84 protein-coding genes, 3 tRNA genes, 1 other RNA gene and 1 pseudogene are annotated in these 99,849 nt (G+C 46.9%); 12 read left to right on the forward strand and 77 right to left on the reverse strand.

Annotated elements, in window-relative coordinates; all coding sequences use genetic code 11:
- Positions 1-264 precede the first annotated feature (264 nt).
- From cooS to ACESZH_RS15005, 3 genes are read left to right on the forward strand one after another with little or no spacing between them, the layout of a single operon-like run.
- The gene (gene cooS, locus ACESZH_RS14995) at positions 265-2,148 is read left to right on the forward strand and encodes an anaerobic carbon-monoxide dehydrogenase catalytic subunit (protein ID WP_373217478.1); all 1,884 of its coding nucleotides are present in this window, start codon (positions 265-267) and stop codon (positions 2,146-2,148) included.
- 12 nt (positions 2,149-2,160) lie between these two features.
- Positions 2,161-2,613, forward strand: coding sequence for a 4Fe-4S dicluster domain-containing protein (locus tag ACESZH_RS15000; RefSeq protein WP_373217479.1), 453 nt, complete (start codon positions 2,161-2,163; stop codon positions 2,611-2,613).
- Positions 2,610-3,830, forward strand: coding sequence for an NAD(P)/FAD-dependent oxidoreductase (locus ACESZH_RS15005; protein WP_373217481.1), 1,221 nt, complete (start codon positions 2,610-2,612; stop codon positions 3,828-3,830). The genes ACESZH_RS15000 and ACESZH_RS15005 overlap by 4 nt, the downstream gene beginning before the upstream one ends.
- A gap of 99 nt (positions 3,831-3,929) precedes the next feature.
- Here ACESZH_RS15005 and ACESZH_RS15010 read toward each other — a convergent pair whose 3' ends face one another.
- From ACESZH_RS15010 to ACESZH_RS15020, 3 genes are read right to left on the reverse strand one after another with little or no spacing between them, the layout of a single operon-like run.
- On the reverse strand, positions 3,930-4,508 hold the full coding sequence (locus ACESZH_RS15010; protein WP_373217482.1) for an HD domain-containing protein: 579 nt from the start codon (positions 4,506-4,508) through the stop codon (positions 3,930-3,932).
- 44 nt (positions 4,509-4,552) lie between these two features.
- On the reverse strand, positions 4,553-6,799 hold the full coding sequence (locus ACESZH_RS15015; RefSeq protein WP_373217483.1) for a DNA topoisomerase (ATP-hydrolyzing) subunit A: 2,247 nt from the start codon (positions 6,797-6,799) through the stop codon (positions 4,553-4,555).
- A gap of 20 nt (positions 6,800-6,819) precedes the next feature.
- The gene (locus tag ACESZH_RS15020; RefSeq protein WP_373217484.1) at positions 6,820-8,745 is read right to left on the reverse strand and encodes a type IIA DNA topoisomerase subunit B; all 1,926 of its coding nucleotides are present in this window, start codon (positions 8,743-8,745) and stop codon (positions 6,820-6,822) included.
- Between the two features lie 199 nt (positions 8,746-8,944).
- Between ACESZH_RS15020 and ACESZH_RS15025 the strand changes: the two genes are divergently transcribed.
- Both ACESZH_RS15025 and ACESZH_RS15030 read left to right on the forward strand, forming a co-directional pair.
- Positions 8,945-9,016 (forward strand) — tRNA-Glu (locus ACESZH_RS15025).
- Positions 9,017-9,068: 52 nt separating this feature from the next.
- A tRNA-Glu gene (locus tag ACESZH_RS15030) sits at positions 9,069-9,140 on the forward strand.
- A 153-nt stretch (positions 9,141-9,293) separates the two neighbouring features.
- Here ACESZH_RS15030 and ACESZH_RS15035 read toward each other — a convergent pair.
- From ACESZH_RS15035 to ACESZH_RS15055, 5 genes are read right to left on the reverse strand one after another with little or no spacing between them, the layout of a single operon-like run.
- Positions 9,294-11,441, reverse strand: a complete 2,148-nt coding sequence (locus tag ACESZH_RS15035) for an RNA degradosome polyphosphate kinase (RefSeq protein ID WP_373217485.1) — start codon at positions 11,439-11,441, stop codon at positions 9,294-9,296.
- Between the two features lie 11 nt (positions 11,442-11,452).
- Positions 11,453-12,988 (reverse strand): exopolyphosphatase, encoded by a 1,536-nt coding sequence (locus ACESZH_RS15040; protein WP_373217486.1) that lies wholly within the window; start codon positions 12,986-12,988, stop codon positions 11,453-11,455.
- Positions 12,989-13,024: 36 nt separating this feature from the next.
- Positions 13,025-14,335: an ATP-binding protein gene (locus ACESZH_RS15045; RefSeq protein WP_373217487.1), complete on the reverse strand. Its 1,311-nt coding sequence runs from the start codon at positions 14,333-14,335 to the stop codon at positions 13,025-13,027.
- 29 nt (positions 14,336-14,364) lie between these two features.
- Entirely contained in the window at positions 14,365-15,495 is a 1,131-nt protein-coding gene (pheA, locus tag ACESZH_RS15050) for a prephenate dehydratase (protein WP_373217489.1), read from the reverse strand.
- The gene (locus ACESZH_RS15055) at positions 15,492-16,790 is read right to left on the reverse strand and encodes a folylpolyglutamate synthase/dihydrofolate synthase family protein (RefSeq protein ID WP_373217490.1); all 1,299 of its coding nucleotides are present in this window, start codon (positions 16,788-16,790) and stop codon (positions 15,492-15,494) included. Before ACESZH_RS15055 ends, pheA begins: the two co-directional genes overlap by 4 nt.
- Before the next feature lie 162 nt (positions 16,791-16,952).
- On the opposite strand from ACESZH_RS15055, the gene ACESZH_RS15060 reads away from it, so the two are divergent.
- The 3 genes from ACESZH_RS15060 (at position 16,953) to ACESZH_RS15070 (ending at position 18,775) form a co-directional block, all read left to right on the forward strand.
- Complete coding sequence (locus ACESZH_RS15060; RefSeq protein ID WP_373217492.1) at positions 16,953-17,339, forward strand: hypothetical protein; 387 nt, start codon at positions 16,953-16,955, stop codon at positions 17,337-17,339.
- A gap of 81 nt (positions 17,340-17,420) precedes the next feature.
- On the forward strand, positions 17,421-18,344 hold the full coding sequence (gene pyrB, locus ACESZH_RS15065; protein WP_373217493.1) for an aspartate carbamoyltransferase: 924 nt from the start codon (positions 17,421-17,423) through the stop codon (positions 18,342-18,344).
- The gene (locus ACESZH_RS15070) at positions 18,338-18,775 is read left to right on the forward strand and encodes an aspartate carbamoyltransferase regulatory subunit (protein ID WP_373217494.1); all 438 of its coding nucleotides are present in this window, start codon (positions 18,338-18,340) and stop codon (positions 18,773-18,775) included. Before pyrB ends, ACESZH_RS15070 begins: the two co-directional genes overlap by 7 nt.
- A 66-nt stretch (positions 18,776-18,841) precedes the next feature.
- On the opposite strand, the gene rnpB is transcribed toward ACESZH_RS15070, so the two are convergent.
- The 8 genes from rnpB to ACESZH_RS15110 all read right to left on the reverse strand — a co-directional run bounded on the left by rnpB (position 18,842) and on the right by ACESZH_RS15110 (position 27,744).
- Positions 18,842-19,197: RNase P RNA component class A (gene rnpB, locus ACESZH_RS15075), an RNA gene on the reverse strand.
- Between the two features lie 57 nt (positions 19,198-19,254).
- Positions 19,255-20,490, reverse strand: a complete 1,236-nt coding sequence (locus ACESZH_RS15080; protein WP_373217496.1) for a dicarboxylate/amino acid:cation symporter — start codon at positions 20,488-20,490, stop codon at positions 19,255-19,257.
- 46 nt (positions 20,491-20,536) lie between these two features.
- Complete coding sequence (locus tag ACESZH_RS15085; protein WP_373217498.1) at positions 20,537-22,204, reverse strand: nucleoside kinase; 1,668 nt, start codon at positions 22,202-22,204, stop codon at positions 20,537-20,539.
- Positions 22,205-22,273: 69 nt separating this feature from the next.
- Entirely contained in the window at positions 22,274-23,056 is a 783-nt protein-coding gene (locus tag ACESZH_RS15090) for a Nif3-like dinuclear metal center hexameric protein (RefSeq protein WP_373217499.1), read from the reverse strand.
- Positions 23,043-23,747, reverse strand: coding sequence for a tRNA (adenine(22)-N(1))-methyltransferase TrmK (locus tag ACESZH_RS15095; RefSeq protein ID WP_373217500.1), 705 nt, complete (start codon positions 23,745-23,747; stop codon positions 23,043-23,045). The genes ACESZH_RS15090 and ACESZH_RS15095 overlap by 14 nt, the downstream gene beginning before the upstream one ends.
- Before the next feature lie 11 nt (positions 23,748-23,758).
- The gene (rpoD, locus tag ACESZH_RS15100; protein WP_373217501.1) at positions 23,759-24,889 is read right to left on the reverse strand and encodes an RNA polymerase sigma factor RpoD; all 1,131 of its coding nucleotides are present in this window, start codon (positions 24,887-24,889) and stop codon (positions 23,759-23,761) included.
- A gap of 38 nt (positions 24,890-24,927) precedes the next feature.
- Complete coding sequence (gene dnaG / locus ACESZH_RS15105; protein WP_373217502.1) at positions 24,928-26,721, reverse strand: DNA primase; 1,794 nt, start codon at positions 26,719-26,721, stop codon at positions 24,928-24,930.
- A 12-nt stretch (positions 26,722-26,733) separates the two neighbouring features.
- A complete protein-coding gene (locus ACESZH_RS15110; protein ID WP_373217503.1) occupies positions 26,734-27,744 on the reverse strand; it encodes a deoxyguanosinetriphosphate triphosphohydrolase in 1,011 nt (336 codons plus the stop codon).
- 205 nt (positions 27,745-27,949) lie between these two features.
- On the opposite strand from ACESZH_RS15110, the gene ACESZH_RS15115 reads away from it, so the two are divergent.
- Positions 27,950-28,034: transfer RNA gene (locus tag ACESZH_RS15115), tRNA-Leu, on the forward strand.
- Between the two features lie 95 nt (positions 28,035-28,129).
- Here ACESZH_RS15115 and ACESZH_RS15120 read toward each other — a convergent pair.
- From ACESZH_RS15120 to ACESZH_RS15365, 50 genes are all read right to left on the reverse strand, one after another.
- On the reverse strand, positions 28,130-28,507 hold the full coding sequence (locus tag ACESZH_RS15120; protein WP_373217504.1) for a hypothetical protein: 378 nt from the start codon (positions 28,505-28,507) through the stop codon (positions 28,130-28,132).
- A gap of 107 nt (positions 28,508-28,614) precedes the next feature.
- Positions 28,615-29,640 (reverse strand): ABC transporter permease, encoded by a 1,026-nt coding sequence (locus ACESZH_RS15125; RefSeq protein WP_373217505.1) that lies wholly within the window; start codon positions 29,638-29,640, stop codon positions 28,615-28,617.
- 18 nt (positions 29,641-29,658) lie between these two features.
- Complete coding sequence (locus tag ACESZH_RS15130) at positions 29,659-30,660, reverse strand: ABC transporter permease (protein WP_373217506.1); 1,002 nt, start codon at positions 30,658-30,660, stop codon at positions 29,659-29,661.
- A gap of 13 nt (positions 30,661-30,673) precedes the next feature.
- Positions 30,674-32,161, reverse strand: coding sequence for a sugar ABC transporter ATP-binding protein (locus ACESZH_RS15135; RefSeq protein WP_373217507.1), 1,488 nt, complete (start codon positions 32,159-32,161; stop codon positions 30,674-30,676).
- Between the two features lie 165 nt (positions 32,162-32,326).
- A complete protein-coding gene (locus tag ACESZH_RS15140; RefSeq protein WP_373217508.1) occupies positions 32,327-33,328 on the reverse strand; it encodes a substrate-binding domain-containing protein in 1,002 nt (333 codons plus the stop codon).
- Positions 33,329-33,445: 117 nt separating this feature from the next.
- Positions 33,446-33,769, reverse strand: a complete 324-nt coding sequence (locus tag ACESZH_RS15145) for an L-rhamnose mutarotase (RefSeq protein WP_373217590.1) — start codon at positions 33,767-33,769, stop codon at positions 33,446-33,448.
- A gap of 52 nt (positions 33,770-33,821) precedes the next feature.
- The gene (locus tag ACESZH_RS15150; protein WP_373217510.1) at positions 33,822-34,880 is read right to left on the reverse strand and encodes a uroporphyrinogen decarboxylase family protein; all 1,059 of its coding nucleotides are present in this window, start codon (positions 34,878-34,880) and stop codon (positions 33,822-33,824) included.
- Positions 34,881-34,995: 115 nt separating this feature from the next.
- A complete protein-coding gene (locus ACESZH_RS15155) occupies positions 34,996-36,036 on the reverse strand; it encodes a sugar ABC transporter substrate-binding protein (protein WP_373217511.1) in 1,041 nt (346 codons plus the stop codon).
- Position 36,037: 1 nt separating this feature from the next.
- Positions 36,038-37,852 carry a sensor histidine kinase gene (locus ACESZH_RS15160; protein WP_373217512.1) on the reverse strand — a complete coding sequence of 605 codons (1,815 nt, stop codon included), beginning with the start codon at positions 37,850-37,852 and terminating at the stop codon, positions 36,038-36,040.
- 2 nt (positions 37,853-37,854) lie between these two features.
- Positions 37,855-39,447 (reverse strand): response regulator, encoded by a 1,593-nt coding sequence (locus ACESZH_RS15165; protein WP_373217513.1) that lies wholly within the window; start codon positions 39,445-39,447, stop codon positions 37,855-37,857.
- A 114-nt stretch (positions 39,448-39,561) separates the two neighbouring features.
- Complete coding sequence (locus ACESZH_RS15170; protein WP_373217515.1) at positions 39,562-40,701, reverse strand: ComEC/Rec2 family competence protein; 1,140 nt, start codon at positions 40,699-40,701, stop codon at positions 39,562-39,564.
- A gap of 151 nt (positions 40,702-40,852) precedes the next feature.
- Positions 40,853-42,130 carry a peptidoglycan-binding protein gene (locus ACESZH_RS15175; protein ID WP_373217516.1) on the reverse strand — a complete coding sequence of 426 codons (1,278 nt, stop codon included), beginning with the start codon at positions 42,128-42,130 and terminating at the stop codon, positions 40,853-40,855.
- A gap of 51 nt (positions 42,131-42,181) precedes the next feature.
- Positions 42,182-43,807, reverse strand: a complete 1,626-nt coding sequence (locus tag ACESZH_RS15180; RefSeq protein ID WP_373217517.1) for an AAA family ATPase — start codon at positions 43,805-43,807, stop codon at positions 42,182-42,184.
- A 135-nt stretch (positions 43,808-43,942) separates the two neighbouring features.
- Positions 43,943-45,229: an RIP metalloprotease RseP gene (gene rseP, locus ACESZH_RS15185; protein WP_373217518.1), complete on the reverse strand. Its 1,287-nt coding sequence runs from the start codon at positions 45,227-45,229 to the stop codon at positions 43,943-43,945.
- Position 45,230: 1 nt separating this feature from the next.
- Positions 45,231-46,373: a 1-deoxy-D-xylulose-5-phosphate reductoisomerase gene (gene dxr / locus ACESZH_RS15190; RefSeq protein ID WP_373217519.1), complete on the reverse strand. Its 1,143-nt coding sequence runs from the start codon at positions 46,371-46,373 to the stop codon at positions 45,231-45,233.
- A 12-nt stretch (positions 46,374-46,385) separates the two neighbouring features.
- On the reverse strand, positions 46,386-47,180 hold the full coding sequence (locus ACESZH_RS15195) for a phosphatidate cytidylyltransferase (RefSeq protein WP_373217521.1): 795 nt from the start codon (positions 47,178-47,180) through the stop codon (positions 46,386-46,388).
- Positions 47,181-47,184: 4 nt separating this feature from the next.
- Positions 47,185-47,913, reverse strand: a complete 729-nt coding sequence (locus tag ACESZH_RS15200) for an isoprenyl transferase (protein WP_373217592.1) — start codon at positions 47,911-47,913, stop codon at positions 47,185-47,187.
- A gap of 79 nt (positions 47,914-47,992) precedes the next feature.
- Entirely contained in the window at positions 47,993-48,544 is a 552-nt protein-coding gene (gene frr, locus ACESZH_RS15205; RefSeq protein WP_373217522.1) for a ribosome recycling factor, read from the reverse strand.
- A gap of 36 nt (positions 48,545-48,580) precedes the next feature.
- A complete protein-coding gene (gene pyrH, locus ACESZH_RS15210; protein WP_373217524.1) occupies positions 48,581-49,276 on the reverse strand; it encodes a UMP kinase in 696 nt (231 codons plus the stop codon).
- 58 nt (positions 49,277-49,334) lie between these two features.
- On the reverse strand, positions 49,335-50,288 hold the full coding sequence (locus ACESZH_RS15215) for a hypothetical protein (protein ID WP_373217525.1): 954 nt from the start codon (positions 50,286-50,288) through the stop codon (positions 49,335-49,337).
- A gap of 138 nt (positions 50,289-50,426) precedes the next feature.
- Entirely contained in the window at positions 50,427-51,167 is a 741-nt protein-coding gene (locus tag ACESZH_RS15220; RefSeq protein ID WP_373217526.1) for a response regulator, read from the reverse strand.
- Positions 51,168-51,338: 171 nt separating this feature from the next.
- A complete protein-coding gene (locus ACESZH_RS15225) occupies positions 51,339-52,199 on the reverse strand; it encodes a carbohydrate ABC transporter permease (RefSeq protein WP_373217528.1) in 861 nt (286 codons plus the stop codon).
- Between the two features lie 11 nt (positions 52,200-52,210).
- Positions 52,211-53,074 (reverse strand): carbohydrate ABC transporter permease, encoded by an 864-nt coding sequence (locus ACESZH_RS15230; protein WP_373217530.1) that lies wholly within the window; start codon positions 53,072-53,074, stop codon positions 52,211-52,213.
- Positions 53,075-53,150: 76 nt separating this feature from the next.
- On the reverse strand, positions 53,151-54,434 hold the full coding sequence (locus tag ACESZH_RS15235; protein WP_373217531.1) for an ABC transporter substrate-binding protein: 1,284 nt from the start codon (positions 54,432-54,434) through the stop codon (positions 53,151-53,153).
- 146 nt (positions 54,435-54,580) lie between these two features.
- Positions 54,581-56,326: a sensor histidine kinase gene (locus ACESZH_RS15240; protein WP_373217533.1), complete on the reverse strand. Its 1,746-nt coding sequence runs from the start codon at positions 56,324-56,326 to the stop codon at positions 54,581-54,583.
- A gap of 6 nt (positions 56,327-56,332) precedes the next feature.
- Complete coding sequence (locus tag ACESZH_RS15245) at positions 56,333-57,760, reverse strand: phosphoglucomutase/phosphomannomutase family protein (protein WP_373217535.1); 1,428 nt, start codon at positions 57,758-57,760, stop codon at positions 56,333-56,335.
- A 13-nt stretch (positions 57,761-57,773) separates the two neighbouring features.
- Positions 57,774-60,167, reverse strand: coding sequence for a GH36-type glycosyl hydrolase domain-containing protein (locus ACESZH_RS15250; RefSeq protein WP_373217536.1), 2,394 nt, complete (start codon positions 60,165-60,167; stop codon positions 57,774-57,776).
- 107 nt (positions 60,168-60,274) lie between these two features.
- Entirely contained in the window at positions 60,275-60,769 is a 495-nt protein-coding gene (locus ACESZH_RS15255) for an acyl-CoA thioesterase (protein WP_373217538.1), read from the reverse strand.
- Between the two features lie 26 nt (positions 60,770-60,795).
- Positions 60,796-63,258 carry an AAA family ATPase gene (locus ACESZH_RS15260; protein WP_373217540.1) on the reverse strand — a complete coding sequence of 821 codons (2,463 nt, stop codon included), beginning with the start codon at positions 63,256-63,258 and terminating at the stop codon, positions 60,796-60,798.
- Positions 63,255-64,394, reverse strand: a complete 1,140-nt coding sequence (locus tag ACESZH_RS15265) for an exonuclease SbcCD subunit D (protein ID WP_373217542.1) — start codon at positions 64,392-64,394, stop codon at positions 63,255-63,257. Before ACESZH_RS15265 ends, ACESZH_RS15260 begins: the two co-directional genes overlap by 4 nt.
- Positions 64,395-64,439: 45 nt before the next feature.
- Positions 64,440-64,910, reverse strand: coding sequence for an SsrA-binding protein SmpB (gene smpB, locus ACESZH_RS15270; RefSeq protein WP_373217543.1), 471 nt, complete (start codon positions 64,908-64,910; stop codon positions 64,440-64,442).
- Positions 64,911-64,950: 40 nt separating this feature from the next.
- A complete protein-coding gene (rnr, locus tag ACESZH_RS15275) occupies positions 64,951-67,155 on the reverse strand; it encodes a ribonuclease R (RefSeq protein WP_373217593.1) in 2,205 nt (734 codons plus the stop codon).
- A 175-nt stretch (positions 67,156-67,330) separates the two neighbouring features.
- Entirely contained in the window at positions 67,331-67,567 is a 237-nt protein-coding gene (gene secG, locus ACESZH_RS15280) for a preprotein translocase subunit SecG (protein WP_373217544.1), read from the reverse strand.
- Between the two features lie 92 nt (positions 67,568-67,659).
- Positions 67,660-67,914 carry a heavy-metal-associated domain-containing protein gene (locus ACESZH_RS15285; RefSeq protein ID WP_373217546.1) on the reverse strand — a complete coding sequence of 85 codons (255 nt, stop codon included), beginning with the start codon at positions 67,912-67,914 and terminating at the stop codon, positions 67,660-67,662.
- Between the two features lie 82 nt (positions 67,915-67,996).
- Positions 67,997-70,432 (reverse strand): transglutaminase family protein, encoded by a 2,436-nt coding sequence (locus ACESZH_RS15290; RefSeq protein WP_373217547.1) that lies wholly within the window; start codon positions 70,430-70,432, stop codon positions 67,997-67,999.
- 34 nt (positions 70,433-70,466) lie between these two features.
- A complete protein-coding gene (locus tag ACESZH_RS15295) occupies positions 70,467-71,213 on the reverse strand; it encodes a copper homeostasis protein CutC (RefSeq protein WP_373217549.1) in 747 nt (248 codons plus the stop codon).
- Between the two features lie 16 nt (positions 71,214-71,229).
- Entirely contained in the window at positions 71,230-72,522 is a 1,293-nt protein-coding gene (locus tag ACESZH_RS15300) for a M17 family metallopeptidase (protein ID WP_373217551.1), read from the reverse strand.
- Positions 72,523-72,588: 66 nt separating this feature from the next.
- Complete coding sequence (locus ACESZH_RS15305; RefSeq protein ID WP_373217553.1) at positions 72,589-73,350, reverse strand: DeoR/GlpR family DNA-binding transcription regulator; 762 nt, start codon at positions 73,348-73,350, stop codon at positions 72,589-72,591.
- Between the two features lie 18 nt (positions 73,351-73,368).
- Entirely contained in the window at positions 73,369-74,673 is a 1,305-nt protein-coding gene (locus ACESZH_RS15310; RefSeq protein WP_373217555.1) for an alpha-L-fucosidase, read from the reverse strand.
- 187 nt (positions 74,674-74,860) lie between these two features.
- Positions 74,861-76,027 (reverse strand): MFS transporter, encoded by a 1,167-nt coding sequence (locus tag ACESZH_RS15315; protein WP_373217557.1) that lies wholly within the window; start codon positions 76,025-76,027, stop codon positions 74,861-74,863.
- A gap of 492 nt (positions 76,028-76,519) precedes the next feature.
- Positions 76,520-77,485 (reverse strand): ABC transporter ATP-binding protein, encoded by a 966-nt coding sequence (locus ACESZH_RS15320; RefSeq protein ID WP_373217558.1) that lies wholly within the window; start codon positions 77,483-77,485, stop codon positions 76,520-76,522.
- A complete protein-coding gene (locus ACESZH_RS15325) occupies positions 77,482-78,483 on the reverse strand; it encodes an ABC transporter ATP-binding protein (RefSeq protein WP_373217560.1) in 1,002 nt (333 codons plus the stop codon). The genes ACESZH_RS15320 and ACESZH_RS15325 overlap by 4 nt, the downstream gene beginning before the upstream one ends.
- Before the next feature lie 8 nt (positions 78,484-78,491).
- On the reverse strand, positions 78,492-79,415 hold the full coding sequence (locus tag ACESZH_RS15330) for an ABC transporter permease (RefSeq protein WP_373217561.1): 924 nt from the start codon (positions 79,413-79,415) through the stop codon (positions 78,492-78,494).
- A 2-nt stretch (positions 79,416-79,417) separates the two neighbouring features.
- Positions 79,418-80,356, reverse strand: a complete 939-nt coding sequence (locus ACESZH_RS15335) for an ABC transporter permease (protein WP_373217562.1) — start codon at positions 80,354-80,356, stop codon at positions 79,418-79,420.
- 154 nt (positions 80,357-80,510) lie between these two features.
- Positions 80,511-82,115, reverse strand: a complete 1,605-nt coding sequence (locus tag ACESZH_RS15340) for a peptide ABC transporter substrate-binding protein (RefSeq protein ID WP_373217564.1) — start codon at positions 82,113-82,115, stop codon at positions 80,511-80,513.
- Positions 82,116-82,338: 223 nt separating this feature from the next.
- A complete protein-coding gene (locus ACESZH_RS15345; RefSeq protein ID WP_373217565.1) occupies positions 82,339-83,754 on the reverse strand; it encodes a sensor histidine kinase in 1,416 nt (471 codons plus the stop codon).
- Positions 83,745-84,404: a response regulator transcription factor gene (locus tag ACESZH_RS15350; RefSeq protein WP_373217566.1), complete on the reverse strand. Its 660-nt coding sequence runs from the start codon at positions 84,402-84,404 to the stop codon at positions 83,745-83,747. The genes ACESZH_RS15345 and ACESZH_RS15350 overlap by 10 nt, the downstream gene beginning before the upstream one ends.
- Positions 84,397-85,155, reverse strand: coding sequence for a lantibiotic immunity ABC transporter MutG family permease subunit (locus ACESZH_RS15355; RefSeq protein ID WP_373217568.1), 759 nt, complete (start codon positions 85,153-85,155; stop codon positions 84,397-84,399). The genes ACESZH_RS15350 and ACESZH_RS15355 overlap by 8 nt, the downstream gene beginning before the upstream one ends.
- Entirely contained in the window at positions 85,156-85,920 is a 765-nt protein-coding gene (locus ACESZH_RS15360) for a lantibiotic immunity ABC transporter MutE/EpiE family permease subunit (protein ID WP_373217569.1), read from the reverse strand. It abuts the gene before it with no gap.
- Positions 85,917-86,621, reverse strand: coding sequence for a lantibiotic protection ABC transporter ATP-binding protein (locus tag ACESZH_RS15365; protein WP_373217570.1), 705 nt, complete (start codon positions 86,619-86,621; stop codon positions 85,917-85,919). The genes ACESZH_RS15360 and ACESZH_RS15365 overlap by 4 nt, the downstream gene beginning before the upstream one ends.
- 242 nt (positions 86,622-86,863) lie before the next feature.
- Here ACESZH_RS15365 and ACESZH_RS15370 point away from each other — a divergent pair, with 242 nt between their 5' ends.
- Complete coding sequence (locus ACESZH_RS15370; protein WP_373217571.1) at positions 86,864-87,565, forward strand: LytR/AlgR family response regulator transcription factor; 702 nt, start codon at positions 86,864-86,866, stop codon at positions 87,563-87,565.
- Positions 87,566-87,577: 12 nt separating this feature from the next.
- Positions 87,578-88,876 carry a sensor histidine kinase gene (locus ACESZH_RS15375; protein ID WP_373217572.1) on the forward strand — a complete coding sequence of 433 codons (1,299 nt, stop codon included), beginning with the start codon at positions 87,578-87,580 and terminating at the stop codon, positions 88,874-88,876.
- A gap of 27 nt (positions 88,877-88,903) precedes the next feature.
- Here the strand turns inward: ACESZH_RS15375 and ACESZH_RS15380 are convergent.
- The 4 genes and pseudogenes from ACESZH_RS15380 to ACESZH_RS15395 form a co-directional block, all read right to left on the reverse strand.
- A pseudogene (locus ACESZH_RS15380) lies at positions 88,904-89,080 on the reverse strand (nitroreductase); the annotation flags it as partial.
- Positions 89,081-89,367: 287 nt separating this feature from the next.
- Positions 89,368-90,708 (reverse strand): phosphopyruvate hydratase, encoded by a 1,341-nt coding sequence (gene eno / locus ACESZH_RS15385; protein ID WP_373217573.1) that lies wholly within the window; start codon positions 90,706-90,708, stop codon positions 89,368-89,370.
- A 110-nt stretch (positions 90,709-90,818) separates the two neighbouring features.
- A complete protein-coding gene (locus ACESZH_RS15390) occupies positions 90,819-91,223 on the reverse strand; it encodes an ACT domain-containing protein (RefSeq protein WP_373217574.1) in 405 nt (134 codons plus the stop codon).
- A gap of 78 nt (positions 91,224-91,301) precedes the next feature.
- A complete protein-coding gene (locus ACESZH_RS15395; protein ID WP_373217575.1) occupies positions 91,302-92,369 on the reverse strand; it encodes a M24 family metallopeptidase in 1,068 nt (355 codons plus the stop codon).
- Between the two features lie 759 nt (positions 92,370-93,128).
- Here ACESZH_RS15395 and ACESZH_RS15400 point away from each other — a divergent pair.
- Positions 93,129-93,974 carry a polysaccharide deacetylase family protein gene (locus tag ACESZH_RS15400; protein ID WP_373217577.1) on the forward strand — a complete coding sequence of 282 codons (846 nt, stop codon included), beginning with the start codon at positions 93,129-93,131 and terminating at the stop codon, positions 93,972-93,974.
- Between the two features lie 26 nt (positions 93,975-94,000).
- On the opposite strand, the gene ACESZH_RS15405 is transcribed toward ACESZH_RS15400, so the two are convergent.
- The 7 genes from ACESZH_RS15405 to ACESZH_RS15435 all read right to left on the reverse strand — a co-directional run.
- Entirely contained in the window at positions 94,001-94,870 is an 870-nt protein-coding gene (locus ACESZH_RS15405) for a DegV family protein (RefSeq protein WP_373217579.1), read from the reverse strand.
- A gap of 139 nt (positions 94,871-95,009) precedes the next feature.
- The gene (locus ACESZH_RS15410; RefSeq protein ID WP_373217581.1) at positions 95,010-95,612 is read right to left on the reverse strand and encodes a TlpA family protein disulfide reductase; all 603 of its coding nucleotides are present in this window, start codon (positions 95,610-95,612) and stop codon (positions 95,010-95,012) included.
- Between the two features lie 104 nt (positions 95,613-95,716).
- Positions 95,717-96,940, reverse strand: a complete 1,224-nt coding sequence (locus ACESZH_RS15415) for a DUF4179 domain-containing protein (RefSeq protein ID WP_373217583.1) — start codon at positions 96,938-96,940, stop codon at positions 95,717-95,719.
- Entirely contained in the window at positions 96,937-97,452 is a 516-nt protein-coding gene (locus tag ACESZH_RS15420) for an RNA polymerase sigma factor (protein ID WP_373217585.1), read from the reverse strand. Before ACESZH_RS15420 ends, ACESZH_RS15415 begins: the two co-directional genes overlap by 4 nt.
- Before the next feature lie 206 nt (positions 97,453-97,658).
- On the reverse strand, positions 97,659-98,417 hold the full coding sequence (locus ACESZH_RS15425) for a DUF3226 domain-containing protein (protein WP_373217587.1): 759 nt from the start codon (positions 98,415-98,417) through the stop codon (positions 97,659-97,661).
- A gap of 1 nt (position 98,418) precedes the next feature.
- A complete protein-coding gene (locus ACESZH_RS15430; protein ID WP_373217588.1) occupies positions 98,419-99,537 on the reverse strand; it encodes an ATP/GTP-binding protein in 1,119 nt (372 codons plus the stop codon).
- A 90-nt stretch (positions 99,538-99,627) separates the two neighbouring features.
- The coding region (locus ACESZH_RS15435) for a hypothetical protein (protein ID WP_373219932.1) at positions 99,628-99,849 on the reverse strand (222 nt) is incomplete at its 5' end.

Here is a 99,849-nt window from a genome sequence, read left to right on the forward strand (position 1 = left end):
ACAGCGCTAAAAATCGCTACACTGCCCGTATTTTCAGGCATTGTAGCGATTCTATTTTTTCTCAACTGTCAAAGACCGGATTTTAACTCATTCTTTTTAAAACGTCCAGTAAGACATTATGAAATTTAGGGTTTTTTCGACACCATTTTCAGGCTTGTAAAATCTCGTTAATTTCTTGACTATTTCACTCCACTATAGTAAGATTAACTAATAAGAAATAAAAGAAACTCAAAAAATAACATATACCAAGGAGGAAACAGAATTATGAGTCAATGCTATGGATGCAAAACCTGCCAGAGCGCAGACAAACCTTTAGAGAACTACATCCGTTCTCTTCCCATGGAAACCTCTCACCACCGCGTAGACACTCAGAAAACAAAATGCGGTTTCGGTCTTCAGGGCGTCTGTTGCCGTCTCTGTTCCAATGGTCCCTGCCGGATCACTCCCAATTCCTCCCGCGGAATCTGCGGAGCCAATGCAGATACTATCGTAGCCCGTAATTTTCTTCGGGCCGTTGCTTCCGGAAGCGGCTGCTATATCCACATTGTAGAAAACACCGCTCTGAATTTAAAGAAAACAGCCCAGAAAAAAGGAGAATTAAAAGGTCTGAAATCCCTGAACCATCTGGCTGATATCTTCGGGATCGAAGAATCTGACGACTACATAAAAGCAGAAAAGGTAGCTGATGCAGTTCTTGCAGATCTGTACAAGCCGGAATATGTAAAGGCAGAGCTTGTGGAAAAAATCGCCTATGCGCCCCGTGTAAAACGCTGGAAAGAGCTTGGCATCATGCCTGGCGGTGCAAAATCCGAAGTTTTCAAGGGTGTTGTAAAGTGCTCCACCAACTTAAACTCCGATCCCGTGGATATGCTTACCGACTGCTTAAAGCTTGGTATCTCCACAGGTGTTTACGGTCTGACTCTTACCAACCTTTTAAATGACGTTCTTCTGGGCCAGCCGGAGCTTCGCCCTGCTCCCGTAGGTCTGCGTGTCATTGACCCGGACTATATCAACATCATGATCACCGGGCATCAGCACACCATTTTCGTAGATCTCCAGGATAAACTGGTTTCCCCGGAGGCTGTTGCAAAGGCACAGGCTGCAGGTGCAAAAGGCTTTAAGCTGGTTGGCTGTACCTGTGTGGGACAGGATTTACAGCTTCGCGGCGCTCATTACACAGAGGTATTCGACGGTCACGCAGGAAACAACTATACAAGCGAAGCAATCCTTGCAACCGGCGCCATTGATGCCGTTCTTTCTGAATTCAACTGTACTCTTCCAGGTATCGAACCGATCTGTGACGAGCTGAAGATCAAACAGATCTGTCTGGACGATGTTGCAAAGAAAGCAAATGCGGAGCTTCTTCCGTTTAATTTTGATGAGCGCGAGGCGCAGAGCGAGATCATTATCGACAAGATCGTAGACGCATATAAAGAACGCCGCGGCAGTGTTCCCATGAATCTTCTTCCGGAGCACGGCAATGATAACACCCTTACCGGTGTCAGCGAAGGCTCCTTAAAGGACTTCCTGGGCGGAAGCTGGAAGCCGCTGATCGACCTGATCGTATCCGGTGATATCAAGGGTATTGCCGGCGTGGTAGGCTGCTCCAACCTGACAGCAGGCGGACACGACGTGCTTTCCGTTGAGCTGACAAAAGAGCTGATTGCCCGCGATATCATTGTCCTTACTGCAGGCTGCTCCTCAGGAGGAATTGAAAACTGCGGTCTGATGACTCCCGAAGCAGCAAAATTTGCCGGGCCTAAGCTCCGTGCTGTCTGTGAGAAGCTTGGAATCCCGCCTGTACTGAATTTCGGTCCCTGCCTTGCCATCGGACGTCTGGAGATCGTTGCCACAGAGATTGCCGCAGAGCTTGGAGTTGACCTGCCGCAGCTTCCGCTGGTTCTCTCCGCAGCACAGTGGCTGGAGGAGCAGGCGCTTGCAGACGGATGCTTCGGTCTTGCCCTTGGCCTTCCTCTCCACCTTGGCCTGCCGCCATTTGTTACCGGAAGCCCGGTAGCTGTAAAGGTACTGACAGAGGATATGAAGGAGATCACCGGAGGCCAGGTTATCATTAACCCGGATGCAAAGGCTTCTGCTGACATTCTGGAGAAGATCATCGAAGAGAAACGAAGCGCATTAAATATCTAGGAGGTGGTGTATATGAAACGAATTTTCATTGACGCCGCCAAATGTGACGGCTGTAAAAACTGTGTGGTTGCCTGTATGCAGGCACATCGCCAGGACGAAGGTACCGTATATACCCTGGACCTTACCGATATCCGTAACGAATCCCGCAACCACATTGTGCTGAGCGAGGACGGAAGCTATAAGCCCATCTTCTGCCGCCACTGCGACCAGCTGGAATGCGCAATGTCCTGCATGAGCGGAGCCCTTGTAAAGGATCCGGAAAGCGGTCATGTGCTTTATGATGAAACCAAATGCGGTTCCTGCTTTATGTGCGTTATGAACTGCCCTTACGGAGTTTTAAAGGCAGATACCGCCACCAGGACAAAGGTCATCAAATGTGATTTCTGTCACCACGACCCGGAAGGCCCGAGCTGCGTAAGAGCCTGTCCCAAGCAGGCCATTTATGTGAAGGAGGTGGAAGAATGAGACATATTATTATCGGTGTGGGCGCTGCCGGAATCCAGGCTGCCAAAACCATCCGTGCCCAGCAGCCCGATGCAGTGATCATCATGGTTTCCACAGATGAACATGTACATTCCCGCTGTATGCTCCATAAATATTTAAGCCATGAGCGGGATGAGGCTGCCCTTTCCTTTGTACCGGAGGATTTCTTTGAAAAGCAGAATATTTATTGGATGAAAAACAGCACCGTGACCTCCATAAACGATGCGGAAAACACTCTGACTCTCGGTGACGGCAATGTTCTTTCTTATGATAAGCTTCTGATCGCCACAGGCGCGCACAGCTTCATTCCTCCTGTGGGACAGTTCCGGGAAGCAAATAATGTGTTTGGACTTCGTGACTTAAGTGATGCTCAGGCGATCCGTCCTCTGGCAGATAAAGCGGAAAAAATCCTTGTGGTCGGCTCCGGCCTTGTGGGTATGGATGCTGCTTACGCCTTTCTGGAGCAGGGGAAAGCTGTTACGGTCGTGGAGATGGCTGACCGCATTCTTCCCCTGCAGCTTGACGAGATTGCAGGAAATACCTACCGGGAGCAGTTTGAGGCCCACGGCTGCCGTTTCCTTCTTGGGAAAAAGGCTTCCGAAACCATCATGAACCAGTCCGGCGCTATTGAGGCTGTGGTTCTGGATGACGGAACAAAGATTGATTGTGATCTGGTCATTGTTGCAGCAGGCGTGCGTCCTGCTATCGAATGTGTACAGGGAAGCAATATCAAAGCAGAACGCTTTATCGAAGTAGATGAAAACCTTAAGACAAGCTGTGACAATATTTATGCAGCCGGAGATGTTGCCGGCATTTCCGGTATCTGGCCCAATGCTATGAAGCAGGGCGAGACAGCCGCTTACAATATGTGCGGACTGAACATGAAATATATTGACCGCTATGCCATGAAGAATACCATGAATTTCTATGGGATCACAACCCTGTCCCTTGGACGCGGCATGATCCAGGACGGCGACCAGGTGGTGGTACAGCATGACTCCAAGGGATACAAGAGAGCCATCATCCGCGATGGCAAGCTGGACAGTATTTTAATCCAGGGTGCTATTGACTACAGCGGCGTTTACCAATATGTGATTAAAAATCAGATCGATCTCAGTAATCTGAATACTGATATTTTTGATCTGTCCTTCGCTGATTTTTACGGAACGGACAGCCTTGGTCAGTATATGTATCCCTGATACCAGGGCGAAACAAAAAGCATGTCTGCGGCAATTTCTGCTGCGGACATGCTTTTTCATTTCTTTTTGTCTGCCAATGCTAAGTTTGTATTAAGCTTTTCAGAGGCTTGCGCAGGCAGCCTGTATTTCTGCTTCGCAGGATCTCATAGCAAGGATGGTCTTCTCAAACAGATCGTTCAGCTCCCAGCCCAGCATCTGCGCGCCCTTTTCGATCACATCGCGGGAACAGCCTGCTGCAAAGCGTTTATCTTTGAATTTCTTTTTCAGGCTTTTTGTTTCCATATCCATCACACTTTTGGACGGACGCATCAGGGCAGCCGCACCGATCAGTCCAGTCAGCTCATCGGTTGCAAAAAGAATTTTTTCCATAATATGCTCCGGCTTCACTTCTGTACAGATTCCATAACCGTGGCTGCAGACTGCGTGAACCAGCTCCTCAGACGCATGGATCTCCGCCAGAAGCTCCGGTGCTTTTTTACAATGCTCCTCCGGCCATTTTTCGAAATCCACGTCATGAAGAAGTCCTGCAAGACTCCAGAATTCTTCATCCTCTCCGTTTTCCCTGGCAAACCATTTCATAACACCTTCTACAGTCAGCGCGTGCTGGATATGAAACGGCTCCTGATTATATTTTTTCAAAAGTGCCAGTGCCTCTTCTCTTGTAAAATTCGCGTTCATAATTCTATCCTCCTCTGCTTCGTCCTTCCGGACCATCTGCTTTTTTAGATCCTTGGCTTCGTTCCTTTCGTATCCCGTTTCGCAAGCTTGACCTTGTTCAGGGAATACGTTTTTTCATGGTGGGTAATGGTATATTCCTGATGAGCCTCCAAAAGGTATGCATGTTCCAGGGAATCTCCATCGGAAAGCTTCATTCCCTTCACGCCCATAGAGGTCTTCTTCATGACAGAAATCTCCTGCTTCAGGAATCGCAGGAAGTATCCGCCCCGGCTCTGGAGCACTACTTGTTCCATCTCGTCTGCTCTTCCCACAAAGATCAGCCTGTCACCTTCTCCAAGCTTGGTGGAAGCAATCGTACGCTTTGCCACATCAAATTCCTGTCCCGCTACAAGCTTGCACATAGAAGCCTGGGTGACAAACAGCAGGGAAGCATTCTTTACCTGCCCCATGGGAGCCACATAAAGCATCTGCTCCTGGGAGCTGTCATAGTTACTCAGATTGTCCACAGGCGTTCCCTTATCACGGAAACGAACAAGAGGAATGTCCGCCACCTTCACGGAGTGCATCCGTCCCATATCGGTAAAAATACAGATTTTATCCGTATTCATACAGGTAAACACGTATTTGTTTTCCCCATGGGCAGCCTCTTTATTTCTCTCATAAGCGTTTTTATCGATGATCTTCATATATCCAAAGCGGTCCATCAGGAAGCAGACTTCCATCTCTTCCATCTTCTTTTCCTCATAGACAGCTTCCTGGGCATTTTCGATAGAGGTACGGCGCTTGGTGCCGTATTCCTTTTTAATGCTGTCCAGCTCCTTTATGATCACATTTGACATGGAATCATAATGATTCAGGATGTCCTCATAGAGAGCAATATTCTTCATTGTCTCATCATACTCAGCCTGCAAAGCCTCGATTTCCAGTCCGATCAATTTGTAAAGGCGCATTTCCAGGATAGCGTTAGCCTGCCTTTCGGAAAAATGCAGTGCCTTTGCCGCCTTTTCGCTGGCTTTGGATTTGAACTTAATGCCCTCAGTCACGCCATCCACCAGGCATTTTTTTACCTGCTCCCGGTTTTTGCTGCCCCGGAGGATCTCAATGATCAGGTCGATCACATCACAGGCTTTGATCAGACCTTCCTGGATCTCCTTTTTCTCCTGCTCTCTGGCAAGGAGGGTATTATATTTCCTTGTGGTGATTTCAAAAAGAAAGTCCACATGGTATTCAATGATCTGTTTCAGGCTTAAGGTTTCCGGTCTGCCGCCTGCCACTGCCAGCATATTGACGCCAAAGGTGTCCTCCAGACGTGTCTTTTTATACAGCATATTGGTCAGGTTTTCCACATCCGTGTCTTTTTTCAGCTCCAGAACGATACGGATTCCTTCTTTTGAGGACTGGTTGGAAATATCCACAATGTCCGTAGTCTTTTTTGTCTCCACAAGGGCTGCCACATCGTTCAAAAACTTGCCGATATTGGCTCCCAGCATGGTATAGGGAATCTCCGTGATCACAAGCTGTTTCCGACCGCCTTTCAGCTTTTCTGTCTCTACCCGTCCACGGAGGCGGAGCTTTCCGGTTCCTGTTTCATAAATCTTTAAAAGCTCATCCTGATTCACCACAATTCCCCCGGTCGGAAAATCCGGTCCTTTCAGGTAACGCATCAGTCCTTTGACGCTGATATCATTATTTTTCATGTATGCCTTTACCGCATCCACAACTTCCCCCAGATTGTGAGGCGGGATGCTTGTGGCCATACCGACGGCAATACCGTCTGCCCCGTTTATAAGGAGGTTGGGGATCTTTACCGGGAGCACGGCAGGCTCTTTCTCCGTCTCATCGAAATTCGGCATAAAATCCACAACATTTTTGTCAAGGTCAGCCAGAAAAACCTCCTGTGTCAGCTTTTCCAGACGCGCCTCCGTATATCGCATGGCAGCGGCGCCGTCGCCCTCAATAGAGCCGAAGTTTCCGTGACCGTCTACCAGTGTTTTTCCTTTTTTGAAATCCTGCGCCATGACCACAAGCGCCTCATAAATAGAGCTGTCGCCATGGGGATGGTATTTACCCATGGTATCTCCCACAATACGGGCACATTTACGGTATGGGCGGTCATAGCGGATCCCCAGCTCATACATATCATAGAGTGTTCTTCTCTGAACCGGTTTCAGTCCGTCCCGCACATCCGGCAGCGCTCTGGACACAATGACACTCATAGCATAGTCAATATATGATTTCTGCATAACCTCCGCATAGTCAGTCGCAATTACATTTTCCTGTTTTGTTTCCATCTGCGTATCATTCCTTTTTCTTATACATCAAGCTCTGCATCTGCCGCATGTTCATAGATAAATGCTTTTCGCGGCGGCACATCGCTGCCCATGAGAATTTCTGTCACGCTGGATGCCATACGGGCATCCTCGATTTCCACCCGCTTCATTCTCCGGGTTTCGGGATTTAAAGTGGTTTCCCAAAGCTGCTCCGCATCCATCTCGCCCAGACCTTTATACCGCTGAAGGGTAAAGCTGCCCGGCTTGTGGGTGCGGCGGTATTTCTCCAACGCTTTATCGTCGTACAGATACTCCTCCGCGCCTTTTTTCGGCATAACCTTATAAAGAGGCGGCATGGCAATATACACATGCCCCTCATAGATCAGCTCGGGCATAAACCGGTAAAACAGCGTCAGCAAAAGCGTAGAAATATGTGCGCCATCCACATCCGCATCCGCCATGATCACAATTTTGTCATAGCGGAGCTTCGTGATATCAAAATCATTGCCGTAGCCCTCGGAAAAGCCGCAGCCAAAAGCATTGATCATGGTCTTGATCTCTGCATTTGCCAGCACCTTGTCAATGGTGGCCTTCTCTACATTCAGTATCTTTCCCCGGATGGGAAGGATTGCCTGGTAATTTCTGTCCCTGGCCGTTTTTGCTGAGCCTCCCGCGGAATCTCCCTCCACGATAAAGATCTCGCACTGGGAAGGGTCTTTTTTCTCGCAGTTGGCAAGCTTGCCGTTGGAGTCAAAGGAATACTTCTGTTTTGTCAAAAGGTTCGTCTTTGCGCGCTCCTCAGTCTTGCGGATCTTCGCCGCCTTTTCCGCACAGGACAGGATGGTTTTCAGCATTTCCAGATTTCTGTCAAAGAAAAATACGAGCTGCTCGCCCAATACCTTACCTGTGGCTCTGGAAGCATCCTGATTGTCAAGCTTTGTCTTTGTCTGTCCTTCAAATCGCGGCTCCGGATGCTTGATCGAAATAACAGCCGTCATGCCGTTTCGTATATCCGCTCCCGTAAAATTGGCGTCCTTATCCTTCAGTACCCCAATCTCCCGGGCATAGGTGTTCATCACTGTTGTAAAAATAGTCTTAAAGCCAGTGAGATGCGTACCGCCCTCAGCGTTATATATATTATTACAAAAACCCAGCACATTTTCCCTGAATTCATTGGTAAACTGAAAAGCAGCCTCCACCTGGATTCCCTCGGATTCTCCTTTCAGATACACAGGCTCGTGCAGAGCCTCAGCATTCTGGTTCAGATCCTTAATATAGCCCACGATCCCGTCCGGCTCATGGTAAGTAATGCTCTCCGGCTCCTCTTCCCGCAGATCCTCAAAGCATATAGTAAGCTCAGGATTCAGATATGCAGTCTCATGGAGACGGCTTTTCACATCTGCTGCGGAAAACCGTGTTTTTTCAAAAATCTCCGGATCCGGAAGGAAATTGATACAGGTTCCTGTCTCCTTCGTCCTGCCAAGCCTGGGCAGAAGCCCTCCCTCAAGCTCCAGTGTCGGGATTCCTCTCTCATAATGGTCATGATGGATGTAACCGTCACGGCTGACCTTAATATCCAGATAAGTGGAAAGAGCGTTTACCACCGAAGATCCGACTCCATGCAATCCGCCGCTTGTCTTATACGCAGAATTATCAAATTTTCCGCCTGCGTGAAGCGTAGTAAAAACAAGTCTCTCTGCGGAAACTCCCTTTTCGTGCATATCCACAGGAATTCCTCTTCCATTATCCGTCACCGTACAGGACCCGTCACGCTCCAGTACCACATGAATCATACTGCAATATCCTGCCAGATGCTCGTCCACCGCATTGTCCACAATTTCATATATCAAATGGTTCAGACCCTTGCGGGATACACTCCCGATGTACATCCCCGGCCGCTTCCGAACCGCTTCCAGTCCCTCCAGGACAGAGATACTCCCCGCATCATACGTGTCTTTCTTTGCCATGGCTGTTACATTTCCTTTCTTAAAAAGCTAATAAAACATTCGTTCTATATCATAACCCAATTATGGGTATTTTTGCAAGGAAAAAATTGCAACTCCCCCACCGCCGCAAAAAACACGACTCCAAAAAAATTCAATTTTTTTGAAAAAAACACTTGCATTCCAAGCCAAAGTATTATATACTAAGCAAGTCGGTTGACACGGCCAGTTGGTCAAGGGGTTAAGACGCCGCCCTCTCACGGCGGAAACACGAGTTCGATTCTCGTACTGGCTGCTTCCATTTACCGACCTTCATTTACATAGTTTCCATAACAAAACCATCATACGGCCAGTTGGTCAAGGGGTCAAGACGTCGCCCTCTCACGGCGAAAACACGAGTTCGATTCTCGTACTGGCTGCTAAAAAAGCAATCGGAAAATACCGATTGCTTTTTTTGTTTCATATAAAAGTCCACCACAGCCAATCTCTAGCCGTCAGACAAGCGGGCCAAAAGGGGGAGCGCGAGGGGGAATGCGGCCTTCGCTCTCCGAGCTTTCCCCCTCGCATTTCCTTTATTCCTCCCCCGCCTCCGCCGGAACAAACACACGTGACTTCTCTTTCTTCTCCTTATTATGAAGCTCCTCCGCCTTCTGCGTAGCCTCCTTACAGAATTCCATCTGAGAATTCACCAACGCCTTTCCTCTCTTATCCTGCTTCTCATAATTCCCTTCAGGCTGAAGAATATGCGCTTTCACATTATCCCTGAATTCCAGATCCAGAATATGCTTGATCTCCTTCTTGATGTGCTCATCCTCCACCGGGAATACAATTTCTACACGCCGGTCCAGATTACGGGGCATCCAGTCCGCACTGCCCATATAAATCTCCTCACTTCCGCCGTTATGGAAGTAGAAAATACGGCTGTGCTCCAGAAAATCTCCCACGATAGACCGCACATGGATATTCTCACTCACTCCCGGCACGCCCACCTTCAGACAGCAGATTCCCCTTACAAGCAGGTAAATCTTAACACCGCAGGAGGACGCATAATACAAAGCCGCCATAACCTTAGGGTCACACAGAGAATTCATCTTTGCCACAATACAGCTTGGAATTCCTTTTTTCGCATGATCCGCCTCTCTCTTGATCAGCTTTAAGAAACGATCCTTCATCCAGATAGGTGCCACGATCAGCTTATTCCATTTCTTCGGCTCCGAATATCCGGACAGCATATTAAATACTGCCGTAGCATCCTCTCCAAATCTCTCATCACATGTAAAAATACCGCAGTCCGTATACAGCTTTGCCGTAGAATCATTATAGTTACCGGTTGCCAGATGCACATATCTGCGGATTCCCGTCTCCTCACGGCGAACCACAAGAGTGATCTTACTATGCGTCTTTAATCCTACCAGACCATAGATAACATGACACCCTGCCTTCTCCAGCATCTTCGCCCAAACAATATTGTGCTCCTCGTCAAAACGCGCTTTCAGCTCCACCAGAACGGAAACCTGCTTTCCATTCTCTGCCGCCTGTGCCAGAGCCGCGATGATGGGGGAATTTCCGCTGACACGGTAAAGCGTCTGCTTAATGGCAAGCACCTCCGGATCCCTGGCCGCCTGACGTACAAAATTCACCACCGGATCAAAGCTCATATATGGATGATGCAGGAAGACATCTCCCTCCCTGATAACCTGAAAAATATCCTTATCATTCTGGAATGCGGTCACCGGAGCCGGAGTATATTTTGGCGTTTTATACTCATCAAAACCTTCCACTCCATATATCTTCATCAGCATAGTCAGATCCACCGGGCCGCTGATATAGAAAATGTCCTCATCTTTAATCTCAAACTCTGTTTTCAGAACCTCAAGAAGCCTTGGATCGATCTTGTCCTCAACCTCCAGTCTGATCACCTCGCCCCACTGACGCTTTTTAAGCTGCTTCTGGATCTCCACCAGAAGATCCTCCGCCTCATCCTCATCAATAGCCAGATCCGCATTACGCATGATCCTGTACGGATGGGCACATACCATATCATACCCCAAAAACAGCTTTCCAATATTTCGCTCAATGATCTCTTCCAGGAGAATAACCGTAGTATCTCCCGCTTTTTCCGATGGGATGATGATTACCCTCGGCAGAACAGAGGGTACCTGAACCGTTGCAAATACCGGAACCTCTTTTCCCTTTTTCTTGTCCTTTTTATAGATCAAAGCGCCGATATTCAGCGTTTTATTTCTGATAAGCGGAAACGGCCTGGATGAATCCATTGCCATAGGCGTCAGCACCGGATAAACATTATCCTCAAAATAGCGATCCACATACGCCTTCTGCTTGTCATTAAGGCTCTCATGCTCCGAAACAAGATGAAGTCCCACCTTCTCCAAAGCCGGAAGCACAGAACGGTTCAGCGTATTATACTGGGCATGTACCAGCTCATGGGTCTGTTTGCTGATCTCCTTTAGCTGCTCCTTTGGTCCAAGTCCGGCAATATCCGGCTTGTCATATCCCGCATGAACCTGATCCTTCAGGGAAGCCACCCGCACCATATAAAACTCATCCAGATTGGAGGAGGTGATGCTCAGAAATTTCAGACGTTCAAAGAGAGGCAGACTTTTATCCCTCGCCTCGCTTAACACCCTGTCATCGAATTTCAGCCAGCTTAACTCACGATTTACAAAATATTCCGGTTTTTCAAAATTCTTCAAATCCATAGCGACCACCTCTACATTTTTCTCTTGCGTCTGAGTACCAGACGGATGCCAAATACCTCTTCAAAAAATTCCACCTTATCCTTCAAAAGCCCAAGCTCCAGGGAGATATCCTGGTCAGAATCAACCACGAGGGAAAGCTCCCGGTCCTTTAAGACTGCCTTTAATCCTTTTACCTTCTGATAATGGCTGCGGTCCATGGCGTTTGCAAGGCGAAGAATAGCTGCAAGCTTTGCGATAAGCAGATAGCGTGACTTGTCAACGCCAGTCTCACCCTCGAACTTATCATAGTACACAAATTCCGCAGTATTGTACCGCACCGCGCTGGCAATGATCTGCCGCTCCTCTGTGGAAAGGCCGATGATCTCTGTAGCCATGATAATGCGGTAAGAGCATTCTGCCACATCTCCCATGCTGATATATTTTCCGCAGTCATGAAGCTGTACTGCGATCTGCAGAAGCAGCCTCTCCCTTGCTTTCATGCCATGTACCTTTTTCATACTGTCAAAGATGGCAAGCGCCAGGTCAGTTGTTCCCTGAATATGGCTTTTTCCAGTGGAATAGCGCTTTGCAATGTTTTTGGACGCCACAAGGATATCATTTTCAAAATTATGGACGCTTTTAATAAATTTTTTCTTTTCCCCAAAATCATAGGCAATACCGTCAAGCAGGGAAACTCCCGGCATCCACAGGGATTCTGCATGAAACAGATCGATGAAATTCTTGCAGATGACCATAGTGGGCACGATCAGGGTTGCGTATTCAGGATCAATATCCATCTCCTCCGCAAGCGCCTGCGTTGACTTATAAACTGTATTTTCATATCGTTTTTCAAACTCTTTATTTGTGACAATATTATCCTGACGCTCCTCCCTGAAAATAGTGTCCGTCAGGAAATCTCCCATGAGGATCACGTTCTTTATATCACGATCCTTCAGGTAAAGCCTCTGAAAGCTCATCAGGTCATTTCTGATAAACTCCTCAACAAGCTGTTCATAATGGGTATTTGTTTTTTCCAGCTCCCTGAGTCTTTCACGTATTCTCACGCTTCCCATTTTAAGGCTTTGGGTCGTCACAAGCGCATCCTTATCAAAAAGGGAAACCTGCAGGCTTCCGCCTCCCACGTCCAGAATGGCGGTTCCCTTCTGTATCATTTTCTTAAAGCCGTTCTCAATAGCCGCAATGGATTTATAGCCCAGGAAATGCTGCTCCGCATTGCTGAGTATTTCCACACGGATTCCTGTTCTCTGGAAAATCTGTTCAATTACAATGATCGGATTTTTCAGTTCACGAAATGCACTGGTAGCGCAGGCACGGTATTCTGCCACCCCAAACTCTGCCATCATCCGTTTGAAATCTCCCAGGATCTCGCAGATCGCATCCACCGTATCCATATCCAATGTTCCGCTGGAATAAGCTCCTTTTCCAAGCTCCAGGCGGTAACGGACATCGTTTATCTCCCGAAACCCGATTTTTTTAGACAGCTCAAAAATCTTCATGCTGACTTCATAGGAGCCGATGTCGATTGCCGCAAATGTAGTCACTGCCATGTTGTTTCCTCCTCCTTTATAAAAAGCCCCTTTTCTTTACTTCTGTGTCATAGTTCCCAGAACGTGATCAATAAACTGCTGGGCCGTCCGCCCTGTCAGTCCGCCGTGTGAAAGCTCCCACTTGTTTGCCTCCAGAAGCAGTTCGTCCTCCGGCATATCCACACCGTGTCTCTCTGCCAGCACCTTCACAATGTTCTGAAATTCCTTTTTATCTGGTGCGCCAAAATATATGCGTACTCCGAAACGATATACAAGAGAAAGCTTCTCCTGCACCGTGTCAGAGGAATGAAGATCATTGTCATCCGCCAGCTCCAGCTTGTCTGTCGCCTTCTCTCTTACAAGATGCCGTCTGTTGCTGGTGGCATAGATCAGGATATTGTCCGGTTTTTTCTCCAGTCCGCCCTCGATCACTGCTTTCAGATATTTATATTCAATCTCAAATTCCTCAAAGGAAAGATCATCCATATACAGGATAAACTTGTAATTGCGGTTTTTGATCTGCGCGATCACATCGTTCAGATCCTGAAACTGGTGCTTGTAAACCTCAATGATGCGGAGTCCCTCGTCATAGTAGCGGTTCAGGATTCCCTTGATACTGGAAGATTTTCCGGTTCCTGCATCACCGAAAAGCAGACAGTTGTTTGCTTTTCTGCCGCGGACAAAAGCTTCTGTGTTCTCGATAAGCTTTTTCTTTGGAATCTCATATCCCACAAGGTCCTCCAGCTTTACGTGGGCAATCCTTGTGATCGGTGCGATTACCACATGCCCCTCCTCATCGTGTTCGATACGGAAGGCTTTATGTAAGCCCAGCTTTCCGACTCCGAAATCCTTATAGAACTGCACCATATCAGCCATAAACTCTTCTGTGCTTTTGGCTGCCGCCAGTGTTTTGCTCATGCTGCAGATCCGGTCACGAATACGCTGGTTATACATTTTGCTGTTTCCATTGATGTTTTCATAGGATACAAGCTCTTTGCAGCAGGCAGTGTGAAATATGGTATCAAAAACTGTCAGATCATAGTCATAAAGTTCCTTGAAAATTTCAAAATCATTCATCGCCAGCATGTTGATGCTGCCATCCACCGCTCCCCGGATCTCGCAGGCTGTGCTGAAGGCGTTTTCATGGTTTACGAGAAGCTGGGTCAGATAATTATGCCACAGATTGCCCGAAAAGCCATACATTCCTGCCAGCTCCACCAGACCGTTGAGACACTGAAAGAATTCCCCTTTTCTGTCTTCCAGGCCTTTTTCTCCATTTTCCCAGGCATTTATCAAAGCTGTCATGGTATCCAGTATTTCCCCGTGCAAAAAATCACGGTAAAGAATACACTCATCTGTTCTAGCCATTTTTGTTCCTCTTTCTGTCTGTAATTCCTTTAATAATTTCCCAGGATCCGCAGGGAGCTTGCCTCTGCCTGGATTCCCCGAAGGGCATTTTTTACCGCGCTGTCCCGCAGGTTTCCGTCAAAATCCACGAAAAAACGGTACTCCCATGTTTTTTCCGGAATAGGCCGTGATTCAATTCTTGTCATGTTCAATCCATTATAAATGATATGAGACAGCATATTGTAAAGGCTTCCGCTTGTGTGGTGTGCCTCAAAACAGGTGCTCACTCTCCCTGCGTTCTCCTCATAAACAGGATTTTTGCTTAAGATAATGAAACGGGTGGAATTCAGTCCGTTCCGGCAGATATTTTCTGCCAGCACCTTCAGTCCGAAAACCTCCCCTGCGTCACGGCTCGCGATAGCTGCCTGGCTCTTGTCCTGCTCCTCGCTGACTTTTTTTGCCGCTGCCGCGGTATTGCTGACCTCTGTGCTCTTCCAGTCCCTGTGCTCCTCCAGAAACTGCTTGCACTGTGCCAGCCCCTGCGGATGGGAAAATACCTTTTTCACATCTGAGATCTCCGCGTCAGGCAGCCCCAGAAGCACATGCTCCACCCGGATGATCTGCTCTCCCACTATATAAAGCTGGTATTCTGTGAGAAGATCGTAAATATCTGCCACAATTCCGGCAGTGGAATTCTCTATGGGCAAAACGGCGTAATCCGCATTTTCTTTTGCCACCTCTTCCATGGCATCGCGGAAGGTTTTTACATGGTAGCTTTTGATATCATCTTCAAAATAAGCTCTCATCGCACCGTAGCTGTACGCCCCTTCCACGCCCTGAAAGACCACCGTCACGCCGGAGCGCGGAAGCTCCTTTACCATCTTAAAATCCTCGGATTCCTTTACATCGTGCTGGGTCAGAAGCTGATACTGGCGTTTCCGGCTGATCGCCATGATCTGCTGAAACAGCTCCTGGGCGCCAAGAGCATTGAACTCTCCGTGTGCTTTTTCCTTTAATGAAGCGATTTTCGCCCGCTCCCTCTCAGGGTCAAGGACCTGCATCCCGGTGCGTATCTTATACTCCGCCACATCCTCACATACCTTCATTCTTTCTTCAAAAAGGCGGATGATCTCATTATCTATCCTGTCGATTTCCTGTCTGCACTGCTGTAAATCCGTCATGATTCTACTTTATCCTCTCGTTGTTCTACAATTCCCGTAAGCTCCCCGATAAAAGACAGAGACCCGAAAGCAAGGATCACATCCTGCGGCTCTGCCAGGGCAAAGGCTTTCTCCACAGCCTCCTCAAGGCTCTCTTCCGCTTCCACATCGGAATGAAACTCTGCTGCTGCCTTTGCCAGCTCCCGGGCAGGCAAAGCCCTGGGATTATTCGGAGTCTCTATGGTAAAAATCTTTTCCGCATAGGGTGCTGTTTTTTTCAGAACACTTCTGTAATCCTTATCACGGAACATTCCCATGATAAAATACAGCCTTTTGCCGGAAAAATAATGTTCAATAGACGCTGCCATCATATCGGCTGCCGCAGGATTATGCGCTCCGTCCACCACAAACAGCGGATCTTTGCACAAAACCGTAAATCGTCCTCTCCAGCTTGTAGCGGCAAGCCCTTTTTTTCTCTGCTCATCTGTAGTCCTGTAGCCAAGCTTGTCCAGAATCTCAAGGGCATCCAGGGCAAGGACTGCATTTTCCTTCTGGTAAACACCAGCCAGCGGGACCCGGTAGGTTTCCCCCTGCCATACAAAGGTCTGGCCGTCCACATCCTCAGAAATGATCTCTGCCCCTGAAGCATCCGATATTTTACAGGCCACCCCAAATTCTGCACACTTTTTACTGATGACCTGTGCTGCCTCCGGCCTCTGGTATGCTGTCACTGCCCGACAACCCGGTTTTATGATGCCGGCTTTTTTCTCTGCAATCTCTCCCAGGGTATTTCCCAGAAATTCCATGTGATCCATGCTGATGGAGACAAGAACTGCAAGCTTAGTATTTTTTATAATATTGGTGGCATCCAGATCGCCGCCCATTCCCACTTCCATAATTACAAGGTCGCATTTTTCTTCTTTGAAGAACAAAAATGCCACTGCTGTTTCAATCTCAAACGGGGTTGGATGAGGAAGCCCCTGTGCTGTCATATCCTGGATAACTTCAGAAATCTGCTCTACATATCGGACAAATTTTTCCCGGCTGATCCTTTCGCCGGAAATCTCCATTCGTTCGCGATAGGAATACAAGGTGGGAGAAATGTACCGGCCTACCCGGTAGCCCGCCTTTGTAAGTGTTGTATATAAATAAGCAATCACCGAGCCTTTTCCATTGGTTCCCGCCACATGGACATACTGCAGTTCCTCCTGAGGATTTCCAAGACGCTCCAGCATTTCGCGCATGTTGCCAAGACCCAGAACAGCGCCATACTGTGACGCCTCATCGATGTAAGCCCGGCTTTCCTGATAATTCATCTTCTGCTGCTCCAATCTATATTAAATTTGCTTCGCAAATTGCGGCGCAGCGAATAATCGCCCGCCACGCGGCACTCGCAATTATTATAATCCACCAGTATGATTTTTTCAAGGCGGGCAATACTAGAAACAGGTTAAAAATATGTTAAGGAGGCTGATTTTTTGAAGAATAATTTTCTGCTCTGCGGTTCCGTGGGCTGGTGTCTGGAGGTCATGTGGACCGGGCTTCACGCTTTGCTTGCAGGGGAGCCCACCATGATGGGCAAAACCTCCCTGCTTATGTTTCCAATCTACGGCTGTGCTTCCCTGATCGGCCCGGTGTATAAAAAAATCTGCCGTTTTCCCACCGCAGTGAGGGGCTGCTTTTACACTGCCGCCATTTATCTTACGGAATTTTTAAGCGGCAGCCTTTTAAAGCATTTCCATATGTGCCCCTGGGATTACAGCAGCACACCCCATCATTACAAAGGAGTCATCCGGCTGGATTACGCCCCTGTATGGTTTGCAACCGGATTACTTTTCGAAAAAATACTCACAAAATCTTCTTGAAAAAAACATAGAGGTATTATATGATAGAACGAAAGGAATTTTACAGGTTCCTTACACAAAAAAGATTAATGGAGGTATGACATGAGACACTTAATGAGTCCGTTGGACTTGTCCATACCGGAGCTTGAGAAGCTTCTGGATCTGGCCAGCGATATTGAGAAGAATCCAAAGAAATACGCCCATACCTGTGATGACAAAAGGCTTGCAACCCTGTTCTATGAACCAAGCACACGTACCAGGCTAAGCTTTGAGGCTGCTATGATGAACCTTGGCGGAAAGGTCCTGGGATTTTCAACCGCTGATTCCAGCTCCGCAACAAAAGGCGAAAGTGTTGCCGATACCATTCGTGTTGTTTCCTGCTATGCAGATATCTGTGCTATGCGTCACCCAAAAGAAGGTGCTCCGCTTGTCGCTTCTATGGCATCTAATATTCCAGTAATTAACGCCGGTGACGGCGGCCATCAGCATCCCACCCAGACTCTTACAGACTTACTTACCATTCGTTCTTTAAAAGGCCGTTTAGGCAACCTTACCATTGGTCTGTGCGGAGACTTAAAATTCGGCCGTACCGTTCACTCCCTGATTGAAGCGCTGGTACGTTATGAAAATGTAAAATTTGTCCTGATCTCCCCGGAGGAGCTGCGCATCCCAAGCTATATCCGTGAGGATGTTCTGAAACGCAACAATGTAGAGTTCGAAGAGGTAGAACGTCTGGAGGACGCGATTCCGGATCTGGACATTCTGTACATGACCCGTGTGCAGAAGGAGCGTTTCTTCAACGAAGAGGATTATGTCCGTATGAAGGATTTCTACATACTGGACAAACAGAAAATGGAGCTTGCAAAAGAGGATATGTACATTCTCCATCCGCTGCCCCGTGTCAATGAAATTTCTGTAGAGGTTGACAGCGATCCAAGAGCTGCATATTTCAAACAGGCACAGTACGGCGTATATGTACGTATGGCCCTGATTCTCACATTACTGGAGGTGGAATTGCCATGTTAAATGTTGGAGCACTTCGTGAAGGCTATGTTTTGGATCATATCAAAGCAGGAAAGGCCATGACCATTTATCATGACCTGAAGCTGGATAAGCTTGACTGTACGGTTGCCATTATCAAAAATGCCCGCAGCAACAAAATGAGCAAAAAGGATATCATCAAGGTAGAATGCCCCCTTGAGGACCTTGACCTTGACATTCTGGGCTTTATTGACCACAATATTACAGTAAATATCATCAAGGATGAAAAGATCGTAGAGAAAAAGGATCTCCGCCTTCCCAAACAGGTAGTCAATGTGATCAAGTGCAAAAACCCCCGCTGCATCACTTCCATTGAGCAGGGTCTTGACCATGTTTTCGTTCTGGCTGATGAGGAAAAAGAGATTTACAGATGCAAATACTGCGAAGAGAAATATCGCGGAAAACGAAATAAATAATTGTAAGATCAGAAAAACTCCCGCAGAGCAGATTGAACTGCTCCACGGGAGTTACTTTTTTCTGAATGCGCAATCAGACCGATAAGCCGGGTTATGTCATTGGGTAATCATCTATCTAGGCCAGCCGTTGCCGACTGGCTCAAGCGACCCACCTGAAAGCACGACGGGCAGCCGTATCGCTTTCTTTTCGGTCTTGCTTCGAATGGAGTTTACATGTGCCCGGCCTGTTACCAGGACGGCGGTAGTCTCTTACACTGCCTTTCCACCCTTACCCGGAGAACAAGCTCCGGGCGGTTTATTTCTGTTGCACTGGTCTGGGAGTCACCTCCACCGGACGTTATCCGGCATCCTGCCCTGCGAAGCCCGGACTTTCCTCGTCTGAACCCTTTCGTCTGTCCAGCCGCGATTACCTGGCCTGGTTGCGCAAATGTTATTCTAGCATGGATTTTTTCTTCTGTAAAGAGTGAAATATCCTGTCTCTACGCTCTTCTTGCCTCTTTTTTCTTCTCCATGGAATCCACACAGATGGTACATGCCGCATCGCCTGTAATGTTGACACAGGTACGTCCCATATCCAGGATCCGGTCGATTCCTGCAACAAGAGCGATTCCCTCCAGTGGAAGCCCTACGCTCTCCAGAACCATGGCAAGCATGATCATTCCGGAGCCGGGAACACCTGCTGTTCCGATAGATGCCAGTGTCGCGGTAAGAATAATGGTGATCTGCTGGCTGATGGTCAGATCAAAGCCGAAGATCTGTGCAATAAAGATGGCGCACACGCCCTGATAAATGGCAGTTCCATCCATATTAATAGTAGCCCCAAGGGGAAGTACAAAGCTTGCAACCTCTTTTCTTGCCCCAAGCTTCTGGGTACATTCCAGGTTGAACGGAAGGGCACCCACACTGCTGGCGCTGGAGAATGCAAAGATCATTGCCTGGCTCATTCCCTTAAAGAATGTAACAGGGCTCATTCCCGCGATCACCTTCACAGTAGAGGAGTATACCACCACCATGTGGACTACATAGGTCAGATATGCCACACCGATCACTTTCAGAAGCGGAAGCAAAACGGCTGGTCCGTTGCTAGCCACAACCGGACAGATCAGAGCAAAAACACCGATTGGTGACAGCTTAATGATCATCTCCATTACCTTAAAGCTTACCTCTGAAAAGCTGTCTATCACATCCTTGGCAACCTTTCCCTTTTCTCCTGCCACAATGATACCAAAGCCGAAAAACAGGGCGATCACAATTACCTGCAGCATGGTAGCGCTTGCAAGCGGCTGAATGGCATTGGACGGAAAAATATTCACAAGGGTGTCCATAAAGCTGGGCGCCTCCGCTGCCTCATACACCAGCTCCTCTGTTCCCAGATTATAACCTGCACCTACGTTTAACAGATTTGCCAAAAGCAGACCAAGAGTAACGGCAAAGGCTGTTGTGCACATATAGTAAACCACAGTCTTAATACCAATGGAGCCTACCTTTTTCACGTCCTGCAGCGAGATAATACCCTGCATGATGGAAAGCAGAACCACCGGAACCACAACCATCTTGATCAGATTCAGGAAAATCGTACCAAAGGGCTTAATATAACTCTCCGCCACGTCAGACACTCCCTGCATGGCGATTCCCACAACTACTCCAAGCACCAACGCAATGAAAATCCGCATGGTCAAGGATACTTTTCTCTTCTTTCCTGCTGTTTCACTCATAAAAAATCCCCCTCTTAAATGTAATTTGCATAACTTTCAACGTCTGTTATACGTGAAAGCAGCTTCCTCCTATAAATTCCCGAAGAAGTGAATTATTGGGTACCTCTTCGCTGGGAACCGCAACAAAGTAATCAAAAAACTTCAAAAGCCTGTTTGCCTCCAGGTATTCCGGCTCGCTTTTGTCGATTCCGAACAACAAAGGCTCCGCATATACCTTCAGGCATGCCAACTCGTAGATCAGTGCAGAATTGAACATCACATCCGCTTCCTCCTGGTAGGGGAAAATATTCTGTTCCTCTCCCCTGCGAACCGACGGCCACCTGGCAATGGTGGACTTTGCGGATGTACCTCTTGTCCTGGCATCCCGGACGATCCGGCGGACCAGACGTCCGTCCGTGGTGGGAATCCTGTTGTGCTCGTCAATGTTAAGCTGGGTAAGGGCGCTGATATAGATCTTAAACTTACTCTCCCTTGGAAGGGCATAACTCAGCTTATCGTTTAAGCCGTGAATCCCCTCGATCACCAGAATGTCGTCTTTGCCCAGCTGCATATAGTTGCCATTATACTCCCGCTGCCCTGTCTTAAAATTAAACACAGGCAGCTCCACCCTTTTGCCGCTCAAAAGCCCCAGCATATCCTTATTAAACTGCTCCACATCAATGGCTTCCAGACATTCGTAATTCTTTTCCCCATACTCATCCAAAGGCGTCATCTCTCTGTTTACAAAATAATTATCCACTGCAATGGGATGGGGCTTCAGCCCATGGGCCGCAAGCTGTATGGAAAGCCTGTGGGAAAAGGTTGTTTTCCCTGATGAGGACGGACCGGCGATCATCACAAATTTTTTATTTCCTGATTCCGCGATCTTCCGGGCAATTTCGGAAATCTTTGCCTCCTGCACAGCCTCCTGCATCAACATGATCTGGCGGATCCCCTGTCTGGTGATCTGATCATTCAGCTCCCCAACCGTGGAAATCTCCAGCTTCTCTCCCCACTCCTCCGATTCCTTCTGTACACGGAAGATTTTTTCACTCGGGCAAAGCTCCGGAATTTTGTCCGGCTCATTTGCCTCCGGAAGAAGCAGTACAAATCCGTCATCGTAAAGTTTCAGGTCAAAATACCGGATATACCCGGTGTTGTATGCCATGGCTCCGTAATAATAATCCTCAAAATTCTCAATGCTGTAAATATTTACCTTGGAAACCCTGCGGTAGCGGAAAAGCTTCTCCTTGTCGTACATCCCATGCCTGTGAAACAGAGCGATCGCCTCATCGGTGCTTACGCTCCTTTTGAGAATGGGAATCTCAGCTTCCACAAGCTCAGTCATCCGCGCCTTTACCTGTCCGAGAAACGCTTCATTTAAGATGGTATTCCCCTTCATGGTAAAATAATAGCCGGAACCTACAGAGTAATGAAGCACTACCTTTGAAATATTTTCCTTTCCTGCTACATCATAAATTGCTTTCAGAAGAATAAGGCAGGCGCTCCTCTTATACGTCTTGTTTCCGATTCCATCTCTGGTGGTGATAAACTTTACCGTGCAGTCGGTGTTAATCTTTTTGTGCAGCTCCCGGATCTTTCCATTGGAAATCACCAGGATAATGGAAGCATCTGTGGTTCCTTCATACTCCTTCACGACCTCCGCAAAACGGATTCCTTTTGGGTATTCTTTTGTGCTGTCTCCAATTGTTACCTTTACCATTTTGTTATCCATAATGCCCTCCTTGCTGCCTTTAGCATTCCGTATGATACGGATTGCCGCACACTTTTAATCCTGATATCATTATACGATCATATACGGGCTTTTTACCTCTGCACAGGTTACTTTCAGATCAGGAAATGCCTGATTCAGCTTTTCCTTCATGGCATCCATGAAAATATATTCCGTGCCATAGTGCCCTGCATCAATGAGGTACAGGCCCTGGGCTACCGCATCGATTCCGGTGTGATGGTCAATATCTCCAGTCACATACACATCTGCTCCGGAGGCAAGTGCCTCTCCCAACATGCTTTTGCCAGAGCCGGTACAGATGGCTGCGCACTCCACTTCTCCCTCCGGGTCTCCGTAAACCTTCACATCGTTTAATTTCAGCGATTCCTTCACAAGTCCGGCGTATTCTCTCAGAGTCATTTTGCGCGGAAGCTTTCCGACTCTCCCGAAGCCCTGGACATGGTTCTCATCCTGCTCTGTAACAGAAAGTACCTTTGTATCCGAAAGCCTGATATAATCCGCACTTAAATCTGCCATCCCCAGAATATCGTAATTGGTGTGCATCGCATAATAGGGAATCCCGCGCTCAATAAGCTTCAGAACCTTTCTGCCTGTAAAGCTGTGGTTATTTATTTTCTTCATCCCGGAAAAAATCATAGGATGATGGGTAATGATCATATCTGCGCCGCAGGAAACTGCTTCCTCCAGTGTCTCCTCTGTCAGATCCAGAGCAAGGAAAATATGGGAAATCTCCCTTTCATCGTCTCCCACCAGAAGCCCTACATTATCCCAGTCTTCTGCAGCAGAGGCCGGATACATTTTGTCCAGCCAGGCTGTCATTTCATAAGCTTTCATATTTCTTTAAAGCAGCCAGGATAAGCTGCTGTTCCTCCTTTACTTCCTGTAAGCGCTCTGCCACCGCAGACGGCTTCGGCGCCTGCGCAAGCTTTCCGGCTATGTCATTTCGGATCCGCAGCTCCCGAAGCAGATATTCCTTCAAAACAGGATGCCGCCTATCCAGCAAAAGCTTTCCGAAAGCCTCTTCCTCGCGGCTGTAGGGCGGTATGCTTTCTGCCTTTGTCACGCGCATCATGGGGTAAAATTTGCCGTCCTCCAGCACCATATCCTCCTGCCGGATCTCCCATCCCTGCGCTCTTATAAAACGCCGAAAATGTGGAATATCAGACTGAGGCTGCAGGATCATTTCCCCAAAGCTTTCCCGGACAGAGGCTCCATCTGTCAGGATCCGTTCCATAAGCGGTCCTCCCATCCCGGCGATCACCAGAGTGTCACCCTCTCCGGAAGACAGTGCTGCCAGACCGTCCGAAAGCCGTGTCTCTATGTACCTCTCCATGCCGAACTGTGCAATATGTTCTTCCGCCCTGGAAAGGGGCCCTTTCCGCACATCCATGGCAATGGCAGAGGGGATTTTTTTATTTAATACAAGGTATACCGGCAAATATCCATGGTCGCAGCCCACATCCACAAGCCGGTTTCCTTCTGTCACCATCTCTGCAATTGCAGACAAGCGTAAGGATAACTGCATCGCTTTACTCCTTAATCCAGATAGTCCTTGAGTTTGCGGCTGCGGCTCGGGTGACGCAGCTTTCTCAGGGCTTTTGCCTCAATCTGACGGATACGCTCTCTGGTTACGTTAAATTCTTTTCCAACCTCCTCCAGAGTTCTGGCACGTCCATCGTCCAGACCAAAGCGCAGACGGAGAACCTTCTGCTCTCTCTCAGTCAGAGTTCCCAATACTTCCACAAGCTGTTCCTTTAACAAAGTAAAGGCAGCGGCATCCGCCGGAACCGGAACATTGTCATCCTGAATAAAATCACCGAGATGGCTGTCCTCTTCCTCACCGATAGGCGTTTCCAGAGAAACCGGCTCCTGGGAAATTTTCAGGATCTCACGGACACGCTCCACAGACATGTCCATCTCCTCTGCAATCTCCTCCGGGCTTGGTTCACGTCCCAGTTCCTGAAGAAGCTGACGGGAAACACGGATCAGCTTATTGATCGTCTCTACCATATGCACCGGAATACGGATCGTACGCGCCTGATCTGCAATGGCTCTTGTGATAGCCTGGCGGATCCACCAGGTGGCATAGGTACTGAATTTATACCCCTTGCGGTAATCGAATTTTTCCACAGCCTTGATAAGACCTAAGTTTCCTTCCTGGATCAGATCCAGGAAAAGCATTCCCCTGCCCACATAACGCTTTGCAATGCTGACCACCAGACGGAGGTTTGCTTCAGCCAGACGCTTCTTGGCATTCTCATCACCCTGCTCCATTCTCTTTGCAAGCTCGATCTCCTCCTCTGCGGTCAAAAGAGGTACCTTTCCGATTTCTTTTAAGTACATACGCACCGGATCTTCGATGCTGACACCTTCGGGAACAGAAAGGTCGATCTTGTCCAGCTCTACCTCTTCCTCCTCATCCAGTCCGTCAATATCCACGTCATCATCCAGCATCAGCGTGTCATCCACATCATTTCCGGTGATGCGCAGAACATCTACACCGCTTGCCTCAAGAAAATCAAAAATTTTGTCTGTCTGCTCTGCATCCAGGGGCTGGTCCTTGAAAAAGTCGTTGATTTCCTGATATTCCAGTACATTTTTCTTCTTTTTTGCAAGTTCCAGAAGCTCTACCAGTTTTTCACTGAATTTGCCCATATTCATTTCCATAGGTGTCTTAACCTCCATATAGTGTTTATATTTTATCCTTATTCAAAAGAAATATGCAGTTGCTGCCGTTTTCTTCCAAGGTTCTCCAACTCTTTTTTGGCTTTCACCAGTTCCTGCAGTCCTTCCATATCAGCGGGGTTCCAGTTTCGGTTCTTTTCGTCCAGACTTTCCTGCTTGATCCGGATCAAAGCGTCCGAAAAAGCCCTCTCCTGCTCCCCCTTTGTCTCCAGATGGATAGTTGCATTAAAAAGTGATGCCACCTCTCTCTGCTCCGCGCTGTCTGTAAAAGCATTGAGAAGTCTTGCGGGGTTTACCTCGCCCTGCCGGTGCTGCTCATAAAGCATTTCTGCCACCTCCCGGTACAATGGGACCACAAAATCCGAAGGGGAGAGATATTTCTCCACCGTGTCAAAAATTCCCGGATAGCTCACAAGCCAGGTAAGCATCAGCTTCTGCGCCTTTTCAGAAGCAGACTCCTTTTTCTTTTGCTCCGGATTTCCTGTTTTCGGCTGTACCCGGCGCTCTGCCGGCGTTCCCTTCATAGCCAGGGCATTTACCCTTTTGCGAAGGTTTTCCGCACTGATGCCGTACCGGGCATACTGCTTTACAATCGCTTCTATGTACAGATTTCTCTCCAATTCATCGGAAAGCTCCAAAAGCATCTGCGCGCACCCTTCAAAAAACCGGTTCAATCCCTGCGGCTCGTCCATGGGAAAATCCCTCTCGCTCACCGTCACCCGGAACATAAAGCTGTCCATTGCCTGTTCCAGCCGTTTTTCGAAGGCTTCTGCGCCCTCTGCTTTGATAAACTCATCGGGATCCTTATGTGGTTTCAGGTTGACCACACGGGAAGTTACCCCTGCCTCCTTTAAAATAGGGATTGCACGAAGCGCTGCCCTGACGCCTGCATCATCGCTGTCATATAAGAGGAGCACCTCCTGGGTGTAGCGCTTTACAAGGCTTGCATGTCCCGAGGTAAGGGCTGTTCCCAGCGAAGCTACCGCATTGGTAAAGCCCGCCTGGTGCATGGAGATCACATCCATATATCCCTCACACAAAATCAGATATTTTTTTCTGGTTGTTCTTGCCACATTCAGACCGTATAGATTGCGGCTTTTATCGAAAATCTGCGTTTCGGGGGAATTCAGGTATTTTGGCTTTCCATCCCCCATGACACGGCCGCCGAAGCCGATGACCCGGTTATTCACATCCATGATGGGAAAAATAACCCGGTTCCAGAATTTGTCGTACATGCCCCGGCGCTCGTCCACATTAAACAGACCTGAATCCCGCAAAAGATCATCGCTGTAATTTTTTGATTTCAGATATTTATACAGGTCATCGCTGTATTTGTCCGAATAACCCAACCCGAATTTTTTAATGGTTTCTTCGCTTAAGCCCCTGCCCGTAAGATAATCATGGGCAATGCGGCCATTTTCCCTCCGAAGCTGGTAGTAAAAATACTGGGCTGCCAGCTTGTTGATCTCCAGAAGCGCAGAACGCCTTTCGGCTTTTGCCCTGGCTTCCTTTGAATATTCTATTTTTGGAAGCTGGACCCCCGCTCTGTCCGCCAGATGGGACAACGCCTCCCCAAAGGAATAATTTTCATATTCCATCACAAAGTTAAAGACATTTCCCCCTGCACCGCATCCGAAGCAGTAGTACATCTGCTTCGAGGGCGTTACGGAAAAGGATGGGGTCTTCTCATTGTGAAAGGGACACAGACCGAAATAAGAGCTTCCCTTCCTTGTCAGCTTCACATACTGGGATATCACATCTACAATATCATTTTTCATTCGCACTTCTTCAATGATATCGTCAGAATATCGCATTTCTTTCCTCCTTTAATACACCTCCCAGGCTTTTGGGATATAGATTTCACGGAACTTTTCCATGGAATACTGGTCTGTCATGCCGGACAGGTAATCGCAGACTGCCTGGGCCTTGGGGACACCCCTGTACATGGTCAGCTCCCGGTATTCCCGGGACATGGCATCAGGGTGTTCTATGTAATACTCATATAATTCTGTCAGCATCTTGATTGCTTTTTGCTCTTCTTTTTTTGCTACAGGATTCAAGTAGACGTTGCGGAACATAATAGAGCGCAGATCTGTCAAAGCCTCCTGTACCTGAGGCGACATTTGGATCACATCTTTGTCCATGCTGTTCTCAATGATGTCATGGACAAAAGTGTTCAGCCGTTCCCTGGTGGTATAGCCAAGGAACATCCGCAGCGTAATGGGGATGTCGTCCTCCGTAATGATCCCGGCACGCTGGGCATCATCCATATCGTGATGAATGTAGGCAATCTTGTCGGAAAAGCGTACAACCTGACCTTCCAGTGTGGCCGGATGCCCGCTGGTACGGTGATTCAGAATGCCATCCCTTGTTTCCCAGGTAAGATTCAAACCTTCGCCGTTTTTCTCCAGAACCTCCACCACTCGCACACTCTGCCTGTAGTGGGCAAAACCGTCGGGATGAACGTCATTTAATGCCCGTTCCCCGGCATGACCGAAGGGCGTATGACCCAGATCATGTCCAAGTGCAATAGCTTCTACCAGGTCTTCATTTAACCGCAGCGCCTTTGCAATGGTTCTGGCTATCTGGGAAACCTCCAGGGTGTGAGTCAGCCGGTTCCGGTAATGATCCCCCTGGGGAGCCAGGAATACCTGTGTCTTGTCCTTTAGCCTGCGGAAAGCCTTACAGTGCAGGATCCTGTCCCTGTCGCGCTGATATACGGTCCGCACATCGCATTCCTCCTCAGGGCGGTCACGCCCTCTGGAGCGCCCACTTAAGGCCGCATAAGGACTTAAAAGCTCAGCTTCCCTTAATTCCATGCTTTCCCTGATATTCATATCTCATCCTCCACAGGCTGACAATACACCGAAAATTCCTCTTATTAATTATATTCTACACAAAATTTCAAATTCCTCTTTTTTTCAAAAAAAACTTGAAAATTTTTTATTTTTTTTTAAAAAAGGTGTTGACTTTCCATTTACGCTTTGCTATACTATCACTTGTCGCGAGGGAGAAACAAAGAATCCCAAGGAAATGCGATATGCGGAAGTGTCGGAACTGGCAGACGAGCAAGACTAAGGATCTTGTAAGCATTGCGCTTGTGTGGGTTCAAGTCCCATCTTCCGCATTTGATTGACGATAATCTTTGAGGTATCAGAGGTTATCGTTATTTTTTGTTTTGGCATCAGAAAAAGCTCTGCCAAAGCAGAGCCCTATTCATCTCTATATGTAATCGAAATCTTTTGTATCCGGCAGGATTCCCTTTTGCTCCAGCACCTCGATCAGGGTTTCCTGTCCGTCCTGAAGCAGTTTGATATCTCTGCGGATATCCCGCTCTGCCACTTTTACATCCAGTTCCAGATTTTCAATCCTCTTTTGTACAAGTCCCACCCTGATGTCCAACATTCCGATGCTTTCCTGCATCTTCTCCTGATTGGCCTCCATGCTGGCCATTCTGTTTTCCAAGGAACTCACTTTTTCCAGCACCAGCTCAAGGATCTCCCTGTCTGTCATCCGTTTCACCTCCTTTACCTTTTTCCAGGCAGATAAACTGCCTGTACCGATATGATACCATACCGCAGTTTCAAACGCCATAGTCATTTTCTTTTTATCCGACAGAATCCGACACGGCAAAAAGGACCATGCCTTTTTGCACAGCCCTTTTTGCTTACCATCTATTCATTCATTAAAAGTTATTTCAAATTATTTCACGCACTCTTCTTTTTCGGCTTAAGCAGCTTCAAAAATGCGTTCTCGCCTGTCATCTTGGTGCTGAAGATCAGAACCAGGATCAGAAGTCCGCCCCAGATAAAGCTTGCATGGTACGGATTCAGGTTCGGGAACATGTTTACACCGGATGCAATGATCTGGATGATCACGATGGAAAGGAATACGTTGATGATCTTACCCATACCGCCATCCGGCAGTACGCCTGCCAGAACCAGGATCAGGATGATCCTCATAACGTAGGATTCACCGTAGTCAGCCTTTGCGGAGCCAAGTGTGGAAACCATCAGCATGCTTCCCACGCAGCAGAACATATCACAGATCACAAAGGTTCCGATGATCATACGGTCTGTATTGATTGCGGAGAATTTTGCAGCCTTTGTGTTGGTACCCAGCATGTACAGCTTCTCTCCGTATACAGTGTATTTCAGAAGGAATGCTGCAATTGCAAAGCAGATCAGGAAGATCAGCATAGGAACAGGAAGGAAGCCGAACAGCATCTTATGTCCGAAATCAATGTAAAGAGACGGAACACCGGATACGGTATAACCCTGTGTAAGACCAGTGGAGATTCCCAGCCATACCATCTGCATGGCGATGGTTGCCATTACAGGCGGGATACCCAGCTTACTTACCAGAAGACCGTTGATCACGCCGCCAACAGCGCCTACCAGCATAATAATCACAAAAGCTTCCAGAATGATCAAAACAACACGTCCGTTTGACATATCCTCAGTCACACGGGATGCCATGAACTGAACACCCAGGATACATGCAAAGTTTCCAAGCATAACAAAGGACATATCCATCAACCCGGCGATAAAACAGAACATAACGCCGATCGTCATAACACCGTACTCAGGGAACTGCATTACAATACCCTTCCAGGTACCGATATTCCAAAGGGTTCCTCCCTTTGTGATCGTGAAGAACACCAGCACTACTGCCATCATCACCAACAGAATGGAGGTATATTGATTTTTCTTTAAATACTCTTTAATTTTCATTGAATACTCCTCCTTTCATCAACCGTTACGGCGTTTTGCCTGTACAGCAGAAATGGTGATACCAATCAGGATTACAAGTCCGTTGAAGAAATCCTGCCAGTAAGTACCAATGCCCAAAAGCAACATACTATTGGATACGACAGTGATGATACCAACCGCACAAACAGTACCAAATACAGAACCTTCGCCACCGAAGATGCTGGCACCGCCAAGGATAACAGCCGGGATGATCGTCATTTCTTTTCCATCGAGAGCCTTGGGGATAGCCTGACGCGCCATACTTACACGGATGATCCCGATAAAGCCTGCCATAGCGCCTACGATAGAATACAGCAGGAATTTGATCTTCTTTACATTGTAGCCTGCACGCTCTGCGGAAACCTCGTTGCCGCCGATTGCATACAGAGCACGTCCGAACATGGTGTGTTTCAGCACAAAGGAAACGACGATGCACAGAACCACCAGGAAAATAAACATGGAGGTCATGGTAGACCGAAGTCCTGCAGAGTTATATACCTCAAAGAGATATGCTTCACCCATTGCACGGAAGCCCTTTGGCAGCTTGGAGGTGATCTCCTTAAGCTGGAGAAGACCCATGGTAATACCGGTAAAGAATGTCTGGGTAGCCAGAGTTACGATCATGGTATTCAGCTTAAAGTTGGAAATGATCCAGCCATTGAGCATACCAAGGATAAATCCGATCACGATTGCCAGCAGAATACCGATCAGCGGGTTTGTGTCGCACCATCCGTTATTAACACAGATTGTAGCGGAAAGACAGGAAGCCAGGGAAGCGATAGCAGGGAATGACAGGTCGAACCCGCCGGAAACCATAACTACCAGACAGCACATGGCAAACATACCGTCCACAACCATAGAACGCAGAATTGTTACAATTTTGTCTGCTTCAAATAGCTGACCATGAGAAATTACTTGAATTGCAATGCACATAACGATGAGAACAATAAAAATGTAAAGCTCTGTTCTCTTTGTCATGCGCTTTAACGCAGCTTTATTCATTACGCAGCCCTCCTTAGCGAATAATTTCAAGGATGTTTTCTTCTGTAATATCATCACCGGTCATTTCACCGACAATGCCGCCATCCTTCATTACGATTACACGGCTGCAGTTCACAACAACTTCTGACAAATCATCAGAAATAATGATAACAGCCAGACCTTCGTTTGCCAGTTCATGAACCAGATGATGGATATCCTGTTTTGCGCCTACGTCAACACCAACGGTCGGGCCATTGAGGATCAGAACATCCAGGTCATTGCTCAGCCACTTGGACAGTACGATTTTCTGCTGGTTACCGCCAGACAGTGTGGATGCAAACTTGCGCACATCATCCGTTGCAATAGAGAATTTCTCTTTCCAGATATTTGCATCATCAATAATATCCTGCTTTTTGATGATACCAAAGGAATTGGAAAGACGCTTCAGGGAAGACAACGTAATATTATCTGCGATCGGCTGCTGCAGACAGAGTCCCTCAGTCAGTCGGTCCTCAGGCACATAGCCAATCTTCATTTTCTGAGCTGCGATCGGGGAACTGATCTTTACAGACTGTCCGTTCAGCATGATATTTCCTGATTCGATCTTTTCCAGACCGAACAGGCTAAGTGCCAGCTCCGTACGTCCGGAACCAAGAAGTCCTGTAACGCCCAGGATCTCACCTTTTTTCAGATCAAAGGAAATGTTCTTACATTTTTTATCCTTCAGTGTAAGATTTTCCACCTTCAGAACCGGCTCCTTGCTGATGTTGGTAGGAATGAAACGATCCTCCACCAGCTCTCTTCCGGTCAGGTAGTATGTATATTTTTCACGGGTAAGGTCAGACGTCAGACCGGAATATACATTTTTGCCATTTCTCATAATGCAGACATCATCAGAAATTTCAAAAATCTCCTCGGTCTTATGGCTGATAAACATGATGGCGATGCCGGAATCCCTAAGCTGACGAACGGTTTTAAATAATGCGTCAACCTCCTTTTTCGTCAGGGCGGTGGTCGGCTCGTCCATGATGATCAATTTCGCATTAAATAACAGTGCACGGCAAATAGCAACAAGCTGCTTGTCTGCAACACTGAGCTCGCCCATTTTTGCGTGCAGGTCAATATGATATCCAATTTTTGATAAAGCTTCTTTTGCCGTAGCTTCCCAGCGTTTTCTGTTGACAAGCTTTTTGCCGGCTGTGATCTCTGAGTTGATTGCAAGGTTTTCCATAACCGTCAGGTTGGGGAAAATCGATAAATCCTGATAGATAACCTGAATGCCTAACTGGGTAGCTTCCGCTGGTGTGATCTTTGAGATTTTCTTTCCCTCAAAGGTTACCTCACCTTCATCCCTGGTATATACACCAGAGATAATTTTTACAAGTGTAGACTTTCCACATCCGTTTTCTCCAGCTAAACACATAACCTTACCGGGTCTGACTGCAAAGTTTACATGATCCAGCGCATGTACACCGGAAAAGGACTTGCATATCCCAGACATTTCAAGTAAGTACTCTGACATAAGCGTGCACACTCCCTCTTTATTCTTCATAACCTGTAACAGGTCTGCGCAAATGATCCGCAGATTCAATCGCGTACAATTTCTTCCTGTTAATTACCGGGGCAGAGAAGCCAGCTTCTCTGCCCCAATACTGTTCATGTATTCCGAAACTTTCGTTTCAACAAATTAGAATCCGAAGTCGTAGCAGTTCTCTTTTGTGATCGCGATCTGGCCCTGTCCAACAAGAACCTTATCCTGAAGTGCAACTGCATCGTAGCCTTCTACGCCAAGGTCTGCGCCGTCAGCGATCTCCTCGCCGTTGAACAGCTTCACTGCACAGTTCAGCATAGCTTTTGCGGTAACGCCTGCATCCCAAAGAGCTACAGAACCAAGAGTTCCGTCCTCAAGGTAGTCAGCAACTTCCAGAGGCATTGCTACGGAGATAGCAAATACTTTGCCGGTCAGACCAAGCTCCTGAATAGCACGTGCTGCGCCAGGCGCATCGAAGGAACCTGTTCCAAGGATACCTTTCAGATCCGGATATTTGGTGATCAGCTCTTTTGTCAGCTCATATGCTTTCTCAGCGTCAGAATCATCTGCAACACGTGCGTCCGGAACAAGCTCCATATCCGGATATGCTTCCTCTGCACGGGCAACTGCTGCGTCTGCCCAGTTGTTCTGGGATTCCATTGTCATGGAACCAACCATTGTGATGTACTGACCTTCGCCGTCCATCTGCTCTGCAAGCTGATCCATCAGGAATCCGCCAAGACCTGTCTCATCAAATGCCTCGATGTCATAGGTTACGTTTTCCATACCGGAAGCCTCAGTAGCGATTACGATGATACCTTTATCCATAGCTTCTTTACAGACAGCTTCACATGCGTCCGGGTCGTTCGGTGAGAAGCAAAGTACGTCAACACCCTGGTTTACAAGGTCTGTCATGATCTGTACCTGCGCTGCTGCATCAACATCTGTCGGTCCTTTGTAGATTACGTCAATGCCGTTTTCCTCTGACCACTCTTCTACGTTTTCCTGTACATGATCCCACCATGCCTGGCCCATAACCTTAGGTACGAAAGCGATCGTTGGTGTATCTGCTTCCTCTGCAAATACTGCCGTTGTACCTGCTAAGGTGGTGATTCCCATTGCGAAGCAAAGTAAGCCTGCTGTCAGTTTTCTTTTCATTTTAAGTTCCTCCTTTTTCTGCAGTTTTCTGCTCTTGTGTTTGATAATGTTATTTTAAGAAAAGCCGTTTAAAAAATAAATTCAATTTTTTCATTGGCTTAGTCTTATTTTTCATATTTAATCCAAATGGTAAATCTCTTCCATATCAGACCAGAATTCGCCTTCCAGTCTGTCCTCCAGCGGCTGCATAAGAGGTTTTACCAGATCCCACCATTCCTGGGTTGTCGGATCTGCCGCCATCTTCGCCATATCCTTCTCATAGTCGTCGCCTACATACTCAAAATAGGTAAAGAGGTAATCTCCTCTGCTGTAAATGGAATAATTCTGGAGGTTGCATTCCTTGATCATTTCGTTTACGCCCGGAAGAGGATTTGCATGGTATTTTTTATAAGCCTCAAGTCCCTCCGGTTTTACTTTGATCATCTGTCCGAACCGCATCATATTCTTCACTCATCCCTTCTTATTAAAATCTTATGATCCGCTGCCTGGCATCTTAATAAATCTTGGTTGCCTCATCAAACAGTGCCTTAATGTTTGCCGGAGGAATGTCCGGAAGAATTGCCTCATGGCTTGGTGAAAGTATCAGTCCAGTGGGGAAAATAGTACGAAGCTCTTTTACCTTGGCCTGTACCTGCTCCGGTGTTCCGTTTACAAGAAGATCCTGGGTATCTACACCGCCGCAGAACGCAACCTTATCGCCAAATTTGTCTTTCAGGCCCTGTGGCTCCATTCCGGCTGCAAGAGCCTGGATCGGATGGATAATATCAACACCGGCTTCAATGAGATCCGGAATAACGTCTGCTATGGAACCGCAGGAGTGGTAGATAACCTTTAAACCATAGGAATGAGCCTGCTCAACCAGCTTTTTGCAGCCCGGGATGATAAATTTACGAACCATCTCCGGTGAAAGCATCAGACCTCTCTGGCTTCCCATATCGTTACCAATCAGGACTGCATTTAATCTTCCCTTTGTTGCCTCATAGAAAATCTCGTTTGCTTTCAGATAGAATTCCATGATCTTTGCATCCACGGCTTCATAAACCTCAGGAGCTGCTACCATGTTCATCAGCGCATTTTCCATACCGAAAGCAGCGCAGGTATCCTGGAAATGTGCGGACCACATCATACCAAGTGCAACCTTTCCTTCCGGAGCCATTTCTACACGTCTTCTGCACTCTTCCGGATCAATATATTTTGCAGGGTCAGGCCATTCAAAGTTTACAGCCTCCAGATCCTCTTCGTCCTCGCAGTCAGCAAAGCAGCCCGGTGTTGTCAGGGTTCTGTCCTCTGCATCTACATTACCGTCTCTGTACCAGTCAAATGCTGCATAGATTGCAGAAGCAGTCGGCGCCTGATAAGGTACCTCAACTGCATAGAAGTCATCTCCAACAGCCAGTTTCAGTTTATGGAAGCCCTCTTCACCCTCTTCCTCAATACCATAGTGCTTATACAGTGCCGGTCTTGCGAAAACATCCGGCATTCCAAGCCATGCTGCCGGTCTGTCAACCGGTTCTCTGTTTACTGTTGCATAAAAACGTTCCAGACTGTTCATAATTATCCCCTTTCTTTACTTTTCACGCAAAATAACTACCTGCGCAATTTTCATCTGGGTTTATATTAAAAAAAACCGATAAAAAAATAAATTCAATTTTTTTATCGGTTTAGTCTTATTTTTCATATTGTGAATTCAGTATATCTTCCATTGGAGAACGGTAATTCTCCACATTTTGTTTTGTCAGGATTTCCACCTTATTCTTATACCATGCCCGCAGGCTTTCCCCTACCGCACTTTTCTTTGCGCACTCCAGTGCATAATAGGCTTCAAACTCCGGCGGCTGTGTCACAAGCCCGTACAGCCGTCCTTCCTTTATATCCTCCATATGCGCGCTTGCATTTCCGATTCCGATCAGCGCGACTTCTTCCTCTATTCCCTGCTCTTTGAGCACCTCGTACACGCCCTGGGACATATAATTATCCTGGCAGTATATCATGTCAATATCCGGATTTTTCTTCAGGAGGTTCACTGCCGCCTCCTTTGCCTTCTCGCTTTTCCATTCTCCGTTTGCGATTCCCACCACTTCAAGATTTGAATGGGATGCCAGCTTTTCCAGAAATGTCTGGGTTCTGTAAATCTGCGGGTCGCTTCCCGGAATCCCTTCTATAATGCCGATCCTTCCGTACCTTCCTCCGAAATATCCAATTGCAAGGGTAGCCGCCATTTCCGCCTCCTCAGACATGCTGGCACCTACATATGCAGCCACATACTCCGAGGATACCGTGTCTACCTTCATGTTCAGGTTTATGACAGGAATTCCTGCCTGATTTGCCTCTTTTAAAACATTGAGAAAGGATTTTGCATTTACAGGGCAGAGGATAATGGCATCTACCTTTTCCTCGATGAAATTTCTCATCTGCTCTTCCTGGGTGGCTACATTCCACTGGGCATAGCAGATCTCCAGGGTATACGTATCATCCTTAGCGGCAAAATCGTTCATCAGGTTTCCCAGTTCCTCCTGATAATCACTTTGTTCTGATGCCAGGGTACAGCCTATAATAAGCTTGTCACGCTTCTCTTTTTCTACTGTCTCCGGAACGCTGTCGCTTTTCACTTTTATACGTCCGCCATCGGCTGCCACAAACCCCATCACGAGAAATATAACAATTAAGGCTCCGCCTGCCGCAGTCAGGATTTTTTTTATTTTACTCATCTTACAGTCCCTCCAGTTCAAACGGCAGCGTATAGACCACGGTTGTCCCTTTTCCCAGCTCTCCGTAATATTTCAGACCGTATCCTTCGCCGAATCGCAGCATGATCCTCTCATTAACATTTCTTACCCCGATACCGGAACCGCTGATATTTTCAGGCTCGATCTCATCCGACAGGATCTTATCGCACATCTCCTGGGTCATACCGCAGCCGTCATCGCTGATTTTGATCTTCAGAAAATCCTCTTCCCGGAAGGCATCGATCCGGATATGCCCGCTTCCCTTTTTCAGCTTGATTCCATGGTAAATGGAGTTTTCTACAATAGGCTGCAAGATCAGCTTGATGATCCTGCATTTTTCCACCTCCGGCTCCATGTTGATCTCATAAGTAAACTTATCCGCATAACGCATGTTCTGAATGATCAGATAATTCTTTACATGCTCCAGTTCCTTTTTCAGTGTAATCTCCTCATTGCCCTTGTTCAGCGAAATGCGGAACAGCTTTGCCAATGCCTCTGTCATGGGAACGATATTTTTGTCGTTGGTCTCAGCCATCCAGATGATGGAGTCCAACGTATTGTAGAGAAAATGTGGATTGATCTGTGCCTGGAGAGCCTGCAGTTCATACCGGCGCTTATTTTCCTGCTCCTCCACCACCTGCTCTTTCAAATTTTCAATACGTTCCAGCATCTCGTTGAAATTTTGGGAAAGCTTGCCGATTTCATCATTGCTCTGAATTGGAACCGGGTGATTCAGGTTTTCAATATTTACCCGCTCCATATGCACCTGCAGCTTCTTAAGAGGCCCGATCACTCCAGCCAAGATCCCGTTGAGTACCAACAGCGTCAGTAAAAGAGTTGCTGCTACCGCAAAGATCATTACCATAATGGTACTGTTCAGGCTGGACATTACATCTCTGTAGGGCTTCAGAGTCAGTACCGTCCAGTTTGCTTTTTCCATCTCTCCCTTTGTGGCAAAATAGTCCACATTATTCAGCGTGATCCGGAAGGAATCATCATCCGCACTTTCTATGGAAGAATTCAGTATTTCCTTGTTTTCCTCCCCGTCAAGTCCCAGTACATTCTTTCCGTCCTGCTGTTCATAAACAATTTCCCCTTTTTCATTGAGAATACACATCAGGCTTCCCTGATCATCACCGGACTGGATGGATTCACAGATTTTTGCGATCTCATTCATATTCACATCGATCAGGATCACGCCCAAAAAAGAACCATCCTGGCAATTCTGTACCACCCGGCTGATAGAAAGAGTGGGCTCATTGCTCATACTGAAAAAGAAATGCTGGTTCGGTCCGGTCACCGCAGCCTTCTGTGGATCTTCCATTGCCTTTCGATACCATTCCTGCAGGGAGTAATCCACAATTACATTCCGGTATGTATACAGGGTCTTATAAAACAGAAGTGTTTTCCTGCCAAAAACCATGATATTGGAAACATCCGGTCTGGTAAGAAGGATGTCGCTGAATGCCCTTGAGCTCATTTCGTACTCCACCATGTTTTCGATACCCGTTGTATCACCAGAATTTCTCTCCGTTTTTAACGCCTCCACCAGATAATCCTGGAGATAGTAATTGTAATTTGTAGATTTTGCGACGGCATCCACCTCATCAATATAATCACTGAGGTAAGACATGACATTGCTCACATGTTCCTTTTCATACAGCTTCTGTTCATTTATGGTCCTTTCTCTGGACAAAAAATAAAACATTCCGATCGCAGCCATCATTGCAATAGCGATGAGCAGGGCAATCTGCTGCATCGCCCTGCTTTTCAGGCTTTTTTCTTTTCTGTCTTTCACGATTAACTCCTTTGCCGGAATTCTGAAGGGGACATTCCCGTATATTTCTTGAAGGATATGCTGAAATAGTGGGGATTGGAAAATCCTGTTTCAAATGCGATCTCGTAAGTCTTCATGTCCGTTGTCCTGAGAAGCTCCATAGACTTTTTCATTCTCACATCCGTCAGATATTTTACAAAGTTTGTGCCCGCCTCTTTCTTGAAAAGTCCGCTTAAGTATCCTGTGCTGACGCTGGCAAATTCTGCCGCGCTGTTCAGGGACAGCTCCGGGTCCTTATAATTCTGGTTGACGTAATTTTTTACCTTTTCAATGATCTGGATACTGCTGTTCGTCTGCACCGACTGCATCTCTTTGTGTATCTCCCCGGCAAAAAGCATAAGCCGTTCCTTCATCTTTTCCGGTGTTGCCAGACGGTCGATCGCCTGATAAAAATCAAAGCCATCGCTCCATATTTTTTCCGAAACCTCTTTCAGATTAGACAGCTCCCTCAAAAAAGAGGTGACCATTTCAATATACACCATTTTAATATTAGGCGTGGAAAGGCTTCTTCCTACACTGATACAATTCATTACCTCCGTGACAGCCTCTCTCACCTCATCGATACCCTTAAATTTAATGCAGTTGATCAGATTTTTAATCTGCTTCTGCGGATAGAAGAAGGATTTTTCCAGATATCCAAGGTCCTCAATATCATATACATTGTCCCCTCCAAGGGAATATTTACATTCCAGGGCCTTTTTTGCATCCAGATAGGAATCATGCAGCCGCTCCGGCGCATCCACCATAGAACCGCTTCCGCAGGTTGCCCCAATCTTGATATAGCTGTAAATTGCTTTTTGTATGACACAGAGTGTCTGATACACAATATCATGGGCATCATCTCCAAAAAGACTGCATCGGAAAAGAATGACCACCCGTTCCCTTCCATCTTCAAAGACAAAGTGCTCATCTCCCACACTTTCTTTTGCAATATTCTGGGATGCAAACAGATAAAGGTCATAATCCTCAGCGGAGATTTCCGAAAGTTCCAGCTCCACCAGTGCAACCTCATATGGACCGTCCCCCAGCTCAACCTGGAAGCTTTTGCAGCGTTCCAGATACATATCCAGATTACTTGTAGCTGTACAGACTATGTGATTCAGCAATTGTGACCGCAGCACCGGAGCACTCTGGTTCAACTGTTTTTTAATAGAAGAAATATATTCCTTCTTCCGGTTTTCCATATGAAGCTTTTCACAGATCTCGGACATCTTTTTGTACATGGTGTCCGCACCTGCCGGCTTCAGAATATAATTTTTGACCCCCAGATCCACAGACTGGCGGGCATACTCAAAATCCTCATGCCCCGTCAGTATGACAATATGGATATCCGGATATTCCTTTGATAAGATCTTCGTCAGCTCCAGGCCGTCCATAAAGGGCATGACAATATCCGTGAGAACAAGGTCCACCTTATTCACTCTGATAATATCCAATGCCTCCTGACCATCCTCGGCAAGGAAAATTTTTGAAAAGCCCAGGGACTGCCAGTCAATGCTGTTTTTAATTCCGTTTCGGATCAGCGGCTCATCATCCGCGATTAACAGTGTATACATACCTCATCCGCCTTTTAATAAGTGTTCCGGCAATGCCTTCCATTGCCTGTCTGGTTCTATCTTATCATATTACGGCGCTTTCTGTCAGCACATTTCGACAGCTTCCAGTTATTTCTACCAGCATTTTTTACAGGCTTCAAAGCCCTGTCCCTCTGCCTGTGAGACTGGTACCTGGCGGGCTGTATCAGGATTCATATTGCCGCAGTCAGGAATGCTGTGATATTTGCTTCCTGTTGCGGAAAGCCACACCATTTCCTCCTGATTCTCCCCGGACGCGGCGGCATCCAATGCCTGTCCTGCCTCCTGCGCGGTGCCGGACCCACTCTGGAAACCACTGCTTTCCCCGGCAGGCTGTGTCCCGGTATCGGATTCATCTCCGGCTGTATAGTCATTGCAGGGAGAGGCATTCCAGGAAAGGGAGCTGCCGTCCGACAGGGCGATCACCGTGCCCTGTTTATCCGTACGAAATACCTCTATTTCCATGGCTTCCAGCTTTTCCATAGTATCTGCATCCGGGTGACCGTACTGATTATCTGTTCCACAGGAAACGACCGCATACTCCGGCACAGTTGCCTCAAGGAAATCCCAGCTTGTGGAACTGGCAGAACCGTGATGTCCTACACACAGCACATCGCAGGAAAGGTCAATCCCCGATGCCACCATGCTTTCCTCGCTGTCATACTCTGCATCCCCAGTGAAAATAAAGCTGCTTTCTCCGTTCGTAAGCTTAATCGCCACAGAATTGTTGTTGCTGTCACCGCTTATTTCGGAAGGTGCCAAAACCGTGAAACTTCCAGTGCCAAAGGAAAACTCCGTTCCCACTGCCGGATGCTGCACCGAAAGGCCGTTTGCCTCCACAGCGTTCATAAAGGAATCATAAAGTCCGGAATCATGGACATAATCCGCCCCGATCACATTGCTCACCTCAAAGTTGTTCAGACATCCGATCAGACCGCTTACATGGTCCTCGTCATAGTGGGAGGAGATCAGGTAATCAATGTTGGTAACCTGCTGGTTCTGCAGATATGACACAACAAAGCTGGAGGCACTGCGGTCCCCGCCGTCATACAAAAGGTTCTGCCCGCCCGATTGTACCAGGATGGAAAGGCCCTGTCCCACATCCAGAAAATGGACTGCCATATCTCCTGTTTCCGCGGCTTTCGCCTCTTTTCCCCCGTCCACGACCACGGCCCCTGAAAATAGCAGAACAAGAATAAGCATCGTGGTCAAAAGCTGCTGTTTGAATTTTCTCATTTAATCGTTCCCCCTTTATGTTCCTTCTGTCTGCAAAATATATGCCCTAACCACAGAAGGGAGTTTTCTTTATCTTACAACAGATCCGCATATTAATCCATAATTTTAGCCGGAAGAAGATTTCTCTTTCTCCCGGCTCTGGTCTGACTTCTCAGTTAAGCTCTGCGATCCTGGTGACCGCAACGTAGATTTCCTGGATTTTGTACCATGTAGGATAATCCACGATCCCTGTCTCCGGCAGTCCGAAAATGCTCTGGAATTTCCGCACTGCAGCCTTTGTAGCAGGTCCGTAAATACCGTCCACCGCAATGGTGGGCATAGCCGGATATGCCTGTGCAATGGCATTGATCTGCTCCTGCATCTGACGCACCTTATCCCCCGTGGCACCTGTATTCAAATCATACCCCGGCCAGGAAGAAGGAATGCCGGAAACCTGCTCCGCCACATTAATGTACATATCATTCCCGTAAAAATACCGTAGTATCTCAATAGCGGAATATCCCTGATCGCCCAGGCTTTTGCTGCCCCACTGGGTCATCCATCCCCTGTCACGGCACTGTACCTGTCTTCCGTCGCAATACTGGGTCAGGATCGGCTGGTGCACATTTGGTCTGGAAAGATAATTCTCAAATAATTCATCCACGATCCTTTCAATACTGTCAAAAATATTTCTCCCCGGCATCCATTTATGGTCATAAGCTGTAGAAGATGTAATGGTAAACTCATAGCCCTTATTCCTGTACCATTCCGTATACACACGGTTCAGGGTAAAGGACATGATCGCCAACACATTGGCACGGATGGTATCATCAGGCCAGGTGGCATAAATCTCGCTGCTGGCAACATTTTTGATGTAATCCCGGTATCGGACATAATAATTCCTGGCTGTATTATCCCGGACAGGACCATCATGGACCACTACAAATTCCGGCACTACCACGCGGCTGAGAACGATCTCCCCGGTTTCATTGACAGGCTTGATCTCCGCCTCTTCAATCTTCGGCGGATAAACTCCGAACAGCGTGTGGGGAGGAATGACAACTCTTTCGAATGGGCTGACAGTCCCTTCAATGGGCGACATCTTAACCCCCTGCTCCGCAAGCACAGTAGGAAGCACCTCTGTACCTGCGACCTCGCCTTCCTCAAAGCCTTCTGCTAACACCTGCACCGTATATTCCGAATACGGCTGTGACTCCTCATTTACATCCAGACTGTATTCCAACGGCGGCGCTTTCAGCTCCAGTATAGGGGTCTGTCCCGAAGAATCTGTCCGCACCTCTTCGATCACGCTGTCCGGTACCCCTGTATAAGAAATCCTCACCAGTGCATTCTCGATCGGCCTGTTTCCATCAGCAGACTGTACCGTAACCTGCAGCCTTCCTTCATCCACATTATCCTGCTGGGCATGTATATTTCCGTATGAGTACATAGAATACTCCTAAAAATGCTCTCATAGAATCCTATGCCTGCAATACGGCTGTTATGTTTCGATTTCCTCAATCCTGCACCTGTGGACCTTTGTTACTTTATCGTAGCTGATTCCCACTGCCAGAACTTTTCCGGTATATTTCGGTCTTTCGCCCAGTTTTCCTTTGAATCTCAGGATATACTGTTTATCTTTAATCTGCCGGATTGCCTCTCCCGGCGTATGGTCTATTTTCAATTCAAGGATCATGCAGGTATCCGCTTTATCTTCCGGATAAAAAATGAAATCTACAAATCCCTCTCCCGCCTTATCCTCTCTCTCAATGCGATACCTATCCCTGGCTGATAAATAAACCAGATTCACCACCGCTGACAATTCTACCTCGTTATTATAAGAAAGAATGGGTGTTTCCGTATTGTGTACATAAGCCAAAATTTCCTCCATGACATCCGTATCGCCGTGAAGAGTTGCCTGAAGCATGCGCTCCGATTCCTTTGCCAGATTATACACATATCCCAGCGAAGGCTCCTTCTGAAGGATTTCATCAAATTTGTCCATCAGTTCTTTATTTGGAATGTATACTTTCCCCTTATAGTAGCTCAGGAAACCATATACCACCATGGCAGATAAAACTTCCTCCCTGGTAGTAAGATTCATGGATGTTGCCGCATATTCCTGGATTTTTGCCTGCACTCCCTCACCGGATACCATCAATGCAAGATCTTTGCGTATACCGTCAACATTGTGCTGAATATAATAAAAAATTTCATCATATGGACCAGAACTGGTCCAATAACTGCCGAGATTATTATTTGTCAAGGAAGCCACCACAGAACGGGGATTATAAATCCGCTCTCCGGTTTTTGTATAATAACCATCATACCAGATACGAAGCCCTTCTCTTGTAACAGTTGCTGCTTTTTCCTGTCTTTCACAGTTTTTGCAATACCTCTGATAAAGCATATCTGTTTCTGATTCCGAAAATCCAAAATACTCAGCAAATTTCGGCTCTGTTGCCATGCTGTATTCTATAAACATATTTAATTCTGAACCACTGGAATATTTCGCAATGGGTAAAATGCCAGTCATATAGGCAAGGGAAACGTATGGCTTATCCTTTAACAGCCCTTTTAAAAACAAGAGATAGGATCTCTTATCGTTTTCCGTAACAAATGGCATGTTAAATACTGCATCCCATTCATCAAATACAAATAAAAATTTTTCATTTTTTTCTGCGAAAATCCGCATCAAATATTCCCTGACAGATTCATTTTCCCGGAATGAAATATCCGAATAAGCATGACTCAGGTCCGATTTCAGAGTCCTTTTAATGGCATCCATATATTCTTTGTAGCTGGTACATTCATCATCCATCACACTGAAATCAATATAGATCACATTATACTGATTCAAATGCTTTCGATAACCCGGTTCTCCTGAGATCATCAGTTTGTCAAATATCTCACTGGCATCCGTGCCTTTGCCAAAAAAAGCTCCGATCATGTTTGCCATAACAGTCTTTCCAAATCTTCGTGGACGTGTAATACAAATGTGTCTGTTTCCAGCTTCCATCAGAGGAAATAACTCTGTCAAAAGTAAAGATTTATCTACAAAATACGTGCTGGTCGATTCGCTTTTATATAAAAAATAGGATGAATTACTATTTAAATATATCCCCATGTCCACACCTTCTTTCTGATATTCCCATTATAGCAAACTCTAGTTTAGAAAAAAAGTGAAATATGCGAATGTCCAAATCAAAAAAAGGCTGCACAGCGCATTTTACTGTTCCGCGCTGTGCAGCCCGTATGTTGATCAGAAAACACTCAAAATATCATGGTACATCACCACGACCATCAAAACCATCAGCATCATCAGTCCGGCAAAGTGGATCATTCCTTCTACCTGACGGTTTACAGGTTTTTTCCGCACTGCCTCAATGAGAAGAAACACAAGCCTTCCTCCGTCCAGTGCAGGAAACGGCAGAAGATTCATGACTCCAAGGTTTGCAGACAACAGGATCGCCATATAAAGCATGTTCACCCACACTGCCAGCGTGCCTTCGCTTTTGCTTTCCTCATAGGTGTCGCCGATGGCATCCACCACACCCACAGGACCGCTCATGTCTTTAATACCAAGCCTTCCCACTGCCAGCTCCTTCAGACTCATGATCGTGGAGCGGATCAGGTATTTCACCTCAAGCCCGGCATATTTCAGTACGTTAAAGCCGCTGGTCTTGACACATGCCAGATTATAGGAAAAGCCCAGTGTCGGTGTTTTATATTCCCGTGGTGTAATCTCTGCATCATATTCCAGCCCGTTTCTCTCATAGGTGATCTGTACCGGTTTATCTGACAAAGGATTCTCGGCAATGTAATCTGTATAATCTTCTCCGTTTTCAATCCTCACCCCATTAATCGAAGTGATCACATCCCCCGGCTGAACCCCGGCTTCCCCCAGAGGCATCCCCGGGATCAGGGACTCCACCTCCATGGTTTCCGTGTCCTTACGGTTAAATCCCAGAAGATAGCGCACATCCGCATCCGGCATAAATGACAGTTCTATTTTCTCGCCGTCCCGTTCCACCGTCATACGCACCGGCTCATCCAGCTTAATCTCATTCAAATACGTATAAAGATACAGATCCCTTGCTAAATCAATGTGATATCCCTGATACTCCTTGATCACATCGCCCTCTCTTAAGCCTGCTGCTTCAGCAGAAGAATTTGCCTGTACGGACCTGATCTCCGCCGGATCATATCCCATCAGCCCCACGATCACCACTGCAACCACAAAGGCAAGAATAAAATTAAATACAGGACCTGCCGCAACCACAGAAATCCTTCCCCAAACGGAAGCCGAATTAAAGGTTCCAGGCTCGTCATCCTCCATATCCTCTCCCAACATGGCGCAGGAACCGCCTATCGGAAAAAGCTTCAGGGAATATCTTGTTCCGCCCTTCACCGTACTGAGAAGTCTTGGTCCCATTCCAAGAGAAAACTCTGTTACTGTAATTCCATTCTTTTTCGCGAGGAGAAAATGTCCCAGCTCATGAAAAAGAATGATGGCGCTGAAAATAATGATCGCCAGAATAATCTTCAATCTACCACCTGCTTTCAATCCATTGATAAGTCTCGTCCTCGACAGCCAGGATTTCCTCCAGGCCAGGATGCGGGATCACGGTATGTCTTGCCATAGACTGCCCGATAATCTCGTAAATATCCAGGAAACCAATTTTTTCCTGCAAAAATTTCTTCACAGCAAGCTCATTTGCCGCATTGAATACGGTAGGCATGCTGCCTCCCTTTCCTGCTGCCTCCATTGCCATGGGAAGCCCCAGGAAGGTATCCATATCCGGTTCCTCAAAGGTAATCTGTTTTAATTTTCTGAAATCAAGCCTTTCTCCGTCCAGATACCGCCTCTGGGGATAATACAGCGCGTACTGGATAGGAAGGCGCATATCCGGTGTTCCAAGCTGCGCCATCACAGCTCCGTCCTTAAATTCCACCATGGAATGGATGATGCTCTGCGGCTGCACCACCACCTGGATCTGCTCCAGATCCATGCCGAACAGCCACCGTGCCTCCATTACCTCCAGCCCCTTATTCACCAGAGTAGCGGAATCCACTGTGATCTTCTGCCCCATCACCCAGTTTGGATGCTTCAGGGTATCGGCGAGGCTTACCCCTGCCAGCTCCGCTCTCTTTCTTCCGCGGAAGGGTCCGCCGGATGCTGTGATAAGAAGCTTGCTCACCTCGCTTTTGTTTTCCCCGTGAAGCGCCTGGAAAACAGCGCTGTGTTCGCTGTCCACCGGAAGGATCTGTACACCGTATTCCTCCGCCATTGGCATAATGAGATGACCTGCTGTCACAAGAGTTTCCTTATTTGCCAGGGCAATATCTTTTCCTGCGCGGATTCCTTCCATGGTGGGGCGGATACCGATCATTCCCACTACAGCCGTTACCAGGATATCCGTTTCCGGCATACGTGCAAGCTCCAGCAGTCCGTCCATGCCAGATACAACCTTTGTCTGCGTATCTGCGATCCGCACAGCCAGATCCTCTGCCGCCTTTTCATCCCATACTGCTGCAAGACGCGGACGGAACTCCCGCACCTGTTCCTCCAGCATTTTTACATTCCTCCCGGCACTGATTCCCAGCACTTCGATATCCTGATTGGCGCGCACCACATCCAGCGTCTGAGTTCCGATAGACCCGGTAGAGCCTAAAATTGCAATTTTCTTCATCTGTTTTCTCCTTTAAATTCCAAGAACGATCTTTGCCAGAAAATAAATGATCGGAGCCGTAAAGATCACACTGTCAAACCGGTCCAGGATTCCTCCGTGCCCGGGGATCAGCTTTCCGTAATCCTTAATTCCCTGGTTTCTCTTGATCGCAGAGGCCGCCAGATCTCCCACCATGGAAATCAGTGCGCCCACTGCACAGATAATGGCATATTCTGTCATGGGTCCCTGTGTAGCAGCACCATACGCCACACCTAAAAGTGCTGCTCCGGCAACACCGCCCACAGCACCCTCCACAGATTTCTTCGGACTTAACACAGGTGCCATTTTGTGTTTGCCAATAAGCATTCCCACACAATAGGCACAGGTATCGCAGCCCCAGGAGCACAGAAAGATCAGCCATACGATAAATTTTCCGTCAGGCAGGTTTCTGGTAAGGTATATAAAAGAAAGCATAACTGCTACATATACTACGCCAAAGAAGGCAGCCATCACCTGACCTGCCTGAAATTTTGGATAAGTAAACACATAAACAAACATAAGCAGCACAAGCGCCACCAACACTGCCATCATGCCGTATCTCTCAAAATCCAGCAGCATTGCCCCAAAATAGATCACAGCTCCGGCATATCCTGCTACCTCCAGCAGATTAAAGCTGTCGTCCCGCACCTGCATTGCCTTATAAAGCTCCTGCATTCCGATCACAGACACTCCCAGCAGGGTAAAAAACAACACATACCCGCCGCTTATAATTGTCAACAGTGCAACGGCAACCAGAAGGATGCCGCTTAAGAGCCTGGTCTTAAACATTTCCTCATTCCTCCTTCACACCGCCGTATCTTCTGTCTCTTTGATTATATTTCTCAATGGCCCTGATTAATTCCGCCTTATCAAAATCCGGCCAGGGCACATCGGTAAAATAAAATTCCGAATATGCCATCTGCCATAAGAGGAAATTGGAAAGACGCAATTCCCCGCTGGTGCGGATCATCAGATCCGGGTCAGGAATACCGGCCGTATCCAGATAATTTCCTATAGTTTCCTCCGTAATCTCCGAAGGGATCACCTTTCCGTCAGCCGCATCCTGCGCCAGCCGGCGGATTCCTCTCGTGATCTCATCACGGCTGCCGTAATTTAAGGCAATCTGGAAGTACAGCTCGTCATAGTCCTTTGAAAACTCCTCAAGCTGCAGGATCTTATCGCGGATGTCCTGATCAAAGGCTGAAATATCCCCGATGATCTTAACCTTCATTTTATTTCTCTCGGAAATCTTAAGACACTTCTTCAGATAGCTGCGGAACAGCTTCATCAGCCCCTCCACTTCCTCTCTGGAACGCTTCCAGTTTTCCGTGGAAAAAGCATAGACGGTCACGTATTTGACCCCCAGCTCCTTCATATCATCACAAATTGTCTCCAGATTGGCGCATCCCTTCACATGACCGTAGCTTCTCGGCATTCCTTTTGCCTTTGCCCACCGTCCGTTTCCGTCCAGAATGATCGCGATATGATTGGGTACATTCATGGTTTTGTTTTCTCCTTCAATGGTTCTTTTCACAATGTAAGGGAAAGAGAGCCCCTGTTCCGGAAGCTCTCTTATGGGTTGTCTTTTGTATGAATTCCTGTTAAACAGTAAGGATTTCTTTTGATTTTTTATCAATGGCTGCGTCTACATCCTTGATATATTTGTCAGTAAGCTTCTGAACCTTATCTCCAAGCTCCTTGATCTCGTCCTCTGATACATCCTCTTTTTTCAATTTTTTGAAGGCATCGTTTGCATCGCGGCGGATATTGCGCACTGCAACCTTTGCTGCCTCACCCTTTTTCTTTACATCCTTTACGAGGTCTTTACGGCGCTCCTCAGTAAGCTCAGGGAAAATAAGACGGATGACCTTGCCGTCGTTGCTGGGGTTTAAGCCAAGGTCAGAAACCAGGATCGCTTTCTCGATTGCCTTGATCAGGCTGGATTCCCATGGCTGGATCTGGATCATACGTGCTTCCGGTACCGTTACATTTGCCACCTGCTGGATAGGGGTAGGGGTTCCGTAATAATCCACAGTCAGCTTATCAAGAATATGGGGGTTGGCACGTCCTGCACGAATTGTGCTCAGCTCTGTTTCAAAACCTCCCAGAGTTTTTTTCATTTTGTCTTCATATTTCTGAATTCTTTCATCCATAGTTCAATCTCCCTCTCCTGTTTTTACACTATATATTCACACGGTCACTTTTGTGCCGGAGAATTTCCCGTGAACGGTGTTAATGATGCTGTCCTTTTCGTCCAGGCCAAAGACCAGCATGGGCATCTTCTGCTCCAGGCACATGATGGATGCAGTCAGATCCATGGCTGCCAGTTTCTTGTCAACCACCTCCTGGATGGTGATCTCATCGTATTTTACAGCGTTTGGATTTACCTTTGGATCGCTGTCATAGATTCCATCCACTGCCTTTGCCAGCAGAATGGCATCTGCTTCAATCTCGACTGCTCTGAGAACAGTGGCCGTATCTGTCGAAAAATACGGATGACCGGTACCGCCTGCAAAGAACAGTACCTTCCCCTGAGCAAAGCCTTCCTCCACGCTGTCCTTAGAATAAAGCTTTGTGAATGCACCGCATGCAAAGGGTGTGAAAATCTCTGTTTTCAGTCCCACATATCTGCAGATATCAGATACATAAATGCAGTTCATGATAGTAGCCAGCATCCCGATCTGGTCAGCCTTATTGCGGTCAATCGTTTCGCTGGTACGCCCTCTCCAAAAGTTACCGCCTCCGATCACGATTCCTACAGAAAGACCTTCCTCCACAATGGCTTTGATCTGCTTTGCCACACCAATGACAGTTTCCTCATCAAAGCCTGTTTTTTTTGGGCCAGCAAGAGCTTCCCCGCTTAATTTCAGTAATACTCTTTTCATATCCATCGCTTTTATCCTGCCTTTATATTATTTGTATCTCTCATAAAACAGGATCTGTTTACCAGACTCCTGCTACGATTTCATTGCCGTTCTCATCCACAGTGGTGGAAACGGTAAAGGAATCATAATAGTGATAGCCTGTCTCCCCTGTCTCCGGTTCGTCCTCATAATCGCTGCCTTTTGGCTCTCCGATACCAGAGATCAGATTCTCCAGCGGCTGACCAATATACTTCTCCGCAGCAGTAGCGCCTGCATCCACAGGTTCCGTATTGTTTCCGTCTCCGTCTCCCGGCTCAGTAGTCGGTGCTGGAGTCGGTGTCGTCGGCTGGGGCGTAGGTGTTGCAGTAACCTGCGTGCTGCTGTTATCGTCATTATCATCGTCATCATCGCCGCTGTCTATCAGACCGAGGCGGCGTTTTACCTCATTCAGCGTAGAGGTTTCCTTCTTACTGCTGCCGCTTAAATAGGTTGCATACGGAATGGAATCATCTCCGGTGCCGTCCATGCGCAGTGTGATCTGGCTGATGTTCTGCAGCGGGATCTTACGGAAATAGCATTCGCTTCTGTCCTCATCCGTATAAACAATGCGGATATCATAGCTTGACACCGAATTGCCGTTAGAATCCTTTGCCGTCTTATCGAAATAATAAAGGGCTTTCTCTCCGTTTTTCAGGGTAAACATACCATTTACCAGATCATCGCCCCACTCCTCGTCATCATCAGTATTGGGACGGATGTAAATTCGTTTCACCTCCGCGCCTGTGCTGTTGATCAGAACCACCTTCGATGCTGTGGATGTCTTATCGCCCATTACATTCTTGATGTTCTCATCCGTAGATGTCTGCATATTCACAAGGGCGCCGTCATCAGCCCCTTCATCTGTATTCTCGGCAGGTGCCACCGTTACCTGCGGCTCCTGCGCCGCACTGTCATCATCTTTTTTCTTGCCGCAGCCCGCTGCAAGCGCTGTCACAGCCAGTATGCCTGCAAGAATCACATAACGTTTTTTCATATATATTCCTCCCATAAATGGAATCCAGTTTTGTTATCCTACCTGCTTTCGCAGTTGCTTTCATTATTGCAGAGTATTACTTTCTTGTCAACCGAACCCACAAGGATTTCATACATTTTTTAGACTTTCCCATACTGTTCACAACCGTGTATTTCTGTATTCATTTGCAGAAATACCCTCATTTTTTTTGAATACCCTGGAAAAATGAGCTACATCCGTGAACCCCACAAGCTCGGAAATATCTGCAATGCGCAGGGACATATCCTTTAACAGCTCCTTTGCGCGCTGGATACGGATCTGGTTCAGGATCTCCGAAAAATTCTTTCCCTCCTGCTTATTCAGAAGCTTGCTCAGATGCCACTGGCTCACATAAGTTTTATCTGCCACCATTCCCAACGTCAGCTTTTCATTATAGTGCTCCTCCATATACTGCAGAGCATTTTTTACGATAAAGCTTCCCGCCGTGCTCTCCTCCTCGCCGGACTCCCGGCGCACAATGTTTCTCTTTTTCAGGTTATCCACCATCACTGCCAGAGCTTCTTCAATCTCCTGGATCTTGGAGGGTTTCAGAAGAAATCTTGTCACCCCCAGCCGCACGGCTTCCTGGCAGTAATCAAAGTCCCGGTAGCCCGTAAGAATGCTGATCTGCATATCAGAAAATTCCGATTTCAGAGCCGCGATCATTTTCAGACCGTCAAGCCCCGGCATGGCAATATCTGTAAAGATGATATCAGGCTTTCTCTCTCTTATTGCCTCGAGCCCTTCTTTTCCGCTATAGGCAGTCCCAGTCACCCTGCATTCATATTTTTCCCAGGGAACCAGCTTGGATATTCCCTCCACAATGATCGGTTCATCATCAATGATCATTACATGATACATACTCTGTCCACCTTCTTAAAACCAGCACAGGTACTCGTTTCTCCCTGTGCCGTTATATTTTAGTATACAATAAAATTCCAAAAAAAGAAAGGAAAAACGGGCATCTGTTTTTGAACAGATACCCGCATGAATTACTGTTCACTTCGTTCACAGCAACACACTCGATTCTTTTTACCCTTTTACAGCACCCGCCGTCATTCCTTTGATAATGTATTTCTGCAGACACACGTACACGATCAAAAGCGGAACAACCACCATGGTCACAACAGCCGCCATCAGTCCGTAATTCGTTCCCTCCTTTGAGGAAATCTCCAGCAGAAGCCTTGTGATCGCCCATTCATCCTTATTTCTAAGGAAGAACTGCTGGGTAAACAAATCGTTATAGCTCCACAGGAAGCTGAAAATTCCAACCGTAGCAAAGGATGGCTTTGTCAGCGGCATGATCACCTTGAAGAAAATCTGATAAGCATTGCAGCCCTCCATAAAGGCCGCTTCCTCCAGATCGATAGGAAGGCTTTTGATATACCCCGTCAGAACCACAATGGCAAAGGCTAGATTGCCCGCCACCTGTGGCAGGATCACAGAAAGCAGCGACAGCGCCGTATTTCCCGAACCAGCGATTCCCCAGGAGAATTCCATGCGGAATACAGGGATAATGGTGGAAAAAACAGGGAACATCATAGCCGCAATCACAAGATTATACAAAAATTCATTGCCCCGGAAGCGGTATCTCACCAGTGCAAAGGAAGCCATCCCTGCCAGAAGTATCACCACTGCCGCTACGCACCCGGAAATGATAATGCTGTTTTTGTAAGCATTCAATATATTCATCTTGGAAAATGCGTCCGTATAATTTGCAGTGGTAAACAGCTTTCCCACAGGAATGGAAAATGCGTCTGACATGATCTGCTTTTTGTCCTTAAAGGAGTTCATCACCACCCAAAAAATGGGGTAAATGGTGGTAACTGCCCACACGGTCAGAATGATATAAATAATTCCTGTATTGATGGATCTGGCTTTTACTTTTTTCATCCTGCTCCTCCTTAGTAATCCCGTTCTTTAAAGACAGTATTTACTACCTTTGACAAAACCACGCCCAGGATAACGATGACAAAAGCGATTGCGGAGCTGTAGTCAATATCCGGCGCCTGCATGGTCTTATAGTACATATAGGTTCCTGTAAGCCACGTTTTTCCCAAAGGCGCTCCGTTTGGAAACATAACCCAGGGAAGGTCGAACACCTTCAGCGCTCCGGTTACTGCCAGAACCGCACAGGTACAGACCACATTGTGAAGAAGCGGCCAGGAAATGTACCGTACCTTCTGCCATCTCGTGGCACCGTCTATGGCTGCCGATTCGTAAAGCTCCTCTGATATATTGTTCAGCCCTGTTACCAGGATGATGAAATAAAACCCTACATACTGCCACACCACGGGAGACATCATCACTGTAAGGGGATACAGCTCCTTCCAGTTCACCTTGCTTCCCACAAGCTGGCTCAGCATACCGCCGTCATACTGGAAGATCAGGTTGAACAAAACCCCGAGTGCTGTTGCCGATATAACAATGGGGAAAAAGTATACGATGCGGAAAAACTTTGCCCCTCTTTTGATATTGTCAACCAGCATGGCAAGTATTACCGCAAGCCCCACCTCTCCGAACAGCGTGACAAAAATCATGATAACCGTATTTTTCAGGGCTATCCGCACATTTTCATCTGTGAGAAGCTTCTCATAGTTTTTGTAAAACGGCTGGTTAAAGCCCTTTGCAGCGCCTCCCAGATTTCTGATCTTCATAAAACTGTTTAAAATATTCTGGATAAACGGATAGTAAAGAAACACAGCCATAAAAACAAAGGCCGGGATCAGGAAGAAAAAAGCCGGTTTTTTATTTTTATAAACATTCATGCTAACACCCACTTTTCCGAAAGACAGAGCCGGAGGAGTATTCCTCCGGCCCCTGTCCCGATTCGTTCCCTAAAAGTTATTCTTCGTTTTCAGCGATGATCTCAAGAACCTCTTCCAGAGCCTCTTCGATCTCAGTCTGTCCTTCTACGATCTGCGGCATGTTATCAAAGATCGGGGCTCTCTCATCCTGTGTTACAAGGTCCTGAGCAGCGCCGGTGATACCAGTTGTATCCTTTAACATTGCCAGAGCATCCTTCTCAAGATTTGTCAGATTGCTTTCGTCAATTTCAACGCCGTTTTTCAGAGCTGTTGTGGCAGTTCCTGCAAATTTGGAAACTGTTTCATCGTTAATAAAGCTTTCAATGAGAGAAACGGCTGCGTCACGTTTTGCTTCGTCCTCCCAGCATTTACTGGAAATGTACCATCCGGAGGACAGTCCGCCGATGATATCCGTGCTCTTTCTGTCGCCGTTGCCAGGAACATATGTTACGGTAAAGTTGTCGATGTTGTCTGTGCCTTCCTTGATACCGCCCATTTTCCAGGAGCCGTCAAGGTAGAATGCTGCTTTGTCTTCCAGGAAGCTCTGGAATACCTCATCTGCTGTTGCAGTATTGGTGTTCTCAGACAAAAATCCTTTTTCATAAAGATCCTTGATATCCGCCAGACCTGCCTGCCATGCAGCGCCTGCCTCATCGTCTACTGCTTCCGGAACGATGGTATGTGTCTTTGCACTGTCATGGTTATAAATTGCAAATTCAAACCAGTAATGGGGTTCTTTAGCCAGAGAGGTTGCGATCGGAGTGTAGCCAGCATCTTTAATCTTCTGGCAATCCTCTAAAAATGCCTCCCATGTGGTGTCTGCTCCGGGAATCTCCACACCTGCTGCCTCAAGAACGGTCTTGTTGCAGTATAAGCCTTCCCAGTATCCATAGAAGGGAACTGCATACTGAACGCCGTCTGCCGGAGATGCCGGAATCATATCATCTTTCATATTTGCTGCATACTCCGGATATTCTGCACGGATATCCTCGATGGAAACAACCTTTCCAGCCTCTACAAAAGGATTTGCATCATTTCCATTAAAGAAAAACAGTACATCCGGTTCAGCGCCAGTCTCAAAGTCAGAGATCACACGTGCTTTAAAGGTTTCATCAGAGGTTGCGGAAGCATCTTCTACTTTATTGCCAGTCTCATCCTCCCATGCCTTGATGGTATTCTGGTATAATTCCACGTTGCTCTCATTTCCTGCAAAGGTTGTGGTTACATTTAAGGTTACGCCCTCATCCGCCATTACTCCAACGGGAATCATCGTTGCTGCCATCATGCCGCATAAAATTGCGCTGATCAATTTCTTTTTCATATCCAAATCCTCCTGTTCTAATCTTTGTGTTCCCTTTTCTCTCCGGGAACTCATCTTGTGCTTACATCTTACCTTAATGTTTCGGTATTTTGAATAGCTAAACCTGCCATTTGTTGCATTTTATTGTTGTCTTTGCACAACAAATATCAACAATTATGCACAAGAATCTTCAAGGTGGATATTGTCTTTTCATCCTGGTATCGGCGTATGGACAGGCCGAAGCTCTCTCCGTAAAGAATGCGCAAACGCTGATTTACATTGGCAATTCCCAGATTTCCCGATGACTCCTGGCTGGTATCATAATCCGGAGCCAGAAGGCGCGCCACCTTTTGCTCATCCTCCCTGGTGAATTCTCCGTCATTGATAATATCCAGATAAAGGCATTCTTCTTCCTTTCTTCCCTGGATACGCACACATCCTCTTCCTCTGGGCACAATGCCATGCTCAATGGCATTTTCAATGATGGGCTGCAGGATCAGCCTGGGAACCATCAGGTTCATAATCTCCTCAGGCAGCTCCTTTTCCACTGTCAGACGTTTTCCAAGCCGCTGGGAGGTAATATAAAAATACGCATTGACATACGCCATTTCCTCCGAAAGCTTCACCTCCGGAAGGCGCTTCCTGTCAATTGCCGCGTCAAGCAGGGTAGAAAGGGCTTCGATCATTCCGGACACCTTATCGTTGCCGGAAAGCCTTGCCTCCCAGTTAATGATCTCCAGCGTATTGTTCATAAAATGAGGATTGATGTGTGACTGGAGCGCCATGATCTTTGCATCCCGGAGGGCCAGCTCCTCCTCATAAATATGGTCAAACTGGTATTTAAGCTGCCTTGACATCCTGTTCATGGACTCCCGCAGGTATTCCAGCTCCAGGCTTCCTGTCTCCTTTTCCATCTGAAAGCCCAAATTTCCTTTTTCAATTTCCCCGGCGCAATCCATCAGGTCCGCCACCGGACGGGACAGGTACTTTCTGGAAAGCCATACAAACAGCCACAGCATAGGGATCAGGATCAGTACCATGATCAGCACCACTGCCAAATATCCGTACAGAGGAGTAAAAAACTCCTTCTGGGTGGTATGTAAAAGAAACTGCAGAGTAAAATCGTTCTCTTTCACTTCGCAAATAGCATAAATCCTGCGTCCCTTAAAGAAATAGCCTCCCGCTTCCCCAATTTCCGTATCCGAAATGCTGTCCCATACAGTCTCATCCTCTCCTGTGGAAATAATCTTTTCCCCGTTTAGCCGTACAAGTATGTCAAAATCCTCCCAGGATGCAGTCAGCGTCTCAAAGCAATAGTCCATATTGATCCTGTTTACCAGCACTCCCCATGGAGCAAAATTCCGGTCCACCAGGTTCCGGATCACGTAAAACCGTTCCCCGCATTTAAAAAATCCCACTGCCGTGTCCAGGTTCTCTGCCTTCTCCAGCACCATTTCGCTGTCCTCCCGGAAAAAGGTCTGGAGCTTTTCATAGCTTCCCCCTGTCCGATAGTTATAACAGGTGTACCGTTTTTGCTCCGGTTCCTCCTTCAGCATAAGGGCAGCAAAAATGTTATTCTTTTTATGTGCATACTGGGTATCCAGATAATTCTGGGCCTCATTGGAAAAAGCGCGCTCACTGACAGCGTTTCGCTTATAATCCCTGTATTTCTCATAAAGGGTCCTGTCGTAGGTTGCCTGGCGCGAATCCGCAATGGCGGCATTCAGCCGCTCCGCACAGGTCTCCGTATTCAGTTCCGCCTGTGTCACCAGACGCTCCATCTGGCTCTTTTCCTGGCTTGTCAGCATGTAAATGCCAATGGTACTGATGATCACCAGAAACGGCAGCACCCAGTACAAAAGCATAATGCTGATCAGCTTCCATTTCAGGGAACGTGTTGTTTTTCTTTTCATATCCTCTCAGCATTCCAAAAATTCTTCAAATATTCCGCACAGCTCTACTGCCTGCTCCTCTGTGTCCATTTCACAGAAGATACGCAGAAGAGGTTCTGTACCGGAGAAACGTGCAATGATCCATCCTCCGTTTTTAAAATACACCTTACATCCGTCCAGATAGGACACCCGCTCAATGGCATAAGGAAGCTTCGGCAAAAGCTTATCCTCCATGAGAATCCTATGGATCTCGTTCTTTCTTTCCGGCGTGAATTTGTAATCCCGCTCCTCCATATAGATGGCGCCGTATTCCTTCTCAATGTCCTTCGCAATCTCCGAAAGCTTTTTCCCTGTAACCGCGATCATTTCCACCAGCAGTGATGCAGCATAGATGCCGTCCTTTCCATGGATATGTCCCTTTACCGTAAGACCGCCGGAGGACTCTCCGCCGATGATGGCATCCGTTGCCTGCATTTTTGAGGAAATATGCTTAAAGCCCACCGGTACCTCATAGCAGGTCTGTCCGAAGCTCTGGGCAACCCGGTCCAGCATATGGGTGGTGGCAACATTGCGCACCACAGGGCCGGACCAGCCCTTATATTTCACCAGATAGTAATACAAAAGCACCAGAATGTCATTGGGATGCAGGAATTTTCCCGTATCATCGATCACACCGATCCTGTCCGCATCTCCGTCTGTGGCGATTCCGATATCGCAGTACCGGTCCAGAACGTAATTCTGCAGGGAGCGCAGAGTTCTTGCGTTGGGTGCGGGAAGCTTCCCGCCAAACAGGGTATCATGGCGCTCATGGATGGTTTCCACCTCACATCTTGCGATGGACAGGATGGTTTTCAGGGAAGTCTGGCTTACCCCGTACATTGGATCCAGCGCCACCCGCAGCCCCTTATCCCGGATCGCCTTCATATCGATCTGGGAAATGATGCTGTCAATGTATTCATTCAGAGGATTAAATTCCACCACAAGTCCATCCTCCTTTGCCTTATCATAAGGCACGGTTTCGATCGCTTTTCCTGCCGCCTGGTTTTCCTCCACAAGGGCAATGTATTTCTCAATATCCTTTGTCTGCTCCTCCGTAGCGTCCCGTCCGCCCCTTGTAAAAACCTTGAAGCCGTTGTAAATGGCCGGGTTGTGGCTGGCAGTGACCATCATTCCGTAAGGAAGGTCATGCGCCAGCACATAGTACATGATCAGAGGCGTTGGGGAGGATTTATTTACAAACAGGCAGCGGATCTCCTCTGCCGCAAAAACCTCGCATGCCCACATAACCGCTTCCTTTGACAAAAATCTCCGGTCGTAGCCAATGCAGAGCCCCTGGTCAGCCACACCTTCATCCTCCATTTTCATGGCAAGTGCTTTTGATAAAATCCGGATATTTGCCTTTGTAAATTCGTCTCCTATTATGGCTCTCCAGCCGCCTGTACCAAATTGGATCATATCGGTTACCTCCTCATCCCATGATAACTTTTACTTTATGGCTGCTTCCCCGGACATCTGCCGGGATTTCCTTTACTTCCTTTCCGTCCAGATACAAGGTCTGCACCCCTTTTGAAACATGTTTTGGATTTTCTACCTCAATGGCATAATCAGCGCCCCGCCACTGGCGTTTCATGGAAAAGCCGTCCCATTCCTTTGGGATACAGGGATCAATGGTAAGTGTGTCCAGACCCGGCCGCACTCCAAGCATATAATGAGTGGCGGAAAAATACGCCCACCCTCCTGTTCCTGTCATAAACGGATGCCTGGCACGCCCGAAAGCCGTGTGATCCTTTCCCATAATAAACTGGCAGTAGGAATAAGGCTCCGCCTCCCGGATCTCGATTTTGTCATTCTGATAATAAGGACAAAGTGCATTGTAAAACTCCATAGCACGGTCGCCTCTTCCAAGCCTGCACTCCGCCGCCCATGCCCAGGGATTGGGATGGCTGAAAACAGAGGCGTTTTCCTTTAATCCCGGATAAACCCTGGTGACAAAGCCGATATCCTCATCCGGCTCGGTGTACGCAGGCCCATTCAGCATGATCCCGTACTCGGTAAACAGTTCTTCATAAACGCTGTCCATTGCCAGAATGCCCTTCTCATAGGGTGCTGCCCCGGAAAGCACCGCCCAGGCGTTTGACTCCAGATGGATCTTTCCCTCTTTATCCCGGCTCGTTCCGATCTTTCTGCCGTTTTTGGTAATGCCGCGGATATACCACTTTTCATCCCACAGAACCTGGTCACAGGCTTTTTTCACCCTTTCCGCCATGGCGGTATATGTTTCCACATCTTCGGCTTCCCCTCTATATTCCGCAAGCTCCAGGAATTTTCCGATTGCCCAGTAATGAAGGAAGGAAACCATCGCGCTTTCCCCTCCCCCAAGGTTCAGGCAGTCATTCCAGTCAGCCCGCAGACCCTTACAGATCCCGTCTGCTCCCACCTGCTCTGCGGAAAAATCAAGAATGCGCTTCATGTGCTCATAAACGCTTCCCTTTCCTCCGTCCGCATAGGTATAGATCTCGTCCAGGAAAGAAAACTCTCCTGTTTCCTTTACGTATTCGTTGATGGAGGCCACAAGCCACAGAGCGTCATCCGAACAGGTGTCCTCCAGACCGTGGATCATATCCGAAAGCTTCGGAGTTGGAACTACTGTAGGTGACTTGAAGGGCTTTTTATTCTTTTCATTGGGATCAAACCATTCCGGCTGGAACAGATGCAGTCCATAGCCCTGCTTCACAAGACCGCGCAGAAGCTCCACGATCCTCTGGCGGCATTTCTCCGGATTGGAATGGATCACAGTCATGGAATCCTGTGAGGTATCCCGGTAACCAAGCCCGGTACGCCCTCCCACTTCAATGAAGGAAGCAAATCTGGAAAACATGATATTTACTTCCGCCTGGTATAAGGTCCAGGTATTGATCAAGGTATTCATGCCCTGGTTTGGGGTCTGTATCTGCAGCTTTGCCTGCTTTTCTCTCCAGTAATGCTCAAGCTGCCTGTATACCTGATCCACCATTTCGGTATCTGCATATTTTCCCCGGATCCGCACGCCCTCTTCCCTGTTTCCTTCCCCAAGAAGAAAGATTACACGTATCTCCTCTCCCGGCGCAAGAGTGAAACGCTTATGTAAGGCTCCGCAGTGGTTATTGCCCAGTTCGCTGCTGTTGCTTAAGCTTCCCCGCTCTACTCCCACCGGGTTATCCTCTGTGTGATAAAGTCCCAGGAATTTATCTCTCAGACAGTCATAGCTGTCCGGCTCAAAATTTGCGGTAAAAAACTGATATCCGAATTCCTCGTAAAACAGATCGCACTCAATGATCCCCTTGTCGTAGGATGAGCCAGCCGCATACATGCTCATCTGAAAATTCTTATTATCCATCTCAATCTGATGGAAGGAAAATTCCAGATAGGAAAAAACACTGATAGCTCTCGGTCTGTCATCCTCATTTTTGATGCGCACATCCCAGATCTCCACCGGGTCGTCCATGGCTATGGACATTTTCTGGGAAGCCCGGATCTTGCTGTAATCACACTCATAAACAGAGTAGGACATTCCATGGCGGCAGGTATATTTCGCCTGATCCAGAGGCTTTCCCACAGGCTGCCAGGAAATGCTCCAGTAGTCCTTGCTCTCATCATCCCTGAGATACACATAATGCCCCGGTCGGTCCATGGGAACACCGTTTGGACGGAATCTGGTGATCCGGTGATACTCCGGAGATTTGTAGAAGATATAGCCTCCTGCGGTGTGGTTCAGCACCGCGCACATGTCCTTCACCCCGATATAATTGGTCCAGGATGTGGGAAGGTCCACCCTGTCGATCACATACTCATGATTCTCATTATCAAAATGCCCGTACTGCATAAAAACCTCCTGTAATCCACGATATTTTATAATCATTATAGGAGTTTTCTTTTCCGAAAGGAATGCTTTGTTCTGGGATAATTTGTCTATTATTGTGTGGTTTCTACCTAAAATCCTGTCTTGGAACGGTCTCTCCGCATGGCCTTTCTCAGGATCGCAGCTTCATTGCGTGCCCGCTCTGCTTCCGTCCTGATCTCCAGTGCCGGAACCTGCGTAGGCCGCTCGTTTTCATCCACTGCCACCATGACAAAAAAGGCTCTGTTTACGGAATAACGCATTCCATCAGAACGCTCCACATAGGTGTCAATCTCCACCTCCATGGAGGTATTTCCCACCCAGGTGACATACCCGATCATCACAAGCAGCTCACCCTCATAGGTCGCCTCCTTAAACTGCAGGTTGTCAACTGCCGCTGTGGTGACATTTTTCATACCCGAATGGCGCATGGCAACCACTCCTGCCACCTCGTCCAGCCACAGCATCAATTGTCCCCCGAACAGGCGTCCCCCGGCGTTCAGATGGGGATGCATGATCAGGTGGACCTGCTCGGTCCGGGAATCCTCCACGGTTTTTATCCGGCGCTTGTTTTTTTCTGCCTCCATACTGTTTCTCCCTTCTCTCATCTTCATCATTTTATCCAGACAACATGGCTGCCTTTTTTTGTCTTTGTAACGGAAAGCTTCGGCTCGATCTGCTCCTTTAGTTCTGTCACATGGGAGATGATCCCTATGAGCCGCCTTTCCCCCGCAAGGTCGTAGAGTACCCGGATGGCCTGCTCTCTTGCGTTTTCATCCAGAGAGCCAAAGCCCTCGTCAATAAAAAGCGTATCCAGCCGGATCGCGCCTGCACTGTCCTGGATCACATCCGCAAGCCCCAGTGCCATGGACAGCGCTGCCATAAACGACTCGCCCCCTGACAGGGTTTTTACATCCCTTGTGCTCTCTGTCACAAGGCTGTAGATGTCCAGATCAAGTCCCACCTTTCCCTGACCTCCAAGCTGACTCATATCACGGCATTTTAAAAGAAACTGTCCCAACGACATCTGCATCAGCCGCTGGTTTGCGCGGTGAATGATCTTTTCAAAGTAACGCCGCTGGATATAGGACTCAAAATCGATCTTTGCCGTACCTGACAGGCTTCCGCAGGCTGTCTGGCTTAAATGGCGGATGATCTCATAATCCTTTTTAAGAGTCTCGTACTCCTTTTCGTATTTTTTCAGAAGCTCCTCCGTCTGGAGATTGGACTGATAGCGGTTATACGCTTCGCTATACGAATTTTCCATCTCCCGGACTTTATTTCGAAGGATAATAAGCTCCTCCTCAGCCTTTTTCGCAGCTTCCTCCGGTGGGACGTTCTCCTTCCATTTTTCCAGAAGCTCTGCCTCCTGCTCCCGGGCAGCTTTTTGTTCACCCTTTGTCTGTGCTTCCTGACGGATAAAAGCTTCCAGATTATTTCTCGCAAGGTCTGCCGCCTTTTTCGCTTCTTTGATTTCCCGGCTCAGGCTTATTTCCTGCTGGCTCTGCTCTTTTTTTCTCAGATCGTAGCTGCTGCGGCAGACCTCCAGCTCCTCTTTTGCCTTATTCATGGCACCGGCAGCCTTCTCCTTCCAGTCTGTCTCTTTGGCATCAAAGCCTTCTCCCAGGAGACGTTTTCCCTCCTGGTTCAAACAGCCAAGGGCGCCCTGGTAGCTCTGTGCCTTTTTCTGAAAAAGCCTTTGCGCTCTGTCTCTTGCCGCTTCTGCCTCTCCACAGGCTTTCTTTCCCTTTTCCACCTGTGCCTGGCTGGGCGCCTCCGCGGAAAGACGGGCCTTTGCCGGATGTACCGTGCTTCCGCACACAGGACAGGGCTTTCCATTCTCAAGGCTGTCTGCCAGGATTCCTGCCTGCTCCCGGAGAAAGGCATCGTACATTTCCTCGTATTCCTGCCGTGACTCCTGATATTTTCTGTTTGCTTCCTCCCAATCAGAACCTGCAGCCTTTTGCTGCTTCATGGCACTGATGGCATCCGCCCAGAGCGTTTTCAGACCTTCCATCTGGGAAAGACGTTCCTTTAAGCTTTTTTCCTTTTCCTCAAAGCTTTGCCTCTCCTTTTCTGAAACAAGGCGCTGCTCCTGCATTTGTGCCGTTTTTTCCTCCAAAAGTCCGGTATTCTTTTCCAATGCCTCCTGAAGCTGTTCCTCTCTGGAACCATTTTCAAGAAGCCATTGATCAAGCTTCTCCTTTTTTTCTCTCAGATTCAGGATTGCCCTGGCTGTCTCTGCCATTTTTTCTGTCTGGTCTGTCAGATTCTTTATTTCATCCTTTTCTTTCTTCAGGACCTCTGTCTGTTCTCCCTGTAATCTTCCCAGGTTCTCCAAAAGCTCCAGCAAAGTCTCCAGGTTTCCCTGCTCCTTTGCCTCCTCCAGGCGTTCCTTTCCTTCCCAGTTTTCGCAAAACAGGATTCTGCCAGCCTGCTCTTTGACTGCCTTTTCCTTATCCTTCAGTTTTCCGTAGCTTTCCCTTTCCTGTTCCCGAAGCCCCTTCTGGATCCTTCCGTAAATCCCGGTGTCAAAAATCCTGGAAAAGATCTCCCTGCGCTCCTCGGACTTTGCGTGGAGAAGCTTCAGAAAGTCTCCCTGGGCGATCATGGCGACCTGCATAAACTGCTCCGCGTCCAGGCCGATCAGCTCACGGATCTTATTGTTGCACTCCCGCTTATTTCCACGCAAAAGGCTTCCGTCAGGAAGATAAAATTCTACCCTGGACTTTTCCTGAGTCTTTTTCGGATTTCCCTCCTTATCCTTGCGAAGGCTCTCCCTTTCATAGTCAGGATTTCTCACAATACGATACTGCTCTCCCCTGCAGGAAAAGGTGAAGTCCACAAAGGTCGGGGTGCGAAGGTCCGCGTAGGCGCTCCGCATCATATTTCCATCCCGGACACCGCCGCTAGTCCTGTCGTAAAGCGCATATACGATCCCGTCAAAAATGGTGGTTTTTCCTGCGCCCGTGTCTCCTGTTACCAGGAAGATACCGCTCTCCATGCCGGAAAAATCCACAGTCTCCTCACCGGCATAGGAGCCAAACGCTGACATCACAAGCTTTACTGGTCTCATGTCTTCTCCTCCTGTGCCTTTTCGATTATTTTTTCTGCCACGGTCATTTCCTCCTCCGTCATGGGGTGACCGTGGATCTCCTCATAAAATTTTCCGAAGCTTTCCAACGGATCTGCTGAAATCTCTGCCTCAGACAGATTTTCCATAGAAAGCCTTGTTCGGGTATTTTCCACTCTCAGCTCAAGCAGGTTTGGAAAAACCTCTGAAAGCCTCTCCCTGGGCTGGTAGGGCATCCGCTCGTCTGTCAGAGTCAGGCTTACATAGTCCCCGCAGCCTTGTCCCAAAAGCTGGTCCAGGGTCCCGGACATCTGCTTTACATCCCGCAGAGGATGCAGCGGTAACTCCTCGATCAGCGGCTCTTCGCCCTTTTTCGCAAGTGTGACAACAGTCAGGCTTTTTTCGTCCCTGCTTTCTCCAACAGAATATTTCAGGGGTGTACCGCAGTAGCGGCAGGATGGCCTTCCTACAGACTGTGCCTTATGGATATGTCCCATAGCCGCATACTCAAATCCATCCAAAGCCGAAATATCCACATTTCCTGCTCCGCCCACGTAAACCGTTTCCGAATCACTCCGAATGGTTTCCGCTCCGGTGGCTGTGTAAAACTGATGGGTCACAGCCACATTTCTGGCAGTATCATCCTTTTCTTCCCTCTCCAAAAGCTTTTTCACTGCCTGGGTATAGGATTCCGGCTCCTCCTCAAAAACGCCCCGTACATAGCCCGGCTTTAAAAAAGGCAGAAGCCAGAATATCACATCCCCGTATTCATCATGGAACGTCACTTTTTTAATATGATCCTTTTGATCCTGTGGTGGCATTCCTGCTATGTAAAGCCGCTGACGTTCCAGAAGAGCGCTGGCAAATTCCAGCCGCTCCGGGGAATCATGATTTCCACAAACCACCAAAATATCCGTATCCATTCTGGATAACCCCTTTATAAATTCATCAAAAACAGCCACTGCCTCTGCGGAAGGGACGCTTTTATCATAAACGTCCCCTGCAATGACAATGGCCTGCGGCTTCAGTTTTTCTGCATACTGCAAGATCTCCCCTAAAATATGCTGCTGGTCTTCTTTCAGTGAGTAAAAATGCAGTTGTTTTCCAATGTGAAGATCTGACAAATGAAAAAATTTCATAATCGCTCCTTGCAGATATGTTTAAATTGTCTTCGGCAATGAAATTTAATACAGGTTCTTTACCTTAAAGTCTCTCTCTGCCTCACGGCGCTGGTCCTTCTTTGCAATGTCCTGGCGCTTGTCATATAGCTTTTTGCCTCGTGCCATGCCGATTTCCACCTTCACAAGGCTGTTTTTGAAATAAACCTTCAGCGGCACCAGCGTCAGTCCCTTTTCCTTTAATTTGCCGTCGATCTTATTGATCTCAAACCGGTGCAGCAAAAGCTTGCGCACACGGAGCGGATCCTTGTTGAAAATGTTTCCTTTTTCATAGGGGCTGATGTTCATTCCGTAAATATATACTTCTCCCCGTTCCACCCGCACATAGGATTCCTTGATGCTGCATTTTCCCATACGCAGGGATTTCACCTCTGTCCCTGCCAGAGAGATCCCCGCCTCATAAGTATCCTCTATAAAATAATCGTGAAATGCTTTTTTGTTGTTGGCAATCAGCTTGATTCCCGGTTTCTTTGCCATAGGCTCCTCCCCTGACTTTCCTAACAGTCGCTCTTATATCTTATTCTAACGTCTCCACCAGGACAAAATCAACTGTTTTCAGCATGGTATCCGCATCCTCCACACGGACACGAACCTTCTGTCCCAGACGGAAAATCTTTTTCGTCATATCTCCCCGAAGCTCATAGGCTTCCTGGTCAAAAACATAGTAATCATCCCGCAGGGTATTTACGTGTACCAGTCCCTCCACAGTGTTAGGAAGCTCCACATAAAAGCCCCAGCCTGTCACGCCGGAGATGATTCCCTCAAATTCTTCCCCCAGATGGTATGACATATATTCAGCTTTTTTCAGCTTATCGGATTCTCTCTCCGCTTCATCCGCACGACGCTCGCAGACGCTGGACTGCTGCGCCACCTCGTCCAGGATTTCCTTGTAATGATCGGTTTTTCCTTCCCTGGAAAGCCGCCCGCGCAGATAATCCTTGATGATCCTGTGTATCTGCAGATCCGGATAACGGCGGATCGGCGATGTGAAATGGCAGTAATACTTTGCCGCCAGCCCGAAATGACCGCTGCATTCTGTAGTATATTTCGCCTGCTTCATGGTACGAAGGGTCAGGCGGCTGATCTGCGGTTCATTTGGCAGTCCCTCAATGGTTTCCAGGATGTTCTGGATCTCACCCGGGGTGATCTCCTGCCCCGATTTCTGTATTTTGATCCCCTGATTGTGCAGGAGCATAAGCAAGCTTTCCACCTTTTCCGGGTCAGGATTTTCATGGGTCCTGTACACAAAGGGAAGTCCCTCCCTGCAGTATTCCTCCGCCACCGTCTCATTTGCCATGAGCATAAAATCCTCAATAATGCGGGTTGCAACATTCGCCTCATAGGGCTTGATGTCAATGGCCCGCCCTGCATCGTTTAAGATGATCTTGCTCTCCGGAAAATCAAAATCAATGGAACCTCTGTGGTGTCGGTTTTTCCGAAGGATGGCAGATAGGTCCCGCATACGGAAAAACATGGGGATCAGATCCGCATAGCGGCTTTTTGCCTCAGGGTCCGAATCCTCCAGAATGTTTTTTACGTCTGTGTAGCTCATACGCTCATCCACACAGATGACCGTTTCCGCGATCCGGTGGGAGATCATCTTTCCGTTTTCATCAATATCCATCAGGCAGCTTAAGGTCAGGCGGTCCTGTCCCTGGTTCAGGGAACAGATGCCGTTTGACAGCCGCACCGGAAGCATGGGAATCACACGGTCTGCCAGATATACGCTGGTTCCCCGCTTCAATGCCTCCCGGTCCAGAGCACTGCCGCCCTGCACATAATTGCTGACATCTGCGATATGAACGCCTAAATGGTAAACACGGCCTTCCTTTGTCAGGGAGATGGCATCATCCAGATCCTTTGCATCCTCGCCGTCAATGGTGACAGTCTGCAAATGACACAGATCCAGTCTGCCGTCCCGGTCCGCATCCAGGACATGATCGGGCACGCGGTCAGCCTGGCGCAGCACCTTGTCAGGAAATTCGCTGGGAATGCCAAAGCTTTTTACAATGGCAAGAATATCGGTTCCGGGGGCTTTGCTGTTTCCCAGGATCTCCTTTATTTTTCCTTCCGGGCTTTTGTTTTTCGTGCCATAGTCTGTGACCTGGGCAACCACCTTGTCCCCGTTTTTCACTCCCTTTGAATCCTTTTTTGGAATGAACACATCCCTGGAAAACTTAGGGTTATCGCTGATCACAAAACCGTAATCCCGGTTGCTCTGGTAGGTTCCCACCACCTCTGTCATGCCGCGCTCCAGGATTTTTGTGACAGCGCCTTCTCTGCGTCTGCCTTCCTGCTGCTCTCTTGTTATTATAACACCTACATGGTCCTGGTGCATAGCAGTTCCTGTATCTTCTTCGGAGATAAAAATATCTTCCTCCTCCCCTTCCACTTCCACAAAACCGAAGCCCTTGGGATGACCGATGAAGATACCCTCGTAATACGCCGGTTCCCTGCGATTTTTTTCTGTCTGACATGTGCTTCTTTGCTCTGCGCCTTCATACTTCACGTCCCTACGCTCTGCGGCTTTGCGTCCTTCCCTTGCACCGGAGCCTGCCTTTGCTGCCGCTTTTTTCCTTCTCCTGCCGGATGTTAAAGAATACCGCCCTTTGCTGTCCAGCTCTGCCTTTCCTTCCCATACAAGCTGGTCAAGCACTTCGTACAAATCCTTCTTCTGCTCCTTATCAAGCCGCAGAAGTCCGGCAATCTCCCGGAAGCGCATGGGCTGGTAAACAGGATCCCGAAGCAGCTCCAGAATAAATTTTTTCTTCTTTTCAAAATCTTTCTTCTTACTCAATGTTTCTCCTCTATATTAATTAATAAAAATCTTTTCTATAAATCTTCTGACAAAATAAAAACACCCTTGCCGATCAACAAGAGTGTTTCCCATTTTCACCTTAGAAATTCAGGTTCAATACAACTGACAGTACGAAGAACAAAACGCCCATGATCGTTGTCGCCTTAGTCAGACCACCTTCCATCGTACGTCCTTTGTTCTTGCCCCAGTAGCTCTCTGCAGCTCCGGCGATAGCGCCAAGGCCCTGTGATTTACCTTCCTGCATCAGAACCACAACGGTAAGGGCAATGCAATCTATTACGAAAATGACTGTCAATATGATTCTTAAAATCTCCACGCGGTACACCTCCTAATCAACTAAGGGCTATTGTATCATAGGAATTGCGGGATTTCAACCGTTTTTCGCGAAAAATGCACCAAAATTCAGTTCTAGCCCAGGAAACCAAATAATCCCTTCTTTTCATAAGGCTCCCTGCTGATACCCTTCACGGAATATCCCGTCTCTCCGATAACATTTTTCAGCATGTCCTCACTGATATCCTCCTCAGTAAGAATCACCGTCTCGCCCTTGCTGCGGGAAGATGTCACCTTTTTTACGCGGAAGGCCTTTCTCACCGCATCATTGATATGGCTTTCGCACATACCGCACATCATACCGTCTACTTTAACTGTGATCTTTGTCATTTTTATTCCCCGTTTCATATTAGATTAAGCTAACTTTTGTTTCATTATATCAATCTAATAATCTCCGGTCAAGCTCTTATTCTCAGCTTTTTAAAACTCTCAACAGCATATCCGCCATACCCACGGAATACCCGCTGGCGGCAAAAATCCCGACAGCAGAACCGTCCGTCACCACAAGAAGAGGCAGCTTGTCAGGATCAACGTACATTCTGCGGGCAGTCATTTCCAGATCCTTTCCGAAAACATCATATAGGACCTTCACATCCGGCAGAAACGTTCTGCACTTGGAAAGAGTGGAATCCGCCAGCTCTTCCGGTCCGCGGATGATAAACAAAAGCTGGTTCTGGCATTTCCCATACTCCTCTTTTTTCTCCACAAGCTCATTGAGAATATGCTCCGTCGGCTCTTTGCTTACATCCAGCCAGAAGAGGATCCTTCTGCCCTCTTTCGTCAGCTCTCCAATGGAATGCAGCTTGCCGTCTCCGTCCTTCAGCTCATAGTCGGGAATTCTGTGGCTGTCAAGCATATCCCCAAGGGACGCCTCCCGCATTTCCAGAGCAATTTCCCTGTGCCCGCCCTTTTCCATATGGAAATCATAGCGCTTTGCAAAAATGTTTCCTGTAGGCAGTCGGTTTGAGGTAAGTACTCTGTATTCGCCCGGCTCCACATCCAGCTCCAGACGTCCCTTTTCAAGATGGACATTCCACATGACCAGAGAATGGTAGCCATCCTCTTCCAGTCTGGCAATGGACCAGTTCTGGAAATAATTCCAGGAGAAATCTTTTTCTCCGGTTATGGTAATATGGGCGCTTTTCTCCGAACTTTTCAGCACGCTCACAAAGCCGCCATCCTTCCAGTATTCCATGGAACCGTCCACAGCATTCAGTCTGGACGGGATTCCCAGTGTTCGGGCAATCGCCACGAACAGTACCCGCCTTGATTTCATTTCCGCAAATCCAAGCTCCAGAGCTGCCGCGGGAACCGTATATACGGTCAGCCGCTCCCGTTCTGTGCAGGATCGGAGATTTTCCTCGATCCACTTCCAGATTTCAGACGGGTCCTCTCGGAACAACTCCCGCTGCTGCGGGGTAAAGTATTCCAAAATTCTCCTGCGCCATTTGCTGAGAATTTCAAATTCAATTCTTGGATTCCATATATAAGAAAGGAAAATATCTCCCGGATATGAGTTTTCATACACCAGGGATTCCTCATAATGTTCCAACAGGATCTCTGGATCCGCATCCTGCCTGTCCTTTTCGGACAACACAGCCATATATTCGGCTGCTTTTTCCGGTTCATGGGCCAGGAATCCGCCAAGCCAGTCCGGTCGGAAGGCTTCCGTTTTCCTTTTGCGGATTTCCGCTGCCTCTGCAACACGTCGGCTATTCTCTGCCTCCATCTCCCGAGAAACCAAATTCTGATTTTTCACGGAATCCACAGGCGCTGTCATATCAAAATCCACCCACACGTCTTCCGCTGCTTTCTCTCCCAATACACAACAGCAGGCATCTTCCTCGCTTGTATGGATCAGGCATTCCGCGTATTCCCCATGAGAAGACACAAAAATGTGCAGACTTCCCAGACCTGTCTCCAGCTTTGCTGTTCCGTCTGCTCCCGTAACCATCCTTGCGATGGGTGAAAACTCCGAATAATTCAGCACCTCAGCCAGGATTTTTGCCCCCTCTACAGGACAGCCATCCAGATCCTCCACACGAATGGTAATGGTTTTTGTATCCGCATAGCGCGCAAGCTGGTTTTGAATGGTGGCAATGCCCTCTTTACCCACCACTTTTTCTGCACCGCCGTCAAAAAAGCTGCGGGAATGCACCATCATGGCGCGGGAGGAGGCATTTGTAAACCATCCCTTATCCAGAACCGCTTCCGGTTCGCACGCCCCCAGATAGTGCCAATCACCGTCACACCAGACCTCCACCCACGCATGATTGTCATCACAGTGGGACCAGTTTGGCACATAAACCTGTCTTGCAGGGATTCCCACGCTCCGAAGGGCATTTACAGCAAATACAGACTCCTCTCCGCATCGTCCGTAACCCTTCCGGAAGACATCCCACGCAGAGCTTGTACGCACATCCGTAGACTGGTAGGTTACCTCCCCGGCGCACCAGTAGTTTACTTCCAGGATAGCATCTTTCATGCCCATGCCTGCAATCCTGTCCTTCAGCTTTTCATAAAAGAATTTTCTGCAGGGCTTTATCTCTTCTTCATTGACACGGTAATATAACACATCTCCAAGAAAAACCTCCTCCGGTATTTTTTCACAATAGGGAGAATTTTTCCAAAGGTAAACGCCTTGCTGCGCATAATCCAGATACGTAGCAAAAGAATAATTGCCCACATCACTGCAGGGCATATTCCCGTAAAAAAATTTCATGACCAGAGCCGTATCCTCATCCAGTGTACAAAGCTCCTTTTGGATTTTACTGGAAGGACCAGGAAGGCTCCGGCAAAATTTGTCAAATTCCTCAATAATCCTGTCTCTGTATCTTTCCAAAAACATGGCCGATCTCCTTTTTTCTTATAGTCTCATCATCTTACAGGCTTTCCAATACCTGACATGCCTGCCGGATCCTTTCCTCCTCCGTCCGGATGATCTCAAATTCGCTGATGGACGAAACCCCCATGCTTACCCCTTCCTTGCGGTAAACCATCCGACTTTCCAGATTCTGTTTGCCGGACATGTGGAAAGCATGCGCCCTGGTATAGGGCTGTATTTCGCGGATGGTATCTGCATCTACTCCGCTTCCCACCTGAATGGTGATCCTGCCCTCCTCCTGCTCCACAAGCTTCTTCAGCATATCCCTGCCCTCCAGGCAATGATTCTTCTGGCCTGAAGTAAGAATGGTGCGGATACCAAGCTCCTTTGCCTGTTCCATAGCTTTCATCGGATCCACGCACACATCGAAAGCCCGGTGGAGGGTCACAGACATATCGCCTGCATCCTCCATCAGCATTTTCATCTGTTCCATGTTCAGCGTACCGTCGGGTTTCAGGATTCCAATGACAACACCGTCTGCTCCAAGCTCCCGAAAATTCCGCACCTCTCTGCGGATCACCCGAAACTCATAATCCGTATAACAAAAATCCCCGAACCGAGGACGGATCAAAATGTGCGTACAGATATCCGAATGCTCCCGGATCTCCTGAAAAAGACAGGGACTTGGGGTCGTTCCCCCAATGATCAGATTGCTGCACAGTTCAAGCCTGGTTGCTCCGCCCTTCTCTGCCGCCAATGCGGATTCCACGGAATCCACACAGGCCTCCAAAATATAGTTTTTCATAGTTTCTGACCCTCTCTTACCTTCTATCGCCAGCGCATAAATAATACATTGTGGTCAGCCCGGCTCCGCTGGCCCCCTTGCTCTGATATTCAAACACAGGCGGCTCCACCCAGGCAGTTCCCGCAATATCCAGATGGATCCAGGGGGTCTGTTCAGCAAACTTCCGGATAAACAGTCCTGCCGTAATGCTTCCGGCAAACTTGCCCCCAACATTTTTCACATCTGCAATATCGCTCTCGATCAATTTCTCGTATTCCTCATAAATGGGGAATCTCAGATAACGTTCCCCGGACTTTTCGTAGGCTCGCTCGAACTCTCTGCAAAAATCCTCATTGTCGCAGAGCATTCCTGCCGTGCCAAAGCCCAGGCTTGTGCAAACACAGCCTGTCAAAGTTGCAATGTCCAGGACCCTGGACGCATGCTCATTGCGCACCGCATAGGTCACAGAATCAGCCAGGATCAGGCGGCCCTCTGCATCCGTGTCAACAATCTCAATGGTCCTTCCGCTGTAGGAGGTGATCACGTCCCCCGGAAGCAGCGACCCATCAGAAATCCTGTTCTCCACCATGGGGATCATCCCTGTTACATTCACCGGGACCCGGTTCTTTGCCAGTGCATAAACAGCTCCCGCTACAGCGGCGCCTCCTGCCATATCTCCCTTTATCCCTTTCATGGAAGAGGAGGATTTCAGGCAGTAACCCCCTGTATCACAGGTGACACCCTTGCCCACCAGTGCGGTGATCCGGTCGTCCGACGGATTCCCCTTATAACGGATGATACAAAGGCAGGGAACATAGGCGCTGCTTAAACCCACGCCAAGTATTGCATTCATACCCAGTTCCTTCATCCTCTGCGCATCCAGGATTTCCACCTCTGCCTTGACCTCTCTCGTCAGCTCTGCAAAAAGCGTTATCACCTCTTCTGCAAAAGCAGGCGGCCGCAAAAGATTTCCCGGGCGGTTCGTCATATCCCTTGCCCAAATGATACCTTCCACAAGTGTTTCCGTTTCTCTTATGATGTTTTCAGCTTCAATAGGCAGACCTGTCAGCTCAATTTTCCACTTCTTTCTTGGCACAATGGGATAACGCTCCGGTTCAAAGGTTCCCAGAAGCATTCCCTCCACCGCATCACTTATGTAAGGCAGGCCCTTTTTTTCTATAAGCTGCGTAAGATCTGCTGAAAATTCTGTGCCGTCCCACTCCTTTACGGCTTTTGCGTAAATTTCTTTAATCTGTACTCTGCCAGAAAATCCGGCGCTGCAGTCCACCTTCAAAGCCGGAAGACTGCTTGCCTTCACTAACTGTATCATTCCCTATTCCTCTTTTCGTCTCATTTTTATGTCGCCAGGGTACGTACCAAGCGGATGCCCGATTGTCTAATATAGCTGCACGCCCGCAGATTCCAGGGTACCGATCGCCGTTGGATCCGGTGCCTCATCTGTGATAATGCCGTCTATATCATCAAAATGGGTAAACTTATAAGAATCGTTAAAATAAAACTTGTCCTTCTCCATTACCAGGTAGGTATGCCTGCTGCTGGAAATGGCAGCCTTTTTCGTCAATCCGTCCTCCACGCCGAAGGTGGTAACGGACATATCCGTCATGTCCAGCCCGCAGGTTCCGATAAAAGCCCTGTCAAAGCTGTACTGTTTGATCACTTCTATGGCGGCGGAACCCATAAAGCCGTTCACTGTACGATACATAATACCTCCGGTCCCCACAGCCGTGATCATAGCAGAGGCTGCAAGTATCTGCAGGATATCGATCATATTGCTCACCACCACAAGGCGCCTTCCGGAGTCAGCCAGAAGCTTTGCAAGCTTGATATTGCTGGTAGAAATGTCAAGGAAAATGGTTTCGTTATCCTTGATCAGTTCAAAAGCCTTCCTTGCAATGATATCCTTCTTTTCCACATTGACGCTTCTCCGGTCAATGACATCTCTGTCCAGCGGATAATCACCGGACAAAATGGCACCTCCGTATGTACGTTTCAGGTGTCCGCCTTTTTCCAGGGTTTTCAGATCCTTACGGATACAGTCATCTGTTACGTGAAATTCTTCACTTAAAGAGCGGACCTTGACTTTTCCGTATTCCCGCAGCATCTGCAGGATCGCTTCCTGTCTTTCTTCCGTAAACATGGATTACCTCCCATTTCTTTATTTCAATATAATCTCAAGCACCGTATCCACGGGATCCGGGAGCATCGGATCCGGTCCAAGGTCCGCAAACAGGATATCCGGGTAATCGCTGTGAACCCAGCTTGTGGAAACAGGTACTTCCGCGCCTGAAGCCAGATACCGGATTGATCTTACCGCCTCCTTGGAGATTCCCATAAGGGGTACCGGACCGATGGAATTTTCGTATAAATGAAAATAAATATGCTTTCCGTTTCTGGTGATCCGCCCGTTTTCCGGTTTTGGAATACCAGCCCTGGTACATCCGTAAATGCTTCGGGAATTCCCTGCCATCCATGCACCGATTTCCTTCAATGCCCTAGCGGACGGCTCCGGAATATTTCCGTGGATATCCGGTCCGATATTCAAGATCATATTGCCGCCCTTGGAAACGCATTCCACCAGCTTTTTGATCAGCATGGAGGATGGTTTGAAATAGCGGTCTGTTGCATGATAACCCCAGTTTCCGTTCATGGTAACACAGGCTTCCCAGTACATGTCCTTTCCATTGACATCCTTGATCCCCTCCGGTGGGATCATCTGCTCCGGGGTCGCAAAATCGCCGTGATATGGGGTTGGATCACCAGTTGCCAGGGAACCGTAGCCCTCACCGCTGACTTCCAGACGGTTGTCAATGATCACATCCGGCTGAAGCTCTCTGACCATTTGTATCAGCTCCGTAGCCTTCCATGCCTCGCCTCTTAAGTTGTCATAGGAGAAATCAAACCAGAGAAGATCCAGCTTCCCGTAATTGGAACAGATTTCTCTCACCTGATTGTGCATAAAGGTGAGATACCGGTTAAAATCCCGGTTTTCATTGGTATAGGCAGGATTATTTCTCATGGGATGATTTTTATCTCCATAATGGGGATAATCCTCGTGATACCAATCCAGCAGTGAAAAATACAGGCCTACCTTCAGCCCTTCTTTTCTCACTGCCTCCACAAATTCAGCCACAAAATCCCGCCCGCAGGGGGTATTGGTGGATTTAAATTCCGTATACTGGCTGTCAAACAGGCAGAAGCCGTCGTGATGCTTGGCAGTCATGACCACGTACTGCATTCCGGCCTCCTTAGCCGCCCTTGCCCAGACGGCAGGGTCGCATCCCTCCGGGTCAAACTCTTCAAAATATTTCATGTAATCTTCTTTCGGGATCTCCTCCGTACTGCGCACCCACTCTCCCCTTGCCGGGATCGCATACAGTCCCCAGTGGATAAACATCCCGAATCTGGCCTTTTTAAACCAATCCATACGTTTCTCATAAGCTTCTCTGTCAAATGTATACATGGCAACCTCTCCGCACAAAAAAATCCAATCATGAGATAAAAAAAGCATTCCTCACCCTGCTACAATAACAAAATCTTACATAAACCCGTAATCTCTTTGCTTTATATACATGTTCGAAACACTCTTATAGTTATTCATAGCCTAACATAAATTCCCTTTTTTGTCAATTTTCATCTCTTGTTTCGGATTACTTATTATTGTTTTGTATTGTCTTTTTCATCTGTAACAGACAGTATACAAACAAGCCTCCTCCCATTCCCAAGATAACATTTGCCATTCCCATATAATCTGCCAGGTATCCCATCGTGGGAAACAGGACGATCATGACCACAGAGAAACACATGCTGCTGACAGATATGATCGTGGCACGCTGTTCAGACGGGATCATTTTGTTCAGTTCATTGGATTGAAGCGGATACAGGGCCGCGTTTGCCATGCTGTTGATGCCAAAGCCCGCGACCGACAACGGCAGATAGCTGCTCCACATGAATATCAGACCCACAGCCGAAATACCTCCGCTGATCACACTGGCTCTGTTTCCCAAAAGCTTTGCTGATTTTTCACTAAGCAATGCACCTATGCTGTTGCATCCGCACAACGCAAATAAGATCACACCGATCCTGCCTTCTGAAAGTCCCCGGAAGTAATAATATTCCTGACTATATAAAAACACACTGGTATGAAAAGCAAACAATACTGCATAGTGAAACAGCACAAACTGCAGCTTCTGGTTTCCTTTTATGAGATGATAACTGGTTATAAAATGCTTTTTTATGGAAACACATTTGTTGCAGTTTTCCGGCTCCTCCATGAACAGACATATAAGCAAAGCAAGTGAATCCGTTCCAATGATCACAACATAGCAAAGCGTATATGAGATTTCTGCCAGATAACCGCCCACCAGCAGAGCAAGCCCCTGGGACAGCTCTGTAACAAAATTCAGCCGGCTGTTGATCTTAAAAAACTGTTCCTCCTGCCTCATTCCCAAAAAGCTGTCATACAGCAATGCTTCCTCTGATCCGGAGACCAGATTAAAGGTCCATGCCGAAAAGATAAAACAAATCCCCAATAACCACATACTGTCGGCAGACACCATGATAAGCGATGAAAAAATACCGAATAGCCTGCTCGCCATAAGCACCTTTTTTCTTCCCAGCAGATCCGCCAACGCTCCTGAGGGTATTTCCGTGATGATACTGGTTGCATGGAAAATGCCCTCCAGGATTCCGATCTGCCAGAGTGACATTCCTTTTTTTGTTAAGAACAAAACAAATATGCCGTCCGTTATGCAAAAATTGCAGAAAAAACGAAATATAAAATCCAGCTTAATATTTTTAGATAATCGATCCTTCATTTCAGTAACTCCTTTTTCTCAAATATTGATTTTAACACGCAAAAAAAGCTCTATCCGCTGGTATCACCAGCAAAATAAAGCTTCCTGGAATTACTGCTGTTGCAATTCTAAAATGCGGTCTTTCTGGAATCTACATCTTAAAAAAGGGCGCAGTAATCCCGTCGCCCTGCATTTTGTCCGTCAGAGAAAGACAACTGCTGCTGCAAATTGGTGTATATCCCAAACCGCTCATCGCATAACCTCCGTAAAAATATTGACTGTATTGTAGCATATATTCGAAATCTTTACAATACAAAATTAAAAGCCCATTCCAAACACTGGAACAGGCTTGTTACAGTTGAGCCCAGGACTTTGCACTTGCTGCAAAGTCCGTGCCAACACTTAAAATCTGCCAAGAGGGAATCTGCCCCTCGCCGCAGGCGACTTTAAATGGGCAGATTCCGTAACAGTTTAGCCAAAGGCTGAACTGTTACACAGGCTTTTAATTTTGTTTTAGCAGCATTCGCTGCAGGCCACGAAATGCCCGGGCTTTACTTCCCTCAATTTAGGCTGGGCCTTTTTGCATCCGTCTTTCTTCTGCGGACAGCGGGAGCAAAATTTACATTCATCCCCCAGCCCGATAGGATTCGGAAGGGTTCCCTCCAGAACGATCCGCTGGCGGTTCTTCTCAATATCCGGCTCCGGAACCGGGATCGCAGACAGCAGCGCTTTTGTATACGGATGGATCGGATCCGAGAAAAGCTCCTCCGTCTCTGCCAGCTCCACCAGGGAGCCAAGATACATAACACCGATCCGGTCACTGATATGGCGGACCATGGACAGGTCATGGGCAATAAAGAGATAGGTCAGCCCTCTCTCCTCCTGAAGCTGTTCCAAAAGGTTGACCACCTGTGCCTGAATGGAAACGTCCAGCGCAGAGATCGGCTCATCGCATACGATAAAATCCGGATTCACAGCCAACGCACGGGCAATTCCCACCCTCTGCCTCTGACCGCCGGAAAACTCATGCGGAAAACGGTCCGCATGCTCCGCCTGAAGTCCTACGGTTTCCAGAAGGCTTACTACCATGTCGTTCCGCTCCTTGCGGTTCTTTGCAAGATTATGGGAATCAATGCCCTCTGCCACGATATCAAGGATCTTTCTTCTAGGGTTCAGGGATGCGTAAGGGTCCTGAAAGATCATCTGCATCCTCTGTGTCAGGTTATGTGCATCCCTGCGGGAAAGTGTATGGTCAACCCGCAGTCCGTCAAAGGTTACCTCTCCGGCGGTAGGCTCATAAAGATGAATGACCGTACGGCCAAAGGTAGATTTTCCGCAGCCGGATTCCCCTACCAGACCCAGGGTTTCTCCCTTATAAATCTGGAGCGTAACATCATCCACCGCTTTCAAAGTCTGATTCTGTCCCACTGTAAAATATTTCTTCAGATTTTTTACGTCCAGCAATACTTCCGGTTTCATGATGTTTCACCTCCTCTGAATTTTTTTGCTCTTTCATCCAGCATCCAGCAGGCTGACTTATGCTCATCACCGCATTCAAAGTAATCCGGCATGAATTCCTGGCACACCTTCAGCGTCTTCTCGCAGCGCGCTGCGAAAGGACATCCCTTTGGCGGTTCCATCAAGTCAGGAGGGGTACCCGGAATGGCGTGTAATGTCTCCCCCTTACTGTCTTCCCGGGGAATGGACTTTAACAAGCCCTTTGTATATTCATGGCAGGGATTATGGAAAAGCTCCCTTACATCTGCCGTCTCCACCATTTTTCCGCCATACATAACTGCCACACGGTCTGCAATGTTCGCCACAACACCAAGGTTATGGGTAATGATGATAATGGATGTTTTTGTCTTTTTCTGAAGCTCCTTCATCAGATCCAGTATCTGCGCCTGAATGGTTACGTCCAGGGCTGTCGTCGGCTCATCCGCGATCAGGATCTTGGGATCACATGCCAGTGCAATGGCAATGACTACCCTCTGGCGCATACCGCCGGATAACTGATGGGGATACTGTTTATAACGTGCCTCCGGATTGGAAATGCCAACCATGGAAAGGAGCTCAATGACTCTCGCCTTTCTAACCTCCGCACTCATATCTTTTTTATGCTCTTTCAGCATCTCCTCGATCTGCTTCCCAATCTTCATAGTCGGGTTCAGGGATGTCATAGGGTCCTGAAAGATCATGGCAATATCAGAGCCGCGGACCTTCTGCATGTCCTTTTCGGAACATTTCACCAGATCCTTCCCTCCAAAGAGAACGTTTCCTCCCACTACCTTGCCGTTTTTGGGGAGTATCCCCATAACGCCCTTCATGGTAATGGATTTACCGGAACCGGATTCCCCTACAACTGCCAGGGTTTCCTGCTCATTTAAGTAAAAGTTCACGTCACGTACAGCCTGTACGGTTCCCTTATGTGTCTTAATGTGAATTGTTAAGTTATTTACCTCTAATAATTTTCCCACGATTCCACCTACTTTCTCATCTGAGGATCCAGTGCGTCTCGCAGACCGTCACCCAGAATACTAAAGCATACCATAATCAGCACGATCGTGATCGCCGGGAAAACCAGCACATGGGGGAAGGTTCTTAAGACCTGATAGCCGCCATTGATCAAAACACCCAGAGAAGCCTGCGGTTCTGCAAGGCCGATACCGATGAAGCTCAGGAATGCTTCTGTAAAGATTGCGCTGGGAATGGTAAACATAACGTTGATAACAATAACACTAACCGTATTGGGAATCAAATCCTTAAAGATAATGTCTTTTTTACTGGTTCCAAGTACCTGGGAGGCAAGGACAAATTCCTGGTTTTTCAGCTTCAGAATCTCCGCCCTCACAAGTCGCGCCATATTAACCCATCCGGTAATGGACAGGGCTGCAATGATGGTTCCCACACCTGCCGGGAATGCCATCAGGAAAAGGATTACAATGATCAGGCTTGGGATACCCACCAGGATCTCAATAATACGCTGCATGATAGCATCCACCTTTCCGCCGATCAGAGCGGAAACAGCGCCGTACAACACACCGACAACAAGGTCCAGGATAGCGGCCACAAGTGCGATCATCAGGGAAATCCTGGTACCCATCCAGGTTCTCACCCAAAGGTCACGACCGAACTGATCGGCTCCAAAAATATGGTCCTTTGTGGGTGTTGCAAATACCAGGTCATAGTCTGTATCCTTAAAGGAATATTTGCTGAAAACCGGCGCAAAAATAGCCAGCAGAATAATAATGATCAGAATAAACAGGGATGCAACCGCCGCCTTGTTTTTCTTAAGACGAAGCCACGCATCCTTGATCATACCGGAAGCAGGCGCTGCAATATGTTCTTTTTCGGAGGCGGACACCTGCGCTTTTTCAAACAGAGAGTCGTTTATTTGTTTACTATCCACGCCTAGTCCTCCTTTTCTTTTGCCAGACGGATCCTCGGGTCGATCAGGGAATATGCCAGATCCACGATCAATACTACCAGCATATAGAATGCTGCATAAAATACAGTGATACCCATGATCGTTGGATAGTCGTTTGCCTTGATACAGTCAACGAAAAGACTTCCGATACCCGGAATACTGTAAATATTTTCTACTGCCAGAGAGCCTGTCATCAGGTTTACCACGATCGGACCCAGAATGGTGACAACCGGGATGATGGAGTTTCGGATGGCATGTCGTGTCAGAACCTTAAACTGACTGATACCCTTTGCTCTTGCCGTTACGATATAATCCTGGTCAAGCACATCCAGCATTTCCGTACGTGTGAACCTTGCCACCTGTGCGATAGGGCTGAAGGACAGCGCAATGGAAGGCAGTACGGAACAAGCCCAGCTTGTCCAGAATCCAACAGGCAAGATCCCCCATTTCAAGCCAATATAATACTGCAGAAGCGCCGCAGCCACGAAGTTCGGCACAGATACACCCAGTACGGCAATGATCATGGTCACATAGTCAATAGCGCTGTTGTGCTTCCATGCCGCAAGGATTCCCAATACCAGACCTATAGCAAGTCCGATCAGGACTGCCTGGATACCGATCAGAGCAGAAGGTCCCAGTCTTCCCCCTATAACATCAGTTACTTTCTGATTTACATAAGTGTAGGATGTACCAAAATCACCATGAAGGATATTTTTCAGGTACTTTACATACTGAACCGGTTCCGGATCATTTAGTCCATACATTTCCAGGACACGTTCCTGCTGCTGCGGGCTCATGATGCTGAAATGCTCCGGGTCAAAAGGCGTCCCGGGAAGCTTTTTCATCAGGAAAAACGTACAGGTTATAACAATCCACAGAGTAAGCAGTATGTATAAAAGACGTTTAATCGTATATTTTACCATACTATCATTCCTTTTTCATTTTTCATGAATAATCTTAAAAAAGAGCTGCCACCGGGCCTATTCCAAGAATTCACGGTTGGAATACCTCGTATGGCAGCACTTCTTATTTATTCAATCTGTTCTATCCTGAATGCAATTCAATCCTATTTAAAGCTTATTCAAAATAAGCGTATTTGAATTCCATTGGTACTCCGATCGGATGAGAAATCAGGTTCTTCACGTTTGATTTAGTCAGGGTAGCGGAACCTCTGTGGTAGATAGGAGATACGACTGCATCCTCATCAACCAGCTTCTTTTCTGCTTCCAGCATATCAGTCAGACGTGTTGCGTCATCTGTCTGGGATTTTGCGTCGGAAATCAGGCTGTTATAGGTATCATCTGTATAGTTTCCTCTGTATGGTGTTCCGTTGGTCCACAGATCCAGATAGGTCATAGCGTCATCATAGTCAGCGCCCCATGCGGTAAGACCAAACTGATAGTTATTGGCATCCATAAGCTCTCCACGTCCCTGAACAGTCTTGGTATCGATCACCATTGTCAGGCCAAGGTTCTTATCCAGTTCACTCTGGATAAAGGTCGCTACGGATTTGGAAACAGAATCATCTGCTACCAGAAGAGTTACTTCGGAAGGAGCGCTTCCAAGCTCTTCTACACCTTTGTCATAGTATTCTTTTGCTTTTTCTGCATCGAATGGAGAAACATCGCCGTTCAGCTCACGGAAGGTCTTTTCTGCATCACCGCTCATGCCATCAGCAACAAGGCCGAATCCAGGAGCAGAGCCGTCTGCCAGAACCTTGTCGGTCAGGGTCTGACGATCGATCGCCAGGGAGATTGCTTTACGGATATTTACATTTGACATAACCGGGTCAGTCAGATTGAACTGGATATATGTAGTTCTGAAGTCAGTCTGACGGGAGAATTCCGGGCTGTCCTGATTAGCAAGAACGTTTACGGAGTCCAGCTCTACCTGAGAAAGCTCGCCTGCCTGATATGCGCTGAGGGCTGCTGTGGAGTCCTTCATAACACGCACTTTTGCGTCTGCGATCTGTACGGAATCTTTGTCCCAGTAGTTATCATTCGCTGCAAAGGTAACGCCTACAGCCGGATCATATTCTGTGATCACATATGGTCCGCAGTAAAGCATCTTGTCCGGAGTAAGTGTAAACTGATCGCTTACTTCGTTATAGAATTCTTCGTTTACGGGGAAGAACATAACCATAGTAGTCAGGTTCAGGAAATATGGAGTCGGGTTTGTAAGCTGGACCTCCAGGGTGCTGTCGTCCACTGCTTTTACACCTACCTCATCAGCCTCTACACTGCCTTCGTTGTACTCGTATCCGTTTACGATATAGTCGTTCATAATAAAGCTGTAACCGTTGGTTGCATCAGCACTCATCTGTTTCAGCCATGCAAAAACAAAGTCGGAAGCAGTAACCGGGGTGCCGTTATTCCACTGGATACCTTCTCTTAAATGGAAAGTATAAGTCAGTTTGTCATCGCTGACTTCATAGGACTCGCAGAGTGCAGGCTGCGGTTTGTTGTCTGCATCCATACGGAACAGACCTTCTTCTGCCTGGTTTAATACGAGAAAAGCATTCTCTTCGGATGCTGCCCAGGGAACCAGCGTCTTCACTTCGAAGTTGGTGGATACGCTTAAAACGTTATCTCCTCCTGTAAATCCTGCGGCAAAACTGTTCACTGCAGGTGCCATAGCCATTACGGCTGCCATGATGATAGTTGCGATTTTTTTCATTTTCATGATGTGTTTGCCTTCCTTTCTGTTTTGTTTTTCATTAAATAAGGACGGCGTTTCATTGATAAAAGGACTATGTAATTATAAACTGTCAGAATTTATATTACCATTTGCCCCTTTACAAATGAAACACCGTCCTTTGTTGGTGTTATTATAACATTGTGCCTAAAAAACGTCAAGCTTTTCGTATTATTTTATCGCATTTTGACTTCTTTTTTATTATTTGAAATTATTTTTCAATAGCCAGATTGACCATCTGCGGTCCTTGTTTTATGAGCATCCACAATGCCACCTCCGCGCCAGCCCCATTGCTGTTCCCGTATTCCAGAAAACCGCCCTGCTCTTCCACAAACCTTTTTGCAATGGCAAGCCCAAGACCCTGGCGCTGTCTGTCATGGCGGCTTTCATCGCCGCTGTAAAACTCCCGGTCCGCATATTGCAGATCCTTATGGGAAAAGCCTGCTCCATAGTCACGGACTGCTGCTTTGAAATACGCCTGCCCCTCCCTGCTTTCCTGCGTAATCCGAATTTCCAGTCCCTTCCGGCGGTCTGTGCGCTCAGCCCCATTGCTGACTATATTGCTCCATGCCCGCATCATCGTGTTCTCATTGCAGAAGATTTCTCCCTCCGGCACACTGATCTCAAAACAAACCGGGATTTTCTCTGCCGCAGATATCTGCTTTGCGGTTTCCCGGAACATTCCGCCCAGTTCTGTACAATTCATAATCCTCTTATCCGCCGTCTCTTCTGTGCCTAGAAGCACTTGTCTCATAGTTTCCAGATACAGCCCGATTTCCTTCACATTTGTAAGAATGTATGCCGCACATTCCCGGTTTTCTTCTAACAGTTCCCCTTCCTCCAGAAGCTCTGCATTTCCCCGGATGACGGTAAGAGGCGTCTTGATATCATGTGCCAGCGCAGCCAACTGCTCCTGTTTCTGTTCTTCCATATCCCACTGCGTTTTTAAAGAATCCTGAAGCGCATCCTTCATCTGCCCAAGTGATACCATAACCTCGCTTATCTCTTTAATATCCGAAGTCCCAGTCTCGAATTCCAGATCGTTTGCAGCTATCTTTTCCGTGATTCCGCTTAACTCCCGTAGCTCTGCCTTCAATTTATTTGCAAAAAGCCTGGAAAATAAAACAATATTCCCCAGAAACAACAGGACATCCAGAATCGGCATTAAAAGCTCCGGAGCAGGAAGAAGGTCATTTGCTTTGCTGTTTGCATACCGCATCAGCAGCTTGTATTTCACAATACAGATATTTCCGTCGTCCAGATCAATAAAACGATAGTAGCTGCCATTTCCGCTATAAATATTGTACTTTAACAGATTTTCCCAGGCAGCCCTGCGGTCCTGCCCGTCAAAACTGCCCTCCAGCCATTCGCCCGCCTGGTTATAAAGTCCATATGAGCAGCCTTCCGGAATCCACTGTTCCAAATCTCCTTCTGCTTTGCGGATTTTGTCCGTATTTTCCGTGATCATCAGCTCCGCATAGTTTGCGGGCAGCACCACTCCCCAGTCCGTCAATCCCAAAAGGAGCAAAAAAACTCCCCCTGCCATAAGTACCGTACTGAGGATAAACAGTGTAATATATTTAGAAAACAGACCTGCCAGTGTTTTTTCTCTTCTCTTTATTTCCATCGGTATCCAATCCCCCATACTGTCTCAACAGGATTTATGCCAAACTGCTGGAATTTTGCACGGATATTCTTGATATGCTCCGTGATGGCTGAACTATTGCTCTCACCGTCAAATCCGAATACATGCTCCAGGATCCTCTCTTTTGAAAACACCTGCCCCCGGTTCAAGGCCAGATACTCACAGATGGCGTATTCGCTTTTTGTAAGGACCATTTCCGTCCCCTGACAGTACAGCTTTTTTTCCAGCATAGAAAATTCTACTTTTCCAATGGTTACCCGGTTCTTTTTCTCCCTGCTTTCCCTTCTCAGATGTGCTCCTACTCTTGCCCGCAGTTCTCCGATCCCAAAGGGCTTGGTGATGTAATCGTCTCCGCCGATCCCAAGTCCCTTCATCAAATCCTTTTCTTCTGTCTTTGCGGTCACAAACAGAATGGGACAGTCTACCCTGTCCCGGATCTCCTGGCACAGACGGAATCCGTCCATGCCAGGCATCATTACATCCAAAAGAATCAACTGGTACTGGTTCAGCTTCTCATAATCGATTTCAAGCGGATCGTCCAAAAGCGTAACCCCATAGCCCTCCCGCTCCAGCGCCCTGCGGATCAATTCCAGGATCCCTCTGTCATCATCAATTGCCAAAATCCTAATCATTGCACTGCCTTCCTTCATAAAAATGAAACCACGCCCTGATTATGGCATAGATCACAGCTAATAGCAACAGGCAGAGAAACAGTGAACTTCTCACTTCAGCAGCCAGAATCTCCGCCATATCCTTTCTTGTAAGATAACTCAAAATTAGCAGCACGCCTCTTGAACTCCATGCGCAGGGGAAAAACTGCCACCTTCCGTCTCCCAGTCCGGTGAGAAACAGGGCGGCCAATAAAAACTGCGCCACTCCCACGCTTAAGGAAACAGACTTTGTAAACCTGAGATTTAAAAACAAATGCTCCAGATACAGCGGTGCACTTCCCACACAAAGAGTCACGGCTAAGATTGCGTAATCTGCAAAAGAAAGCCCTGCCTTTCCAAGCCCCCAGTGGAATCCGGCTCCAAAGAGAAAAATTGCCGCCAATACCGTAATAAAGCAAAGTCCCAGAAGCACCAGCCATTTTGCCAGGAAAGCATTCCATTTACGGACAGAGCTTCCTAAAAATGTCTGGAAATGGTTTCCTTCCTCCAACCCCACATTTCCTGCACACACAAGACTCACCGCAAAAGGAAGCGCAATGCCGATCACTTCCACAAAGCCGGATATCTGCGCAACCTCATTCCATCCGGACATACTGTAATAGAGCACAAATATCAGGCTTCCCAGTACAGGCGCTCCTATATGCAGGCCGTACTGAAAGGTATGCCGCATTTTCAAATGCTCTGCCCTCATGAGATGAAACAGTCCCTTCATTTAAACAGTCACCTGCCTTTCAAACCATTTCCTGCTTACCAGCCACAAGATCAGGAACCAGAGAATTGCTGCCGGAAGTCCGATCATCAGATTCTGCAGTTCCATCAACTCCGGCGAATACGTCATCTGCCCCTCCACTGCCGGAAGTCCATTTGGCAGGATTCCCAGCACCGGACACATCAGCCTGGAGGTGATGGCTCCCGGCAATGCTGCAAACCAGGGCTTCAGAGAAATGGCGGCGGAAATGATTGCGTAGCTTCCCATATGGATCAGAAGCATAACAAACGTACCCATTTTTTGTGACAGCAGCAGACAAAATGGAATCTGCCATAGCGTTGTGAGCCACATAAGAAGTCCGGCTGTCAACTGCATTTTTAAGGATGGCTGAATGATAAACTTCATATGAAGTGCGCTTTCCATAAACTGTCCCATTATAATCGTAAGAATGATCGTAATGCCAACGGCAATCCCGGACAGGGCCGCTCCCAGCAGCACCTTTGCATCCCATATTTTTTCCATGCTGCAGGGCAGTGACCATATGGTAAAGTTCTTTTTCCTTTTATCTTTTCCCCCAATCATCCCGCATACGATTCCAAGCATCCCCGGATATAATATCATATACCACCAGTTATAGCTGTCTACAGCAAAATATGCGTGTGTCAGCATTGCAGAAAAAAATACGGAAATCAGAGGCATCAGCACAACGATCCCTTTCAAAAATGTATGTCTGTATTTCAATTTTTCAGCCCGAAAATATCGCTTCATCTCTCCACCCTTCCTTTCGCTGCAATTTCCATAAACAGTTCCTCCAGATCTTCCTTTTCATCAATTTCCCCTTCAAAGCCAAGCCTTCCGCCGGAAATAATGCCGATATGATCTGCAGTCTGCTGGATTTCACTTAAAATATGGCTGGAAATCATCACCGTAATGCCCTGTTTTGGAAAGCTTCGGATCAAATGGCGCAGCTCCTGTATTCCCAGGGGATCCAGACCATTGATGGGTTCATCCAGGATCAGCAGCTTCGGATTTCCCAAAAGTGCAAGGGCGATTCCAAGCCTCTGCTTCATGCCCAGCGAAAATGCCCCGGCTTTTTTCTTCCCCGTATCCGCAATATCGGTCAGCCTCAGCACCTCTTCGATCCGCCCCTCCGATACCCCAAGGAGCAGCGCACGGACCCTCAGATTTTCCCGGGCAGTCAGATTTTCATAAATGGGCGGTGTTTCGATCAGCGCACCGATATGGGCCAGATCCTTTCTCGACCATGGATGCCCCTGAAAATAAATTTCTCCCGATGTGGGACGCAGAAGTCCTGTCATGGTTTTCATCAAGGTGGATTTCCCCGCCCCGTTTGGTCCCAGCAGACCGTACACACAGTTTTTTGGAATTGCCATGGTGATATTTTTTAATACCGGCTGTCCTTTGAACTCTTTTGACAGATTTTTGATTTCTATAAGATTCTGATTCATTTATCTTCCTCCTTGAATTTCGTTTTCATAAGAAGAGGATAAAATACAATTCTAAGAAATTTATAAGGAAAAAAATATTTTTATGCTATTGATCCATAATCATAAGCTGTTCGATCTGATGCCTGGCGATAATCCAAAGCCCTGCTTCACCAATCGGGGCCTCCTCTACATAAGGGTAAGAAAACAGCGGAAGGTGCCGATTACTGTTCAGCACCATTTTAAACAGAAAGGCTTGATACACCATGCTGCAGCTTGCAATTTGTGATGATGAAAAAATCTACCGGAATGACTTAAAAAAAATTATCCGCACAGAATTAGACCTGTCCGGAATAGAATATCATATTACAGAATTCTCCTCTGGTGAAGAACTATTGAACGGAATTAAAGAAACAGATTTACAAATTATCTTTCTGGATATTGAAATGAAAGAACTGGACGGCATCTGTACTGCAAAAAAACTTCGGGAACAGAAAAACACGGCTTTGATCATCTTCGTAACCTCCTATCCGGATTTTGTATTCCAGGGTTATGAGGTACGCGCTTTGAATTATATTGTAAAGCCTTATGAACCGGAAAAAATCCGGTCTGTTCTCCACACTGCACTGGAGGAACTGGAACTGACCTCTGAAAAATACTATATCATCGAACAGCGAAACGGCACCATCCGGGTTCCGCTTGATTCCATCAAATACTTTACCAGTGACCGAAGGATGATCCATGTCGTTACAGACAGTGTAACCTACGATTTTTATGACAAGCTAAGCGATCTGGAAGCCAGGCTTTCGGAGGCATTCGTCCGCATACATAACCGTTATCTGATCCATCTGAAATATTTGGATCAGATTGATGGAAACACAGCCATTGTAGACGGAGAAGCGCTTCCTATCAGCCGTTCCTGCAAAACAGATCTTTCCATTGCTTTTGCAAAATACATGCTGCATTAGGAGAACCTCACTATGTTAGATCTTATTGAATTTTTTGCAAATCTGATGATCAGCATGGCCTTTGGATACCTGATTTTTCTTAATATCGGAACCTTCCTGACAGCAAGATGGACGCATCCCTTCGTGAGCTTCCTGATCGTCTGCCTGCTTTTTGGTACCTCCAATATTGTTGTGTATCCATCGGAGCTTACAGGGATCGTTGGCTTCTTTTTCCCATTTATGCTGATATTAGTTCTGTGCTATAATGATGAATGGTATTTGAAGGTATCAACCGCTATCCTGATATTTCCAGTGGATATCGCTATCAATTACATTACCCAGGACGCAGGCTTGCTGATATGGTGTCACCTGTTCCATAAAAGTATGTCTCCTGTTGCAGAAACAGCTTTGCATACTGCTACCATGTTCCTGCGAATCCCAATCTGGTATGCAATCTACTATTGTGTACGCACTTGGATTCCGTATACGGTACAGTTCCTTACCCGCCGCATGTGGCTGGTACTGGATTTAATTGCCATGACTTCTTTTATAGGAATCATCACTGTAATTTATAATACCTCCCCGGAATCCTCTTATACGGCTTACCCCACCTGTATTGCCTGCATTGTAACAACTCTTGGATGCTGCTACCTCTGTACTTATATGGCAAGAAATGTAAAAGCAGATATGGAGCTTCAGACTTACCAATACCAACAGTCCTACTACCGGGAATTAGACCAGAACCAGCAGACAGTCCGGAGACTCCGACACGATATGAAGAATCATCTGAATATCATCCATACCTTTTTGAGTAACAAAGAATACACGAAGGCCGAGGATTACCTTCAGGATCTGAACCAGGAATTCGTCACACACCTGCGCATCTACTGTCCCAACAGTATTGTCAACGCTGTATTAAACAGTAAGGAACAGTTGGCCTCCGAGTCCCATATACCGTGCGATTTTCAGATCGATCTGGCAGAATCTCCCGCTATTGAGGATATGGATCTCTGCTCCATCCTTGGAAATACACTGGACAATGCAATTGAAGCCTGCCGGAAGATCCCGGAAACTTCCAGGCGCTTTATTTCCGTGAAAGCGCGGTGCAAAAACGGATACTTCAGCTGCGAGATTGTAAATTCCAAGGTCAATGTCATCCAAAATGAGAAAGGTGCCTTTCTCACAGATAAAAAAGACGCCTCAGCTCATGGTATTGGATTGAAAACTGTAAAGAATCTTGTAGATAAATATGATGGAACAATTGATATCTCCTACGATACGGATACCTTTTGTATCACCATGATGATCCGGACAGCTCTGCCGCCGGCATAACACCGGCGGCAGATGATGGTTCAAACAATCTGTGGCCTGCAGCATCATATGGTCGGTCAAAATGGAGGCATCGATGTCACAGGTCTGCTTTTTATCAAAGGGGCGTACCCACGCCTTGTTGTGGTCAGCACAAGCGATGATCGCCAGCGGCGCACCGTAAATTCCGGCTGCCTTTCCAATCTTTGAAAGACCTTCTTCACTTTGACCACCAGCCATGAATCCATTGTAGCACAAAGAACCACATCCGCAAGAATGCACTTTTTCGGAAGATACTTTCCAAAAGGATACGATTGATGAACAAAGAGATATAATCATTGAGCAACAGAGCACAATAGACGAACAAAACAATATCATTGAATGTCTCCGCCGGTTTTTATACCCAAAAACAGCAGCCACCCTTCCGATAACTGCTGTCGTATTACGGGAATCGCTGCAATTTGCTTTTAAAATCGCACCGTGGCAATAGCTTTGCTCTATGGCCCAGCTATTATTTACTCCGCTGTATTGGTATCTCTTGCAAATGGATTTTCGTAAATAGACTGTTTGCCCAGATACTCATGGATCCTGAGAAGCTGGTTGTATTTCGCATTGCGGTCAGAACGGCAAGGTGCTCCGGTTTTGATCTGCCCTGCCCCTGTCGCCACGGCCAGGTCTGCAATAAAGGCATCCTCCGTTTCTCCGGAACGATGAGAAATTACAGCCTTATATCCCGCCCGGTGAGCCATCTCAACCGCCTCCAGGGCTTCTGACAGGGTTCCGATCTGGTTCACCTTTACCAGAATGGCATTTGCCACCTGCAGCTTGATTCCGCAGCCCAGACGTTTGATATTGGTTACAAACAGATCATCTCCTACAAGCTGGGTTCTGCCGCCAAGTCTTTCTGTCATGACCTTCCAGCCCTCCCAGTCATCCTCCTGCAGGCCGTCCTCAATGGACACAATGGGAAATTCATCGATCAGCTTCTCATAATAATCCACCATCTCGCAGCAGTCGCGCAGTACCTCTTTTCCCTTCATTTTGCTTTCTCCCGGAAAATAGTATGCACCCTTTTCCTCATCATACAGCTCGCTTGCCGCCGCATCAATGGCAATGCCGATGTCCTTTCCCGGCTCATAACCAGCCCGCTTTACAGCCTCCACGATCAGCTCCAGCACATCTCTTGACTCTGCCAGATCAGGAGCAAAGCCGCCTTCATCTCCCACTCCCGTGGACAGTTCCTTTTCCTTCAGAATAATTTTCAAAAACTGATAGATCTCTGCACACATACGGATTGCCTCGCCAAAGCAGGCAGCACCGAGAGGCATGATCATAAATTCCTGCAGATCCACCGTATTATCTGCGTGTTTTCCTCCATTCAGGATGTTCATCATAGGTACTGGCATACGGCAGGTATGGCAGCCTCCGATATACTGATAAAGCGGGACTCTGAGAGCCAGCGCTGCCGCTCTCGCCACTGCCATGGAAACACCCAGAGTCGCATTTGCACCCAGGCTGCTTTTGTTATCCGTGCCATCCGTCTCAATAAGAAGATGGTCGATATACGTCTGATCCAGCGCGTTTTCTCCCAAAATCGCCTCTGCGATCCGGCTGTTGACATTGTCAACCGCTTTCTGGACACTTAAGCCCACATAATTTCCCTTATCTCCATCCCGCAGCTCAACAGCTTCAAACTTTCCGGTTGATGCGCCGGATGGTACCATCGCTCTTCCTGTATATCCATTCATTCCAATGACGCCTTCTCCAACGGTCACTTCCACTTCAACCGTAGGATTGCCTCTGGAATCCAGAACTTGTCTTGCGTGAACCTTACGAATAGGCAGATACCGTAACATTTTCTTACCTCCTAAAGATTTATGAAGGTAGTTTTTCCCGTTGGTTCCGCTTTTATACAAAAAGGTATATTGCAGTCAGAACAGACATTGCAATATACCTCAGCTATTTTTTAGAGTGAAATATATCCTTTACTCTTTAAGCAGGCTTCAACCTCCATGATGTCCTCCACATGAAGCACCATAATCGGCCGTCCGGTATCTCGGTTAAAGGACAGATACAGATAATCAATGTTGATATTGCTGTCCAGGAAATCCTCCAGAAGATGATTCAGGTTTCCAACCTCATCCTTTACTTCAATACCCAGAACATCTGTCAGCTTACAGATAAATCCGCCCTCTGTCAGCGCCTCTACTGCTTTCTCAGAATCTGATACTACCATACGGATGATTCCGTATTCTGCACTGTCGTTGGTAACCGATCCTAATATATTAATATCTTCTCTCTGAAGAATATCCGTAACCTTGTGCATCACACCTTTTTTATTTTCTGCAAAAATTGATAGCTGCTTTAACATAATAATTCTCCTCCTGTCTTTTCCACTTTATTGTACTAAAGAAAAAGACACCTGTCAACCTTCACCCCGCACAAAAAATCATACCGGTATCTCAATTAATTCTTTAGGGCTGTGTGCCAGATTGATGTGGCCATCCTCTGTCACGATCACCATATCCTCGATCCGCACTCCGCCAAATCCGGGAACGTAAATGCCCGGTTCCACAGTCTCGATCATTCCGGCCTTTAACACGGTATTATCAGTCGGTGACAGACGCGGTTCCTCATGGATAAACAATCCCACACTGTGTCCCAGACCATGACCGAAGCAGTTTCCGTAGCCCGCCTCTGTGATAATATCTCTGGCGACCTTATCCACACTTGCTCCGGTCACTCCCGCTTTCAATGCGGAGAGAGCCGCAAGCTGTGCTTTCAGAACGGTGCCGTAGATCTCTTTTTGCTTTTCGCTTGCTTTTCCCAATACAACCGTCCTGGTCATATCTGAGCAGTAGCCCTTGTACTTGCATCCAAAATCAAAGGTGATAAAGTCTCCCACCTCAAACTTTTTCTCACTGGGAATGGCGTGAGGCATGGAGGAATTCAGACCGGAGGCAACGATCGTATTAAATCCCAGATCCTCGGCTCCCTCTTTTTTCATCAGGTATTCCAGCTCTGCAGCCGCCTCCAGCTCCGTCATGCCCGGCTTTAACAGCGGTAAAAGCTTTGCAAACGCCTTATCTCCTATCTCTTCAGCACGCGCCAGACACTTCAGTTCTTCCTCCGTCTTTATCATACGAAGTGCGTTGATGCTGTCCTTTAAAGGAGTCCAAACCTCCACCGGAAGAGCTTCCCTCATTTTATCAAACTGGTTGCACAGCAGTGATTCATCCTCATAGCCCATATGGAAAGCACCTGTTTTTCCCTCTTTTTCCATACACTCCTTCAGGATCTGCTCTCTCTTGTGTTCGCGGTGCTCTTCCACGATGGTAAAGCTGCTCTCTTTTGCAGCCTGTTCGGTATAACGGGAATCCGTGATCAGCACCTTCTGATTTCTGGAAATATAAAGCGCCCCCTCGCCTCCGCGAAAACCGCTTACATGACGCATATTATAGGCATCTGTGATCACCAACGCATCCAAATTCTTCTCATCCAAAATTTTCTCTAACATATCAATTTCCTCTCTTCTGTCCATTCTTCCATATAATTTTCTAACTAACGCTCATTATATCACAATTCGTTCAAACCACAACCCCGTAAGCCTGTCCCCACCTTAAATTTGTCCTTTTTAACCAATTATATTAAATTTTCAGATTTTATCTTTCTTTTATTTTTATAAATAATTTATTTAAAACAAAAATAAATATTTTCTATTTTTTACTTGACAAATCAAAAGTATTCTGTTATAGTAAACACATAAAACAAAAGGAAATTAAAAAAAATCAAAACAAAGGAGTGAGACCACCGAAAACATAAGTGATTTCTCATAATTTAAGAAAGAGAGGTACAATCCACCAGAAGCATAATTTTTTAAACAAGTAATTGTTTCATAATCTGAGAAATGGAGGTACGGACCCCCAAGAACTTAAACTTTTAAATAATTTCATTTCTGTTTTATAAGCTTTATAAAATAAAAAATGAGGTACAGACCAATGGGACGTTAAGTTTTCATTTCAAACCAAATTTTTTAAAGGATGGTAAGGACCAATGGGAAAGTAAAATTTTAACCCAAGCCAAATTACAAGAGGACGGTACGGACCAATGAAATAGTTAGTTTTTTAAGCGCATAATCTAATGAAAGGAAGGTAAATTCCCTTGGACAATGAACAGTATTAGAGCCACCAGCTAATCGTTGAAGCTGATGGCTCTTTTTTTGCATATCTTATACTCTTCTTCCATATATTGAAACAAAACGTTCTTTGAGGTTTCTATGAAATTTTCTAAGCCTTCTCTCTCGCCTGTTTTTTCAAAATACATAGCCTATGCCAGAATTCCGCTGATTTTGGCAGGTGCTTTTCTCATCGGAGCCGCAACCGGAAAGGTCACAGCATTTTTACAACAGCAGGAAGCTGTCGCCACTTCCTCCGAAAGCTCCAGTTGGGGATTAAGTTTTCAGGAAGAAGGAAAACGTCCCATCGGCAATGCCACCGTAGAAGAGCTAAGTCAGTATGATGCATTCTATGCCCAGGATACCCAGGATAAAATCCTCTACCTCACTTTTGACTGCGGCTACGAAAACGGAAATATGCCAGCCATTCTGGAAGCTCTGAAAAAGCACGGAGTAAAGGCCACCTTTTTTGTGGTAGGAAACTTCATCTCCGACAATGCTGACCTTTTAAAACAAATGGTCACAGAAGGCCATACGATCGGAAACCATACACTTACGCACCCCAATATGTCCAAAATTTCCACTATGGACAGCTTCAAAAAGGAACTGGAAGGGGTGGAAACCCTTTATCAGGAAGTAATGGGCGAACCCATGACAAAGTTTTACCGCCCGCCCCAGGGAATTTACAGCACTGCCAATCTATCCATGGCAAAGGAGCTTGGCTATAAAACCTTTTTCTGGAGTCTTGCTTATGTGGACTGGTATCAGGATAAACAGCCATCCAAAGAAGAAGCCTTCGAAAAGCTTTTAAAACGGATTCATCCCGGCGCTATCGTCCTTTTGCACAGCACCTCCTCCACCAATGCTCAGATTCTCGATGAACTTCTGACCAAATGGGAAGAAATGGGCTACTCCTTTGGCACACTGTCGGAGCTTACCGGAGCATAGTCCGGTAAGCCCAAGCATGTGTAGTACTAACGGTTGGATCCAAAATAAATAACAGACTGGACACCAGGTCCTGTATGAATACCAATAATCGGACTCATAGGTGCCATAATAACCTTTGCCTGCGGAACGGCTGCAAGGATTTCTTCCTTTGCCTTATTCGCCTGCTCCTCAGCATCTCCATGACACAGCATTACGTAAGGATATTCCGGATTAAAACCAGAGCTTATGTATTTTCCGGTAATACAATTCATAGCAGCCTTTGCCCCGCGAACCTTTTCCATAATGGCAAGGGTTCCGTCTTCAGCAATCCTGAGAACAGGCTTGATCTTAAGCTTTCCCCCAATCCATGCAATGGTAGGGGAAATACGCCCGCCGCGTTTCAGGAAATCCAGGTCATCCACAGTAAACCAATGGCAGATGTTGTTTCTGTTTTCTTCCAGCCAGGCAGTGTTTTCTTCCAGGGTCATACCCTTTTTCTGATTCTCGATTGCATACAGAACAAGGAGCCCCTGGCCGCCTGTTGCTGCATGGGAATCCACGCAGGAAATTGTTCTGTCCGGATATTCTTCCATCAGATCTATAGCTGCCAGGCGGGAGCTTTGCCAGGTGGAAGTAAGTCCACCGGACAGAGATATATAAAGAATATCCTTCCCCTCCTTTAATTTCGGTTCAAAATGCTCTGTATAAACCACCGGAGGAATCTGTGAAGTGCTGCCGGATCCGCCCTGGCGAAGCTTATCATAAAAAGCCTTACTGTCCCACGCGGAACAATTTTTATGCTCCAGTTCTCCTCCGTTCAGCTCAAATTTCATAGAAATTATTTCCACACGTTCCTGTCCCAGAAGCTCGGCTGGTAAGTCTGCGGCTGCATCAGTCATAATAACGTAATCGCTCATTATAATTCTCCTTGATTATATTAACCTTGGTTATATTTAAAATGCAGCCCTATTATATCATGACTTTTCCTTTGATGGTATAATTTTTAAATTATTTTTCTATCAAATTATTTTAAAATATAAAATTCAGCGTTCTTCTTTACAGTTCTTCCAGAAGCTCATCAATAATCTCTTCCCACTGCTCTTTGTCCCTGGCGCCTACAATGGTTTCCAAAATGGTCCCGTTTTTGTTAATAAACAAGGTAGTAGGAACTGCTGTCACATCATCCAGAATGGCATTATATAAGGACTCATTCAGCAGAAGATGGGGATAATCTGCCTCCGTTTTCTCTATCAGTTCTGCCGCAAAATCAAGTGTTTCCTGCTCTGCCCCTTCCTGTACATCGCTTATCACGCCTATGATCTGAAAATCCCCGGCATCATATTCGTCTGACAGTTCTCCAAGCTCCGGCATTTCATTCAAACATGGGCTGCAGTAGGTTGCCCAGACATTAATCATTGTCAGCTTTGATTCTTCAAAAATGTCCGAACTGACCTCATTGCCTTCCATATCTGTTCCTTTAAAATAAATCGGTATAGGAAGCGCCTTGCCCTGTCCTGCCGCAGTATTCTTTTCCTGTGCTTCAGAAGTACCCTCTGTTTTTTCCGCCTGCTTTTCTTTTTTATCGGATGTACCTGTACATCCTGCCAGACACAGGACAGACAGCATACAAGTCAATAGGATTGCCGTTTTATTTCTCATTGTATATAAGATCCTCCATTCTTTGCAGTGAACCGTTATCCGGTTAAGTATTCTATATTATAAGCCATTTCTCTATATTTGCAAAGATGAAGTCTCACGGCAAATTATTCTTCGGAGTCCCCATCCAAGGAAGCCAGATAATAATCATCGTCCGTCATGTTTTCAATAGGACCATCCGAGTTCTTTTTTAAGAACATCAAACCTTCTACCTGATCCACATCAATAATTCTGTCAAAGGAAAAGTTTGTCACATAAGTATCACTATCTGATGATAATCTTCCCTTTATTCCCGGCTCATCCCAGATATAGGGGTAACATGTACCGTCTTTCAATTTTAGGCCAGGATAAGTATCCTGCAGCTTTTCTTTTTCCTGGCTGTCAGGAACCCTGTATTCAATGTATGCAGAAATAGGCGACAATTCCACATGGGTCACAGTCATGCTGGTATCGCCGATGGGCGCTTCCAGATCAATAACCCGCATGTCTTCCGAGCCGTTAAGGATGCAGTCAAAAGCCCATTTTCCTTCCAACCCGGGAATATATGCGGCTTTATCCACGGTTCCAAGGTTTTCTAACTCTACATGCACTGGTTTGTTCAAAAATCCTCCCTTGTTTCCATGTCCATCCAGGATAATCCAAAATTCCATACTACCGTCCTCCTGGGTGTAATACTCATAGATCAAATCTCCGTTTTCATCGGTATCCAAAGGGCTTCCGTCTGCCTTCTGCGGCTTTAAGTCCGGTCCCGTCACCACTCCGCTGTAGAAGGCTGCCGAAATGCCAAACTCATCTTCCCCGTTATCCCATCCATCTTTGCCGTCCACAAGCACCTGGAAATGTTCAAAATCCGGCTGTGTCCTGTCTGGTACTGTGTAGCCGTTCACCTTGAATACCAGATAAGCGAAATAATTGTCCACCATGGTCTGCTCCAGGGTGACGGAGATGCCCTGGTCTGTCACAGTCTGCCCGACCATATTTACCATGCCGCTGTCCTCCAGTGTTTTCTTTTGCTCCTCTGTGGCGCGCAGACCTTCCGATAAGGATTTGCTCCAGTTCATATATATTGCCGCTCCTACACTGACACAGCCTACTGCTAAAATAGCCGCGGCTGAAAGAATCCAGATACGCTTCCTGGTCATTTTTTTCCTGCCCCCAACCGTTGTCTTACTGTTTTCCTGACGGGGGATGCGTTCCGTCTGCGAGTTCTTTGTCAGTTCCGCTTCTTTGCGGATAGATTCAAATGCCATATCTGCCTTTACTCTTACTTTTTCAGGAATTACCACATCGCTGTTCAGTTGTTCCAAAATGTTTTTTTTGTTTTCTCTCATACTGTTTTCCTCCTTTTCATCGGATTATATTCAACTGCCAGCCTTTCTCTTGCCCGTGCCAGCCTGGTTCTCACCGTAGCCTCCGGTATCTCCAGTATTTTGGAGATTTCTGCTGTCTTAAACCCTTCCACATAGTAAAGGATCATAACTGTTCTGTACCTTGTCTCCAGGGTCTGGAGTGCTTCCTTCCATTCCAGGTTCTCATATTCTGTTTCCTGGCAGGGAACCTGAGGTGGCTCCTGATAAAACACTAATTCCTGCTTTTTCCTGTAAATGTCCTTACAGTGATTGATCAGGATTCTGGTCATCCATGTGCGGAAATACCGATCTTCCCGTAACTGCCCCAGTTTTTCCCAGCAAGTCAGTATAGTGTCTGAAATGGCATCCGCCACATCGTCCTCATTTGACAAAAATGAATAGGCTGCCTTGTACATGTTCTTCATCTGAGATTCCATCAGCTCCACGAATGCGTCCGCATCGCCGCGCCTGGCTTTTTTTATCAGATTTTCCATAATTCGAGGTCCTTTCCTTGTTTTACTCTATAGTAGGCTGTATTTCGTATACGATTTATGCACTTCTAATTATTAGACATGAAAAAGCAGGAAAATGTTTCAACAAATAAATTTCTACATAAAAATGCTGGAAATTGGAAAAAATTCCTAACGTTCTCTATATAGAAGGGGCTGGCTTCCAGCAGCCAGCCCCTCACAAAAAGGTTTCAAAAAGTCTGATTTCCCCTTAAACCTTCTAATTTTTTAAAACATTCCTGTATATCTGTATATTTTTCCCACTCTACATCTTTCAAAACATTCTGACGTTCCACAAATTGTCCTGCCGGAGTTCTAATTGAAAAATATACATCAAATTTTGCCTTTGTAATATATCTGCGCCTATTTAAATATCGCTTTTCAGCATCTACCGTATCAACAAATGCATTACACTGATTTATCAGTTTCTCATCATATGTATCATTGTTTGCTATAGACTTTAGCAAAAATGTCTCCAATGCTCCTGTTTCTTCAAATGGAATTATCAATAAAAGTATCCGAAACTGTATCTCTCTTCCATGCGCATTCCGATGCCTACATAAAATCCATGCATCATTAGCAATCATAGATTCCACAGATACCTTTCTACTAGCCAATACACCTTGTATTTCGTTAATAAACTCTTTTTCGGTTCCGACCTCATCTCTATCTGTCACTATAACAATATTTTGATATATTTCGCTCTCCATGCCTGCTAAGCTATTGCTTTCCAGAATAAAATCAAATCCCGGAACAAGATTACTAGATCCTCGGCATCCTGCAATCGTTACCTCATCTCCACATTGAGAATGCTTCAAAATCCTTGCCATGCCAAGGCGTTTTCTTAATCCCGTGTTTTCTTTAAAATCCTCCCAATTATGTGCTTTTCTCAAAAAATATTGAATCAGAACATAGTCTGTGGAGCCCTCACATAGAATTATACTTCTCATCTTATCTCAACTCCAATCCCATATCATCTTGCGCTTCAATTGCTTTCTCACCAGACAATCTCCTGACCGAAGATCCAATATCATCTTTATAAAGCGTAAAAACAACCATGTTCTTTAAAGAGCTCGGCGAACATTTTAAGACTTTATCAATCGCTTCTTTACTATGGGATGTCATAAACACCTGAACATTCAGCTTCCTACATGTTTCCAAAATCCATTTAAATGTTCTATCCATAGCTGACGTATGAATTGCTGTTTCAAATTCATCTAATAGCAGCACCCCGTTCTGTGCTTTAATAACAGCACTCATTAACAGAACAGCTTTCTTCATTCCATCTCCATATACATTAAGAGGCAAAGCTCTTTTATGAGTTCTGGACAAAATTTTATAAACACCTCTACCACTCGTTATGTTATCATCATTATCATAATTAATGCTAATAATGTCCTCATCGTATTCTTTTAACACAGCAAGCAGTTCTTCGTACAACTCTGGGTTATTTAATATCTCGCTTAAATACAAATTACCTTCCGCATGCCTTGTCGGAGAGACATATATGATTTTAGGTTCGCTTATTTTTCTATTTGCCCTACCTATCCTATATCTCCTTTGTCCCTCATATACTTCTATCGTGTCGCATACTGTCCCATTTATACTTGTTTCTAATTCCATTTTTGTCACCGGATACAAAATGGAATTATCTACTTCCTTCTCTTCTCCGGAATAATTATATGATACACCAGTTACATAACTGTACTCTGCTTCTGTTAACTCCTCTTCCACAATTTTTGCCTTTAATGCAACTGTTACTGTTTCATTCAGCGTAGAAATACTATATTCAACTATTTTATTATCCGAATCAATATCAAACAGATTATAAAATCCATCATAAACGGAAGATCCCCACGGCACCGGTGTCCTGTTCTCTATTCTAAGCAGAGATTCCCAAGCCCATACGTCATCTGATTTCCCAAAATTTTCTAAAATCTCTAAAACACTAGTCTTTCCACTATTATTATCACCAGTCAATATATTTATCTGCTGTATGTCATCCAATTGTAAAGAACGTATACCACGAAAAGAATTTATCTTAATTGTTTTTATAAAATGTGACATCATTTCACATCCCTTCCTTTTCTATTTCATTATAGTATAACCCAACTTTTTTTATTTGTACATCAATTTCATGTACAAAGAAATTCTATTATTTCAGCAACAAAACAATCGAAACAAAGAAAAAGCAAATCGAAGAGACAATCTCTTTTTAAGGTTAAAAATAGGAATCATTCCTGTTTGACTAGGTCTTTGACTACGTTTCATTTTTCCCCAAAATAAAAAACGCCGGAAACCCAGCAAAATCAAGGCTTCCAGCGTCATCGCAGAGCAGGGGATGAGAGAATCGAACTCCCACCAAAGGTTTTGGAGACCCCT

Source organism: Ruminococcus sp. 5_1_39BFAA (genome assembly GCF_964240875.1).
GTDB lineage: Bacteria > Bacillota > Clostridia > Lachnospirales > Lachnospiraceae > Blautia_A.

Coding starts and splice junctions, on each gene's coding strand:
- ACESZH_RS15055 (WP_373217490.1), bottom strand. CDS start 16,790: ATGAATTATCAGGAAAGCCGGGCTTACATCGATGAGGCGTCACAGTAT.
- ACESZH_RS15150 (WP_373217510.1), bottom strand. CDS start 34,880: ATGAACAGTCTGGAACGTTTTTATGCAACAGTAAACAGAGAACCGGTT.
- ACESZH_RS15320 (WP_373217558.1), bottom strand. CDS start 77,485: ATGAAACCGGAAGTATTGCTGGACGTAAAAAATCTGAAGAAATATTTT.
- dnaG (WP_373217502.1), bottom strand. CDS start 26,721: ATGCGATATTCTGACGATATCATTGAAGAAGTGCGAATGAAAAATGAT.
- ACESZH_RS15240 (WP_373217533.1), bottom strand. CDS start 56,326: ATGAAAAGAAAAACAACACGTTCCCTGAAATGGAAGCTGATCAGCATT.
- ACESZH_RS15395 (WP_373217575.1), bottom strand. CDS start 92,369: ATGTTAGAGAAAATTTTGGATGAGAAGAATTTGGATGCGTTGGTGATC.
- ACESZH_RS15020 (WP_373217484.1), bottom strand. CDS start 8,745: ATGGCAAAGAAAGACACGTATGATGCGGGGAGTATCTCTGTCCTGGAG.
- ACESZH_RS15145 (WP_373217590.1), bottom strand. CDS start 33,769: ATGATGCGGTTCGGACAGATGATCAAAGTAAAACCGGAGGGACTTGAG.
- ACESZH_RS15175 (WP_373217516.1), bottom strand. CDS start 42,130: ATGTACTCATACGGAAATATACATGCCCAGCAGGATAATGTGGATGAA.
- eno (WP_373217573.1), bottom strand. CDS start 90,708: ATGTTACGGTATCTGCCTATTCGTAAGGTTCACGCAAGACAAGTTCTG.
- ACESZH_RS15070 (WP_373217494.1), top strand. CDS start 18,338: ATGTTAAATGTTGGAGCACTTCGTGAAGGCTATGTTTTGGATCATATC.
- ACESZH_RS15170 (WP_373217515.1), bottom strand. CDS start 40,701: ATGAGAAAATTCAAACAGCAGCTTTTGACCACGATGCTTATTCTTGTT.
- ACESZH_RS15265 (WP_373217542.1), bottom strand. CDS start 64,394: ATGAAATTTTTTCATTTGTCAGATCTTCACATTGGAAAACAACTGCAT.
- pyrB (WP_373217493.1), top strand. CDS start 17,421: ATGAGACACTTAATGAGTCCGTTGGACTTGTCCATACCGGAGCTTGAG.
- ACESZH_RS15340 (WP_373217564.1), bottom strand. CDS start 82,115: ATGAAAATGAAAAAAATCGCAACTATCATCATGGCAGCCGTAATGGCT.
- ACESZH_RS15120 (WP_373217504.1), bottom strand. CDS start 28,507: ATGACTATGGCGTTTGAAACTGCGGTATGGTATCATATCGGTACAGGC.
- ACESZH_RS15365 (WP_373217570.1), bottom strand. CDS start 86,621: ATGAATCAGAATCTTATAGAAATCAAAAATCTGTCAAAAGAGTTCAAA.
- ACESZH_RS15405 (WP_373217579.1), bottom strand. CDS start 94,870: ATGAGCGATTACGTTATTATGACTGATGCAGCCGCAGACTTACCAGCC.
- ACESZH_RS15285 (WP_373217546.1), bottom strand. CDS start 67,914: ATGACAAAGATCACAGTTAAAGTAGACGGTATGATGTGCGGTATGTGC.
- ACESZH_RS15010 (WP_373217482.1), bottom strand. CDS start 4,508: ATGAACGCGAATTTTACAAGAGAAGAGGCACTGGCACTTTTGAAAAAA.
- ACESZH_RS15035 (WP_373217485.1), bottom strand. CDS start 11,441: ATGGATTTGAAGAATTTTGAAAAACCGGAATATTTTGTAAATCGTGAG.
- ACESZH_RS15315 (WP_373217557.1), bottom strand. CDS start 76,027: ATGAAGGATCGATTATCTAAAAATATTAAGCTGGATTTTATATTTCGT.
- ACESZH_RS15130 (WP_373217506.1), bottom strand. CDS start 30,660: ATGAATAAAGCTGCGTTAAAGCGCATGACAAAGAGAACAGAGCTTTAC.
- ACESZH_RS15310 (WP_373217555.1), bottom strand. CDS start 74,673: ATGTATACATTTGACAGAGAAGCTTATGAGAAACGTATGGATTGGTTT.
- ACESZH_RS15370 (WP_373217571.1), top strand. CDS start 86,864: ATGCTGCAGCTTGCAATTTGTGATGATGAAAAAATCTACCGGAATGAC.
- ACESZH_RS15000 (WP_373217479.1), top strand. CDS start 2,161: ATGAAACGAATTTTCATTGACGCCGCCAAATGTGACGGCTGTAAAAAC.
- ACESZH_RS15040 (WP_373217486.1), bottom strand. CDS start 12,988: ATGGCAGTGACTACATTTGCGGCAATCGACATCGGCTCCTATGAAGTC.
- rnr (WP_373217593.1), bottom strand. CDS start 67,155: ATGCGCTTCCGGGAGATTGCCGGACTTCTGCGGCTTGATAAGGAGCAG.
- ACESZH_RS15335 (WP_373217562.1), bottom strand. CDS start 80,356: ATGGTAAAATATACGATTAAACGTCTTTTATACATACTGCTTACTCTG.
- ACESZH_RS15125 (WP_373217505.1), bottom strand. CDS start 29,640: ATGAAAATTAAAGAGTATTTAAAGAAAAATCAATATACCTCCATTCTG.
- ACESZH_RS15220 (WP_373217526.1), bottom strand. CDS start 51,167: ATGTATCATGTAATGATCATTGATGATGAACCGATCATTGTGGAGGGA.
- ACESZH_RS15400 (WP_373217577.1), top strand. CDS start 93,129: ATGAAATTTTCTAAGCCTTCTCTCTCGCCTGTTTTTTCAAAATACATA.
- ACESZH_RS15225 (WP_373217528.1), bottom strand. CDS start 52,199: ATGAAAAAAGTAAAAGCCAGATCCATCAATACAGGAATTATTTATATC.
- ACESZH_RS15005 (WP_373217481.1), top strand. CDS start 2,610: ATGAGACATATTATTATCGGTGTGGGCGCTGCCGGAATCCAGGCTGCC.
- ACESZH_RS15425 (WP_373217587.1), bottom strand. CDS start 98,417: ATGAGAAGTATAATTCTATGTGAGGGCTCCACAGACTATGTTCTGATT.
- ACESZH_RS15140 (WP_373217508.1), bottom strand. CDS start 33,328: ATGAAAAGAAAACTGACAGCAGGCTTACTTTGCTTCGCAATGGGAATC.
- ACESZH_RS15415 (WP_373217583.1), bottom strand. CDS start 96,940: ATGAGAGAAAACAAAAAAAACATTTTGGAACAACTGAACAGCGATGTG.
- ACESZH_RS15300 (WP_373217551.1), bottom strand. CDS start 72,522: ATGATACAGTTAGTGAAGGCAAGCAGTCTTCCGGCTTTGAAGGTGGAC.
- ACESZH_RS15235 (WP_373217531.1), bottom strand. CDS start 54,434: ATGAAAAAGAAATTGATCAGCGCAATTTTATGCGGCATGATGGCAGCA.
- ACESZH_RS15390 (WP_373217574.1), bottom strand. CDS start 91,223: ATGTTAAAGCAGCTATCAATTTTTGCAGAAAATAAAAAAGGTGTGATG.
- ACESZH_RS15215 (WP_373217525.1), bottom strand. CDS start 50,288: ATGAAAAAACGTTATGTGATTCTTGCAGGCATACTGGCTGTGACAGCG.
- ACESZH_RS15230 (WP_373217530.1), bottom strand. CDS start 53,074: ATGAATGTTTATAAAAATAAAAAACCGGCTTTTTTCTTCCTGATCCCG.
- ACESZH_RS15375 (WP_373217572.1), top strand. CDS start 87,578: ATGTTAGATCTTATTGAATTTTTTGCAAATCTGATGATCAGCATGGCC.
- ACESZH_RS15135 (WP_373217507.1), bottom strand. CDS start 32,161: ATGTCAGAGTACTTACTTGAAATGTCTGGGATATGCAAGTCCTTTTCC.
- ACESZH_RS15045 (WP_373217487.1), bottom strand. CDS start 14,335: ATGGCTAGAACAGATGAGTGTATTCTTTACCGTGATTTTTTGCACGGG.
- rpoD (WP_373217501.1), bottom strand. CDS start 24,889: ATGGAAATGAATATGGGCAAATTCAGTGAAAAACTGGTAGAGCTTCTG.
- ACESZH_RS15295 (WP_373217549.1), bottom strand. CDS start 71,213: ATGAAAAACTATATTTTGGAGGCCTGTGTGGATTCCGTGGAATCCGCA.
- ACESZH_RS15095 (WP_373217500.1), bottom strand. CDS start 23,747: ATGCAGTTATCCTTACGCTTGTCTGCAATTGCAGAGATGGTGACAGAA.
- pheA (WP_373217489.1), bottom strand. CDS start 15,495: ATGACGGATTTACAGCAGTGCAGACAGGAAATCGACAGGATAGATAAT.
- ACESZH_RS15015 (WP_373217483.1), bottom strand. CDS start 6,799: ATGGAAACAAAACAGGAAAATGTAATTGCGACTGACTATGCGGAGGTT.
- ACESZH_RS15410 (WP_373217581.1), bottom strand. CDS start 95,612: ATGAGAAATAAAACGGCAATCCTATTGACTTGTATGCTGTCTGTCCTG.
- ACESZH_RS15080 (WP_373217496.1), bottom strand. CDS start 20,490: ATGAGTGAAACAGCAGGAAAGAAGAGAAAAGTATCCTTGACCATGCGG.
- ACESZH_RS15420 (WP_373217585.1), bottom strand. CDS start 97,452: ATGGAAAATCTGATAAAAAAAGCCAGGCGCGGCGATGCGGACGCATTC.
- ACESZH_RS15195 (WP_373217521.1), bottom strand. CDS start 47,180: ATGTTTAAGACCAGGCTCTTAAGCGGCATCCTTCTGGTTGCCGTTGCA.
- ACESZH_RS15245 (WP_373217535.1), bottom strand. CDS start 57,760: ATGATCCAATTTGGTACAGGCGGCTGGAGAGCCATAATAGGAGACGAA.
- ACESZH_RS15345 (WP_373217565.1), bottom strand. CDS start 83,754: ATGGAAATAAAGAGAAGAGAAAAAACACTGGCAGGTCTGTTTTCTAAA.
- ACESZH_RS15430 (WP_373217588.1), bottom strand. CDS start 99,537: ATGATGTCACATTTTATAAAAACAATTAAGATAAATTCTTTTCGTGGT.
- ACESZH_RS15155 (WP_373217511.1), bottom strand. CDS start 36,036: ATGAGTAAAATAAAAAAAATCCTGACTGCGGCAGGCGGAGCCTTAATT.
- ACESZH_RS15110 (WP_373217503.1), bottom strand. CDS start 27,744: ATGAATATCAGGGAAAGCATGGAATTAAGGGAAGCTGAGCTTTTAAGT.
- ACESZH_RS15090 (WP_373217499.1), bottom strand. CDS start 23,056: ATGAAAGCTTATGAAATGACAGCCTGGCTGGACAAAATGTATCCGGCC.
- ACESZH_RS15085 (WP_373217498.1), bottom strand. CDS start 22,204: ATGGATAACAAAATGGTAAAGGTAACAATTGGAGACAGCACAAAAGAA.
- dxr (WP_373217519.1), bottom strand. CDS start 46,373: ATGAAGAAAATTGCAATTTTAGGCTCTACCGGGTCTATCGGAACTCAG.
- ACESZH_RS15260 (WP_373217540.1), bottom strand. CDS start 63,258: ATGAGACCAGTAAAGCTTGTGATGTCAGCGTTTGGCTCCTATGCCGGT.
- ACESZH_RS15305 (WP_373217553.1), bottom strand. CDS start 73,350: ATGTTTACGGAAGAAAGACAGGAAGCGATCCTGCAGATGCTGCGGGAA.
- ACESZH_RS15350 (WP_373217566.1), bottom strand. CDS start 84,404: ATGATTAGGATTTTGGCAATTGATGATGACAGAGGGATCCTGGAATTG.
- smpB (WP_373217543.1), bottom strand. CDS start 64,910: ATGGCAAAGAAACCGGGAATCAAGCTGATTGCCAACAACAAAAAAGCA.
- pyrH (WP_373217524.1), bottom strand. CDS start 49,276: ATGAAAAGAGTATTACTGAAATTAAGCGGGGAAGCTCTTGCTGGCCCA.
- ACESZH_RS15360 (WP_373217569.1), bottom strand. CDS start 85,920: ATGAAGCGATATTTTCGGGCTGAAAAATTGAAATACAGACATACATTT.
- ACESZH_RS15255 (WP_373217538.1), bottom strand. CDS start 60,769: ATGGAGGCAGAAAAAAACAAGCGCCGGATAAAAACCGTGGAGGATTCC.
- cooS (WP_373217478.1), top strand. CDS start 265: ATGAGTCAATGCTATGGATGCAAAACCTGCCAGAGCGCAGACAAACCT.
- ACESZH_RS15165 (WP_373217513.1), bottom strand. CDS start 39,447: ATGTATACACTGTTAATCGCGGATGATGAGCCGCTGATCCGAAACGGA.
- ACESZH_RS15180 (WP_373217517.1), bottom strand. CDS start 43,807: ATGGGGATATATTTAAATAGTAATTCATCCTATTTTTTATATAAAAGC.
- ACESZH_RS15290 (WP_373217547.1), bottom strand. CDS start 70,432: ATGTTTTTGGAAAGATACAGAGACAGGATTATTGAGGAATTTGACAAA.
- frr (WP_373217522.1), bottom strand. CDS start 48,544: ATGGATGAAAGAATTCAGAAATATGAAGACAAAATGAAAAAAACTCTG.
- ACESZH_RS15250 (WP_373217536.1), bottom strand. CDS start 60,167: ATGCAGTACGGGCATTTTGATAATGAGAATCATGAGTATGTGATCGAC.
- ACESZH_RS15355 (WP_373217568.1), bottom strand. CDS start 85,155: ATGAAGGGACTGTTTCATCTCATGAGGGCAGAGCATTTGAAAATGCGG.